The organism is Martelella sp. HB161492, assembly GCF_013184775.1.
GTDB lineage: Bacteria > Pseudomonadota > Alphaproteobacteria > Rhizobiales > Rhizobiaceae > Martelella.
This window is the reverse complement of the sequence record NZ_JAATVV010000003.1, coordinates 171518-283991: the sequence shown is the minus strand read 5'-3', so window position 1 is coordinate 283991 and position 112474 is coordinate 171518. Positions and strand designations below refer to the sequence as shown.

Annotated in this window: 111 protein-coding genes, 1 tRNA gene, 1 pseudogene and 1 riboswitch (2 of these 114 cut by a window edge); of the genes and pseudogenes, 48 read left to right on the top strand and 65 right to left on the bottom strand. The window is 60.4% G+C overall.

Annotation, left to right across the window (positions count from 1 at the left end; all coding sequences use genetic code 11):
* The 4 genes from HCK86_RS07060 to HCK86_RS07045 all read right to left on the bottom strand — a co-directional run.
* Positions 1 to 505, bottom strand: the beginning of a protein-coding gene (locus HCK86_RS07060) for an amidase (RefSeq protein WP_176083748.1). It extends 656 nt beyond the left edge of the window; 505 of the gene's 1161 nt are visible here — the first part of the coding sequence; the start codon lies at positions 503 to 505; its stop codon lies beyond the left edge, outside the window.
* 285 nt (positions 506 to 790) lie between these two features.
* Positions 791 to 1201: an oxalurate catabolism protein HpxZ gene (hpxZ, locus tag HCK86_RS07055; protein ID WP_176083747.1), complete on the bottom strand. Its 411-nt coding sequence runs from the start codon at positions 1199 to 1201 to the stop codon at positions 791 to 793.
* Between the two features lie 15 nt (positions 1202 to 1216).
* Positions 1217 to 1990, bottom strand: coding sequence for a cysteine hydrolase family protein (locus tag HCK86_RS07050; protein ID WP_176083746.1), 774 nt, complete (start codon positions 1988 to 1990; stop codon positions 1217 to 1219).
* Positions 1990 to 2418: a cupin domain-containing protein gene (locus HCK86_RS07045; protein ID WP_176083745.1), complete on the bottom strand. Its 429-nt coding sequence runs from the start codon at positions 2416 to 2418 to the stop codon at positions 1990 to 1992. Before HCK86_RS07045 ends, HCK86_RS07050 begins: the two co-directional genes overlap by 1 nt.
* Before the next feature lie 287 nt (positions 2419 to 2705).
* Between HCK86_RS07045 and HCK86_RS07040 the strand changes: the two genes are divergently transcribed.
* The 4 genes from HCK86_RS07040 (at position 2706) to HCK86_RS07025 (ending at position 6296) form a co-directional block, all read left to right on the top strand.
* The gene (locus HCK86_RS07040) at positions 2706 to 3602 is read left to right on the top strand and encodes a LysR family transcriptional regulator (RefSeq protein WP_176083744.1); all 897 of its coding nucleotides are present in this window, start codon (positions 2706 to 2708) and stop codon (positions 3600 to 3602) included.
* Positions 3603 to 3718: 116 nt separating this feature from the next.
* Entirely contained in the window at positions 3719 to 4732 is a 1014-nt protein-coding gene (locus HCK86_RS07035) for a Rieske 2Fe-2S domain-containing protein (RefSeq protein ID WP_176083743.1), read from the top strand.
* 166 nt (positions 4733 to 4898) lie between these two features.
* On the top strand, positions 4899 to 5120 hold the full coding sequence (locus HCK86_RS07030) for a hypothetical protein (RefSeq protein WP_176083742.1): 222 nt from the start codon (positions 4899 to 4901) through the stop codon (positions 5118 to 5120).
* 264 nt (positions 5121 to 5384) lie between these two features.
* Positions 5385 to 6296 (top strand): LysR family transcriptional regulator, encoded by a 912-nt coding sequence (locus HCK86_RS07025; protein ID WP_176083741.1) that lies wholly within the window; start codon positions 5385 to 5387, stop codon positions 6294 to 6296.
* 2 nt (positions 6297 to 6298) lie between these two features.
* Here HCK86_RS07025 and HCK86_RS07020 read toward each other — a convergent pair whose 3' ends face one another.
* Positions 6299 to 6934: a riboflavin synthase subunit alpha gene (locus HCK86_RS07020; protein ID WP_176083740.1), complete on the bottom strand. Its 636-nt coding sequence runs from the start codon at positions 6932 to 6934 to the stop codon at positions 6299 to 6301.
* Positions 6935 to 7024: 90 nt separating this feature from the next.
* Positions 7025 to 7194, bottom strand: a riboswitch (FMN riboswitch).
* Positions 7195 to 7394: 200 nt separating this feature from the next.
* Here HCK86_RS07020 and HCK86_RS07015 point away from each other — a divergent pair.
* Entirely contained in the window at positions 7395 to 8255 is an 861-nt protein-coding gene (locus HCK86_RS07015) for a TauD/TfdA family dioxygenase (RefSeq protein WP_176083739.1), read from the top strand.
* Positions 8256 to 8398: 143 nt separating this feature from the next.
* Here HCK86_RS07015 and HCK86_RS07010 read toward each other — a convergent pair whose 3' ends face one another.
* The gene (locus HCK86_RS07010) at positions 8399 to 8743 is read right to left on the bottom strand and encodes a TfoX/Sxy family protein (protein WP_176083738.1); all 345 of its coding nucleotides are present in this window, start codon (positions 8741 to 8743) and stop codon (positions 8399 to 8401) included.
* Positions 8744 to 9018: 275 nt separating this feature from the next.
* On the opposite strand from HCK86_RS07010, the gene HCK86_RS07005 reads away from it, so the two are divergent.
* Positions 9019 to 9162 carry a DUF1127 domain-containing protein gene (locus HCK86_RS07005; protein ID WP_141149944.1) on the top strand — a complete coding sequence of 48 codons (144 nt, stop codon included), beginning with the start codon at positions 9019 to 9021 and terminating at the stop codon, positions 9160 to 9162.
* 77 nt (positions 9163 to 9239) lie between these two features.
* On the opposite strand, the gene HCK86_RS07000 is transcribed toward HCK86_RS07005, so the two are convergent.
* From HCK86_RS07000 to HCK86_RS06965, 8 genes are all read right to left on the bottom strand, one after another.
* Complete coding sequence (locus HCK86_RS07000) at positions 9240 to 10166, bottom strand: sensor domain-containing diguanylate cyclase (RefSeq protein WP_176083737.1); 927 nt, start codon at positions 10164 to 10166, stop codon at positions 9240 to 9242.
* Between the two features lie 190 nt (positions 10167 to 10356).
* Positions 10357 to 12207 carry an SUMF1/EgtB/PvdO family nonheme iron enzyme gene (locus tag HCK86_RS06995; protein WP_176083736.1) on the bottom strand — a complete coding sequence of 617 codons (1851 nt, stop codon included), beginning with the start codon at positions 12205 to 12207 and terminating at the stop codon, positions 10357 to 10359.
* A complete protein-coding gene (locus HCK86_RS06990) occupies positions 12204 to 12599 on the bottom strand; it encodes a VOC family protein (RefSeq protein WP_176083735.1) in 396 nt (131 codons plus the stop codon). The genes HCK86_RS06995 and HCK86_RS06990 overlap by 4 nt, the downstream gene beginning before the upstream one ends.
* Positions 12600 to 12617: 18 nt before the next feature.
* On the bottom strand, positions 12618 to 13979 hold the full coding sequence (locus HCK86_RS06985; RefSeq protein WP_176083734.1) for an ABC transporter substrate-binding protein: 1362 nt from the start codon (positions 13977 to 13979) through the stop codon (positions 12618 to 12620).
* Entirely contained in the window at positions 13976 to 14809 is an 834-nt protein-coding gene (locus tag HCK86_RS06980) for an ABC transporter permease (RefSeq protein WP_141149949.1), read from the bottom strand. The genes HCK86_RS06985 and HCK86_RS06980 overlap by 4 nt, the downstream gene beginning before the upstream one ends.
* 10 nt (positions 14810 to 14819) lie before the next feature.
* Positions 14820 to 15830: an ABC transporter permease gene (locus HCK86_RS06975; protein ID WP_176083733.1), complete on the bottom strand. Its 1011-nt coding sequence runs from the start codon at positions 15828 to 15830 to the stop codon at positions 14820 to 14822.
* Positions 15831 to 16013: 183 nt separating this feature from the next.
* Positions 16014 to 17615 carry an ABC transporter substrate-binding protein gene (locus HCK86_RS06970; protein WP_246739489.1) on the bottom strand — a complete coding sequence of 534 codons (1602 nt, stop codon included), beginning with the start codon at positions 17613 to 17615 and terminating at the stop codon, positions 16014 to 16016.
* A gap of 185 nt (positions 17616 to 17800) precedes the next feature.
* On the bottom strand, positions 17801 to 18664 hold the full coding sequence (locus tag HCK86_RS06965; protein WP_210259838.1) for a rhodanese-like domain-containing protein: 864 nt from the start codon (positions 18662 to 18664) through the stop codon (positions 17801 to 17803).
* Between the two features lie 131 nt (positions 18665 to 18795).
* Between HCK86_RS06965 and HCK86_RS06960 the strand changes: the two genes are divergently transcribed.
* The 7 genes from HCK86_RS06960 to HCK86_RS06930 are packed head-to-tail and all read left to right on the top strand — an operon-like array spanning position 18796 to position 26249.
* A complete protein-coding gene (locus HCK86_RS06960) occupies positions 18796 to 20589 on the top strand; it encodes an ABC transporter ATP-binding protein (RefSeq protein WP_176083732.1) in 1794 nt (597 codons plus the stop codon).
* Positions 20590 to 20617: 28 nt separating this feature from the next.
* On the top strand, positions 20618 to 21283 hold the full coding sequence (locus tag HCK86_RS06955) for an aspartate/glutamate racemase family protein (RefSeq protein WP_176083731.1): 666 nt from the start codon (positions 20618 to 20620) through the stop codon (positions 21281 to 21283).
* Positions 21284 to 21288: 5 nt separating this feature from the next.
* Positions 21289 to 22656, top strand: coding sequence for an amidohydrolase family protein (locus HCK86_RS06950; RefSeq protein WP_176083730.1), 1368 nt, complete (start codon positions 21289 to 21291; stop codon positions 22654 to 22656).
* Between the two features lie 10 nt (positions 22657 to 22666).
* Complete coding sequence (locus tag HCK86_RS06945) at positions 22667 to 23593, top strand: dihydrodipicolinate synthase family protein (RefSeq protein WP_176083729.1); 927 nt, start codon at positions 22667 to 22669, stop codon at positions 23591 to 23593.
* Entirely contained in the window at positions 23593 to 24363 is a 771-nt protein-coding gene (locus HCK86_RS06940; RefSeq protein WP_176083728.1) for an SDR family oxidoreductase, read from the top strand. The genes HCK86_RS06945 and HCK86_RS06940 overlap by 1 nt, the downstream gene beginning before the upstream one ends.
* Positions 24363 to 25514 (top strand): PatB family C-S lyase, encoded by a 1152-nt coding sequence (locus HCK86_RS06935; protein WP_176083727.1) that lies wholly within the window; start codon positions 24363 to 24365, stop codon positions 25512 to 25514. Before HCK86_RS06940 ends, HCK86_RS06935 begins: the two co-directional genes overlap by 1 nt.
* A gap of 12 nt (positions 25515 to 25526) precedes the next feature.
* The gene (locus HCK86_RS06930; RefSeq protein ID WP_176083726.1) at positions 25527 to 26249 is read left to right on the top strand and encodes a GntR family transcriptional regulator; all 723 of its coding nucleotides are present in this window, start codon (positions 25527 to 25529) and stop codon (positions 26247 to 26249) included.
* A gap of 37 nt (positions 26250 to 26286) precedes the next feature.
* Here the strand turns inward: HCK86_RS06930 and ugpC (HCK86_RS06925) are convergent, their stop codons facing one another.
* From ugpC (HCK86_RS06925) to HCK86_RS06905, 5 genes are all read right to left on the bottom strand, one after another.
* Complete coding sequence (gene ugpC / locus HCK86_RS06925) at positions 26287 to 27390, bottom strand: sn-glycerol-3-phosphate ABC transporter ATP-binding protein UgpC (protein ID WP_176083725.1); 1104 nt, start codon at positions 27388 to 27390, stop codon at positions 26287 to 26289.
* Positions 27391 to 27399: 9 nt separating this feature from the next.
* Entirely contained in the window at positions 27400 to 29343 is a 1944-nt protein-coding gene (locus HCK86_RS06920) for a beta-L-arabinofuranosidase domain-containing protein (RefSeq protein WP_176083724.1), read from the bottom strand.
* Between the two features lie 23 nt (positions 29344 to 29366).
* The gene (locus HCK86_RS06915; RefSeq protein WP_348641046.1) at positions 29367 to 30179 is read right to left on the bottom strand and encodes a carbohydrate ABC transporter permease; all 813 of its coding nucleotides are present in this window, start codon (positions 30177 to 30179) and stop codon (positions 29367 to 29369) included.
* Positions 30180 to 30235: 56 nt separating this feature from the next.
* Positions 30236 to 31159, bottom strand: coding sequence for a sugar ABC transporter permease (locus HCK86_RS06910; protein WP_176083869.1), 924 nt, complete (start codon positions 31157 to 31159; stop codon positions 30236 to 30238).
* A 120-nt stretch (positions 31160 to 31279) separates the two neighbouring features.
* Entirely contained in the window at positions 31280 to 32524 is a 1245-nt protein-coding gene (locus HCK86_RS06905; RefSeq protein WP_176083722.1) for a sugar ABC transporter substrate-binding protein, read from the bottom strand.
* Positions 32525 to 32686: 162 nt separating this feature from the next.
* On the opposite strand from HCK86_RS06905, the gene HCK86_RS06900 reads away from it, so the two are divergent.
* A complete protein-coding gene (locus HCK86_RS06900) occupies positions 32687 to 33694 on the top strand; it encodes a LacI family DNA-binding transcriptional regulator (protein WP_176083721.1) in 1008 nt (335 codons plus the stop codon).
* 25 nt (positions 33695 to 33719) lie between these two features.
* On the opposite strand, the gene HCK86_RS06895 is transcribed toward HCK86_RS06900, so the two are convergent.
* Positions 33720 to 34184: a hypothetical protein gene (locus HCK86_RS06895; RefSeq protein WP_176083720.1), complete on the bottom strand. Its 465-nt coding sequence runs from the start codon at positions 34182 to 34184 to the stop codon at positions 33720 to 33722.
* Between the two features lie 241 nt (positions 34185 to 34425).
* Here HCK86_RS06895 and HCK86_RS06890 point away from each other — a divergent pair, with 241 nt between their 5' ends.
* Complete coding sequence (locus HCK86_RS06890) at positions 34426 to 34581, top strand: hypothetical protein (RefSeq protein WP_176083719.1); 156 nt, start codon at positions 34426 to 34428, stop codon at positions 34579 to 34581.
* 472 nt (positions 34582 to 35053) lie between these two features.
* Entirely contained in the window at positions 35054 to 35620 is a 567-nt protein-coding gene (locus tag HCK86_RS06885) for a GNAT family N-acetyltransferase (RefSeq protein ID WP_176083718.1), read from the top strand.
* Positions 35621 to 35623: 3 nt separating this feature from the next.
* On the opposite strand, the gene HCK86_RS06880 is transcribed toward HCK86_RS06885, so the two are convergent.
* From HCK86_RS06880 to HCK86_RS06870, 3 genes are all read right to left on the bottom strand, one after another.
* Entirely contained in the window at positions 35624 to 36118 is a 495-nt protein-coding gene (locus HCK86_RS06880) for a hypothetical protein (RefSeq protein ID WP_176083717.1), read from the bottom strand.
* 86 nt (positions 36119 to 36204) lie between these two features.
* Complete coding sequence (hisS, locus tag HCK86_RS06875) at positions 36205 to 37725, bottom strand: histidine--tRNA ligase (RefSeq protein ID WP_176083716.1); 1521 nt, start codon at positions 37723 to 37725, stop codon at positions 36205 to 36207.
* Positions 37726 to 37778: 53 nt separating this feature from the next.
* A complete protein-coding gene (locus HCK86_RS06870; protein ID WP_176083868.1) occupies positions 37779 to 38702 on the bottom strand; it encodes a LysR family transcriptional regulator in 924 nt (307 codons plus the stop codon).
* A 183-nt stretch (positions 38703 to 38885) separates the two neighbouring features.
* On the opposite strand from HCK86_RS06870, the gene HCK86_RS06865 reads away from it, so the two are divergent.
* On the top strand, positions 38886 to 39938 hold the full coding sequence (locus HCK86_RS06865; protein ID WP_176083715.1) for a putative sulfate exporter family transporter: 1053 nt from the start codon (positions 38886 to 38888) through the stop codon (positions 39936 to 39938).
* A 19-nt stretch (positions 39939 to 39957) separates the two neighbouring features.
* Here the strand turns inward: HCK86_RS06865 and HCK86_RS06860 are convergent, their stop codons facing one another.
* From HCK86_RS06860 to HCK86_RS06840, 5 genes are all read right to left on the bottom strand, one after another.
* On the bottom strand, positions 39958 to 40593 hold the full coding sequence (locus tag HCK86_RS06860; protein ID WP_176083714.1) for a DNA-3-methyladenine glycosylase I: 636 nt from the start codon (positions 40591 to 40593) through the stop codon (positions 39958 to 39960).
* Positions 40594 to 40631: 38 nt separating this feature from the next.
* Positions 40632 to 41930, bottom strand: a complete 1299-nt coding sequence (gene glcF / locus HCK86_RS06855) for a glycolate oxidase subunit GlcF (RefSeq protein ID WP_176083713.1) — start codon at positions 41928 to 41930, stop codon at positions 40632 to 40634.
* A gap of 109 nt (positions 41931 to 42039) precedes the next feature.
* Entirely contained in the window at positions 42040 to 42420 is a 381-nt protein-coding gene (locus tag HCK86_RS06850) for a hypothetical protein (RefSeq protein ID WP_176083712.1), read from the bottom strand.
* A complete protein-coding gene (gene glcE, locus HCK86_RS06845; RefSeq protein ID WP_176083711.1) occupies positions 42417 to 43640 on the bottom strand; it encodes a glycolate oxidase subunit GlcE in 1224 nt (407 codons plus the stop codon). Before glcE ends, HCK86_RS06850 begins: the two co-directional genes overlap by 4 nt.
* The gene (locus tag HCK86_RS06840; protein ID WP_176083710.1) at positions 43633 to 45075 is read right to left on the bottom strand and encodes an FAD-linked oxidase C-terminal domain-containing protein; all 1443 of its coding nucleotides are present in this window, start codon (positions 45073 to 45075) and stop codon (positions 43633 to 43635) included. The genes glcE and HCK86_RS06840 overlap by 8 nt, the downstream gene beginning before the upstream one ends.
* Positions 45076 to 45207: 132 nt before the next feature.
* Here HCK86_RS06840 and HCK86_RS06835 point away from each other — a divergent pair, with 132 nt between their 5' ends.
* Positions 45208 to 46143 carry a LysR family transcriptional regulator gene (locus HCK86_RS06835; protein ID WP_176083709.1) on the top strand — a complete coding sequence of 312 codons (936 nt, stop codon included), beginning with the start codon at positions 45208 to 45210 and terminating at the stop codon, positions 46141 to 46143.
* A gap of 18 nt (positions 46144 to 46161) precedes the next feature.
* On the opposite strand, the gene HCK86_RS06830 is transcribed toward HCK86_RS06835, so the two are convergent.
* Positions 46162 to 46326 carry a DUF1328 domain-containing protein gene (locus HCK86_RS06830; RefSeq protein WP_176083708.1) on the bottom strand — a complete coding sequence of 55 codons (165 nt, stop codon included), beginning with the start codon at positions 46324 to 46326 and terminating at the stop codon, positions 46162 to 46164.
* A gap of 243 nt (positions 46327 to 46569) precedes the next feature.
* On the opposite strand from HCK86_RS06830, the gene HCK86_RS06825 reads away from it, so the two are divergent.
* The 3 genes from HCK86_RS06825 (at position 46570) to HCK86_RS06815 (ending at position 49409) form a co-directional block, all read left to right on the top strand.
* The gene (locus HCK86_RS06825; protein WP_176083707.1) at positions 46570 to 47040 is read left to right on the top strand and encodes an NUDIX hydrolase; all 471 of its coding nucleotides are present in this window, start codon (positions 46570 to 46572) and stop codon (positions 47038 to 47040) included.
* Between the two features lie 86 nt (positions 47041 to 47126).
* Positions 47127 to 47864, top strand: coding sequence for a 16S rRNA (uracil(1498)-N(3))-methyltransferase (locus HCK86_RS06820; protein WP_176083706.1), 738 nt, complete (start codon positions 47127 to 47129; stop codon positions 47862 to 47864).
* Positions 47865 to 48035: 171 nt separating this feature from the next.
* Positions 48036 to 49409, top strand: a complete 1374-nt coding sequence (locus tag HCK86_RS06815) for a glutamate--cysteine ligase (protein WP_176083705.1) — start codon at positions 48036 to 48038, stop codon at positions 49407 to 49409.
* 281 nt (positions 49410 to 49690) lie between these two features.
* Here the strand turns inward: HCK86_RS06815 and HCK86_RS06810 are convergent, their stop codons facing one another.
* On the bottom strand, positions 49691 to 49966 hold the full coding sequence (locus HCK86_RS06810) for a DUF1127 domain-containing protein (RefSeq protein WP_176083704.1): 276 nt from the start codon (positions 49964 to 49966) through the stop codon (positions 49691 to 49693).
* A gap of 335 nt (positions 49967 to 50301) precedes the next feature.
* On the opposite strand from HCK86_RS06810, the gene HCK86_RS06805 reads away from it, so the two are divergent.
* Positions 50302 to 51258, top strand: coding sequence for a LysR substrate-binding domain-containing protein (locus HCK86_RS06805; RefSeq protein ID WP_176083703.1), 957 nt, complete (start codon positions 50302 to 50304; stop codon positions 51256 to 51258).
* 64 nt (positions 51259 to 51322) lie between these two features.
* Here HCK86_RS06805 and HCK86_RS06800 read toward each other — a convergent pair whose 3' ends face one another.
* Entirely contained in the window at positions 51323 to 52099 is a 777-nt protein-coding gene (locus HCK86_RS06800; protein ID WP_176083702.1) for an SDR family oxidoreductase, read from the bottom strand.
* Between the two features lie 156 nt (positions 52100 to 52255).
* On the opposite strand from HCK86_RS06800, the gene HCK86_RS06795 reads away from it, so the two are divergent.
* The 3 genes from HCK86_RS06795 to HCK86_RS06785 all read left to right on the top strand — a co-directional run bounded on the left by HCK86_RS06795 (position 52256) and on the right by HCK86_RS06785 (position 55697).
* Positions 52256 to 53227, top strand: a complete 972-nt coding sequence (locus HCK86_RS06795; protein ID WP_246739488.1) for an AraC family transcriptional regulator — start codon at positions 52256 to 52258, stop codon at positions 53225 to 53227.
* A 94-nt stretch (positions 53228 to 53321) separates the two neighbouring features.
* On the top strand, positions 53322 to 54218 hold the full coding sequence (locus HCK86_RS06790) for a LysR substrate-binding domain-containing protein (RefSeq protein WP_176083701.1): 897 nt from the start codon (positions 53322 to 53324) through the stop codon (positions 54216 to 54218).
* Between the two features lie 165 nt (positions 54219 to 54383).
* Positions 54384 to 55697, top strand: a complete 1314-nt coding sequence (locus tag HCK86_RS06785) for a polymer-forming cytoskeletal protein (RefSeq protein ID WP_176083700.1) — start codon at positions 54384 to 54386, stop codon at positions 55695 to 55697.
* Between the two features lie 52 nt (positions 55698 to 55749).
* Here the strand turns inward: HCK86_RS06785 and HCK86_RS06780 are convergent, their stop codons facing one another.
* The 7 genes from HCK86_RS06780 to paaN form a co-directional block, all read right to left on the bottom strand.
* A complete protein-coding gene (locus tag HCK86_RS06780; RefSeq protein WP_176083699.1) occupies positions 55750 to 57693 on the bottom strand; it encodes a 3-hydroxyacyl-CoA dehydrogenase NAD-binding domain-containing protein in 1944 nt (647 codons plus the stop codon).
* Position 57694: 1 nt separating this feature from the next.
* Positions 57695 to 58396 (bottom strand): ABC transporter ATP-binding protein, encoded by a 702-nt coding sequence (locus HCK86_RS06775; protein WP_176083698.1) that lies wholly within the window; start codon positions 58394 to 58396, stop codon positions 57695 to 57697.
* Entirely contained in the window at positions 58383 to 59171 is a 789-nt protein-coding gene (locus HCK86_RS06770; RefSeq protein WP_176083697.1) for an ABC transporter ATP-binding protein, read from the bottom strand. Before HCK86_RS06770 ends, HCK86_RS06775 begins: the two co-directional genes overlap by 14 nt.
* A complete protein-coding gene (locus HCK86_RS06765) occupies positions 59168 to 60124 on the bottom strand; it encodes a branched-chain amino acid ABC transporter permease (protein WP_176083696.1) in 957 nt (318 codons plus the stop codon). The genes HCK86_RS06770 and HCK86_RS06765 overlap by 4 nt, the downstream gene beginning before the upstream one ends.
* Positions 60125 to 60128: 4 nt before the next feature.
* Positions 60129 to 61001 (bottom strand): branched-chain amino acid ABC transporter permease, encoded by an 873-nt coding sequence (locus HCK86_RS06760; protein WP_176083695.1) that lies wholly within the window; start codon positions 60999 to 61001, stop codon positions 60129 to 60131.
* 99 nt (positions 61002 to 61100) lie between these two features.
* Positions 61101 to 62243 carry an ABC transporter substrate-binding protein gene (locus HCK86_RS06755; RefSeq protein ID WP_176083694.1) on the bottom strand — a complete coding sequence of 381 codons (1143 nt, stop codon included), beginning with the start codon at positions 62241 to 62243 and terminating at the stop codon, positions 61101 to 61103.
* A 47-nt stretch (positions 62244 to 62290) separates the two neighbouring features.
* Complete coding sequence (gene paaN, locus HCK86_RS06750; protein WP_176083693.1) at positions 62291 to 63943, bottom strand: phenylacetic acid degradation protein PaaN; 1653 nt, start codon at positions 63941 to 63943, stop codon at positions 62291 to 62293.
* Positions 63944 to 64145: 202 nt separating this feature from the next.
* Here paaN and paaG point away from each other — a divergent pair, with 202 nt between their 5' ends.
* The 4 genes from paaG (at position 64146) to HCK86_RS06730 (ending at position 67425) form a co-directional block, all read left to right on the top strand.
* Positions 64146 to 64940, top strand: coding sequence for a 2-(1,2-epoxy-1,2-dihydrophenyl)acetyl-CoA isomerase PaaG (gene paaG, locus HCK86_RS06745; protein WP_176083692.1), 795 nt, complete (start codon positions 64146 to 64148; stop codon positions 64938 to 64940).
* Between the two features lies 1 nt (position 64941).
* Positions 64942 to 65394 carry a hydroxyphenylacetyl-CoA thioesterase PaaI gene (gene paaI, locus HCK86_RS06740; RefSeq protein WP_210259836.1) on the top strand — a complete coding sequence of 151 codons (453 nt, stop codon included), beginning with the start codon at positions 64942 to 64944 and terminating at the stop codon, positions 65392 to 65394.
* A 36-nt stretch (positions 65395 to 65430) separates the two neighbouring features.
* Positions 65431 to 66738, top strand: a complete 1308-nt coding sequence (gene paaK, locus HCK86_RS06735; protein WP_176083865.1) for a phenylacetate--CoA ligase PaaK — start codon at positions 65431 to 65433, stop codon at positions 66736 to 66738.
* A gap of 87 nt (positions 66739 to 66825) precedes the next feature.
* Positions 66826 to 67425 (top strand): TetR/AcrR family transcriptional regulator, encoded by a 600-nt coding sequence (locus HCK86_RS06730; RefSeq protein ID WP_176083691.1) that lies wholly within the window; start codon positions 66826 to 66828, stop codon positions 67423 to 67425.
* A gap of 107 nt (positions 67426 to 67532) precedes the next feature.
* Here HCK86_RS06730 and paaZ read toward each other — a convergent pair whose 3' ends face one another.
* From paaZ to HCK86_RS06690, 8 genes are all read right to left on the bottom strand, one after another.
* Positions 67533 to 69599, bottom strand: coding sequence for a phenylacetic acid degradation bifunctional protein PaaZ (gene paaZ / locus HCK86_RS06725; RefSeq protein ID WP_176083690.1), 2067 nt, complete (start codon positions 69597 to 69599; stop codon positions 67533 to 67535).
* 38 nt (positions 69600 to 69637) lie between these two features.
* Positions 69638 to 70714 carry a 1,2-phenylacetyl-CoA epoxidase subunit PaaE gene (gene paaE, locus HCK86_RS06720; RefSeq protein ID WP_176083689.1) on the bottom strand — a complete coding sequence of 359 codons (1077 nt, stop codon included), beginning with the start codon at positions 70712 to 70714 and terminating at the stop codon, positions 69638 to 69640.
* 15 nt (positions 70715 to 70729) lie between these two features.
* Positions 70730 to 71263, bottom strand: a complete 534-nt coding sequence (gene paaD, locus HCK86_RS06715; RefSeq protein ID WP_176083688.1) for a 1,2-phenylacetyl-CoA epoxidase subunit PaaD — start codon at positions 71261 to 71263, stop codon at positions 70730 to 70732.
* Positions 71257 to 72054: a 1,2-phenylacetyl-CoA epoxidase subunit PaaC gene (paaC, locus tag HCK86_RS06710; RefSeq protein ID WP_176083864.1), complete on the bottom strand. Its 798-nt coding sequence runs from the start codon at positions 72052 to 72054 to the stop codon at positions 71257 to 71259. Before paaC ends, paaD begins: the two co-directional genes overlap by 7 nt.
* 44 nt (positions 72055 to 72098) lie before the next feature.
* Entirely contained in the window at positions 72099 to 72383 is a 285-nt protein-coding gene (gene paaB / locus HCK86_RS06705; protein WP_176083687.1) for a 1,2-phenylacetyl-CoA epoxidase subunit PaaB, read from the bottom strand.
* 25 nt (positions 72384 to 72408) lie between these two features.
* A complete protein-coding gene (paaA, locus tag HCK86_RS06700) occupies positions 72409 to 73401 on the bottom strand; it encodes a 1,2-phenylacetyl-CoA epoxidase subunit PaaA (protein ID WP_176083686.1) in 993 nt (330 codons plus the stop codon).
* 16 nt (positions 73402 to 73417) lie between these two features.
* Positions 73418 to 74623: a 3-oxoadipyl-CoA thiolase gene (gene pcaF / locus HCK86_RS06695; RefSeq protein WP_176083685.1), complete on the bottom strand. Its 1206-nt coding sequence runs from the start codon at positions 74621 to 74623 to the stop codon at positions 73418 to 73420.
* A gap of 211 nt (positions 74624 to 74834) precedes the next feature.
* Positions 74835 to 75713, bottom strand: a complete 879-nt coding sequence (locus tag HCK86_RS06690) for a PaaX family transcriptional regulator C-terminal domain-containing protein (protein ID WP_210259835.1) — start codon at positions 75711 to 75713, stop codon at positions 74835 to 74837.
* A 204-nt stretch (positions 75714 to 75917) separates the two neighbouring features.
* On the opposite strand from HCK86_RS06690, the gene HCK86_RS06685 reads away from it, so the two are divergent.
* The 6 genes from HCK86_RS06685 to ugpC (HCK86_RS06660) all read left to right on the top strand — a co-directional run bounded on the left by HCK86_RS06685 (position 75918) and on the right by ugpC (HCK86_RS06660) (position 83560).
* Positions 75918 to 76997: a LacI family DNA-binding transcriptional regulator gene (locus tag HCK86_RS06685; protein WP_176083684.1), complete on the top strand. Its 1080-nt coding sequence runs from the start codon at positions 75918 to 75920 to the stop codon at positions 76995 to 76997.
* A 108-nt stretch (positions 76998 to 77105) separates the two neighbouring features.
* Positions 77106 to 78377 (top strand): extracellular solute-binding protein, encoded by a 1272-nt coding sequence (locus HCK86_RS06680; RefSeq protein ID WP_176083683.1) that lies wholly within the window; start codon positions 77106 to 77108, stop codon positions 78375 to 78377.
* 99 nt (positions 78378 to 78476) lie between these two features.
* A complete protein-coding gene (locus tag HCK86_RS06675) occupies positions 78477 to 79373 on the top strand; it encodes a sugar ABC transporter permease (RefSeq protein WP_176083682.1) in 897 nt (298 codons plus the stop codon).
* The gene (locus tag HCK86_RS06670) at positions 79373 to 80194 is read left to right on the top strand and encodes a carbohydrate ABC transporter permease (protein ID WP_176083862.1); all 822 of its coding nucleotides are present in this window, start codon (positions 79373 to 79375) and stop codon (positions 80192 to 80194) included. The genes HCK86_RS06675 and HCK86_RS06670 overlap by 1 nt, the downstream gene beginning before the upstream one ends.
* Before the next feature lie 10 nt (positions 80195 to 80204).
* The gene (locus HCK86_RS06665; protein WP_176083681.1) at positions 80205 to 82448 is read left to right on the top strand and encodes a glycoside hydrolase family 2 protein; all 2244 of its coding nucleotides are present in this window, start codon (positions 80205 to 80207) and stop codon (positions 82446 to 82448) included.
* An 11-nt stretch (positions 82449 to 82459) separates the two neighbouring features.
* Positions 82460 to 83560 (top strand): sn-glycerol-3-phosphate ABC transporter ATP-binding protein UgpC, encoded by a 1101-nt coding sequence (gene ugpC / locus HCK86_RS06660; RefSeq protein WP_176083680.1) that lies wholly within the window; start codon positions 82460 to 82462, stop codon positions 83558 to 83560.
* 9 nt (positions 83561 to 83569) lie between these two features.
* Here ugpC (HCK86_RS06660) and HCK86_RS06655 read toward each other — a convergent pair whose 3' ends face one another.
* From HCK86_RS06655 to HCK86_RS06615, 9 genes are all read right to left on the bottom strand, one after another.
* The gene (locus tag HCK86_RS06655) at positions 83570 to 84403 is read right to left on the bottom strand and encodes a hypothetical protein (protein WP_176083679.1); all 834 of its coding nucleotides are present in this window, start codon (positions 84401 to 84403) and stop codon (positions 83570 to 83572) included.
* Between the two features lie 214 nt (positions 84404 to 84617).
* Positions 84618 to 85367 (bottom strand): aspartate/glutamate racemase family protein, encoded by a 750-nt coding sequence (locus tag HCK86_RS06650; protein ID WP_246739487.1) that lies wholly within the window; start codon positions 85365 to 85367, stop codon positions 84618 to 84620.
* Entirely contained in the window at positions 85360 to 86802 is a 1443-nt protein-coding gene (locus tag HCK86_RS06645) for an amidase (protein WP_176083678.1), read from the bottom strand. Before HCK86_RS06645 ends, HCK86_RS06650 begins: the two co-directional genes overlap by 8 nt.
* An 11-nt stretch (positions 86803 to 86813) precedes the next feature.
* The gene (locus HCK86_RS06640) at positions 86814 to 87587 is read right to left on the bottom strand and encodes an aspartate/glutamate racemase family protein (RefSeq protein WP_176083677.1); all 774 of its coding nucleotides are present in this window, start codon (positions 87585 to 87587) and stop codon (positions 86814 to 86816) included.
* Positions 87584 to 88561 (bottom strand): ABC transporter ATP-binding protein, encoded by a 978-nt coding sequence (locus HCK86_RS06635; RefSeq protein ID WP_176083676.1) that lies wholly within the window; start codon positions 88559 to 88561, stop codon positions 87584 to 87586. Before HCK86_RS06635 ends, HCK86_RS06640 begins: the two co-directional genes overlap by 4 nt.
* Positions 88551 to 89522 carry an ABC transporter ATP-binding protein gene (locus HCK86_RS06630; RefSeq protein ID WP_176083675.1) on the bottom strand — a complete coding sequence of 324 codons (972 nt, stop codon included), beginning with the start codon at positions 89520 to 89522 and terminating at the stop codon, positions 88551 to 88553. The genes HCK86_RS06635 and HCK86_RS06630 overlap by 11 nt, the downstream gene beginning before the upstream one ends.
* A complete protein-coding gene (locus HCK86_RS06625; RefSeq protein ID WP_176083674.1) occupies positions 89519 to 90385 on the bottom strand; it encodes an ABC transporter permease in 867 nt (288 codons plus the stop codon). Before HCK86_RS06625 ends, HCK86_RS06630 begins: the two co-directional genes overlap by 4 nt.
* Positions 90378 to 91400, bottom strand: a complete 1023-nt coding sequence (locus HCK86_RS06620; protein WP_176083673.1) for an ABC transporter permease — start codon at positions 91398 to 91400, stop codon at positions 90378 to 90380. Before HCK86_RS06620 ends, HCK86_RS06625 begins: the two co-directional genes overlap by 8 nt.
* A gap of 82 nt (positions 91401 to 91482) precedes the next feature.
* On the bottom strand, positions 91483 to 93117 hold the full coding sequence (locus tag HCK86_RS06615; RefSeq protein WP_246739486.1) for an ABC transporter substrate-binding protein: 1635 nt from the start codon (positions 93115 to 93117) through the stop codon (positions 91483 to 91485).
* Between the two features lie 260 nt (positions 93118 to 93377).
* Between HCK86_RS06615 and HCK86_RS06610 the strand changes: the two genes are divergently transcribed.
* Positions 93378 to 94121, top strand: a complete 744-nt coding sequence (locus HCK86_RS06610) for a GntR family transcriptional regulator (RefSeq protein WP_176083671.1) — start codon at positions 93378 to 93380, stop codon at positions 94119 to 94121.
* Positions 94118 to 94795 (top strand): GntR family transcriptional regulator, encoded by a 678-nt coding sequence (locus HCK86_RS06605; RefSeq protein WP_176083670.1) that lies wholly within the window; start codon positions 94118 to 94120, stop codon positions 94793 to 94795. Before HCK86_RS06610 ends, HCK86_RS06605 begins: the two co-directional genes overlap by 4 nt.
* A gap of 3 nt (positions 94796 to 94798) precedes the next feature.
* Here HCK86_RS06605 and HCK86_RS06600 read toward each other — a convergent pair whose 3' ends face one another.
* From HCK86_RS06600 to HCK86_RS06575, 6 genes are all read right to left on the bottom strand, one after another.
* Positions 94799 to 95428, bottom strand: coding sequence for a phosphoribosyltransferase family protein (locus HCK86_RS06600; RefSeq protein ID WP_176083669.1), 630 nt, complete (start codon positions 95426 to 95428; stop codon positions 94799 to 94801).
* The gene (locus HCK86_RS06595; protein WP_176083668.1) at positions 95425 to 96099 is read right to left on the bottom strand and encodes an energy-coupling factor transporter transmembrane component T; all 675 of its coding nucleotides are present in this window, start codon (positions 96097 to 96099) and stop codon (positions 95425 to 95427) included. The genes HCK86_RS06600 and HCK86_RS06595 overlap by 4 nt, the downstream gene beginning before the upstream one ends.
* A complete protein-coding gene (locus tag HCK86_RS06590) occupies positions 96086 to 97597 on the bottom strand; it encodes an ABC transporter ATP-binding protein (RefSeq protein ID WP_176083667.1) in 1512 nt (503 codons plus the stop codon). The genes HCK86_RS06595 and HCK86_RS06590 overlap by 14 nt, the downstream gene beginning before the upstream one ends.
* A 13-nt stretch (positions 97598 to 97610) precedes the next feature.
* Positions 97611 to 98177: an aminotriazole resistance protein gene (locus tag HCK86_RS06585; protein ID WP_176083666.1), complete on the bottom strand. Its 567-nt coding sequence runs from the start codon at positions 98175 to 98177 to the stop codon at positions 97611 to 97613.
* 147 nt (positions 98178 to 98324) lie between these two features.
* The gene (locus HCK86_RS06580; RefSeq protein WP_176083665.1) at positions 98325 to 98993 is read right to left on the bottom strand and encodes a GntR family transcriptional regulator; all 669 of its coding nucleotides are present in this window, start codon (positions 98991 to 98993) and stop codon (positions 98325 to 98327) included.
* A 197-nt stretch (positions 98994 to 99190) separates the two neighbouring features.
* Positions 99191 to 99865 carry a GntR family transcriptional regulator gene (locus HCK86_RS06575; RefSeq protein ID WP_176083664.1) on the bottom strand — a complete coding sequence of 225 codons (675 nt, stop codon included), beginning with the start codon at positions 99863 to 99865 and terminating at the stop codon, positions 99191 to 99193.
* Positions 99866 to 100611: 746 nt separating this feature from the next.
* Between HCK86_RS06575 and ampH the strand changes: the two genes are divergently transcribed.
* Both ampH and HCK86_RS06565 read left to right on the top strand, forming a co-directional pair.
* Positions 100612 to 101712 (top strand): D-alanyl-D-alanine-carboxypeptidase/endopeptidase AmpH, encoded by a 1101-nt coding sequence (gene ampH, locus HCK86_RS06570; RefSeq protein ID WP_176083663.1) that lies wholly within the window; start codon positions 100612 to 100614, stop codon positions 101710 to 101712.
* 171 nt (positions 101713 to 101883) lie between these two features.
* On the top strand, positions 101884 to 102912 hold the full coding sequence (locus HCK86_RS06565; RefSeq protein ID WP_176083662.1) for a PDZ domain-containing protein: 1029 nt from the start codon (positions 101884 to 101886) through the stop codon (positions 102910 to 102912).
* A 192-nt stretch (positions 102913 to 103104) separates the two neighbouring features.
* Here HCK86_RS06565 and HCK86_RS06560 read toward each other — a convergent pair whose 3' ends face one another.
* Positions 103105 to 103677, bottom strand: a complete 573-nt coding sequence (locus tag HCK86_RS06560; RefSeq protein WP_176083661.1) for a hypothetical protein — start codon at positions 103675 to 103677, stop codon at positions 103105 to 103107.
* A 352-nt stretch (positions 103678 to 104029) separates the two neighbouring features.
* Positions 104030 to 104119 (bottom strand) — tRNA-Ser (locus HCK86_RS06555).
* A 305-nt stretch (positions 104120 to 104424) separates the two neighbouring features.
* Between HCK86_RS06555 and rplU the strand changes: the two genes are divergently transcribed.
* The 7 genes from rplU (at position 104425) to HCK86_RS06520 (ending at position 109387) form a co-directional block, all read left to right on the top strand.
* Entirely contained in the window at positions 104425 to 104739 is a 315-nt protein-coding gene (rplU, locus tag HCK86_RS06550) for a 50S ribosomal protein L21 (protein ID WP_176083660.1), read from the top strand.
* A 43-nt stretch (positions 104740 to 104782) separates the two neighbouring features.
* Positions 104783 to 105055 (top strand): 50S ribosomal protein L27, encoded by a 273-nt coding sequence (gene rpmA, locus HCK86_RS06545; protein WP_176083659.1) that lies wholly within the window; start codon positions 104783 to 104785, stop codon positions 105053 to 105055.
* Positions 105056 to 105188: 133 nt separating this feature from the next.
* A complete protein-coding gene (locus HCK86_RS06540) occupies positions 105189 to 105827 on the top strand; it encodes a GNAT family protein (protein WP_176083658.1) in 639 nt (212 codons plus the stop codon).
* Positions 105824 to 106384 (top strand): GNAT family N-acetyltransferase, encoded by a 561-nt coding sequence (locus tag HCK86_RS06535; protein ID WP_246739485.1) that lies wholly within the window; start codon positions 105824 to 105826, stop codon positions 106382 to 106384. Before HCK86_RS06540 ends, HCK86_RS06535 begins: the two co-directional genes overlap by 4 nt.
* Positions 106385 to 106622: 238 nt before the next feature.
* Entirely contained in the window at positions 106623 to 107477 is an 855-nt protein-coding gene (locus tag HCK86_RS06530; protein ID WP_176083656.1) for a phage minor head protein, read from the top strand.
* Positions 107478 to 107686: 209 nt separating this feature from the next.
* Positions 107687 to 108151: a hypothetical protein gene (locus HCK86_RS06525; protein ID WP_176083655.1), complete on the top strand. Its 465-nt coding sequence runs from the start codon at positions 107687 to 107689 to the stop codon at positions 108149 to 108151.
* 747 nt (positions 108152 to 108898) lie between these two features.
* Complete coding sequence (locus tag HCK86_RS06520; protein WP_176083654.1) at positions 108899 to 109387, top strand: hypothetical protein; 489 nt, start codon at positions 108899 to 108901, stop codon at positions 109385 to 109387.
* Between the two features lie 259 nt (positions 109388 to 109646).
* On the opposite strand, the pseudogene HCK86_RS06515 reads toward HCK86_RS06520, so the two are convergent.
* Positions 109647 to 109763, bottom strand: a pseudogene (locus HCK86_RS06515) (IS5/IS1182 family transposase); the annotation flags it as partial.
* Between the two features lie 289 nt (positions 109764 to 110052).
* Between HCK86_RS06515 and HCK86_RS06510 the strand changes: the two are divergent.
* A complete protein-coding gene (locus HCK86_RS06510; protein ID WP_176083653.1) occupies positions 110053 to 110898 on the top strand; it encodes a hypothetical protein in 846 nt (281 codons plus the stop codon).
* A gap of 71 nt (positions 110899 to 110969) precedes the next feature.
* On the opposite strand, the gene HCK86_RS06505 is transcribed toward HCK86_RS06510, so the two are convergent.
* Positions 110970 to 111857 carry an endonuclease/exonuclease/phosphatase family protein gene (locus HCK86_RS06505; protein WP_176083652.1) on the bottom strand — a complete coding sequence of 296 codons (888 nt, stop codon included), beginning with the start codon at positions 111855 to 111857 and terminating at the stop codon, positions 110970 to 110972.
* An 85-nt stretch (positions 111858 to 111942) separates the two neighbouring features.
* On the opposite strand from HCK86_RS06505, the gene obgE reads away from it, so the two are divergent.
* Positions 111943 to 112474: the 5' portion of a GTPase ObgE gene (gene obgE, locus HCK86_RS06500; RefSeq protein WP_176083651.1), read on the top strand. The gene runs 527 nt beyond the window's last position; only the first 532 of its 1059 coding nucleotides appear in the window; the start codon lies at positions 111943 to 111945; its stop codon lies off the right edge, out of view.

Below are 112474 nucleotides of genomic sequence, written 5' to 3'. Positions count from 1 at the left end.
CATCATAGCTTGGCGCCAGCGCCAGAAGCCCTTCCGGCGGGACCAGCCCATGGCTCGGACGCCAGCCGAACAGGCCGCAGAAGGACGACGGCAGCCGCACCGATCCGCCGGTATCCGACCCGAGCCCGATATCGGCAAGCTTGCCAGCGACCGCTGAAGCCGAACCGGACGACGAACCGCCGGGAACACGCTCAGGTGCTGCCGGATTGACCGGCGTGCCATAGCGCGCATTCACGCCCATGAGACTATAGGCAAGCTCGTCCATCTGGGCTTTGCCGATCAGCGTTGCGCCTGCATCAACAAGCATGGAGACGACGGCTGCATGGCCTGTCGCCGGTAACTGATCTTCCGCCCATTCCGGATTGCCGCCGCCGGTCACGGTACCGGCCACGTCAAAATTGTCCTTCACCGCAACCGTCATGCCGGCAAGCAGATCCGATGACGGCTCAGGTGCTGATAGAGCGGGATCGAAATGGGAGATGAAGGCATCGGCAGGTTTGGTCATCGACAAAGCTCACTTGCAGAAAATCGAAAAGGGTGCGTCCCGGCTGAGCGGGTCGCACCGATGAAGAAGATGATGACGGCAAGCATGGCAAAAGGGCAAGCACTGCTTTGGCATTTCTGCACTAGCGCATCGATTTTCGAAAAGATCGATGCGTAGATTCAATAAGATAGAGCGGCCTGGTACCTCCAAAAGGACGCACGTCGCTCTAATCCGGTTGTGAGAAAGCCATCTGCAGATCGCGCCGCCCCCTGCCTGTTACAGGCATCGGGCAGACCGTCTGATCTGTCAGTGCGAGGTGCCCATCAGCGAGACATGGGCCGCGGCAATCTTCCAGCCTGCGGCCGTGCGGATCCAGGTCTGGCTCTGCCGTCCCTTCACCGCTGCGCCGGGACGCTGAAATTCAAGATCGCAGACGGCACAATCGGCGCCGAAGGTGGTGATCTGGCGGCGCAGCACATCGCGTTTCGGCGAGCCGCCCGTACGGCCCTTGCGGAAATCACGGATTTCGGCAATGCCGTAGAGGTTCTCGCCGACGCCGTAGCGCAGGGTCAGCGCGCTGTCCCAGAACAACGCATCCAGCGTATCCAGATCATTGTCCATCAGTGCCTTTTCGTAAAGATCGCAGAGCGCCGTCACCTCTTCAAGCACGGCGGCTTCATTGACGGGCTGGACGGCAGCATGTTTGTCTTCAGTCATGGGAATACCGGTTTTTCAGGAAAGCCCGGCGACGATCTCGTCCGACGAGCAGACGAAGCCGAAACACTGGCGTGTATTGTAAAGCGTCGCCTCCATGCAGAAGGCGGGCGAGGTGGTGGCCGAGCAGTCCTCAACCATCAGACAGTCATAGCCGAGGAAATTCGCGTCCTGCAGGGTGCAAAGCACGCATTGGTCAGCATTGACACCGGCAAACAGCAGCGTCGTCAGACCGAGATTGCGCAGGATACTGTCAAGCGCGGTATCCTGAAACCCGGACATGCGATATTTGTCGACGCAGATATCACTGGCTTCGATCACGAGCTCATCCACCACGGCGGCGGCCCAGCTGTCTTTTTCCAGCACGTTGGCGCCGTTTTTCAACGGATCGCCAATGCCGGTCTCGCGGCCCGTGGGCTTATAGACATGCAATGTCGACGGCGGCAGATTGGCGCGGTCGGGGCGGTTGCCCCAGTTGAGCCAGATGACCGGGACCGCAGCCTGTCGCAGCAATGGCAGCAGGCGGATGAGCGGCTCGATCGGCTGGCGTGCCGGCGCAACATCGACGCCGATCGAGGCCAGCCAGCCATCGGGATGGCAGAAATCATTCTGCATATCGACAACGATCATGCCGGTGCGGTTGAGATCAAGCGTGATCTTGCGGCCCTTGTCGGTGACGCTCAGCAGCCGGGGGGCCGGCTGCTGGCGCGACAGGATGACCTCTTCGGCAGAGACATCCCAGGCAGTCTGCGGGAAGGTGCCAAGCGGCAGGCGCTGATCAGCCGCCGTCATCAGGCCGCCTTTCCGGTCAGGACCCGCAGATCTTCTGCATCAAGCGTCACAGGCTCGCCACTGCGGATCAGCTCGGCGAAATCCTGATTCGGCGTCATCACCGTCAGCGTGTAAAGCTTGGAGGAACCGGTATTCTTGACGATATGCTCGGATCCCGGACGCAGCATCAGCGCGTCGCCCTTCTTGATCGGCATTTCTTCGCCATCGCTGGCGGCAATGCCCTCGCCTTCCAGCACATAGAAGAATTCATGCGCATGGCTATGCTCGTTCGGCGGCGTCGCACCGCCGACGGTGAAGATCTCGATCACCAGAATATGCTCGATGCCATCCTTTTTCGGGTCAAAGAGGATCGCGAAATAGTTGGTATCTTTGGGTGAAATCCGAAAGGCCTGTGCCTTTTCAACCTGTTCGAAGGAATAGCTAAGCATGGATAATCCTGGGTCCCTGAAGCAATCAAAATGAGAAGGGGCATGGACGGAGCGGATTAAGTCAAGGTGGTGGGAGACCTTTCACAAGGTCCGTCCATGCCGGGCACAGAAACGCGGAAACCTGCCGCAAGCGGAGGGGGAATTAGAGCCATTTGGCAGGTCGCAAGGTGGAAACGTATTTCTGTACCAACTTCAGAATGCCAGAAAAACAGCGCTTTAAAAGCATTTATTTTTGCATATTATGTTGCCTAAAAGGCAACAAACAGACAATCCTAGAATGGCCCGTCATGCTGCATGGACGTTTGCTCAACTATCTCGACGAAGTCGCCCGCACCGGTTCGGTTCGCCGCACTGCGGAGCGCCTCAACGTCTCGGCTTCGGCGATTTCGCGCCAGATTGCCAGTCTCGAGGAGGAACTCGACACCCAGATTTTCACCCGCACCAAGCGCCGGCTGACGCTGACAGCGGCGGGCGAAATCCTGATCGGCCATGTGCGCGACACACTGAAGGGCATGAACCGCGCCGAGGCCATGATCGAGGACCTGAAGGGGTTACGCCGCGGCGAGGTGACGATTGCGCTGATGAGCGGGCTTGCCGCCAATCTGGTGCCGCGCGCCATCGGCCTGTTCCAGCGGGCAATGCCGGGCGTGCGCGTATCACTGAAGCTGATGACCACCGGCGATGATATCCGCGAAGCGGTCACCAGCGGCGCTGCCGATCTCGGTCTCGGCTTCGATTTTCCGGCCGATATCGAAATCGCTGTCCATGAAATCGCCATTGGCAGGCTTGGCGTCGCCGTCGCGCCCGATCATCCGCTGGCGCGCTCGACCAGCATCCGGCTTTCCGAATGCGTCGGCTATCCGATGGTGGTCGCCGACCCGACAACGGCGATCCGCCCGCATATCGATCAGGTCTTCGCCCGCGCCAATCTCCAGCTTCATTTCGCCATTGAGGCCAATTCCATTGAAATGATGCGCCACCTCGCCATGAGCGAGGGCTATGTGACCTTCCTGACCCCCTTTGACATTGCCTTTGAAAGCCGGATGGGGCGTCTCACCTATGTGCCGGTGCGCGAGTTCCAGTCCGACACACAGCAATTGATGCTGATCGGCGGACGCCGTAACCTTTCCGCGCTGGCCAGCGTCTTTGCCGAACATATGCGCGGCGTGATGCGTGCCGACTGAGACAGGTGTCCCACTTGAGGCATCGGGGTGCGCTGAATTTGATGCTTTTCACGCAGCGCCGCGTTTTTCTTAAATAGCATCCAGACCCGAATGCGTGAAATCAGCGAGGATCATTCATGCTCAACACCAAACAGCCGCTGCTGCGCCGTTTCTGGTACGCCACCGTGCCGGTTTCGGCCCTGAAGGACGGCCCGAAACCGTTCACGCTGCTCGGCGAAAATATCGTGCTCTTCCTCGATGCAAACGGCGAGCCCGCGGCGCTGGAAGACCGCTGCTGTCACCGCACCGCCAAGCTTTCCAAGGGCTGGTGCCGCAATGGCAATGTCGTCTGCGGCTATCATGGCTGGGAATATGACCGCTCCGGCAAGCTGGTGATGGTGCCGCAGTTTCCCTTTGAGCAGCCAATCCCCAATGCCCATGCCAAGGCCTTTTTCTGTCGCGAGCGCTATGGCTATGCCTGGGTGGCACTCGACGAGCCGATTGGCGACATTCCTCCCGTGCCGGAAGAGGACATGGATGGCTATCGCCGCATCCACCAGTTCTATGACCGCTGGGAAACCTCGGCGCTGCGACTGATGGAGAATTCCTTCGACAATGCCCATTTCTCCTTCGTCCACCGCGACAGTTTCGGCCAGATCGACCAGCCGCGGCCGGAAAAATACGAGATCACCGAAACCGATTACGGCTTCGAGGCGGAAACCATTGTCGAGGTCAACAATCCCGAATATGGCCGCAAGATCACCGGCGACCCGAACCCGACCACCAAGCGGCACATGCGCAACAAGTGGTTCATGCCCTTCTGTCGCCGGCTCGACATCGAGTATCCTTCAGGCATCCGCCACATCATCTTCAACTGCGCGACGCCGATCGATGATGCTGCGATCCAGGTCGTTCAGCTGCTCTACCGCAACGACACCGAGGCGGATGTCTCCACCGAGGCGCTGATCGCCTGGGATGAGAAGATCGTCATGGAAGACAAGGACGTGCTGGAGTCGACCAATCCCGACGCCATCATCGACATGTCGCGCAAAATCGAGATGCACATGCCCTCGGACCGTCCCGGCATGATCATGCGTAAGCGCCTTCTGGCGCTGCTGCGCGAACATGGTGAGGAAGAAGTGCCGGCGTGATCAACAACCGTGCCCGCCGCAATGGCGGGCACGGCAGGCCGGGTGGCGACGCCAGCGAAACCAACGACGCAATTGCAGTATGAACTTGTATAGATATTGCTATTAGCAATTTCTTCTAAATATTAAAAATCGTTAAATCATGCATCATCGACAATAATGCAAGGTCATGAACATGATAAACGCCGACAGTACAAACAAACCCCAAATCCCGACAATCACCATTACGCCGCCATCGGAAAATCCGAAATCGCTGGAGAAGATTGCGACCGAGGCTGTCGCCAAGCATTCGAAAGGCCATCAGGAATATCTGGAGCCGCTGACCAAGGTGATGAAGGATGCCGTCGAGAATACGTGGACATTCCAGAGCTACGGGCCATCGAAACGCTGACGCGGCCTGCCAGGAGGACTGATTTTGCGAAGCGCATCGTCTGACCGGAATGGAATGCGGCACAAAGAGACGATGCCGCCGCAACAATGTGCTGGAACAGAACCAAAGGTCCTGCCGCTTTTGGGGGCGGCGCTTTGGTTCTGGCCAGGGCGTAGCGCAGCGCCAAAGCCGCGATCTGGCAACCAAGCCTTGAAGGGGGCGTTTCCCTTGACGCAGTCCTGCTCTATGTTCGGAACCGACATCAATCACCGGGCATAATGTTCCATGCTGCATTCCCGCATGCTGCGCTATCTCGACGAAGTCGTGCGCGCAGGCTCCATCCGCCGCGCGGCCGAGCGGCTCAACGTCTCCTCCTCCTCGATCAACCGCCAGATCCTGGCGCTGGAGGAAGAGCTGGGTGTGCCGATTTTCCACCGGCTGCCCAATGGGATGCGGCTGACCCAGACCGGCGAATTGCTGATCGCCCATGTGCGCGCCACCCTGCGCGAGCACGAAAAACTGCAGACGCAGATTGATCAGATCCGCGGCATTTCCGGCGGCGAAGTGCGGCTTGCATCCATGGGCGGGCTGATGGGCGGCGTCCTGCCCGATGTGATCCGCGCCTTTAACCGCTCTCATCCGCGCGTCACCGTGACGGTCAGGGCAATGCTTGCCGCTGAAATCGCCGCGGCACTGACGGCCGGTGAAGCGGATCTCGGCCTTGGCTATAATCTTCCCGATGCGCCGGGCGTGAAGGTAACCGGCCGCTTCGCCACGCGGCTCGGCACTGTTGTTGCCCGCAGCCATCCCCTGGCGGCAAAGGGCACGGTCTGGCTTGAGGATCTGATGGCCTATCCGGCCGTTCTCGGCGATCCGTCGATGACGATCTATCAGCTGATGGTCGACGCCTTTCGCGGTGCAGGCCTTGAATTCCGCCCCGCTTTTCTCGCCAATTCCAATGATTTCATGCGGGAAATGGTGCTGGATGGCGAAACGATAACCTTCCTGTCACGCATTGATGTGCCGGAAACGGATCAGCCCAGCCCGCTCACCTATCTGCCGATCCGGGACAAGACGCTCAAATCCCAGACGCTGATCCTCGCCCGGCGCGAAAAGGGACCGGTTGACGCCGCCGTCTCCGTCCTCGAAGGCGAGATCGGGGCGAGCCTGGACCGGCTCAGCCCCGCAAGGCAATAGTTTCAGGCAGCCTTTGCACCGGTGGCAGGCACGGCAAAGCGGCCCATGGTGCGCTCGATGACATCGACCAGAACCATGGTCTGGTGATCAACCTCGATATTGAGAAGATCGCCTGGCCTGTAGTTCGCGAAGGTGGTCTGACGCAGCGTTTCAGGGATCAGGTTGATGGTGAAGAGATTGCCATCGGCCTCCGCCACTGTCAGCGAGCAGCCGTTGACGGCAAGAAAACCGCGCGGAAAAATGTATTTCGCCCAGTCTTCCGGCACGCGGAAACGGATATAGGCGCCCTCATCGGTGATGGAGATTTCCTCGACGGCAGCCGTGGTTGCCACATGACCGGCCATGACATGGCCACCGATCTCGTCGGTCAGCTTGGCAGACCGCTCGACATTGACCCGGTCACCGCTTTTCAGCTTTCCAAGATTGGTCCGCTCCAGCGTCGCGGCCATGGCATCGAAGGTCACGCGATGACCATTGATGCTGGTCACACTCATGCAGGTGCCCTCGATATTGACCGAGGCACCGATCTTCAGTTCGCTGAGAAGGTCATCGGTGAAGGTAACGGCGAATTCGGTATAGCCCGTATTCTTGGTGACGGCCTCGAGCGGGCGAACGGCCTGAACAATTCCTGTATACATGAACGCATCCTTTGTGGTTCCAAAAAGAGCGTCCCAGGGCATAAAGCATAGGCTGCGCGGCGCTCCGGACACCGGACCGCCACCCATCTGCTTCGTCTTCTTCCATCCGGACTTTAACCGTCGGTTCTGGATTTTGACCAGATCTGCTGACCCTGACATCGCACGACATCAGGCGCTCGCGGACTTGGCCGTCGCCCCTCGGAGAGATCACGAACAGCCCTACCGCCGGTGGGGAGTTTCACCCCGCCCCGAAGACAGGCTCAAGATAAGGGCTTGCGGCAAAAAGGCAAGCGCCGATCACAGGGCCGGCGTCCACTAAATGGCAACTGATCGTTCACTGGTGCTGCGATTGAGGCATCACCCCTGACTGAATTTGGTGCTGGCAGGCATCACTCGCCTTCCCCTAGTGTGGATCGGGCAAGGTTGACGATGATCAACTCCCGATAAGAAAGGAACAGCTATGGCCGCTCAGGATCTGGCCGAAATTTCAGGCGAAGAACTCATTCCGGGCTTCGGCCTCGAAGTCATCGATTTCGATATCAACACGGCAAGCCCGGCCGAGGTTGCCGCCATCAGCGATGCATTCCAGAAAAAGGGTGCGCTGGTTCTGCGCAACCAGACCCTCGACGCCGATACGCTCTCGGCTTTCGCTGCCAAATTCGGCACGCTCGAAGGCAACAAGATCCAGGATTTCACCCTGCCTGGCCATCCGGAGACCTATGTTCTCTCCAACAAGATCGTTGACGGCAAGCCGATCGGAGCACATCTCGACGGCATTACCTGGCATACGGACGGCACCTATCTCGAATTTCCGCCGATGCTGACCCTGCTTTACTGTCTCGAGACACCGCCGGAAGGCGGCGAGACCCTCGTCGCCGATGCTTCCGCCGCCTTCTACGCCCTGCCGAAGGACGAGCAGGACAGGCTCGACCAGATGGATGTGCTTCATTCCTACAACTGGTTCATGGAGACCCGCGCCATCAACGGCAAGCAGCTGAGCGATGAGGAAAAACGCGAGAATCCGGACGTCATCCATCCTTTCGTGCGTACCCATCCGGTCGACGGACGCAAGGCGTTCTTCATCTCCACCGGTGCGGCGAAGGAAATCATCGGTCTGCCGGAAGAGGAAGGCCGCGCTCTGGTGAAGGCCATGGCCGAACATGTGACGAAACCGGAATTCGTCTATAGCCATAAATGGCGGAAGGGCGATCTTCTGATGTGGGACGACCGCATCACGCTGCACCGCGCCAGCATGTATGACGACAAGAAATACGAGCGGCATATGTGGCGCATCTGGGTGCGCGGCGAGCGCCCTGTCTGACCGGACGCCTTCAGGCTCCATGGACCGCCAGCCGCTGACCCGCGGCGGCGGTCACAGATGCGACGGGCCCATCCTGCCAACCGACGCAGACTGGCAGAGAAGCATTCTGCGGTGAAACCGGCAGGACGCCCCCGGTCGCCGGATCAGTCCTTCGGCGGCAGCGAATAGGCGTTTTCGATGGCAATCGAAAGCCATTCGTCGAAAGCCCCGTCCGACAAGGTCTCGGCATCGACAAAATAGAAACCACGCATCTTCCGGCCGCCCTGGGTCATCGGCTCCGCGGCTCCCAGCCGCTCTGCAGCAGCATCATTCTCCTTGCCTATGCGGAACAGAAACCGCCGGCCGCCCTCTCTCCGGCCGCTTGCTGCCCCGACCATATGACCGTTCAGCATGAAGCAGACGCCGCCGAACATCTTCTTCTCGCTGAAGCCCTGCAACGGCTCCAGCCGTTCTCGCAGCTTCATCGCCAATTCCTCGTCAACCGCCATTGTCTTCTCCTGACATCTGTCCGGTTGATGAGATGACCAAACGCCCGGAGGATGCAAGCCTTTCCCGCGAAGGGCCAGAATCTGCACAGAAATGCACCATAGATTCCCGTCAAACCGGCTGTTTTCGCGAAGACTTGCATCAGACGCATAGCCGCTTTGAGGCAAACCACCTGCCTGAGTTGTGCGCAAGCGCCTATATCTGGGTCAACAGCAAGCGATGAGCGCCACACAAGAGTTGAGCGACACGCTGAGCCCATTCACGAGGAGATAGACAGATGAGCATGGCACGTTCTTTCAATAACTGGATGAAGTATCGTCAGACCGTCAGCGAACTGAACCGCATGTCGGGACGCGAACTGGCCGATCTCGGCGTCAACCGCGAAGACATTCGCCGCGTTGCCCGCAAGGCCTCCTTCTAAGACTTCCAAAAGGCTGACGATCCCTCCTCCCGATTGTCGCCCCATGAAACGCCCGCCGGATCCTCCCCCGGCGGGCGTTATTCGTTTGGGGGTCCGGGCGTGAGCTCAATGGCAAGCTGATCGCGGCCAGAGTGCTTGGCATGATAGAGCGCCGCATCGGCGCGGCCGTAAATTCCGCTTGGCGTATCGGCCGGGCTGACCGCTGCAAGGCCGGCGGAAAAGCTGAAGGAGAAGTCGGGCAGATCAGGCATTGGCCGCAGGGACCGGATCTGATTGATCATACGGTCGATCAGACTTGCGGCCTCGTTGAGACTGGTTGATGGCAGGACGAGCCCGAATTCCTCGCCGCCCAGGCGGCCGAAGCAGTCCGTACGGCGCACCAGCAGGGAAATACTGCGCGCAAATTCGATCAGCAATCTGTCGCCGGTCGCATGACCGAAGCGATCATTGATCTGCTTGAAATTGTCGACATCGAAAATCGCAAAACATCCCTGCGCGCTCCGCGCCGGCGGCCGCCGCGCCAGCATGTTCGCGAGGCGGTCCATGATGAAGCGATGATTGGCAATGCCCGTCAGATCATCCGTCAGTGACGCCTGCAACGCCACATCGCGCTCGCGGCGCAGACTGCGCTCCTGCGTCCTGAGATTGGTGATGTCGCTGGCGATGCAGAGCATCCAGCCATCGTCATCCACCGTTTCGGTCATCCATAGCCAGGTCCCGTCATGAACATCCGTCTCAAAGGCACGAAAAGGAACCTTCCCGCGCCGTGAAAGCGTGCTCTTGATCCAGAGATCGAAATCAGGATTGGTGATGACCGTGCCGCGCTTTGCATCGAAATTCCGCCGCATCATGTCCGGCCATAGCGGCAATTCTGTCTCACTGAGAAAGAAGGCGGTTCGGTATTTCCGGTTGGCGAAGACCAGCCGGTCGTCTTCATCGAACACGGCGATGATGACATCAGTCTCCCCGAGCAGGCGCAGGACTTTTCTCAGCTTTTCATCCATGCCTGCGCAATTCGCAATCTCTCTCTAGATACCATCCTCGGCCGGCATCCCGGCCTCCCGTGTTATCTTTCAAATATGAGCAATGGTCAATATAATCGCCTCTACCTATAGAGACCTGCCGGAAAACCAGACAATAATGGCGCGAATACCCCCGCATCCGCGCCATTCATCTGATTTGCATGCATCAGCGTCACCCTTTGGCGACAACCACGCGAAAGCCGTTTCCACGCCAGAAGCCGGACGGCTCCAGCGATCCGCGATAGATGCCATTGGCCTTCCAGTCAGGACTGGAGAAGCAGCCGCCTCGCAGAACACGGCGAATATTGCCAGGCGCATCAAGTGCCTCACGCCCGTCTTCGACCCAGGGGAATGCAAAATCCGGGCGCGACATATCAGGGCCCCACAATGTGGTGCACCATTCCCAGGCCTGCCCCGCCATATCGAGACAGCCGAAAGGCGAGCGGCCTTCCGGAAACAGGCCAACCGTCGAGATATCGTTGAAGCCGGTCTCCTCGCCATTGCCGTGTTCCGGCGCCCAGACATTGCCCCATGGCCAGGCAAGACCATCCGCACCGCGCGCTGCCGCTTCCCACTCCCGCTCGACCGGAAGACGGACAGTCTCATCGCCGGCAATCCGCCCTTCCGCCCGCCATTTATCCGTAAGCCAGGCGCAATAGGCACGGGCGTCGTGCCAGGTCAGGTCCGTTGCCGGATGGGATGCCCGATCGGCGAGCCGCCCATTGGCACTGACCCAAGACCGACCCGTTTCCTCGACAAAGGCAAGATAGGCGGAATTCACGACCGGATAGATCCCGATGCGAAATGCACCGACCGGGGCGTGATGCGCCGGAGCAGAATTGGCATGGATGTCGCCGCCCATCGGATAGGTCCCGGCCGGCACGCTGGCGAGAACCTCGAGATCGCGCGGATCCCCGAGCCGTGCCAGCATGGCACCGGCACGGCGACGCAGGCCGGCCGCAGCGCCGCCAGCTTCGATCGCATGAACCAGCGCTGCCGTGACAAGACGTGCTGCGTCACTCCCCGGAAAGGCGAGCTTCGCCGCAGCCAGAAGAACCGGCAGGCCGCCATCGATCATCGCCAGCCCCCGAACAAGCGCCTCGGCACGCTCTTCGCCCGGCACCAGCCAGTCACAATAGAGCCCGAGCGGCGCGGCAAGCCGCGCAGGCGCAGCCGCCACGGCCTCGACCAGCCGGTCGACGGGCATACGCTCAAGCTCAGCCGCCTTGCGATAGGCGGACGCCCACCCGGCAGACACCGGAGCAAGAACGGCAACTTCACGCGGCGCCAGCACCCGGCCGGTCTCGACGGCGAGAAACCAGAGCCCCGGCAGCACATAGTCGCGGTCGGGATAGGGGTCGGTAAAATCATGCGCCGCGGCAAACGCTGCCCGCTCGGGCCGGGCAAGCCCGAGCAGCCGATGTTCCGGCAGGCTCGCCGGGCGACGGATCGCCTCCAGCGCTCGGCTTTCGCAGAGGACCAGAAGTCTGAGGCGCTCCTGGGTCGCGGCCATCAGCCGCGTCAGCAGGGCTTCAGGATCAGGCCGCATTTCCAGCGCGTCGACGATCAGGAGCACCGGCCCGGACGTCATTGCCAGCGCATCGGCAAGAGCGGCATCCGCATCCTCGCCGTCGGCGCAGTAAAAGGCCTGCGGCAGATCCTGCGGCAGAACCTGTTCAAGACAATCGCCCGCTTCATTTCGAAAAGCGGAACGGGTCAGGCGCGCACGGTTGAACAGCGCGTCGCCATCATGGCTCCCCTTGATGCAGGCAGAAAGCTCGCGGGCAAAGGCGGTCTTGCCGCCGCCATGCGGTGCGTGCAAGAGCAGGGCCGGAAACATGAAAACCATTTCGGCCGCCGTATAATGCACCGGACGGCGCGGCCCGGCATCGTCCTCACGGAACGCGCGCAGCCCCTTGGCTTCCTTGTCCTCATGGGTGAAGCCGGCAAGAAGCGGCAGCATTGCCTCGCGACCACCGCCGGTATAGCCCCCTGTCAGGATTGGTTCTGCCTCGATCATCATTTGAAAAGCTTCGCAACCTCGGGATTATGAAAACGCTGGATCTCGATCGCATAGCCCGCCGGATCCTCGAAGAAGAAATGCTCGCAATAGGTCCCGCGCAGCATATCCGACTGGCCGGTGACCCCGAGCGCCTTCAGCTTCGCATGCCAGGCGGCAACATCTTCTGAGACGATTGTCAGCAGGGCGGCACTTTTCGGCTGATGCTTCAGATGGCCCTTATTGCCGTCGACAATGCCGAAATAGGCATTGCCGGCAATGCGATAGATCCGCGCCAGCCCCTGATCAAGCACCAGTTCGAAGCCGAGAACATCCTCGTAGAAAGGAGCAACGGCGTGAATGTCCTCGTAATAATAGAAGGTGATCGCGCATTCTTTGGGCAGTTCGGTCGTCATGTCAGTCCTCTTTGATGGTCAGGCAATGCGCAGAATGCCCTTGGGATCGAGGCTGAAGCCTTCGAGCTCCCGGGCATGCGCCATGCAGTCGATGGGGTGAAACAGATAAAGCCAGTGCGGATTATGCTGCAGATGGCAGAGAACGCGGCCATAGGCACTGCTGCGTGCCTTCGCATCGACGACCCGCCGCGCCGTCTCGAACAGATCGTCAGCAGCGGGATCTTCGACGCCCTGCCACCAGACGGCACGCGACCGGCTGGAAATCTTGTCATCGAGCACCCGGAATGTGCTGTGCGGCGAGCTGTCGAAGATCGCCAGATCACCGGTTTTCTTCTCGCCAAGCTCGCGGGCATAGCCGGGCCGGTCGGTCGCGGTGTCGATGGTGACGGCAAACCCGACCGCTTCGAGGTCCCGCTTGATAAAGGCAGCAATCTCGGGCGCACGCTCCGGCATATAGAGCGGGGTGCGCAGCCTGATCTCGCGTGGCGCAGGCGATGCCTCAACGAGGAGGGCCGCCTCGGACGGATCGAAGGGGATCGCCGTCATGCCACCCGACATGCCGTTATGGAACGGACTGACGATGGTCTTCGCGGGCATGCCAAGCCCGCCCATGACGTCATTGACGAGCCTGTTGCGGTCAATTGCCAGATTGGCCGCAAGCCGCATCTGCGGATCGGCAAACGCCCCTTCCCGGCCGTTCATATAGGCAATCACCGACATTGTGGTCGCCTGTTCATGGCAGACATAGCCATCCAGCGCCCGCATGGGCGTCTCCAGACGGTCAAGATGGGTGGCGAGCTGAACAGTGCCCGCACGCAGGGCCTCAAGCCGCTCTTCCGCCTTTGCAATCGCGACCAGCCTCAGCCGGCGGCCATCATGATGTTGCAGTGTGACGGATCGGCCCTTGTCGAACGTCACCACCTGCCATGGCCCGGTTCCAAGCGTCGGCGTGCCATCGGGTGCCATTTTCGGCAGGTAGAACTCGGAGAGAATATCCGGCAGATCAGGAAAGGGCTTTGGCGTCGAAATTCTGAGCACGGGTCCTTCCGCCGTGATCACCGCCCCCGCAAGATAGCGGGCATAGGACCAGGGCATGCCGAACATGTCACGCGCATCGCAGATCGCGTTGATAAAGTGCTTCGCATCCTCTGCCTGAACCGGCGTGCCATCGTGATAGCAGGCTGAATCGCGCAAGCGCAGCATCCAGTGGCAGCCGTCATCGGAAAGTGTCCAGCGGTCAAACAGGCCGGGACGGGGCGCGCCCTTATCCCAGCGCAGCATCGGCTCGAGCACAAGGTTCTTCAGCGTCAGCACACTCGCATCATCCGTCACCCGGTCGGGCGGCAGGAAGTCAATCTTTTCAAGCGCGATCGTGATCATGCGGCACTCCTGCGGCGCGGGTTGAACCAGTCTGCGAGCGAATCCCCGATCAGATTGAAGGAGAGGACCGTGATCAGAATGGCAAAGCCGGGCCCGAGCGCCGTCCACGGACTGGAACGGACAAAGGTGAGATTGGCCGAAACATCAGCCCCCCATTCCGGCATGGGCGGCTGAGCGCCCAGACCAAGGAAGCCAAGAGCCGAGGTCTGCAGGATGGCGCTGCCGAAGGCGAGCGAGGCCTGAACCAGAAGCGGACCGATCGAATTGACGAAGATATAGCGGTTGAGGATGCGCATGCGCGGCAGGCCAAGCGAATTGGCCGCCTCGACATAAAGCCTTGAGGAAACGCCGAGCGCCTGCGAACGGGCAACGCGGGCAAATTGCGGCGCAAGCGTGATGGCGACGGCCAGCATTGCATTTTCAAGGCTTGGCCCGAAGGCTGCCGCCAGCGCAATCGCCAGAACCAGTGCGGGAAAGGACAGAATGGCATCGACGATGCGCATGATGATCGTGTCGACATAGCCGCCGGCAAAACCGGCAACAAGCCCGAAAAATACGCCGACGGCAAAGGCAATCGCCACAACGAAAACACCGATTGCCAGCGTGTAGCGGCCGCCGGTCAGCACGCGGGAGAGCATGTCTCGGCCGAAATTGTCCGTGCCGAGCCAGTGCGACCAGGACGGGGGCTGAAGCTTGGCCGCCATGTCGATGGCAAGCGGCGACGGCAGGAAGAAGGGACCGATCAGCACGGCAAGAAGCATGACGGCCAGAACAAAAGTGCCAGCCATGGCGAGCGTGTTGCTTTTCAGGAAGGTGATGAGTTCGCGCATCTTATCGTCCTCAGTTCATCTTGCGCCGGACGCGCGGGTCGAGAACGGCATAGAGAATATCGACCAGCAGCGACGTCAGCATGAACATCAGCGCAAAGACCAGCGTTGCGCCCTGGATGACCGGATAGTCGCGATTGCGGATCGCTTCATACATGTAGCGACCAATGCCCGGCCAGGAAAAGATCGTTTCCGTCAGGATCGCGCCGCCGAGCATTTCGGCGAATTTCAGGCCGACCACGGTGATGGCGGGCAGCAGCGAATTGCGCAATGCATGGGTATAGACAACATCATGCTGGCTCAGCCCCTTTGCCCGCGCGGTGCGGACGAAATCCTCATCCATCACCTCCAGCATGGTGGAGCGCACGAAACGGCCAAGCGTTGCCGCCAGAAACACCGCCAGCACAGTGGTCGGCAGGATCATATGGGCAATCGCGCTGCCAACGGCGCCGGGTTCACCGGAAAGCCAGGCATCGATGATGGAAAAGCCGGTGACCCGATCGACAAAAAGATAGGAGGACATGCGACCTGAGACCGGCAGCCAGCCGAGCCAGGTGGCAAAAATCAACTGCAGCAGCAGCGCCAGCAGAAAGGCCGGCATGGATACGCCGGTAAGAGAGATGACCCGCACGGTGTGATCAAAGCCGGAATTGGCCCGTGTGGCCGACAGAACACCGAGCGGAATGCCGATGATGACGGCGATCAGCACAGCGGCAATGGAGATTTCCAGCGTGGCGGGGAGACGGATCAGGATCTCGTCAAGAACCGGCTTTCCGGATTTCAGCGAGGTGCCCATGTCGCCATGCAGCAGGCCGGTGAAATAGTTCCAGAACTGCAGCAGCGCCGGCTGATCAAGGTCAAGCTGCGCTCTCAGTGCCGCGATCTGCGTGTCGGTGGCACCGGGTCCAAGCAGCGTCACTGCCGGATCGCCGGGAATAAGCCGGACCAGAGAAAAGACGATCACCAGGACCAGAAGCAGGACCGGGATCAGTGACAGCAATCGTCGCACGAGGAAGGCAAACATCAAACCACCTTGTTGGCATGGCCGGCCCGGCGGGGGCGCCGGACCGGCAGAAGCATTCATTCCTTTGGGGGGCTCGAATGAATGCTCCATTCCGACTTAAATTACTTCCGCATCGCCGGCTGGCCGGTTGGATGGCCTGCCGAACGATGCGAAAGCGGGGCTAGGTCCAGAGGGGAGACAGACCTATTCTTTCGAAACGCCCCAATATTCGTTGAGCGGCGGTGCCGAATTGATCACCAGGCCGTCGACATTCGAACGCGCGAAGATGATCAGCTTCGGCGAGAAAAGGTAGGCGGCGGGCACATCGGCAACCAGCTTTTCCTGGATCTCGCCATAGAGTGCCTTGCGGGCATCCATGTCGGGTTCCTGCTGTGCCTTCAGGATCAGCGCATCAAGCTCGGCATTTTCCGGCATGCGGAAGGTCATTGCCGAGTTCTTCAGGCTCGACAGATATCCGATCGTGATATGGGCATCGGGGTCATTATACCAGGGCTGGCGGCCGTCCAGCGCGATATCCCAGTCACCGGCGACATGCAGCGCGCGATAGGACGGGAACTCGGTCTGGGCGATCTCGGTCTCGATGCCAACAGCAGCGAGATTGGCCTGAACGAAGGTCGCAACATCTCCCCAGAGCGAACCCTGGAACGAATAGAGCTTCAGCTTCAGCGGCTTGTCGGGACCGTAACCGGCTTCGGCAAGAAGTGCCTTGGCTGCATCCGGATCATATTTCGGCGCCAGATCCTTGACCTTCGGATCGAAGGCCCAGCTGTTGCTGGTCAGCGGACCATAGACGCGGTCAGCCGTTCCATCAAACACGCCGGAGAGCAGGCCGTCATAATCAATCGCATGGGCGATGGCTTCGCGAACCTTGATATCGGCAACCGGCGAATCCGTCTTGGAATTGTTGAATTCGAGCTGACGGATGATCTGCGAGGGCTTCTCGATGATCTTGATGTCGGCATTGTCAGCAAAGGCCTTCATTTCCTCGGACGGAACGGCCGAGAGCTGGCTCTGCTGCTGGATGATGTCGACACCGCCGTTTTCAAGCTCGAGACGACGGGTCGAGGCCTCGGGAATGATGCGGTAGATGATGCGTTTCAGCTTGGGCGCACCGCGGAAATAATCCGGATTGGCGTCCAGCACGATGCGGGTATCCGGCTCATAGGCACGGAAGGCGAAGGGACCGGTGCCAACCGGATGATTGGCGAAATCATCGCCATATTTCTCAACAGCCGTCGGCGAGACAATGGCCGACTGGGGCTGCGCCAGGATCGACATGAAGGCCGGGTAAGGCGCATTCAGATGAATGACAACCTCGTCATCCTTGGGCGTATCAATGCTGTCGATCATGCCGAGCGTGGCTGCGACATAGGGGTTCAGTTCCTTGGTCCGCTCCAGCGAGAACTTCACGGCCTCAGCGTTGAACGGCGTGCCGTCCTGGAACGTGACTCCATCGCGCAGATCGAAGGTGAAGGTCTTGCCGTCATCGGAAATCGACCAGTCTTCGGCAAGGCGACCTTCAAGCTCGGAAAAATCCGGAGCCTTCCAGGCAACCAGCGTGTCGAACACGTTGAGGATGACTTCACTGCCGACAGGCTCGGCCTTGTTGGCGCCGGGTTCAAGACCGGCAGGATCGGAAGGAACAGCGACGACCAGCGTTTCGCTTTCCTGGGCGGTTGCAGTGGTTGCAAAGGTGGCGACAACACCGGCCGGCGCGAGCGTGGCAAAGCCCATGGCCAATGCAGCACCTGACATCGCTCCGAACATCTTGCGGGTCAGGTTCATTCTGAACTCCTCTGTTTGTTATGACGGTCCGGTTCTCCGAACCTGGCTTATTTGAATACTGGTGATATATCTTTTGCAATATCTATTTTCGATTTTTTGTTGCTCTCATATTTTTATTCGAGCCGATTTTTAAAAATCGAATGATATTTGTGCATCTGCACATCACCCTGCACAGAATCCATGCATCAAGGATGCGGCCCACGCCTCACCGGCCGGTTCGGGTCACCAATCCACTGCGACCAGGAGCCGGGATACATCGCCGCCTCAATCCCCACCGCCGCCAGGGCCAGCACCTCATGCGCTGCAGACATGCCCGCACCGCAATAGACACCAACCGGCTTTTCACCATCTACACCCAACCCCGAGAACAGCTCCCGCAGCGTCACACTATCGGTGAACGGGCCCGGATCCGTGAGCGTATCCAGCGTTGGTGCGCTGATTGCACCGGGAATATGCCCACGCTTCGGATCACCGCCCTCGACGGCACCACCTATATAATTAGGGCGGATTCGCGCATCGAGTAGGACCCCGCTCTGCGCCAGCGCCAAAGCCTCATCAGCCGAGAACGTCCGCATCTGCCCGGCCGTCAGGACGACATCCGTCTCCACCTTTGCTTCCGGGGCATTCACCACCGCAAGACCGGCGGCAAGCCAGGCCGGCAGACCACCATCAAGCACGCGGACATCCTTGAAGCCCGCCCATTTCAGCACCCACCAGGCGCGCGCCGCCGTCATGGCACGATCCGCATCATAAACGACGATGCAGCGATCCTGCGTCAGCCCCCAACGCCGTGCTGCGGCCTGGAGACTGGCGATGGAAGGCAGCGGACGGTTACCCTTCTCCTCGCTTCCCGGCGCCTGAAAATCCGTATAGGCCTCGGCCTCGACGGCACCAGGAATATAAGTGCCATTGCGCGAATCGACCCCGGTATAAGGATTGACCGACTGGACAGCGATGATGTGCGGCGGAACATCACCACGGATCATCGCATCGAGCTCCTGCGCAGTCAGCAAAGCCTTCCGCCGGGTTTCCATATCAGTTTTGAACATCGCAGCGCTCCTATTTCGTATCCCAGATATATCACGAGAAACTTTATGTTTGACAGATTGAATGCAATACGGTGTAAATTGAGGCAAGGAAAAACGATCTTCCGGTCCCCTCTTTCGTGGAAATTGCTTTCATGTCCGTTCTCTCGATCAACAATCTGACCACCGCCTTTGCCACAACTCAAGGCTGGCGCAGCGTCGTCGACGGCATCAGCTTCGATGTCGATGCAGGCGAGACGGTGGCGGTGGTGGGCGAATCGGGTTCCGGCAAGAGTGTCACCGCTTTGTCGGTGATGGGGCTTCTGCCCAGGGCGAAATCGCGCGTCACCGGCGAAATCAATTTTCGCGGCCGCAACCTCGTCTCGCTTTCAGAAGAAGAGATGCAGGAAGTGCGCGGCAATGAGATCGCGATGATCTTCCAGGAGCCGATGACGTCGCTGAACCCGGTGATGACGGTTGGCCGTCAGATCGCCGAGCCGCTGATGCGTCATCGCGGCCTGCCGCAGCGTCAGGCGATGAAGGAAGCGATTCGGCTGATGGACCGGGTGCGCATTCCTGCAGCGGCAAAGCGGGCCTATGAGTATCCGCATGAAATGTCGGGCGGCATGCTGCAGCGTGTGATGATCGCCACCGCGCTTGCCTGCGCGCCGAAACTTCTGATCGCCGATGAGCCGACCACGGCACTCGACGTCACCATCCAGGCGCAGATCCTTGAGCTGATCAAGGAATTGCAGTCGGAAGACCACATGGCGGTGATGTTCATCACCCATGACATGGGCGTCGTCGCCGAAATCGCCGACCGGACCGTGGTGATGTTCCGCTCGAAGATGATGGAAGCCGGCGCTACCGAAGATGTCTTTGCCAAGCCCGAGACCGATTACACCCGCGAACTTCTGGCCGCAGCACCAAGACTCGGCGATCTGGGCGACAGCCCCCTGCCCCGCCCCTATCCCGGACGCGACGGTGTTCTGGCCGCAGCCGTCGACACGGTTGATCATGATGCTGGCCCGCTGCTGGAGGTGAACAACCTTTCGACCCGGTTTGACATCAAGAAGGGTGTTCTCGGCCGGGTTCATGCGCGTGTCCATGCGGTGGAAAACGTCTCATTCTCGGTTCAGAAGGGCGAAACGCTGGCGGTTGTCGGCGAATCCGGCTGTGGCAAATCAACCACCGGCCGCTCGATCCTGCAACTGGTCAAACCCGTCGCCGGGACGGTGATGCTGGACGGCCATGATGTCGGCAAGATGAAACGGCGCGAACTTCTGCGGCTGCGCCAGTCGATGCAGATGATCTTTCAGGATCCCTTCTCCAGCCTCAATCCCCGCATGCGCATCGGCGAGGCGATCGCCGAGCCGATGCTTGCCCATGGCATTGCGACACCGGCCGAAGCGCGCGACAGGGTTGCCACGCTTCTCGAACAGGTCGGCCTTGCTGCGGACATGGCCAGCCGCTGGCCCCATGAATTCTCCGGCGGCCAGCGCCAGCGCATCGCCATCGCCCGTGCGCTTGGCCTCAATCCCAAGCTGATCGTCGCCGATGAAAGCGTGTCCGCTCTCGATGTGACCATCAAGGCGCAGGTCATCAACCTGATGATGAAACTGCAGCAGGACCTCGGGCTTGCCTATGTCTTCATCAGCCATGACATGGCCGTGGTCGAGCGCATCAGTCACCGGGTTGCCGTCATGCTGCTGGGCGAGATCGTCGAAATCGGTCCACGCGCCGAAATTTTCGCCAATCCCAGCCATCCCTATACCAAACGGCTGCTTTCAGCCGTGCCGGAACCCGACCCTGCCCGCCGGCTCATGCGTCGCCACGTGCCGCTGCAGGAGCTGAAAAGTCCGATCTTCCCTGCAAGCTATGCCCCGCCGCAGCGTGTTTACGATGCCGTTGGGCCCGATCATTTCGTCATGCGCGAGGCTGAGGCTTGAAGCCGCCCGCGAAGAGCAAAGACAGACCATGGCCCGTATCCTCGTTTTGAACCCCAACAGTTCCCGCAAGGTCACTGCATCGATTGCGCTCTGCCTGCGTGACCTTGCCGCGACCACGCATCACCGTATCGATTGCGACCAGTTGCCGGAGGCGCCGCTCGGCATTGAAAGCGATACCGATGTTGAGACTGTCGCTCCGATGGTGATGGAGCGCGCAAAGGCAACGGACGCCGATGCACTGGTGATCTCCTGCTTTTCCGACCCGGGCGTCGAGGCCGTGCGCAAGGCCGTCACCCATATTCCGGTGATCGGCATTGCCGAGGCCGGCTATTATGCAGCGCTGCAGCTCGGCCGTCGCTTCGGCGTCGTCTCGCTTGGCCCGGCATCGATTGCCCGCCATGCGCGCCGCATTGACGAGCTTGGTATCACGCCGCGTCTTGCCGGAGACCGTTCGGCCTCGCTGACGGTGGAAGAATCCGGCGATGACGGGCTCGCGCGCGACAAGGTCATTCAGACCGGCAGGCTTCTGGCGCAGGAAGACAGCGCCGATGTCATCATTCTCGGCTGCGCCGGCATGGGCATGCAGCGTCCCTTCCTTCAGGCCGCGATCGGCCTACCGGTGGTTGATCCCGTTCAGGCCGGCGTCGCCGCCGCCATCTCCGCATTGAATCTCGAATATATCGTAAAGGCATAAAAGCAATGGATCTCTTACTGCGCGGAACCATCATCACCCCGCTCGCCGCGCTTACCGGCGGCTGGGTTGCCGTCAAGGACGGCAAGATTGCCGCCATCGGAGACGCGAGCGAAACGCCGCCGTCGGCAACCAGAACCGTTGATTACGGCGACAAGCTGATCCTGCCCGGCGTGATTGACGGACAGACCCACGCCACCAGCGCCAAGGGGCTCGAAGGCATTGCCGACACCACCCGCTCGGCCGTCGCCGGTGGCATCACCACGCTGGTCGACATGCCCTTTGACAGCCCGGAGCCGCTGGACCGCCCGGAACGCCTGACGGCCAAGGTTGAGGCCATTTCCGCGCATTCCTATGCCGATATGGCCCTTTATGCGACCGTCACCAAACATACCGGCGTCGCTCATATCGATGCGCTGATCGAAGGCGGCGTTGCCGCGTTCAAGATTTCCTCCTTTGAAAGCTCGCCGACCCGTTTCCCGCGCATTGGCGCCGATCTGATGCTCGACATCATGGAGAAGCTTTCCGACACCAACATTCCGCTCGGACTTCACAATGAAGACCAGGAGATCGTTCTGGAGCGCATCGCCCGCGCCCGCGCTGCCGGCGAAAACGGCATCAATGCCCATTCCACCGCGCGCCCCCCGGCTGCAGAGCTTGCGGCAACGGCACAGTTTCTGGCCCTTGCCCAGGCGACCGGCGCCCATGCCCATCCGGTTCATCTGACCAGCGGTTCCGGCTTTGATATGGTCGAAGCCTTTGCCGAAATGGGCGTGCGCGCCACCGGCGAGACCTGCGTTCACTATCTCTGGTTCGATGCCGGTCGTGACGGCCTGCGCCTTGGCCCCCGCATGAAGGTCAATCCGCCGATCCGCCCCGGCGAGGTCGATAATCTCTGGGATGCCATTGTTGACGGCAAGGTCGCCTTCACCTCTTCGGATCATTCCAGCTGGCCAATTGATGGCAAGCTGACAGAATCGATTTTCGATGCCGGCGCCGGTGTTCCGGGTCTCGAGACGCTGCTGCCGGCCTTTTTCACGGCAGCCGAAGCGCGCGGCCTCGATGCAGCGATGCTGGCCGCCGATCAGCTGTCAGAGCGCCCGGCCGTCTTCTTCGGCCTGTCGGATCGCAAGGGTGCGATCCGCGTCGGCATGGATGCCGATTTTGCGGTACTGGAAGAAGGTGCCTTCACCTGGAATGAAGCGAAAGCCCATGACGGACTGACCTGGTCGCCCTTCCACGGCGAGGTGTTCACCGTGCGTGTTGCCGCCACCTATCTGCGTGGCGATCTCGCATTCGACGGCAACGACATCACCGGCAAGGCTGGCTCGGGGCGCTATGTCGCCCGTGGCGCCGATTGCTGGTTCGGCAATTGAGGAGAGCAAAATGAGCCTTCTGACTTCTGACGCAAAGGGCGTCTTCGTCATCTCGGTCACGCCGTTTCATGAGGATGGCCGGATCGATTTCGACAGTCTCGATCGCGTCACCGATTTCTATCTGGAAAAGGGCGCGACCGGCATCACCGTGCTCGGCATGATGGGTGAAGCGCCGAAGCTGACCCAGGCCGAAGCAAAAGAGGTTGTGGCCCGCGTGATCAAGCGCGCCGGCAAAACCCCGATTGTCGCCGGCGTTTCCGCCCCCGGCCTTGCCGCCATTTCCGAGCTTTCCAAGGCGGCGATGGATATGGGTGCGGCCGGCGTGATGATCGCACCGCCCGGCCGGCTGAAAACCGATGGCCAGATTGCCGGCTATTACCGGGAAGCCTGCGAAGCCGCAGGTGACGGTGTTCCGGTCGTGCTGCAGGATTTTCCGCTGTCGACCGGCGTTCAAATTGCGCCGACCGTGCTTGGTCAGATCATCGAGGAAAACAGTCAGGTCGTCATGCTCAAGCATGAGGACTGGCCGGGCCTGGCGAAGATTACCGCCCTGCGCAAGGCGGAGAGCGAGGGCCGTCGCCGGATCTCGATCCTCTGCGGCAATGGCGCGCTGTTTCTGCCGGAAGAGATGGGCCGCGGCGCCGATGGTGCCATGACCGGTTTCGGCTATCCGGAAATGATGGCCGAGGTGGTCGCTCTGACGGGCAATGGAGATATGGATCGGGCGCAGGACATCTTCGATGCCTATCTGCCGCTGGTGCGCTACGAGCAGCAGCCGGGCCTTGGTCTTGCCGTGCGCAAATATGTGCTCGCAAGACGCGGCGCGATTGCCTCAGCAGCGCTGCGCAAACCCGGTGCCGGACTTGCGCCTGCCGCCATTGCCGAGGTCGAGCGCCTGATCGAACGCCAGACAAAAAGACTGAAGGAACTTGCCTGATGGATTTCAAGCTCAACACAAAACGTGCTCTCGTTCTGGGCGCGAGCCGTGGCCTTGGTGCCGCATCGGCCATTCTCCTGGCTGAAGAGGGCGCGACGGTGATTGCCGCCTCGCGCTCCGGCGCGCTGCCGCAAGGCCTCCCGGACGCCCTCAGGTCAAAGGTCACGGCCGTCACGCTCGATCTCGCCGACCCGGCTTCTGTTGCTGCCATGAAGGAAGAGCTGGCGAAGAACCCGGTTGATATTCTCGTCAACAATTGCGGCGGCCCGAAAGCAGGCCCGGCGCGCGGTCAGTCCGTGGCCGCATGGCAGGCCGCCTTCGCCGCCATGGCAACGCCGGTTTTCGACCTGACCGATGCCGCCCTTGCGGCCATGACCGAAAAGGGCTGGGGCCGCGTCATCACCATCGGCTCGTCGGGCATTGAAGTGCCGATCCCGGGCCTTGCCCTTTCCAATGGCGTGCGCGGTGCGATGGCTGGCTGGTCGAAGACACTTGCGGCAGAAGTTGCCGACAAGGGTGTCACCGTCAACATGGTTCTGCCGGGCCGGATCGCCACTGACCGTGTCGCCGAGCTTGATGCCGGCAAGGCGGAAAAGACCGGCAATTCGGTTGATGCCGTGCGTGCGGCATCGCGCGCCACCATTCCCGCTGCCCGCTATGGCCGCCCGGAAGAATTCGCCGCCGTCGTCACCTTCCTCGCCTCCGAACAGGCCAGCTTCGTCACCGGCTCGATGATCCGCGTCGACGGCGGCATGATCCGGAGCATCTGATGACCGACATCATCGCAATCGACCGGCGCGGCAGCGACAGCAACAAGTGGCGGGCATTCCCGCAAGACGTCATTCCGCTGCCCGTTGCCGATATGGATTATGCCGCTGATCCGGCCATTATCGCGGCCATCGAAAAGCGGCTGGCGCACGGCGTACTCGGCTATGGTTCTGCGACCGACAGCTTAAGGGCCGTGCTGGTCGATGCGATGATGCACGACTATGGCTGGAAGATCGAACCGGACTGGCTCGTTTTCTTGCCCGGCGTCGAACCCGGCTTCAACATGGCGCTCAACGCCTTCACCCGGCCGGGCGACACCGTGATGCAGGAATTTCCGGTCTATAAGCCTCTGCGTACCGCACCGGCCACCTGGGGTCTCAAGACTGCGGCCATCTGGCAGACGCATAGCGAAACCGGCCGCTGGGAAAGCGACCGCGAGGCCCTGGAAAAGGCCGCGTCGCACGCTTCGCTGATGCTGCTCTGCAATCCGCAAAACCCGACCGGCCGCGTCTACAGCCACGAGGAGCTCACCTTCAGGGCTTCGCTGTGTCTGAAGCATGATCTGCTTCTGGTCTCCGACGAGATCCATTGCGGCCTGACGCTCGATGGGCGCAAGCATATTCCGGTCGCCTCGCTTTCGAAGGATATCGAAAACCGGTCGATCACCCTGATGGCCGCCAGCAAGACCTGGAACATTGCCGGACTGAAGGCAGCCTTTGCGATCGTGCCGAATGCGGCAATCCGGTCCCGCTTCATGGATGCCAAGAAAGGCCTCGTCGACAGCGTCAACGTACTGGGACTTGCCGCCATGGAAGCAGCCTATCGCGACGGCGGCGCATGGCGCGCAGCGGTGCGCACCAAAATCACCGAGAACCGCGATATGCTGCATCGCGCACTTGATGAAACCATGCCGAAAGCCAAGGCCCTCCGCGCCGATGCCAGCTTCCTTGCCTGGATCGACCTTTCTGCCTACAACCTTGACGCGCCGGCAGCATCCTGGCTTCTGCAGCATGCGCGGATCGGTGTCAGCGACGGTCGCGATTTCGGCGACGGTCTCGAGCAGTTTGTCCGACTTAATTTCGCATCTGCGGCAGAAACCCTTGCCGAAGCGCTTCGGCGTATGGCAAAGGCACTGGAAAACAAAGAACGATAAAGAGGGAATGTCATGCCGCGTGGCAAGAGCGACAGCAAGACGACAGCGCGCAGGAATGGCGCCCAGACCGACAAGGCAAAGTCGCTGACGGACCAGGCCTATGACCGCCTGCGTCACGAGATCATCACCTGCAAGCTGCAACCGGGAACGGATCTTGGCGAACAGGAACTGGCCGAAAAGCTTGCCATGAGCAAAACCCCGGTGCGCGAAGCGCTGGCGCGACTGACGCTTGAAGGCCTTGTCGAGGCCTTTCCCCGGCGCGGCTACCGGATCACCCCGGTGACGGTCAAAAGCGTCAATGATGTTTTCACCGTGCGCAAGGCGCTGGAAGGGGTTGCCTGCGAGCTCGCCGCAGACCGGCTGACCGATGCGGAGATCGACCGGATCGAAGCCCTGTCCAACGCCACCTATGTGCCGGGCGAGGAGCCGACGATCGAGGCCTTTATCAAGACCAACAATGATTTCCATGCGGCCATTGCCGAGGGTGCGCGCGTGCCCCGCCTCGTCACGCTGATTTCCTCCTATCTGGAAGAGTCGACCCGGCTTTTCTACATGGGCGCCGCCATGCGCGACGTGAATCCGGAGACCTCGACTGACCACGCCCTCATCGTCGCGGCCCTGCGCCGGCATGACAGTGACGCCGCCCGCGAGGCCATCATTCAGCACACGGAGAACACCCGTCGCGGCCTGCTGACCGCGCTGATTTCCGACAGCGAGTCACTGCTGGTGCTGTGAGGCGGAAGGGCCTGAGCGGCCTTTACCGTCTTTGCCCTCACCCACCCAGAGCCAGGGACCGCTCGGTCTCGACATCGAACAGATGCATCTGGTTCATGTTGACCGAAAGCGGCACGGTGGTACCCGCCCTGAGGCTTCCTTCCGGCTCAATGCTGGCACAGACGCCTTCGTTTCCGACATTGAAATAGATCATCGTCGTCGCCCCGAGCGGCTCCACCAGATCGACAGCCGCCTCGAAGGGCTCAAAACCCGGACGGTCCTGGCGTATGGCGATGTTTTCCGGGCGGATACCGAAGGTGACCGCCCGTCCGGCATCCGGCCGGAAACGGGCAGCCTTCTCGTCAGGCACGCTGAGCCGCGTTCCGTCATCCAGCACGATGAAGAGAGTGTCGCCGGACGCTTCCAGCCGGGCGGGCAGGAAGTTCATCGACGGGGAGCCGATGAAGCCGGCCACGAAACGGGAAACAGGGTTCAGATAGAGATCCTGCGGCTCGCCGACCTGCTCAACCAGACCGCCATTCATCACCACCACACGATCGGCCATTGTCATGGCCTCAACCTGATCATGGGTGACATAGACCGTGGTGGTCGGCAGGATCTGGTGCAGGCGCTTGATTTCCGTGCGCATGGTGACCCTGAGCTTGGCATCAAGGTTCGACAGCGGCTCATCGAACAGGAACACTTTCGGATCACGCACGATCGCACGGCCCATGGCCACACGCTGCCGCTGGCCGCCGGACAGGGCGCCCGGCCTGCGATCGAGAAGTTCGCTGATGTGGAGCGTTCTCGCCGCCTCATCGATGCGCTTTGCGATCTCGGCTTTGGGCATGCGCTGCTGCTCCAGGCAGAAGGCGATATTCTCGCGCACGCTCATATGCGGATAGAGCGCATAATTCTGGAAGACCATGGCAATGTCGCGCTTGCCCGGCGCCAGCCGGTTGACGACATCATCGCCAATCAGGATTTCACCGCCGGAAATATGTTCAAGGCCTGCAATCATGCGCAAAGTGGTCGACTTGCCGCAGCCCGACGGGCCGACGAAAACGACGAATTCCTTGTCGGCAATTTCCAGATCGATACCGCGTACCGCCTCGTAGATGCCATAGGACTTGACCACATTCTTCAGTGTCAGTCGTGCCATGTTCCGCTCCTATTCTTCCCCGAGCCAGACCTGCATGGCACCCGCCTCGCGATTGGCCCAGAGGTGATACGGGATTGCCCTGAAGGGCCTTTTCTTCAGCACCGGCGGCGCGGTGGCATAAAGCGCGCCTGCCCAGCCATCGGTCGAAGCCTCGAGCCCCTCGCCTTCCAGAACGACGGCTCCGCCCAGAAGCGTCGCCTCGAATCGTGGCGTGAGTTCTGCGCTCGACGCGACCCGGAGCCGCTGCGGCTCGATGCCGAGATCGGTTTCCTCGACGCAATAGACCACCGGCCCGCGCCGGAAGGACACCCGATGGGCATCCTCACTGACTGCCGGGTGGGCGTAAAGCCGCTCGACAGGCATGTCGAAGGAAAGGCGGATCTCATCGCCATCGGCAAAGGTCCTGGCAATCGTCGCATAGCCTTTCTCGGCTTCGAGCGTGATCGCCTCGCCATTCAGCATGGCCGTCGCCTTGCGGCACCAGCCGGGAATTCTGAGCTTCAGCACCAGTTCAACCGGCCCGGAAAGCCCCAGCGACAGGCGGATATCACCATCCCAGGGATAGGCCGTATCCTGTTTCAGGCGCACGAAGGTTTCGCCAATGACGAATTCGGCACTGTTGGCACCATAAAGATGAACGGCAATCGCATTGCCCCTGGTCGAATAGTAATACTGGCCGAGCGAGGTGATGAAGCGGGCGATATTGGTCGGGCAACAGGGGCAGTAATGCCATTTCCAGCGCTGGTTCTGACCATGGCTTTCAAGCACATTCTCATAGAAATAATGCTCGCCATCGCGTGAGATGCCGGATAGCGCGCCGTTATAGAGCACGGTCTCCAGTCTGTCGGTGAATTTGCCATCTAGATCGATCTGCGCCATGCGGTGGGTCCAGAAGCCCAGTGCGACGGCTGCGCAGGTCTCCGCATAGGCCGTATCGTTCGGCAGGTCATATTCGCGGGTGAAGCCTTCATTGGCCGCCGACGGACCAAGCCCGCCGGTCACATAGAGCTGGCGGCTGGTCAGATTGTCGAACAGCCGGTCGCAGGCCGCCTTCAGCGTCGCATCATCATTCTCATAGGCGAGATCCGTCATCGCCGAGAACAGATACATCGCCCTCACGGCATGGCCTTCGACCCTGGTCTGCTCACGGACCGGCTTGTGGGCCTGGCTATAGGCATAGGTCTGGAACACGTAATCATCGGGATTCTCGCCGCGCCGGCGCGCCTCCCCATCATAATAGGAGGGCATCTGGCCGCGCTCGTCGATGAAATAGGTGGCAAGCTTCAGGTGGCGCGGATCACCGGTAACCCGATAGAGCTTGACCAGCGCCAGTTCGATTTCCTCATGCGCGTCATAGCCGCGCAGTTTGCCGGGTTCGGCACCGAATGTATCGATGATATGGTCGACGGCGCGGATCATCACATCGAGAAAACGGCGTTTGCCGGTTGCCTCAAAATAGGCGACGGCCCCTTCCAGTAGATGGCCCATCGAATACATCTCGTGCAGATCGCGCAGATTGGTCCAGCGCTTCTCCGGCTCGCGGCGGATGAACCAGGAATTGAGATAGCCATCGGCCATCTGGCCCCGTTCAAGCTTTTCGACAATCGCATCGATCTTGGCTTCGACATCCGGATTGGGATTGTTCTTCAGCGTGTAACTCGCCGCTTCAATCCACTTGCCGAAATCGGAATCGAAGAAATGCTGCATTGACAGGCCCGAGGGTTGGATCGGCCGCGCCAGCGGTCCGGCCGGCTTGTCGAAATCGAGCACTTCGAGAAAGCCCTCCTCTTCCAGCCGCATATGCTGCGTGGGGATGGTGACATCACGGATTGTCTTCTGCCAGCTTTCCCAGAAACCGCCGTCAAAGGCGACTTTGGTGTGATCAACGGGCTCGAAGCGCTGAAAAAGGTGATCGGTCACGCCGGTAGCCTTCGTCTTGAGGGTCGAGGACATGAAAACTCCTATGCGATAAGGGCTTACTTGACGGCGCCGGCGGTGAGGCCGCGCACGTAGTAACGTTGCAATGCGAGGAAAAGCAGGATGCACGGCACCATGGTGACGGTGATACCGGCCTGAAGCGCGCCCCAGTCGATGATGCCGTAAATGCCGGAGGAAACGTTCACCAGCATGATCGGCAGGGTGAACTTGTTCTGATCCGACAGGAAAATCAGCGCCGCCAGAAACTCATTCCACGAATTGAGGAAGGCGAACATGGCCACCGTTGCCACGCCCGGCAGCGCCAGCGGCAGCAGGATCCGCCGGACAAGTGTGAACTGCGAGGCACCATCAATCCGCCCGGCCTCGATCAGCGCCAGCGGGATCGCGTCAAAGGCGTTGCGCATCATGAAGATCGAGAAGGGCAGCTGAAACGTCGTGTAGATCAGCACCAGCCCGAACAGCGAATTCTGCAGATGCAGGAATTTCAGGATCAGGAACAGCGGTGTCAGGATCGACTGAAACGGGATCATCATGGTCGCCATGATGATGACGAAGATCAGCGACTGACCGGGAAAACGGAACTTGGAAAAGCCGTAACCGGCCGGCACGGACACCGCTACGGTGAAGAGGATTGTCCCCAGCGCGATGAACACGGAATTGCCGGCATAGACATACCAGCCCGCGCCCACATCCTCGAGGCGGCGGTAGTTTTCCAAAGAAAAGGCCCTGGAAAACAGCGCGACCGGATGGGCCAGCGCATCGGCCGCTGGCTTGAACGAGTTGGCGAAGGACCAGATCACCGGCATCAGGAAGAAGGCGGCAAGCACCACCATCACGGCAAACAGGATCATACGGCCCGCAAGCGCGCGGTAGCCATCTTCAGGCGCGACAAAGATCGGTTGCTTTCTCATCGTCCCCCCTCCGGGCGCTGGCGCATGAAGGACAGCTGGATCGAACTCAGCGCCACCAGCACGACCAGCAGCGCGAAGGACAGCGCCGAACCGTAACCGAGGCGATAGGAGGAAAAGGACGCCAGATAGATGGTGAACACCGCTGAAATGGTCGAATTGTTCGGCCCGCCCTGGGTGATGATGAAGAACTGGTCGAAAGCGAGCATGGACGAGGTGATGTTGAGGATCAGTGCCAGCAGCACGGAATTGCGCATCAGAGGCAGAGTGATCCGGCGGAAGCGGGAAAAGGGACTGGCACCATCGATGCGCGCAGCTTCGACAATCTCGTTCGGAATGCTCTGAAGCCCGGTGAGCAGAATGACCATGGTGAAACCGGCGGTCTTCCACACCACCATCAGGATGATGACACCCAGCGCCGGCCAGAAGCTTTCCAGCGGTCGCGGCGCATGCGAGACGATACCTAGCCCGGTCAGAAGATGGGCGAAAACGCCGTTATCAGGGTTGAGCAGCCACATCCACAGCGTCGAGGCGGCCGAAAAGCCGATCACCACCGGCATGAAGAAAATGGTGCGGAAGAAGCCTACGGAGCGCAATGGCCGGTCAACCAGAAGCGCCAGTGGAAAGGCAACCGCCATGATCGCCGCAGTGACAAGGACGGTATAAAGCAGGGTGAAACCCAGCGAATGCCACAGCTGCTGATCGCCGATCAGTTCGGCATAATTGTCCATGCCGATGAACTTGCGGCGGCCGAGCAATGGCCAGCGGAAAAAGCTCATCCAGATCGTCATCACCAGCGGAATGACGAACAGACCGATGATGAACACCATGCTTGGCGCGATATAGGCAAGGCCAAGCCAGCCATGCGGCTCCTGATCGCCGTCAGGAGCCCTATTTGCTCTCAAGCGCTTGAACGGCAAGATTTCACATCCTTCTCATCGAAGATTTCGGCTTTGGGGCAGCCAAGGCACATCGCTTCCACGCAGCGGGCTGAAACCGAGGCGGATGGCAGGTATCGGCACCTGCCATCCGGCGCGTTTGCATTACGGATTGGTGCGATCGAGGATCTTGGTGAACGCATCCTGAGCCGTGGAAATGGCGCCATCGACATTGTCGTCGAAAATGCCGGTCTGGATCAGGTTGATGAAGGGGCCGGTTCGCGACACGAAAAGCTCATCGGAGGCGTATGTGTAGGGCGTGCGGGCCTTCGACAGGATGTCATAGGCAACGAGGTTGCGCTTGTCGAACTGGGCATAGGCCTCATCCGCCAGATCGGTACGCGACGGCATGCCGGATTCCTGGGTAATGAAGACCTGCTGTTCCGGCTCCATGTAGAACTTGACGAAATCTTCAAGGACCGCCTTCTTCTCCGGGCTGATGCCCTTGATCATCGCCAGCGTATCGCCGCCGGCAAAGCTGGAGGCGCCGCCTTCGGGACCCGGAATCGGAGCGACTGCGAAATTGACGTCCGGATATTTGCTGGTCAGCAGATTGACGATGTAGGAGCCGGTCATCAGGATGCCGACCTTGCCGGATGCGAAGGCTTCAACGGCGTTGTTGCCATTGCCGGAACGCGACGTCGGGTGAATGGCGCCAGCCTTCCACATATCGGAATAGTCTGCGAGCGTCGCGCGCATCGCCGGCGTGTCGACGGTGGCTTCACGGCCGTCTTCCGACAGAATGTCATCACCGGCCGCCCAGATATGCGGCAGGAAGTCATAGATCAGCCAGGAACCGGAATTGGCAACGAAATAGAAGCCGTAAGTGTCATCGCCAAGTGCGCTGATCTTCTTGGCATCAGCCGCGATTTCATCCAGCGAGGCCGGCGCCTTGGTCGGATCAAGACCGGCTTTTTCAAACAGGTCGGTATTATAGGCGATGATCGAGGCATCGGGCAGCGCCGGCACGCCATAGATCTTGCCGTCATAGGTGGCAAGGCGGATATGCGACGGGCTGAGCGCATCGGCGTAAGGCAGGCCATCGACAAAGCCGGTAATGTCTTCCAGCGTGTCATTGGCGGCAAAGGTCGGAAGATAGATCAGGTCGAGCACGGCACCATCCGGCGGCGTACCGGCGGCAATCGAGGCACCGAGTTTCGGTACCATCTGTTCGGCAATCACCTGCGTGACATTGACCTTGTCGTCATGGCTGGCATTGTACTTGTCGGCAAGTGCCTGCAGCACCGGCCCCGACGACGTGCGCACCCACAGCGTCACATCTTCGGCGCTGGCGGCGGAGGTCATGACAGCCAATGTTGCTGCAGCGAGCATCAATTTGCGTTTCAGCATCTGCTTCCCCTTTTTGGTGGTTCGTCGTTACTTATCTTCGACGTGAATTCACGGTAGGTGAGATTAATTTTGTTGTCGACACGTTGCGTGCAAAATTGTGCAAAAACCTTTTTGCAGCTTTGAAATCATTTGCTAAAAGGTTTTATCAACCGAGGGATACTGATGACGATCAAACCCATCCAGCACCGCAGACGGACACTGCGCGACGTCGCCAAAGCGGCAGGCGTCAGCCTCTCGACCGCCTCGAACGCACTCAACGGGGTCGGTCGGGTCAATGCGGAAACGCGTGACCGCGTGGCGCAGATCGCCCAGGAAATCGGCTTCCGCCCCAATGCGCTGGCGCGGTCGCTTCTCTCCCATCGCAGCCTCACCATCGGCATCATCACCGATGACACCTATGGCCGCCTGACACTGCCGATCAGCTCCGGTGTTTCCGAAGTGCTGGTCGACCACGGCGTTTCCGCTTTCCTGTGCGCCACAAGCGGCGACAAGCGGCTGGCGGAACTGCACCTCCAGGCGCTGCTCGACAAACAGGTCGACGGCATCATCTTCACCGCCATCCGGCTGGACAGCGAACCGCCGATTGATCTTCATTCCCTGACCATTCCGGTGGTCTATGCCTTCGCCATAGGGCCGAAACATTCCACCAGCTTCGTTCCGGATGATGCCCATGGCGCCCGCCTGGCAATCAGCCATCTTGAGGCGGCAGGCTGTCGCGACATCCTGCATATCACCGGCCCGGACACCTGGCTTGCCGCGCGCATTCGCGCCGAGGCCTATCAGCAAAGCTGTCCGAGCCCACGCAAAGTCATGTTTGGCGGCTGGTCGGAAGAATGGGGCCATGAGGCCATCGATCAGCTGGTCTCAAGCGGAGCCAGCCTGCCTGACGGCATCTTTTGCGGCAGTGATGAGATCGCCCGTGGCGTACTCGATGCGCTTCGGGACCGCGCCATTCTGGTCCCTGATGATATCCGTGTGATCGGTTTCGACAACTGGGAGGTCGTGTCGCGCCAGACCCGCCCGCCGCTGACGACAATCGACATGGAACTGAAGGAGATCGGCCATCGCTCGGCACTCGCCATGCTCGAACTGACCCGTGGCGAACCGGTGGCGACCGGCATTGTCCGCCTGCCCTGCTCCCTGATCAGCCGTAAAAGCGTCGGGGCCTGAGGCCCCGAACCGCACACGAAACGGATCAGAGCTTGAAGAGCAGTTGCGCCCGCATCGGCTCAGACTGCTGTTCGCCGTCAGCCGCCCTGTCACTGAGATGATCCCAGAACGCCTGAAACTGCGCCGCCGGATAGATCGCCCCCGCGAACGGATCGACGACCACGGCATCGGGGCTCCACCCCTCGTCCGGGCGGCCGATATCGAGCCCGTCATGGGCCAGTGGACCGACCCCCTGCGCATGGGCGCCGGACGTAAGGCGTGAATAGCGCTCCCGATCAATCACGACGAACTGATGATCCGGCCGCTGGCCGGTGACATCGGCATTTTCCAGTTTCACCGGAATGCTGACAATCTCGATGCTGCGTCCGTAGCCGCATTTCTTGAGTTCCCGCGCAGTCATCTGCGCCAGTTCCGAACTGCCGCCGATCTTTTCCTTCGCGCTCAGCTTGCTGCTGAGCTTCAGACAGGACTTCCAGGCATTCTTGTGCATCCGGGTCTGCACGTATGAAGGTCCTCTAAACTCCTGAGCATCCTGATGAACCTTGCTGAGGACCGGCAAACGGACGTTGACCATAAAGCGAACAGGATCACCCTCCCGCACAGGACGCCCGTTTGACGCCGAGGTCAGGCCGCTGTGGTCTGCTTCATGCCGTGACGGAACTTTCTCCTGAACACGCTGCACAACCGTTCGCGCGATTTTCATATTATTGTCGAGCCGCAAGAGCGAACCAGTGCTCATATTGGAAAACCCGCTGGTCGGTGAAGACCGGCTTATTGCTGGCGAAGACCCGCTTGTTGCGGGCGAGGACCTGCCTGTTGCTGGCGAGAACCCACTTGTCGCTGGCGAAGACCGGCCTGTTGCGGGCGAAGACGATGCAGAGCTATAGACGCTGGAAATACCCGGCGATTGACTGTCTCTCAGCACTCTACGGGGTGCGCCGATCTCGAATTCCTGGGGCCGGGCTTGTCTCTGCGCGATTTCTGCGCAGGCCTTGGCGATATTTTGGCGAGTTGGAATAACCCTGAACTTATCCATAGTTCGGTTCCTTTTTGTTTTTTCTTGTTCATGTGACCGAGCCGTAACGGCGCCGACCGGAAGCGATCACGCACAGCCTGACAATTTTGAGGGGACACACTACACCTGACAGGCGAACCGTTGCGGTTCGACATGTAATATCCAGCTGACATCGAACATATAAAATTCGATTTTTGGAATATTTTGAAATTTTACAAATATAACTTAATCAAAAATCATTATAAAATATTGAAATATAATATTTCCGATTCTTGCCACATATTTAGAGCAAGATATTAACCAAAAGTTTCGTCTTTCTTCAACACAAAGAGGATTTTCTTTAAATGCAGCTTGAAAAGCACAGCAGCCCGATCAGCAAAGAACTGCTTGAAGAGGTCCGGCCGTTCATGGCGACCTGTTGGCAGGACACCTATAGTGACTCCCTCGGTCATGAGGTTGTTGCAAATCTGGTGGACAACCTCGGGGATGGTACCCTTGGGGGCGGGCTTCCCGGTATCGGAGAGACCCTCCTGCTCGTCAGGGACGGCGACACTATCGTCGCCACCTGCACCTACGCCTATGGCGATGAGTGCGGCGCGGTTTGGGGGCTCTATATCACTCGCCCCTATCAGCGCAAGGGGATTGGCAGCCAGCTTCTGCGCGTTGCCGCGGAGGCCGGAAAGCCTGACGACACGATTCAGCTCTTCGTCATGCAAGACGCCACAGATGCGATCAATTTCTATCTGCGCAACCAGTTCGTCATTGCGAACCAGATCAGAGGGGAAATCCTGCCGGGGGTCGCCACGTCATGCCTGCTCCTTTCGGCATCCGTCGCAGCGCTTCTTGCCACGATACCGTGCGACACGGCACTTCACCCGGTGGCATCCGCAGGGCCCTGCTCCGTCCTGTGAACCTCAGTCGGAGCCGCCCCCGGCCAGAAGACCAAGCTGTTCCCGCGTCGAGAGAGTTTGCCCGTCGGGACTGACGGCAATGATGTCGTCAATTCTCACCTGCCCGCCTTCATCAACCAGAATGAACCGGGCCTCGGAAAACGCCTGATATTCTGCTTGCGAGCCAAAGCAGCTCATGAAGCGGAAACGCGCGACTTCAACGGTTTTTCCGTCCTGCACAAGCGGCGGGGCGATCGCAAGATCCTCAAGCGGGCAGCCATCCTGAGCGTTGACGACAACGTCGTAATCGAAGGGGCTGCCATCATTTCCAATGCCCGAAACGGCCATCGCCTTTTCAAACTGCGCCTGAAAACCGGCGCTGAAAAGGCGTTTCAGGCGATCTGACGCAAACAGATCCTCCTGCACCGATGCATCGGGCGACCAGTTGTTGACGGTGACCGCCATCACCTCGGCAACCGGGTCAGCGGCCGTGCCGGCATGGGCGGCAGCTGAAGACATCAAGCCAAGAAGCGCCGCAGCCAGAAGGGCTCCCGGCCGATTGCATCTTGGCTGCAGCCTTTCGCGGTTCGTCATCTGCGCTTGCCTCACGGCTGGGCGCGCCGGCGATCCTCGGCCTGTGCTGCGAGGATTTCGCCAACCTTGGCAACAAGCTCCGCCTCCGGCACCGTCTCCTGGGCCACGCGCGCCTCGCGCCAGCTGGCATTGTCCTCGATCTCACCGGAAAGCCGCTTGCCCTCGATCAGGTCCTTGATCTGCACCACGCCCTCGGCGCGCTCATCACCGCCCTGGATGATGGCAATAGGGCAGCCGCGACGGTCGGCATATTTCAGCTGATTGCCGAATTTCTTCCAGTTGCCCTGATACATTTCAGCGCGAATTCCGGCAGCCCTGAGGGCCTGGGTGAAGCGCTGATAGCGCCCCATCGCATCACCATCGCCATCCATGACGGTGACCAGAACCGGTTCGATCACCGGGGCCTCGCCGAGCTTGCCGAGATTTTTCAAGGCTGTCATCAGCCGCGAGACACCGATGGAAAAGCCGGTCGCCGGAACCGGCTGGCCCATGAAGCGCGACACCAGGCCGTCATAACGTCCACCGCCACCAACGGATCCGAAGACAACCTTCTCGCCCTTTTCATTGGTGACATCGAAGGTCAGCTCCGCCTCATAGACCGGGCCGGTGTAATATTCGAGACCGCGGACAACGGAGGGGTCGATCTTGACCCGGTCAGAACCGTAGCCGGCGCTCGTCACCATGTCCCCGATCAGGGAAAGCTCGGCAACGCCTTCGCTGCCGCGCACCGACCCCGCGACCAGCGCAGCAAGGGTTTCGGCCTCGGCGGCATAATCCTTGATCGAGACAAAGACGATCAGCTTTTCGATCTGCTGCGCATCAAGCCCCGCGCCCTTGGTGAAGTCGCCGCTCTCGTCCTTGCGGCCTTCGCCGAGCAGAAGCTTCACACCCTCGACGCCGAACTTGTCGAGCTTGTCGATGGCGCGCAGCACCGTCAGGCGCTGAACGGCCTTGTCGTCGCCGCCAAGACCGATCGCCTCCAGCACGCCATCCAGAACCTTGCGGTTGTTGACGCGGATGACATAGTCGCCGCGCGGAATCCCGAGTGCTTCCATCGTGTCGGCCATCATCATGCACATTTCGGCATCCGTCTGGACGCCGGGCGCGCCGACGACATCGGCATCGAACTGCATGAACTGGCGGAAACGGCCCGGACCGGGCTTCTCATTGCGGAAGACGTAACCGGCACGATAGCTGCGGAAAGGCAGCTGGATCTCGTTGAAATTCTCCGCCACGTGACGGGCGAGCGGCGCAGTCAGATCATAACGCAGGCTCATCCACTGCTCGTCATCGTCCTGCAGCGAGAACACGCCTTCATTGGGCCGGTCCTGATCAGGCAGGAACTTGCCAAGCGCATCGGTATATTCGAACAGCGGCGTTTCCACCGGATCGAAGCCATAAAGCTCATAAACGGCCTTGATCTTGCCGACCATTTCCTCTGTCGCCCGGATATCGCCGGCCTGACGGTCAACGAAGCCGCGCGGCAGGCGGGCTTTGAGTTTCTGCGGCTTCTTGTTCTTCTTCTCGCTCATGATGCGGACCGTTTCATAGATGATGCTTTGAAATTGCCGCTTGTCTTAGAAGATCAGGCGTCCTGCGGCAAGTCTTGCACACCCGCCGATTGCCCCTCGGCGACCGCAAGGGCGACCATTTCGGCTGCCGCCTTGCTCAAATGCCGCTCACGATGGGACAGAAGGTGAAATGCACGCGAGGGCAGGCAGATGTTGACCTCGGCCAGCTTGCCCGCCGCAAGCCAGGGCGCTGCAACCGATCCGGAGATCGCCGTCGCCGCCCGCCCTGCCCTGACCGCCGTCAGCACGGCTTCGTTTGAGGGCAGAACCATCGCGATGTTCAGCCCGCTGGCAGCAATCCCGAAACCTTCCATCGCATGCTCAAATTCAGAACGTGTGCCGGAGCCGACCTCGCGCAGGACGAAGCTTGTCTGCCGCGCCAGTTCACCCGGCGTCACCGGACGGCCATCCGCCAGCGGGTGGGACGGCGCGACCACGACCAGCAGCGCATCATCGGCCAGATGGCGCTTGCGCACCAGATCATGCTCGAAAGCGCCCTCGATGAAGCCGAGTTCGGCAGCACCGTCGGCAACCGCAGCACCGACAATCGCCGTATTGCCGATGGTCACCGCCAGTTCAATGCCGGGATAGCGCGCATGAAAGCGCATCAGCACGCGGGGCAGCCAGTAGCTGGCAATGGTCTGGCTGGCATAAATCGACAACGCACCACGCTCCAGCCCGCCAAGCTCGGCCAGAACCTGCTCGGCCGAACGGATCCGTTTCAATGTCGCCCGCGCCTCTTCCAGAAACACCCTGCCTTCCGCTGTCAGCACAATGCCGCGTCCGACCCGGTCGAACAATTTGACCGCGTAAAACTCCTCGAGTTTGCGCACTGCACTGGAGACTGCCGACGGGGTCAGATGAAGCGCCTCTGCCGCACGCGTCAGATGCTCGCGCTCAGCTACTTCTACGAAAATTACAAGCTGTTCGAAGGTCATCATGGGGAAATTATTCGCGCTGATCGAATGGAACGTAAATTATTATTCGATGGAAGTCCACAAAACCAGATGAGAGATTGGCCCCATCCCAAGACTTTGCAGCGCACGCTTCGCGACTGCACAACCGAATATCCCAAAAGCTGACGCCGTCCCTGAGCGCCTGCTCCGAAAAGAGTTAGAAGAATGCAGATCGCCATCGATCAAGACGCCGACCGCAATCGGCTCAATCAGATAGGCAGGCTCATGCCCGGCCTCGGACTCGCCATCCTCGTCTCGATTGTCGCCTTCGCCGCCGAAGCGGTTGAGATAAACCTGACCGGACACAAATTCATCGAGAACCTCGTTCTCGCCATCCTCATCGGCACGGCGATCCGCTCGACGGTGCCGCTGGCGGACATCTTTCATGCCGGCATCCGTTTCTCCGAGAAATTCGTGCTGGAAGTGGCAATCGTCCTGCTTGGCGCCTCGATCAGCGTCCAGGCATTGAAGGCTGCGGGCCCGGCACTCGTCATTGGCATTGTCGGCACGGTGGCCATCGCCATCAGCGTCAGCTACATGATCGGGCGCGGCCTCGGCCTGCATCACAAGCTGGCAACGCTGGTTGCCTGCGGCAATTCGATCTGCGGCAATTCAGCCATTGCCGCCGCAGCCCCGGTGATTGATGCCGAAGCCGAAGATATCGCCGCAGCCATCGCCTTCACCGCCGTGCTCGGCGTGATCATGGTGCTGGCCCTGCCGCTGGCGCTGGCAACGCTTGGCCTGTCGCCATCGCAATATGGCGTTCTGTCAGGACTGACGGTCTATGCCGTACCGCAGGTTCTTGCAGCGGCCCAGCCCGGCGGCATTGTCGCCGTCCAGACCGGTACGCTGGTCAAGCTCATCCGCGTCATGATGCTCGGGCCGGTCCTGTTCACGCTCGGCATGGCCAGCCGCGCGGCGGCCAGCTCAACCGGCGGCGCCAAGGTCAGATTGAAGCATATCGCCCCCTGGTTCATCATCGGCTTTGCCATCATGATGGCATTGCGTTCGACCAATGTCATTCCGCCGGCCATGGTCGCACCGCTGGCCACGACCTCAAACATGCTGACCGTCATCGCCATGGCAGCACTCGGTCTCTCGGTCGATATCCGCTCGCTCGCCCATGCCGGTGGCCGGGTGATCCTGACCGCCATCCTGTCGATCGGCGTGCTGACGGCGATCGCGCTCAGCCTGATCTTCCTCCTGAACGTCGGCTAAACCCCGTCATCCTTCAATCTCACTCCGGACGGATAAACGCCGCCCGGAGCCTTTCCGTTTTCTCCCGGCAGGCACAGCCTTGCAGATGATCGTTGACGAGCCCCATCGCCTGCATGAAGGCGTAGACCGTGGTCGGTCCGACAAATTTCCAACCGCGTTTCTTCAGCGCCTTTGACAGGCGAATCGAGGCTGGCGTCGTCGGATTGGCCCTGAGCGCCGCCAGATCCACCACGGCCGGCCGCTCTTCGGCGCCCGGTTCGAACGACCAGAAAAAGGCGGCGAGCGAACCGAATTCTTCCTTCAGCGCAATCGCGCGCCCCGCATTGTTGATCGTCGCTTCGATCTTGCCGCGATGGCGGATGATGCCCGCATCGCCGAGCAGGCGGTCCACATCGCCCTCATCGAAACGCGCCACGGCATTGAAATCGAAACCGGCAAAGGCGGAGCGGAAATTCTCGCGCTTGCGCAGGATCGTCAGCCAGGACAGGCCTGACTGGAAGCCTTCAAGGCAGATCTTTTCGAACAGGCGGAAATCATCGGACACCGGCCTGCCCCACTCCTCGTCATGGTAGCGGCGATAATCCTCCAGCCCGCCATGCCAGAAGCAGGAAAGCGTGCCATCGTCATCGGCCAGGAGCCCGTCTTGTACTGCCATATAGAGTATCCACTTCCCGCTTGATCAGCCACAGCCTGTTAGTGCAGCGCCGCCGGTTTGTCACCGCCATAGGCCCAGTCAAGCAGCTCTGCGGTGTGCAGGATCGGGATATCGGTGCCTGTTCCAATCTGGGTGATGCAGCCGATATTGCCGGTCGCGATCACATCAGCCTTGGTCGCCTCGATATTCTTCACCTTCCGCGCCTTCAGCTTCGCCGAAATGTCCGGCTGCATGATGTTATAGGTCCCGGCCGAGCCGCAGCAAAGGTGCCCCTCGGAAGGTTCCCGCACAGCAAATCCGGCGCGCTTCAGCAAGGCCTTGGGCTGGACGGTGAGTTTCTGACCATGCTGCATCGAACAGGCCGAATGATAGGCGACCGTGATCGCACGCGCCGGCAGTTCTGGCAGATCCATGGTCACAAGAAATTCCGTCACATCCTTTGCAAGCGCCGAAACCCGCGCCGCCTTCCCGGCATAGGCGGGATCATGGGCAAGCATATGCCCGTAATCCTTGATCGTCGTGCCGCATCCCGATGCCGTGATGATGATGGCATCGAGGCCGCCCTGATCGGCCTCCCGGCACCAGACATCGACATTGCGCCGCGCCTCGTCCAGTGCCTGTTCCTCACGCCCCATATGGTGGACCAGAGAGCCGCAGCACCCCTCGCCGTGTGGCACGACCACGCTAATCCCGAAACGGTTCAGAAGCCTGATCGTCGCCGCATTGATCGCCGGATCCAGCACCGACTGGGCACAGCCGGTCAGGATCGCCACCCGGCCGCTTGTCGGCGCCGTGGCATGATGTTCCCCGGGATCGCCAAAGGCTCCGCGCGCGGGAAGCTTCGCCGGCGCCAGCCGCAGCATCGCTGCAAAGGGCTTCAGCGCCTCAACCCGCGCAAGCAGCGCCGCAAAGGGGCGGCCGAGCCGGGCGAGACCAAGCGCAAGGCGGAAGCGGCCGGGATAGGGCAGCACCATGGCGAGTGCCTGACGGGTCAGCCGGTTCATCAGCGGGCGCTGGTAGGTCTTTTCAATATGGGCGCGGGCATGATCAACCAGATGCATATAGTCCACGCCCGACGGACAGGTGGTTGTGCAGGACAGACAGGACAGACAGCGATCGATATGGGTGACGACCTCGCGGTCGGCCGGGCGGTCGTTTTCCAGCATGTCCTTGATCAGATAGATCCGCCCGCGCGGGCTGTCGAGCTCATTGCCCAGCGTCACATAGGTTGGACAGGTTGCCGTGCAGAAACCGCAATGCACGCATTTGCGCAGGATCGATTCGGCCTCTGCGACCTTCGGATCTTCAAGCTGGGCGGGTGAGAAATTGGTCTGCATCTTATCGTTCCCGAAGTGCACATGTCACTTTTGAGGAGGGAAAAACGCTCCGGCGCGGCCTCCTCTCCGCTCCGGATGCCCCTTTGCAGGGCAGACAGGCCTTGCCCGGTCAGATCAGCCAGCTCGTCGGTTTGGCAATCGGCTCGCTGGCGCTCGCCTTCTGCAGGCCGATGATGACCCGGGCAATCAGCCAGATGGCAGTGGCGATAAATCCGAACACGCCAATCACCACAAATGTCAGCAGCAGCGAGACAAAACTGTAAAGCAGGCAGATCCAGAACGTGCGGATTGCCCAGACATAGTGGCTTTCGACCCAGCCGCGCGCATTGGGCCGGTTGATATAGGCAAAGACAACGCCGATCAGAAAGGTGATACCAAGCGCGAAACTCACCAGATAAAGAATATAGACCAGAAGCACATTATTGCGCCCCGGCTCGAACCATCCGTTCGTCGAGGGCTTTTCCGGTTGCTGAATTTCAGGTTCGCTCATGCTGCAATCTCCTGTCGTTCCATTTTGCCGGGATTGAAGATCCCACGTGGATCGAAGGTCTTCCGGATCCGCGCAGTAAGGGCGGCGACCGCCGCCGGTGCCGGCTCGAAGGCCGGCACGATCTGGCGCTCGCCCTCACCGGCGCGCAGAAGTGTCGCATGGCCGCCGCCATGATGCGCGATCAGCCGGCGCAGGATACGCGCCTCTGCACCGCCATCCATCCGCATCCAGACGAGACCACCCTGCCAGTCATACCAGGCATCCACCGCCGCTTCCTGACGCAGGGCCGCAACCAGCATCGCCCCCTTTGAGGGTGCGACAGAGACGCGCCAGAGCGGTTTTTCACTACCGTCGCAATAGGGCCTGACGTCTGCAATTTCGCGCCACAGCCTCGCGCTTTGCGCCGCATCGAGATGCTGAACCGGGCCACGGGCGGCGAGGTAACCCTCAAGCTTTTCCCGGCGGATGGCGACAGATCCTTCCACCCCCTCAAGTCTGAGGCAGGTGACACTGTCGCCGGCAAGCTGCCCGTCAAGAAGACTTTTCCTGACCGTGAAGGGCAGATGCGCAGCGCCGGAAACCTCAACCGACAGCCCCATGACCGACGCCATCAGCCGAATGGCCGCTTCATCATCAAGTGCGGAGATACAAAGCGTCGCGACCTGTTTGGGCCGGGGCAGCACCTTGAAGGTCAGTTCCGTCAGAAAACCGAGCGTACCGTGCGAGCCGGCCATCAGCTTGACCAGATCAAGCCCGGTGACATTCTTCATCACCCGTCCGCCAGCGCGGATGATCTCGCCGCGGCCATTGACGAAGCGGATGCCAAGCAGGCTGTCACGCGCAGCACCGGCAAGGGCAAAGCGGCGCGGGCCGGAGACATTGGCGGCGAAGACCCCGCCGATTGTCGGCGTGCCGCTGGTTGCCATGATGCCGCGATGATCCATCGGCTCAAAGGCAAGATATTGCCCTTCGGCCGCAAGCGCCGCCTCGATTTCGGCAACCGGCGTGCCGGCGAGCGCCGTCATCACCATTTCGGAAGGATTATAGGCGACAATACCGGAGAGACGCGATGCGGAAAGGCCGGCCGAAGCCGTCACCGGATTGCCGAAGCCCGAACGGGTTCTGCCACCGAAGATTTCAAGGCTTTCATGCCGGTCATAACAGCCGGTGATGATGCCGGCCGCGTCTTCCTCGGTTTCGGGGCGATAGATCTCAGCCATCGGCTTTTCTCCCGTCGAGCGGAAAGACCTTGGAAGGATTGAGCAGCCAGTCTGCATCGAAAGCTTCGCGCACGGCCATCTGCTGGTCGAGATCGGCTTTTGAATATTGATGCCGCATCAGATCCCGTTTCTCGATGCCGACACCGTGCTCCCCGGTCAGGCAGCCGCCCTGATCGACACAGAGTTTGAGGATATCGTTACCGGCAGCCTCCGCGCGGGCGGCATCTTCCGGGTCATTGATATTGTAAAGGATCAACGGATGCATATTGCCATCGCCCGCATGAAAGACATTGGCGACGCGCAGCCCATAGCGCTCGGTAATCTCGGTTGTCTTGCTGAGCACGGTCGAAAGCCGGCTGAGCGGCACCGTGCCATCCATGCAGATATAGTCGGCGATGCGACCGGTGGCCCCGAAGGCGGATTTGCGGCCTTTCCAGATCAGCGCCGCCTCGGTTGCCGACTGGCACTCCTTGACCGTCATGACCGCATGCTGACGGGCAATCGCGACGATTTCCGCCAGCATCGCATCCATTTCGGCCTCGGAGCCTTCAACCTCGACAATCAGCAGCGCTCCGGCATCAAGCGGATAGCCGGCATGGGCGAATGCCTCGCAGATCTCGATCGCCGGCTTGTCCATGAATTCGATGGCCACGGGGATAATTCCGGCGCCAATGATATCGGTGACGCATTGTCCGGCCTGTTCAGAGGTCGGGAAGCCGAACAGCACCGGCCGCGCGCCTTCCGGCATGGCAAGCAGCCGCACCGTCGCCTCGGTGACAATGCCGAGCTGGCCTTCAGAGCCGCAGACAAGGCCAACCAGATCCAGCCCGGGCGCATCCAGCGCCTTGCCGCCCAGTTCCAGCACCGTGCCATCCACCATAACGAGCTTGACGCCAAGCAGATTATTGGTGGTCACACCATATTTCAGGCAATGCGCGCCGCCCGAATTCATACCGATATTGCCACCGATCGTGCAGGCGAGCTGCGAGCTCGGATCTGGCGCGTAGAAGAAACCTTCCGGATTGGCAGCCTGCGAAATGGCGATATTGGTGACGCCGGCCTGCACCACGGCGACCCGGTCATCAAAATCGAGATCAAGGATCGCGCTCATCCGCGACAGGCCGATAATAACCGCATCTTCCTGGGCAATCGCTCCGCCCGAAAGCGAGGTCCCGGCGCCGCGCGGGACAACCGGGATGCCATGCTCATGGCAATAGCGCAGGACGGCAGAAACCTCCTCGGTCGTCGACGGCAGACAGACGGCCAGCGGCACGCGGCGATAGGCAACAAAGCCATCCGTCTCGAACGGCACCAGCTCCCGCTGTTCATGGATAAGGGCATCTGCGGACAAAAATGCCGCGAGATCCGCGATGATCTGGGCACGGCGGGCCAGAATCTCCGCTTTTGGTTCCAGAAATGCAATCGTACCGGACAAGATCGCCTCCTCCGCCGTTCGATCAATCATGCCTTACGAAAGGCCGCCCCTCTTAGGGAGGCGTTCTAACACTGGCGCGGAACCATGACAAATGATAAGACTTTTTCCATAATGGAATAAATCGGGGCGATTATGAAAAACCTGCAGGACCTCGCCGTATTTGCCCGTGTCGCGGCGCTTGGCAGCATGACCGCCGCTGCCGAAGAGCTGGGCCTGTCGCCGGCCGTCGTTTCCAAAAGCATCAAGCGGCTTGAGGATCATCTGGCCGCACGGCTGTTTCAGCGCACCACCCGGCAGATTGCCCTGACAGAGACGGGGCGCGGCTATTACGAGCGCCTGACACCGCTGCTGGAGGGGCTGGAAGAGGCCGAGCGTTTCATCGAGGGACAGACCCGCCACGTTCAGGGGCGGTTGAAGGTTTCCGCCCCCACCTCCTTTGGCAGGCTGCATATCGCCCCCCATCTCGGCGGCTTTCTCAATCGCCATCCCGAACTGATTCTGGAGCTGGTATTGTCGGATGAATTCGTCGATGTGGTCGGCGGCGGCTTCGATCTTGCGATCCGCATCGGCGAGCTGACGGATTCCTCGCTCGTCGCCCGCAAGCTGGCACCGGTCAGACGCATCCTCTGCGCCACGCCCGGCTATGTCGAACGCATGGGCGCACCGCAAACACTGGCCGAACTTGACCGCCACACCTGCCTTCCCGCCCATAATGGCGATTTCTGGCGCCTCGAAGGGCCGGAAGGCCCGGTGACGCTCAGGCCGGAAGGCCGGCTGATCACCAATTCCAGCGAGGTGATCCGCGAGGCGGTGCTGGCCGGAAATGGCATCGCGCTGCGATCGACCTGGGATATCGGACCGGAACTTGCCAGCGGCGAACTGATCCAGATCCTGCCGGCCTACGAAACGGGCAACAAGGTCTCGCTGTCCGCCGTCTATCCCAGCCGAAGCTTCCTGCCCGCCAAAGTCCGGCTGTTCATCGATGACCTCGCCCGGCTTTACGGCCCCGTTCCCTACTGGGACCGGGGACAGAAAAGCGCCGTGCACGGGCAAATGCACGGCGCGTGAAGGTGTCTCCACCCCAGATCAGGCGATAATCAGAAGTCCTGACAAAAGTGAAATCAGCAGTACCACCAGAACGATGAAGATCAGGATACGCGCAATGCCAGCCGAAAGTCCGGCCACACCGCGAAATCCGAGAAGACTTGCAACGGCGGCGACAATCAGCAGAACCAAAATCCAGTATAACATCCGTTTTCCCTTCTTATTATATTGAACTTGGTCAAATAACGGTTCATCTAGAGGAATGTTCCTTGATACCTCGCTGCTCCGTCTGTCCGAAGCCGGCAATCGCGGCTTCAGCCCCCTGGGCATCGACGCGTGTCACAGAAAATTCATCGAGATGACGCCTCCAGCCCTGCACATCCGTGCTAGCTTCGGGCCCCTCCCTCAGAGACAAGCGCCAAGCACAGACGGAAAAGGAGTTCGGCACAAATGCCATCCACGGCTGAAACACTTCATGTCGCCAACCTGGAAGCACGTCAGCAATATGGCGCCCTTTGTTATCGCCGCACCGGCAAGAAAAAGCAGGATTGTGAAATATTGCTGATCACCAGCCGCGATACGGGACGCTGGGTAACGCCGAAGGGCTGGCCGATGGCCAACAAGGCGCCGCATGAGGTTGCCGAACGTGAAGCCTATGAGGAAGCCGGCATCAAGGGCACGGTTTCCGACACGCCGCTTGGCTCGTTTTCCTATCTGAAGCGCCTGAGTGATGGCAGCGAAGTGCCCTGCGTCGTCGATGTCTATCCGCTGCTGGTGAGAAAGGCCAAGGCGAAGTTTCCGGAAGTCGAGGAGCGCACCCGTCGCTGGACGTCGGCTGAAGAGGCCGCCGAACTGGTTGACGAAACCGGTCTGAAAGCCTTGCTGATCGGCTTTGCCGGCGCTATGACCGCCCGGTCCTGAAAACCGGCCGCGCTGCGCTTGCAGCGCCGGATTGCCCGGATCTCTATCGGACGCCAAATCGATCCGCCGACCGGGAGAGTGAAACCATGCGCGCCAATTATCGCCTTCAGCGCCTTTTCGTGACCGATCCGCTTGACGCCGGTGTCGCGATCGAGGCGACTTCCGATCAGTTTCACTACCTCGCCCATGTGATGCGCGCGGAGGAAGGCACGGAGATCCTGCTGTTCAATGGCCGCGATGGCGAATGGCTGGCAAAGCTTTGCTATCCGAGCCGCAAGAAGATCGCCTTCCGGCCGGTTGAACAGACCCGTCCGCAGCCGGCTCCCGCGACGCTGCACTATCTCTTCGCGCCGCTGAAGGTCGGCCGCATGGACTATATGATCCAGAAATCCGTCGAAATGGGTGCCGGCCTTATTCGGCCCGTCATGACCCAGCATGTCCAGGGCCGGATCAACAATATGGACCGGCTTGCCGCCAATATCACCGAAGCCGCCGAACAATGCGGCGTGCTGGCAATACCCGAGCTTCTGGAACCGATCCGGCTTTATGACCTGATCGACCAGTGGGCGCCGGATCGCCGCCTGATCTTCTGCGATGAGGGCGAGGAAAGCCAGAACCCCGTTGCCGCCCTTCAAGGCCTTTCCGGCGAGAAACTGGCACTTCTGGTGGGGCCGGAAGGCGGTTTCTCGGCTGAAGAGCGCGATATGCTGCGGGCAAAACCCTTTGTCACCGCCATTCCGCTTGGGCCGCGCATCCTGCGCGCCGACACCGCCGCCGTTGCCGCCATGGCCGTCATTCAGGCGACGATCGGCGACTGGCACTGACCACAGGAATTTTGTCGTGCCGGACCTTGCCCATGATGGTTTGGACCTCCACATGACAGCCAGTCTGAACGACTGTTCAAACAAATTGACTTGATCCCCTGTTCCTTTGGCGCGATGAGCGCTAAAGCCCTATTCCATCCTGAACAGGCCTCATCACCCAAGGGAAGCTTCATGGCACGCGACACGACCGACGAAACACCGATTACTTCCGTCAGCGCGCTTTCCGACTATCTTGCGGCAGGCTCGAAACCGGAAAGCGAATTTTCGATCGGCACCGAGCATGAGAAATTTCCCTTTTTCAGGCAGGACAACAGCCCGGTCCCCTATTTCGGCGATCATTCGATCCGCGCCCTTCTGCTTGGCATGCAGGAGAAACTCGGCTGGGAGCCGATCATGGACGGTGACAACATCATCGGCCTTGCCGAGCCCACCGGCATGGGGGCGATCTCGCTTGAGCCCGGCGGGCAGTTTGAACTGTCCGGCGCGCCGCTGAAGACGCTGCACGAGACCTGCCGCGAATCAAACCGGCATCTGGCGGTGCTGCGCAGCATTGCCGAACCGATGGGCATCGGCTTTCTCGGCATCGGCGGCAGCCCGAAATGGACGCTCGCCGAAACGCCGCGCATGCCGAAATCACGCTACGACATCATGACCCGCTACATGCCGAAGGTCGGCACGCAGGGCCTCGACATGATGTATCGCACCTCAACTATCCAGGTGAACCTCGACTTTTCCTCGGAACAGGACATGCGCCGCAAAATGGCGCTGTCAATGAAGCTGCAGCCGCTGGCAACCGCACTGTTCGCCTCTTCGCCCTTTACCGAGGGCAAGCCGAACGGGCTGCTTTCCTGGCGCGGCGACATCTGGCGTGACACCGACAACCAGCGCGCCGGCTTTCTGGATTTCGTGCTGGAACCCGATTTCGGCTTTGAACGCTATGTTGAGTGGGCCCTCGACGTGCCGATGTATTTCGTCGTGCGCGACGGCAAATATCATGATTGCACCCACGTCACCTTCCGCCAGTTCATGGCGGGTGCACTGAAGGGTGAGATCGCCGATTATGAGCCGACCATGGGCGACTGGACCAACCATCTTTCCACCCTGTTCCCCGATGTGCGGCTGAAGCGCTTTCTCGAAATGCGCGGCGCCGATGGCGGCACCTGGCGGCGCATCTGCGCGCTGCCCTCCTTCTGGGTCGGCCTGCTTTACGACGAGACCGCCCTTGCCGCCGCAGAAGATCTGACCAGGAACTGGAAGCCCGCCGACATGCACAGGCTGCGCGACGATGTTCCGCGTCTGGCGCTCAGTGCCGACATGGCCGGCACACGTCTCTATGACATTGCCCGCGAGGTCATTGAGATCTCGCGTGCAGGGCTCAAGTCACGCAACAATCGCAACAGCGATGGCACGGATGAAAGCGTGTTCCTGACGCCGCTTGACGAGATCATCGCCAAGAAGACCACCTTTGCCGAGGACCTGCTTTCCCTTTACAACGGGCGCTGGAACCAGTCCGTCGAACCCTTGTTCGCCGAATTCCAGTATTGAACGGCCAAAAGCGGCGCTGGCTCATAAAGTGCCGCTTTCACCAATGCCAGGCCCTGAAACAGCAACAAAAATGCCCGGAAACGGGCTGACGTTTCCGGGCAAAAAAGCAGGGCAAGGCTGTTACCCTGCGGGGAAAATGACGCTTCAAAGCCGTCACGGGCAAGGTTTTCGCGATCGAACCCGCGATGACCTTCAAAGTTCGTCAAATCTCAAAAACGCGCTCAACGAGGCCATTTCATGGCCCTGAGCAGGCGCCGCTTTGTGCGGCGCCGGATCCGTGTTCACAGATGCAGTTCGCCAATGCGCTTGTGGGCAGCGCGTTTCAGGTCGAGCATCGGATCTGCCATGACCGGAGCGAGATAGGCGCGCTCCACATCGGCGCGTGTCAGGCCGATATCGTTCAGCAGGGCATCATCCATGTCGACCATGCGCTTCACGGCGAAACGGTTGCGGAAAAACCGTACCGTGGTTGCGAAGGCCGAACGTGCGGCGTCAAAGATCGTGTAGGGTCTCTGGGCGATCGCCTTTGTGCCAACCGCCCGATCGATCATGCTCATTGTCGTTTCCTTTCATCGTCAGGCATGCTGCCGGCTCGCGGCCGGTCCACGTATCGTCTTTCAGGAATTGCGCAGGCGATACGCGATTTCTCAGGTCTCAGAGCGACAGCGGACATCAGCTTTGATGCCTCGCGCTCCGGGGATGGGTGCGTCGTGATGCCAGAACCTGGCTGCCGCTCGCGATGAATTGTGCCACCCCTTCAGGCCGTTCCGTTCGCTCCGCTTTTCACGGGTCGCGTCTGGTTCGGCGTTGGTTGCACTTTCTCAATTTCTTATTGATCAGTCCAACGAATGTTTTTAATATCAAACATCAACAACGCTTATGGGAGCCTGAGATGCCTGCCCCGCTCGATATCGATCAGTTGCAGACCTTCGTCGCCATTGTCGACAATGGCTCCTTCACGCGTGCCGCCGAACAGGTCTTCAAAACCCAGTCGGCCGTTTCCATGCAGATGCGCCGCCTTGAAGAACGCGTTGGAAAACAGCTCTTTACCAAGGATGGCCGCGGTGTGCGGCTGACGGAGGAAGGCGAGAAGCTCCTGAACTTCGCCCGCCGGATCATCCGGCTGAACAATGAGGCGATGTCAGCTTTCGATGATAACCGGCTGGAAGGTTCGCTGCGGATCGGCACGCCGGATGATTATGCCGATCGCTATATGCCGGACATTATCAGCCGCTTTGCCAAGACTCATCCCAATGTCGAACTCTATATTGTCTGCGAAGATTCGAACGATCTCGCCGAGCGGCTGAAGCGTGGCGAGCTGGATATGGCGCTCGTGACCCATAATCCGCGCACCCGGGATTCGGAAGTTGTGCGCACCGAGCCCTTGTGCTGGGTTGCCTCAGCCAACCACGCCCTGCCGGGTGACCGGCCGGTCCCGCTGGCGGTTGGCCGCCATGATTGCCGTTGGCGCCAGCTCGCCGTCGGAGCCCTGCAGGGCGTCGGGCGCGATTACCGCATCCTGTTCACCAGCTGGTCGGCAACCGTGGTTGCCTCGGCGGTGCTCGCCGGCATGGCAATCTCCATCCTGCCGGAATCAGCCTTGCGCACCGGCATGCGGGTGCTGACCCAGGCGGACGGCTTTCCGCCGCTGCCGCCGGTCCAGATCGGCCTGATGCGCCGCCCGGGCGCACCGGCTTCACTGACGACGGCACTTTCGAACCACATCATCGCCTCGCTCGACAATATCAGCCCGGTCGAGCTGGAAGAGAAATATGAGAACGGCACCGCCATCCAGCAGTCGCCGCGTCAGCCACGGCTGCGTCCCGGTCATATTCTCGCCAGCTGGTAAGCGTTGAATTCAGCCCTCGGCCGCCGCACAACGTCAAGCGATGCGCGGCGGCTTTTTGGCGGGATCAGGCCAGCGGCGCTCTGCCTGCCAGTTCGGCGAAACCCTCCGCGGCATCAGCACCGGCGGGAATGCGCATCGGTACTTGAGGATCGGTCGCCGCCAGAAACACCTTAGCCGCCACATCCTCGGGCCGGGTGATCATGTCGGCTGGTGCCGTCGCCCATTGACGGAACACATCCTCGGCAATCTTCGCATAGGCGTCATGTATGACCATGCCCTTCTCGTCGAGCGCGGCTGCATTCTTGCCGAAGCTGGTCGACGGCGCACGTCCCGGCAGGACGAGACGAACGCCGATGCCGAAGGGTTCCAGTTCCAGCGCCAGGCATTCGGAAAAGGCATTCACCGCCGCCTTGCTGGCGGTATAGACCGAAAGCAGATGCAGCGGCGCCAGGGTGACTGTCGAGGTGACATTGACGATCATGCCAGCACCTCTTGCACGAAACATCGGCAGGAAGGCCCGTGTCAGCGCCATGGTGCCAAACGTATTGGTTTCAAAGACGGTCCGGATGGTTTCAACCGCAGTCCCTTCAAGCGCGTTTAGCCAGCCGACACCCGCATTGTTGACCAGAACATCAATATCACCGGCTGCAGCAACGGCCGATGCAATGCTTGCCGGGTCGGTCACATCGAGCGGCAGAATTTGCAGATTGTCGGAGACTGGCAGCAGATCGGTATCCGGCCTGCGCATCGTGGCGAGGACCTTCCAGCCCCGCTCCAGGAAGAACCGTGCAATCTCAAGGCCAAAGCCCGACGAACAACCGGTAACGAGAACAGTTTTCATGAAGAACTCCATAGCCGGCCGCGGGCGGCAGGCCACAGCCCGCCACCGGATGAAAACCGGCATATACGAAATGGATGACAGGCCAGTCCGCCGGCGATAACCGCGACGACCGACTGACCAGACCAAATATAGACGCCGGGTACTGGATTTCATATAATGCGACGTCGCAGTTTCATTATCGAGCGTCCAGAATTGACCGATCCGCTGGCCGAAATCGTCACCTTTCTCAAACCACGGGCGCCCTATTCGAAATGGGTGACCGCTGCTGGTGCCTGGCGTGTTCGCCGTGAGGAGATTGGACATGTCTTCTATTGCATGATGCTGGACGGGCGGATCAGCCTGACCGTCGACGGCGAGCCCCCCCTGCTGCTGGAGGCCGGAGACTTCGTCCTCGTTCCGTCCTCATTCGGCTTCACCACGCAGAGCGTGGACGAGACAGCGGATGACGATGCCAGCAGCAAGCCGGTCTTTCTCGACAACGGCGCGTTGCGGCTCGGCCGCATCGATGGGCCGCCCGACAGCCAGTATCTCGTCGGTCACTGCGTCTTCGGCTCCCCCGATGCCGATCTGCTCGTCGCGCTGCTACCCAAGGTCGTGGTGGTCAGGCGGGATGGGCGGCTGGAAGCACTTGCACGGCTGCTCAGGGACGAAACACTGGCCCGGCGACCGGCGCGCGATATCGTGCTCGAGCGGCTGCTGGAAGTGCTTTTCATCGAAGCCCTGCGGTCGACAGCAGCCTCCGATGCCGCCCCGTGCCTGCTGCGGGGCCTTGGCGATCCGCGCCTTGCCCAGGCTTTGCGCGCGCTGCATCAGGCGCCCGAGCGCAATTGGAGCGTCGAAGCGCTGGCACAGATTGCGGCGCTGTCCCGATCGACATTCTTCTCCCGTTTTCACAATACGATCGGCACGCCCCCCATGGAATATCTCTATCGCTGGCGGATGATTCTGGCCAAAAACATGCTGCAGCAGGGGACGCTTTCCGTAGCAGCGATCGCCGAACGGGTTGGCTATGGTTCATCAAGCGCCTTCAGCCTGGCCTTTTCGCGCTATAGTGGCCAGGCACCAGCTCATTTCGCCCGCGCCACAGCAAAGGGTAACGATCCGGCGGGAGCGGAACAGCCCCTGTGACCGCGATCTTTGCGAAGCTGGACGATCGCACCGGCACGACAAGGCCATAATTTTTCCTTGTCTGGCTTCCGTTTTCCGATAAGATTGCCCTATCATGGTAACGATCCGCCAACTCCGCTATTTCGAGGCACTGGCCCGCGAACGCCATTTCGGCCGGGCGGCCGAGGCCGTGCATGTCAGCCAGCCAGCCCTGTCCGCCCAGATCATGGAAATGGAGGCGGAGCTTGGCATTCGTGTTGTCGAACGCAGCCGCCGGACCGTCTTGCTGACGGCCGCCGGCGAGCGGGTTCTCGATCATGCCGGCAAGGTGCTGCGCGCCATGGAGGCGCTGGAACAGGCAGCCCGGCCTGAAAAAGGGCCGCTTTCCGGTCCGTTTCGTATCGGCCTCATTCCCACCATTGCCCCCTATCTGATCCCTGCCCTGGTACCGGCGCTGAAAGAAAGCTATCCCGATGCGGAAATCGCGCTGAAAGAGGCGGTCACGGACCGCCTGCTCGATGAACTGGAAAACGGTGCACTGGATGCGGTGATTGCCGCCTCTCCCGTCACCCGTGAGACGATCCGCTCGCGCCTGCTTTTCACCGATCCCTTCCATCTGGCCGTCGCACGCGACAACCACACATTGCTGAGATCACCGCTGAGCGAAGCCCATGTCGACACCGAGCGATTGCTGCTGCTTGAGGAAGGCCACTGCCTGCGCGATCAGGCGCTGGCCGTCTGCCGGTTTGCACCGCAACGCAACAGTGTCAATGTCGGCGCCACCTCGCTGACGACACTGCTGCAGATGGTTGCCAATGACATGGGCATGACCCTCATTCCCGCGCTGGCGATCGCAACCGAGACGGCCCGCATGCCGCTTACCATTCTGTCCTTTGCCGATCCGGCTCCGGCGCGCGAGATCGGGCTTTTCTGGCGGGCAAGCGACCGCCGGGAACACGATATGCGCGCACTCGCCGACGTCGTGATGACTTGTCGCAAGGCTGACGCGTGAAGCGACTATTATCGCACAAGATCGGTGGAAGCGCAGCTGTCTGGCCGATTCGTGCTTGACGGCACGCCGGGTTTCAGCCGAAATGGTCGCGTTATAATTGTATTTCCGTACGGACAAGGGAGGTCCGCCCTACAGGCGGGTGCCGGCTCTTCAGGAGACTATTTTATGAGATCATTTCTCAATGGCCTGATGCTGATTGGGTTGCTTGTGGTCAGCCCGGGCTTGGCATCCGCAACGGAGCCTCTGGTATTCGGCGGCGATACCTATGACAGCGGCCAGACGCCAACATTGAGCGAGGCGAGCCCGCGCAGTGCCTTTGTTGCCGGCGCAACAGCGACGATCACCGCACCGGTCGCCCGTGATGCGCATCTGGCAGCCGGCCAGGTCAGCATCGACGCCCCCATTGGCGGCGATGTCTATACCGCCGGCTTCTGGGTCCGCATTGACGACAGCGTCGGCGGCGATGTCACGGCAAGCGCCTATTCAGTCACGCTCGGCAGTCAGGCCTCGACCGGTGGCAATGTCCGCATCGCCGCCCGCGAGGTGACGATTGACGGACCTGTGCATGGCAGCCTGTTTCTCACCTCACAATATGCCACCATCAATGCTGAAGTGACCGGCGATGTGATGATCCTCGCCGAGGACATCCATTTCGGGCCGAATGCCAAGATCGATGGTTCGCTGATTTATGTCTCGCCCAAGGATGTTGACATTCCCGCAAGCGTGATCTCACCAGATCGTGTCGTCCACAAGCAGGTTCTGGCCTCTGCTCTCGGCGCATTGTCGCGCCTGAAGATCGGCGAGAAGGCGATCGGCATCGAAAGCGGCGTCACCGTCACCAAGGAAGTCGCAACCCATGTCAAATGGCTGCGCTGGTTCGACTGGTCGGACACTGGCGATTATCTCTTCTGGCTTGTCGTCAAGCTGGCCGTACTGGCCGCCATTCTCTACCGCCTGCCGAAGCGGGCTGACGCCATTCGTGAACGGCTGATCGCCCGCCCCTTGGCCTCCTTTGGCCTTGGCTATCTCGGTGCCGCCACGCTGATCGGCACCATCCCGCTGGCCGCCATGACGCTGATCGGCATCCCGCTCATCCCGATCTTTGCTCTGATCCTGATCGTCGGCTGGAACCTTGCCGTCATCATGGCTGTCTATGCGCTGTCCTGGTCGCTTGCCCGTGCCATCAGGCCGTTTGAGCCGACACTGTTCGCCAAGCTCATCGCCTCGGCGATCGGCTTCGTCGTGCTGTCGCTCACCGGCCTGTTCTGGATCGTCGGCTGGCTGATCTATCTGGTCGTCGTCCTGCTTGGCATGGGGGCGATGATGGTGATCTGCGGCCAGGGTTTGAAAGAACAGCGCGCGCGCCGCAACCAACCGGCTCCGCCCTCCCCCAACGCGCATCTGCCGCCGGCGACGACAGCCGCGGAAGCCCGCTATGTCGAAGAACAGCTGCGCCGCCGCGATGAGGGCGACGACTGAGCCTCAAGAGAGCGGCGCCGATTGCAGGGGCCGCTCTCACCGTTTCGGCCAATTAACGGCCTGGATCAGCGCTTTTCCCGGCGATGAACATCGGGCCGCCCTTGTGGCGCGGAAAGCCATAGCCATGAATTTCCACCAGATCGATATCCTCGGGTCCGGCGGCAATGCCTTCTTTCAGGATGGCCTGCCCTTCAGCGGCCATGGCTGACACCAGCCGGGCCGCAATCGCATCCGGTGTCATGACTGTCGCCGTCGCGATACGCCCGGCCAGCAGGCTTGCCGTTGCGTCGGACCGGACCGGCCGGCGCCCGTCATAGTCATACCAGCCACCACCGGTCTTCTGCCCCTTGCGGCCTGCGCGCACGAGAATATCGCCGAGCGTCTCGGCGACCGCCTGCCCTGTCTTGCGCGCGCCCTCGCGCTGCAGAAAGGCAATGTCGAGCCCGCCCATATCCTGCGCCTCGAACGGGCCCATCCTGAAGCCGAAACCACGCATCGCCGCGTCGATATCAGCAATGGCAACCCCGTCCTCCACAAGTCTCTCAGCCTCGGCACGATAGCGTTTCAGGATGCGATTGCCGATGAACCCTTCGCAGATACCCGCCTGCACCGGCACTTTTCCGAGCTTTTTGCCGAGCGCAAAGGCAGTTGCCAGTACATCCGCCGCCGTTTCCGGCACCGGCACGATTTCCAGCAGCTTCATCACATGGGCCGGAGAGAAGAAATGCAGGCCGATGAAGCGTTCCGGATTTGAAAGACCTTCAGCAATCAGACGCGGATCGAGATAGGACGTATTGGTTGCAAGGATCGCATCGGCGCGGCAAACCCGGTCCAGTTCGGCAAAGACGGCGCGCTTGACGGAAATTTCCTCGAACACCGCCTCAATCACCAGGTCGCAGCCGGACAGCGCAGCATAGTCATGGGCGCCGGTGACCCGTTGCATGCGCGCCATACGATCCGCCTCAGCAAGCCTGCCGCTTTTGACGGAGGCTTTGAAAATACCATCAAGATTGGCCATGCCGCGGTCGAGCGCTTCGGCATCGCGTTCAATCAGCGTCACCGTCAGCCCGGCATTGAGCACCGCTGCGGCAATGCCCGCACCCATCGTGCCGCCGCCGACCACACCGACATGCTGAAAGGCGCGCGGCGCGATACCGGCAAGCGCATCCGGCCGGGCCGCCGTCCGCTCGGCAAAGAAGACGTAGCGCAGTGCCGCAGCTTCATCAGAGCCGCGCAGCGCAAGAAACAGGTCGCGCTCGCGCTTCATCGCCACATCGAACGGCGCGGAACAGGCAAAACGGATCGACTCAAGCGCTGAAAGCGGCGCACGGTGTCCAGCTTTTGCCGCCTCTCTTTCCGCCGCCTGCCAGAAATCGTCCGGCATGTCAGCCACAGGGCGTTCGCTGACCCTTGGCGGAAACGGTTTTTCGAGTGCAGCAAGCGCGAAGGCAACGGCATCCCGGACCAGATCGCCTTCGGCAACCGCATCCAGCAAGCCCGCCTCCAGGGCGGCAGGTGCCTTCATCGGTTTACCCGTAGTCGCAAGCTTCACCGCCACGTCAGCGCCGGCAAGACGGGGGGTTCTAACCGTGCCGGAAGCGCCGGGCATGACGCCGAGCGTCACCTCCGGAAGCCCGACCGAGGCGGCAGACGCCGCGATGCGGAACCGGCAGCCAAGCGCAATTTCAAACCCGCCGCCGAGTGCTGCGCCATGAATGGCAGCAATCCACGGCTTTTCCGCCGCCTCGATGGCGGCAACCACATCCGGCAGCTGCGGCTCTTGCGGCGGCTGGCCGAATTCGCGCACATCAGCGCCGGCGATGAAGGTCCGCCCGGCGCAGGTCAGGACGACAGCGCGGACGAAAACATCGGCGTCGAGCGCGGCAACAGTATCGACGAGCGCCTGTCTCAGCGCCGTCGAAAGCGCATTGACCGGTGGATTGTCGATGGTGACGACAGCGATATCGCCGTCATGGCGGATCGAAACAAGGCTCATATCAGATTCCAAGATAGGCTTCACGGACCTGCGGGTCGGCAATCAATGCTGCCGCCGGTCCTTCCATGGTGATGCGGCCTGTTTCCATCACATAGCCGCGATCGGCGATCTTCAGCGCGCCGAAGGCATTCTGCTCGACCAGAAGCACGGTGACGTCGCGGGATTTCAGCGCCTTGACGACATCGAAAATCTGCGCCACCAGCAGCGGCGCCAGCCCCATTGACGGTTCATCGAGCAGCAGGCAGGCCGGCCGGCCCATCAGCGCGCGGGCAATTGCCAGCATTTGCTGCTGCCCGCCGGAAAGCCCGCCGGCAGCCAGATTGCGTTTCTGGCGCAGCACCGGGAACATCTCGAAGGCATCCTCCATGTCCCGGTCGACGCGCTCATCCGTGAACAGGAAGGCGCCAAGCCGCAGGTTTTCCTCCACAGAGAGGTTGGTGAAGATCTGGCGGCCTTCCGGCGACTGGGCAATGCCGCGCGCAAGCCGCTTGTAGCCCGGCACATCCGTGATGATCTCGCCGCGAAAGATCACCTCGCCATCCAGGACCTTCTGCAAGCCCGAAAGGCACTTCAGCAGCGTCGTCTTGCCCGCGCCGTTTGCCCCGACGACGGTAACGATTTCACCGGATTTCACCTCGATATCGATGCCATGCAGCACCTCGATGCGCCCATAGGCCGAGCGCAGCCCCTTAACCGTCAGCATCGGCAGGTTCCTCCTCGTCGGCCGTTCCGAGATAGGCAGCAATCACCGCCTTGTTGCGGGCAACCGCCTCCGGTTCGCCCTCGGCAATCTTCTCGCCATGATCGAGAACGACGATATGGTTGGAAATGCGCATCACCATCTTCATGTCATGCTCGACCAGAAGAATGGCGATGCCGGAGGCCGCCAGTTCGGCAATCAGCCGGTCGATCTCTTCCGTCTCAACCGCATTGCAGCCGGCCGCCGGCTCATCGAGCAGCAGAACGCGGGGGGCAACGGCCAGCGCCCGGGCAATCTCCAGCCGTTTCAGCGCGCCATAGGAAAGATTGCCTGCCTGCCGCTCGGCCGCCTTCTCAAGCCCGACCTTGCGCAGCAGGACCATGGCCGCATCCCGAGCCTTTGCGGCGCGGCGGCGCGACCCGGGCAGCGACAGAAGATCGGCCACCAATGCGCCGCGTTCCTGAAGGTGAAAGCCGGCGATGACATTTTCCAGAACGCTCATCTCCTGAAAGATCTGCAGGTTCTGGAAGGTCCGCGTTAGCCCCATGGCGGCGAGCCTGTCCGGGGCAAAGCCCGTCACCGCCCTGCCATCCAGCAGCACGCGGCCCTCGCCCGGCTGGTAAACGCCGGAAATCATGTTGAAGAGCGTGGTCTTTCCCGCACCGTTCGGGCCGATGACGGAGACGATTTCGCCCGGATTGGCAGCAAAGCCGACATTGTTGACGGCACGGATGCCGCCAAAGGAAATGCCAAGGCCGCTCACCTCGAGAAGGCTCATTCTCCCCTCCCTTTCAGACGCCGCGCAAGCGAGGGCAAGAGCCCCTGCGGCATGAAGATCATCACCGTGATCATGATCGCGCCGAGAACCAGCTGCTCATATTCGGCAAACACCGTCAGCACCTGCGGCAGAAGCGTGAGGATCACCGCGCCGAGGGTGGCGCCCAGCACCGAACCGACGCCACCGAGGACCGCCATCGACACCATCTCGATCGAATGCATGAAGCCCGCGACATCCGGTGTGATGAACTGGTTCTGCAGCGCCAGCAGCGAACCGGCAATCGAGGCATAGACAGCCGAAATGACAAAGGCCTGCAGCTTGACGCGGGCGACATTGATGCCGACCGTGCGGGCAGCAACCTCGGAACCATGCAGCGCCCGCATGGCCCGCCCCGTCGGGCTTTGCGCCAGATTGAGCGCGATCCAGACACCGATCACCAGCACGATGCCGCAGAAGAAATACCAGAACTCGCCGCCGGAAAGTTTGAGCCCCATGTCCTTCAAGAGGCCACGCAGACCGAGATCCGGCACCGCCATGCCATCCGGGCCGCCGGTGATCTCGCGTTCATTGGTGAGAAACAGCGTCATCAATATGCCAAAGCCAAGCGTGGCAACAGCAAGGTAATAGCCTTTCAGCTTCAGGATCGGCCGGCCGATGATCGCGGCAATCACGCCGGAAAGAATAGCCCCACCAATGGCGGCAAGGCCGGGGTGAATACCCAACAGCTCCGGCGCCAGCGCACAGGAATAGGCACCGATCCCGGCAAAGCCGGCGGCGCCCAGCGAGATCTGCCCGGCATAGCCGATCAGCACGACAAGGCCGACGGCGGCGAGCGCATTGACGAAGATCAGCGCACCGACGCGATAATAATAGCCGGACGGGAAGAACAGCGGCAAAAGCGCGATCAATGCCGCAACAATGGCGATCTGGACCCATTTTGAATTCAAGCGCATGCCATCACACCCTTTCGGTCGACTTGTGGCCGAACAGGCCCTGCGGCATGACAAACAGCACCGCGAGGATGACGATAAAGGCGACAGCTTCCTTGTATTGCGACGAGATATAGCCCGCCGTCAGGGCTTCAAGCAGGCCGAGCGCGATACCTCCGACCAGCGCGCCCTTGGGATTGCCCATGCCGCCGAGCATGGCAGCGGCAAACCCCTTGAGCGCCAGCGCCACGCCAACGTCGTATCCCACAAGCGTGATCGGCGTGATCAGCACGCCGCCGAGAGCCGCGATACCGGCCGACAGCGAGAAGGAAAGCGTCATCACCCAATTGATGTTGATGCCGACGAGCTGGGCCGCCTGGCGGTTATTGGCCGCTGCCAGCACTGCCTTGCCGGTCAGCGTCTTGGTGAAGAAGGCCCAGAGCCCGATAAAGACGAACAGCGCGCCGCCGATCACCCACAGGCTCTGCGGCAATAGGGTTGCGCCGAGAATGCGGATCGGATCATCACCGGAAAAGGCGGGAAAGCGATGCAGCTGCTTGTCGAAGATCAGCTGGGCCGCACCGCGAATGAAGATCGACGCGCCGATGGTGATGATGACAAGCGACACCACGGGTGCGCCGCGCGCAGGCTCGATGGCGAGCTTGTTCAGCGCCACGCCTGCAGCAGCCGTGATCAGGATCGCGATCACCGCTGCAAGCGGCAATGGCAGACCGGCTGCATAGGTGAAAGCGGTGATCATGCCGCCCATCATGACGAATTCCCCTTGCGCGAAATTCACCACATCGGAGGCGTTGTAGATGATCGTGAAGCCGAGTGCGACCAGCGCATAAACCGCGCCAACCGTGATCCCGGAGAGCAGAAACTGCATCAATGCGTCCATGGAGAATGGTTCCCGAACGAAAGACGAAACAAGTGGAACGGCATGCCGTTCCGCGAAGGCCGGGCCTTTCTGAAGGCCCGGCGGTCAGGCGGCGCAGCCTCAGTCGATCGAGGTCCAGCCACCATTCTGGATGGCAAGCATGCGGAAGGCGGAGAGATCGAGACCGAGGTGATTGTCCGGACCCATCGTGTAGATGCCGGTCGTGCCGACCAGACCATTGGTCGCTTCCAGTGCATCGCGGATCGCCTGCGGATCCTCGCTGCCGGCATTTTCCATGGCATTGGTCATCAAAAGGAAGGCATCATTGGCGTAGCCGCCGAAGGTGGAAACCTTCTCGTTGTACTTGCCCTCATAGGCCGTCTTGTAGGCCATGACGACATCCTTCTGCGGATCGTCGGCCGGCAGGATATCGGCGATCAGAAGCGCTGTTCCCGGCAGGCGTACGCCTTCTGCGGCATCATTGCCGACGAGTTCGATAAAGCCGTCGGAGGCAACGCCATGGCTCTGATAGAACGGCACATCAATACCGAGCTGATGGGCATTGCGGGTGACGATCGCCGGGCCCTGGCCGAAACCGGGATTGAGGATCGCCTGAACGCCTTCGGTATTCTTGATCTTGGTGAGCTGCGGCGTCATGTCGGCATCGCTCGGCCCGTAAATCTCGTCCGCCAGGATCTCGACGCCGTAATTGCCCGCCACGTCCTTGCACTGGGCCTGCATCGAAGCACCGAAACCATCGGTTCCCGAGATCATGCCAATCTTGGTGATGCCGTTCTTTTGCATGTTCTCGAAGATCTTTTCGCAGGCCATGCGGTCGGTATGCGGGGTCTTGAAGACGTAAGGCTTGACCGGATCGATGATCTGGATCGCACCGGCAAGCGAAATGAACGGGATTTCTGCATCTTCGGCGACCGCAAGGATCGACATGGATGTGCCGGTGGTGGTGCCGCCGATGATGGCCGCCACCTCGTCATCCTCGATCAGGCGTGTGGCAAAGGTGCGCGCCTTGTTCGGATCACCGCCGTCATCATAGAGCACGAGAGCGATCTTCTCGCCATTGATGCCGCCCTTGGCATTGAGATCGTCGACCAGCATTTCGATGGTCTTCTTTTCCGGATCGCCGAGAAAGGCAGCCGGGCCGGTAGCCGAAACGCTGGCGCCGAGCTTGAATTCTGCATTGGCAGCACCGGCGACGGTGACAAGCGCGAGCGTTGCAAGCGCCGTGGTTGCAAGATACTTCATTGGATATCCTCCCTTGTTATCCAGACTGAAACTGGCCCCGCCCCTCCTCAGGCGGCTTTGGGCCAGCGGATCATGACGCGCCGGAAACGCGGCGCGACGAATGCTGTGTCGGTCAGGCTGGCATTGCCCGATGGGTTGGCTCCCGTGACATGAAAGTCCGAAAACGCCGCCGACTGATTGACGTAGATATTGCCGGTGAGATTGACCGAGAGATTGACGCCGGCTTCGGCAAAGGCCGATGCCGCCCGCTCGATCAGCGCGCCATCCGTGGCATAAAGTGCCGCTGTGATTGCGCCCTTGCACCGGGCGACGGCGGCAGCGCGGTCGATGGCGGCGTTTTCATCCTCCACCGGAATGACAAAGGAAACCGGACCGAAACATTCTTCGTTCTGAGGACCGTCCTCCCGCCCGTCGACAATGACGATCATCGGTGTGGCGCTTTCACCAAGCCCCGTCTCGCCGCTTGAACGCACCACGCGCCCGGCCTGCCGGGCCATGGCAACGCGTGACTTGGTGGCGGGATTGGCAATGGTGCCGCAGATGGCGGAAGCCTGCTTGGCATCGGCCAGAAGCGTGTCGATGGCGTCCGAAATGCCGGCGGCGACATCCTCGAAGCTCTTGTGTCCCTCATTGCTGTCGATCCCGCCCCGCGGCACATAGAGGTTCTGCGGCGAGGTGCACATCTGCCCGGAATAGAGCGACAGCGAGAAGGCGATATTGGCGCACATGCCGGCAAAGTCATCCGCGCCGGTGATGGCAATGGAATTGACCCCCGTCTCCTCGGTAAAGACCAGCGCATCGCCCGCATTGCCGCGGAGCCATGCGGCGAATGTGGACGATCCGGTATAGTCGATGATCGCGAAGGCACCGGAAGCAACAAGCTGCTTGGTGATTTCGCGGCCGGGCTCATCCGCCGCCAGAAGCACGACATCCGGCGAAAAGCCTTCCTCCGCCAGCACGGCACGCAGAACCTTGACCGTGAGGGCTAGCGGCAGGATGGCACCCGGATGCGGCTTGACGATCACCGGATTGCCGGTGGCAAGGCTGGCAAACAGTCCCGGATAGCCGTTCCAGTTCGGAAAGGTCTGGCAACCGATCATCAGCGCCAGACCGCGCGGCACCAGCCGCCAGCGCTTTTCCATGATGATCGGGGCGGCCTTGCCCTGTGGCTTTTCCCAGGTCGCGGCAAAGGCCGAGCGGGTCATTTCCGCATGAGCCGCCGCGACCGCTTCAAGGCCGCGATCCTGCGCATGCGGGCCGCCGGCCTGAAAAGCCATCGGAAAAGCCTGACCGGTGGTGTGCATGGTGGCATGGCCGATGAGGAAACTCATGGCATTGAGGCGGGTCAGCGCTTCGAGAAGAATGCCGGTGCGGGTTTCAGGATCGGCCGCCGCCCATTGCGGCAGAGCCTGGCGCGCAGCACCCAGCAATGATGCAACGGATGCTTTGGGATAGGTGATGCCAAGGCTCTGCCCCCAGGGCGAACTTTCCCGGCCAATGCGGCCTTCTTCCGGATGACCGGGCAGCGCGAAGCCCGCGCCGCTAAGGGCGGCAAAGGCTGCTTCACCATCGGCGCGCGCCGTCTCGCCATAGAATTTGCCAGATGGCACTTCGGCAAACGGTGTCCAGAATTCGCGCGTCATCAGGGCCTGCCCCGCGCGCTCCAGAAGCGCACGATGGCGGTCAAACAGATTTGTCATGTCTCCTCCCAAATTCTGAAAGCTATTATTGACCGACCGGACGGTTTATGCAACAACAATTATCGACAAAGCGCTGAGGAGAGCGCTTCAGGCACCGCAACGGCCGGTTTTGAAGGACCTGTGGCCAGGCAGTGCCGATATGAATTGAGAGTGGATGCCCGAAGACCGCAAGCGTGCGCTTCAGGCATTCCAGGGAGGAGACATGACTGCTAGCGAAAGCGTCGCCGTTGCGCGCGCCGGTGCGGTTCTGCGAGTGACGCTGAACCGGCCGGAAAAGCTGAATTCCCTTAATCCGGAGATGCATCTGGCCCTGCGCGCCGCCTTTGAGCTTGCGCATGAGGACGGGACAATCCGCGCCGTTTTGCTGACGGGTGCCGGTCGCGGGTTCTGCGCCGGTCAGGATCTCGGTGACCGCGACCCGCGCAAGGGCGGACCGAAGCCCGATCTCGGCGAGACAATCGACACCTATTACAATCCGAACCTGCGGCTGATCCGCACACTGGAAAAGCCGGTCATCTGTGCCGTCAACGGCGTTGCGGCGGGAGCGGGAGCCAATATCGCCTTCGCCTGCGATATCGTTCTGGCTGCAAAATCGGCAAAATTCATCCAGGCCTTCTCCAGAATCGGCCTCATTCCCGATGCCGGCGGCAGCTGGTCGCTCACCCATATTCTGGGTGAGCCGCGCGCCAAGGCGCTCGCCATGACCGGTGAACCGCTTTCAGCCGAAAAAGCCGCCGACTGGGGCCTGATCTGGAAGGCTGTCGATGATGACAGCCTGATGGAGGAGGCAAGCGCCCTTGCCGAAAAGCTGGCAGCTGGCCCGACGAAAGGTCTCGGCCTGACCAAACGGCTGATCCAGGCCGCCTCCACCCATGACCTTTCCACCCATCTCGACATGGAACGTGACTGCCAGCGCGAAGCTGGCTTTTCCGATGACTATGCCGAGGGCGTGACCGCCTTTCTGGAAAAGCGCGCACCAAGCTTCAAGGGGCACTGAGATGAGTGACGTGATGGAGACGATGACCCCGCAGCAACTGGCCGAAGCCTGCGCAAAGGCCATGTGGAATGACGACAATGCCACACAGAAGCTTGGCATGCGGCTCGAGCGCATTGCCCCCGGCGAGGCAGTGCTGTCGATGACCGTGTCGGAAGCCATGACCAACGGCCACGGCAATGCCCATGGCGGCTATATTTTCACGCTGGCCGACAGCGCCTTTGCCTTTGCCTGCAACACCTACAACCAGGTGACGGTCGCTCAGCACTGCTCGATCAACTACATCGCGCCCGGCGCGCTTGGTGACCGGCTGACGGCAACCGCCCGCGAGGTTTCGCGCCGCGGCCGCTCGGGCATCTACGATATTTGCATAACCCGGCAGGACGGAACGGTGATTGCCGAATTCCGCGGACTGTCGCGTACCATTAACGGCACGTTGCTGCCGACGGCCGGTTGAGGAGCCGGAGCATTGAAGGAGGAAACCATGAACGCAATGCATAACCTGACCCCGGCCCGGGAGATCCTCGATCCGATCGAGATTGCCAGCCGTGACGAGATTTCCGCGCTCCAGCAGAAGCGCATGACCTGGTCCCTGAACCACGCCTATGAAAACTCGCCCTTCTACCGCAAACGCTTCGATGACAATGGCGTCCATCCGAGTGATTTCAAGACGCTGTCCGATCTCGCCAAATTCCCCTTCACGGTGAAGACGGATCTGCGCGACTGCTATCCCTTCGGCATGTTTGCCGTGCCGCGCGAGAAGCTGGTGCGTATCCACGCCTCCTCCGGCACCACCGGCCGGCCAACCGTTGTCGGCTATACGCGCAAGGATATCGACACCTGGGCCGACTGCGTTGCCCGCTCGATCCGCGCATCCGGCGGCAGGCCGGGCGATATCTGTCACGTTGCCTATGGTTATGGCCTGTTCACCGGCGGCCTCGGCGCCCATTATGGCGCAGAGCGTCTCGGCTGCACCGTGGTGCCGATTTCCGGCGGCATGACCGAGCGTCAGGTGACCCTGATGAGCGATTTCAAGCCGGATATCATCATGGTGACACCGTCCTACATGCTGTCTATCCTCGATGAATTCCGCCGCCAGGGCATTGATCCGCGCGAAAGCTCGCTGAAGGTCGGCATTTTCGGCGCCGAACCCTGGACCAATGCGATGCGAAGCGAGATCGAAGAGGCCTTCAACATGCATGCCGTCGATATCTATGGCCTGTCGGAAATCATGGGACCGGGCGTCGCCAATGAATGCGTGGAAACCAAGGACGGCCTGCATGTCTGGGAAGATCACTTCTACCCGGAAATCATCGATCCCGTGACGGGCGACGTGCTGCCCGATGGCGAAATGGGCGAACTGGTCTTCACCACGCTGACCAAGGAAGGTCTGCCGATGGTGCGCTACCGCACGCGCGACCTGACCCGCATCCTGCCCGGCACCGCGCGCTCCATGCGTCGGATCGAGAAAATCACCGGCCGTTCCGACGACATGATCATTCTGCGCGGCGTCAATGTCTTCCCGACGCAGATCGAGGAGATGATCCTGAAATGCGACGGGCTGGCCCCGCATTTCCAGATCGAGCTGACCCGCAAGGATCGCATGGATGTGATGACGGTGCATGTGGAATGCACGCCCGATCGTGCGACAAGCGAAGCCCGCGATACCTCGGCTCGCGAGCTCGCCCACCACATCAAATCCGTGATCGGTGTGTCGACGAAGATCAGGATCTGCGACCCGGAAAGCGTCGCCCGCTCCGAGGGCAAGGCCAAGCGGGTTGTCGACAACCGGCCCAAATGATCGCCTGACCGATTGGTCAATGATAAAACCAATGATAGAAGGGGCGAAACCGCCCCTTTTGCCTGTCACAACAGGAGACTGCCGTTCATGTCGAGAACCCGCGCCAATGATTTCGAGGAAAAGCGCCATAATCTGCTGCTGACGGCCGCCCATGTCTTTGCGGTGCAGGGCATGGAAAAGGCGTCGATGTCGCAGATCGCGCGCGAGGCCGGCGTGTCGAAATCGCTGCTCTACCATTATTATCCGTCCAAGGAAGAGCTGATCTTCGCGATCATTCATACCCATCTTGAAGCGCTCGATCGCGCGCTGGCCGTCGCCGATGATGAAGGCCTTGAACACAAGGCGCGGCTGCAGAAACTGGTCGCCACCGTGCTCAACGAATATCGCGGCGCCGATGACCAGCACAAGGTGCAGCTGAATGCCGTGGCGGCCCTGTCAGACGAGCAGCGCGCCGCCATCCGCGCCCTGGAGCGCAGCATTGTCGGGCGCTTTTCCGCCGTGATCCGCGAGATTCATCCCGATCTCGACAAGCCCGACCGCCCGTTGCTGATGCCTGTCACCATGTCGCTCTTCGGCATGATGAACTGGGTCTATATGTGGTTCCGCGAAGGCGGCGCCGTCACCCGCGACGATTATGCCGCAATGGCGACAACGCTGATCCTGGAGGGCGTCAAGGCCGTACGCTAAAGCGCGGCGACGTCTTGAGCAATCCGGCCCGATTGACCCGCATCGCCATCGGCAATGCGGGTCTTTTCGTGGTGGCTTGTTTGTCTGGCTTGTTTGCCGGGCCAGGCTCACGCCGCCTCAGGCGGCCAGGTCTTGGCGACCATGGTCAGCACATCATATTGGGCGACGATTTCTTCCCTCTGATTGGTGACGCGGCAATCCCAGCGCACCTCGCCGTGACCGGCATTTTCGCGCGGATTGATCGCCTTGCATGTGAGCCGGACCTTCAGTGCATCACCGAAATAGACTGGCGTCAGGAAGCGCAGATTGTCGACGCCGTAATTGGCCAGCACCGGGCCCGGATCGGGATCGACGAACAGCCCTGCGGCAAAGGAAGCAATCAGATAGCCATGGGCAACACGGTCCTCGAAGAAGGGATTGGCCCTGGCCGCATCACTGTCCATATGGGCATAGAAGGTGTCGCCGGTAAATTCGGCAAAATGCTCGACATCCTCCTTGGTGACCTGACGCGTTGGCGTGACGATCTGGTCGCCGATCTTCAGCTCTGCCAGCGACTTGCGGAAGGGATGTATATCGCTGCGGCTTGTCGCCCCTTCGACCCATTCGCCGGTAATGGCGGCAAGCATGTCCGGCGTGCCCTGCACGGCGGTGCGCTGCATGAAATGCTTGACCCCGCGCATGCCACCCATTTCCTCACCGCCGCCAGCCCGCCCCGGGCCGCCATGGATCAGCGGGGCAAGCGGCGAGCCATGCCCGGTGGAGGTTTTCGCCGAGAGGCGGTTGCCAACCAGCACGCGGCCATGATGGGAGGCAAGCCCCGTGACGGCTTCAGCGGCAACCGCAGGATCGTTGGTGAAAAGTGAGGAAACCAGCGATCCCTTGCCTTTCTCGGCAAGCGCTACGGCCTCGGCGAGATCGCCATAGGCCATAATCGTGGCGACCGGCCCGAAGGCCTCGATCGCATGAATGTTCTCAGCCTCTGCAGGATTTCCGGCCCGCAGCAGAACCGGCCCCATAAAGGCGCCTTTCGCCGCGTCACCGGCAATCAGCTCGACATGATCAGGATCGCCAAAGACGATCTCGGCATCTTCCCGCAGCATTGTCAGCTTCTCGCGCACGCCGTCACGGTCGGAGAGCGACGCCAGCGCGCCGACGCGCACGCGCTCATCATCGGGAAGGCCGACAGGTGCTGCCTGAAGCCGCTTCGCCAGCGCTTCGATGACGGCATTTTCAAAGGCCTCGGGCACGAAGATCCGGCGGATGGCAGTACATTTCTGCCCGGCCTTGACCGTCATCTCATTGGCAGCCTCGCGGATGAAGAGATCAAATTCCGGCGTCCCCGGTCCGGCATCCGGCCCGAGGATGGCGGCGTTGAGACTGTCAGCCTCCATGTTGAAGCGCACGGCATTTTCGACGATGGCGCGGCCGGTCTTAAGCTTGCGGCCCGTCTCGGCCGAACCGGTGAAGGTCACGACATCCTGCCCGGTCACGTGATCCAGCAGATCGCCTGCGCTGCCGCAGACAAGCTGCAGCGCACCGTCCGGCAGAAGGCCGGTTTCGATGATGCGGCGGGTGACGAGCTCGGTCAGATAGGCGGTCTGCGAGGCGGGTTTCACCAGACATGGCATGCCGGCAATCAGCGCAGGCGCGATCTTTTCCAGCATGCCCCAGACCGGGAAGTTGAAGGCATTGATGTGAATGGCGACACCATTGAGCGGCGTCAGGATATGGCGGGCGACAAAGCTGCCATCCTTCGACAAGGTCTCGACATCGCCCTCGGGCAGGACACGGGTATTGGGCAGTTCCCGCCGCGCCCGCGAGGCATAGGTCAAAAGCGTGCCGATGCCGCCTTCAATATCGACCCAGCCGTCACGCCGCGTCGCGCCGGTGGCGAAATTCTCGGCGTAGAATTCTTCCCTTTGCGCCATCAGCTCCATGCCGACGGCCTTCAGCATCAACGCCCGTTCATGGATCGTCAGCCCGCGCAGCGCCTTGCCGCCCTTCTCGCGTCCAAACGCCAGCGCTTCGGCAAAATCAAGCCCGTCGGCGCCGATCAGCGCCACTGTCTCACCGGTCGCGGCATTGGCAAGCGGCCTGCCCTCACCTGTTCCCGATTGCCAGGCGCCAGCCAAAAAGCTTTGCAGACGGCGCGGCTTTAAAACCGTGTCGGTCATCAAGATCCCTTTCTGAATTCGCTGCGTTGTGCGGCGACCTATTCGTCGTAGCTCAGCACAACCTTGTCGGTGAGCGGCAGGCACTGGCAGGAGAGCACGTAACCGGCCTCGACTTCGTAATCTTCCAGCGCGTGATTGGTTTCCATTTCCACCTCACCCTCGATCACTTTCGCCCGGCAGGTGGAGCAGATCCCGCCCTTGCAGGAATAGGGCGCGTCGATGTGATTGGCGATGGCCGCATCCAGAATGGCGGTTCCATCTCGATGCATCTCGAAGGAACGCGTCGCGCCATCCAGCGTGACGGAAACGGAAACCGTGCCGGTGGCCGCGGCCGCCTCGGCGGAGAGTTCCGTCTTCTTCGCCCGCCCCGGCTGCGAGGACAGGAACAGCTCGAACTTGATCTGCTCATCCTTCAGCCCGTGCTTCTTCAGCGTATCGGCGATGGTCAGCATCATCGGTTCCGGCCCGCAGATGAAGGCGGTATCGACGGCATCGATATCGATCCAGAGCCGGAAGAAGGCCTCCAGCTTTTCCGCATCGATGCGACCGGTGAAGAGGTCGATATCCTGACTGTCGGATTCCAGCACATGAATGACCGAAAGGCGGCCGAGATAGATGTTCTTCAGATCCTCCAGCTCCTCGCGGAACATGATCGAGGAGATGTGGCGGTTGGCATAGACCAGGGTGAAACGCGATTTCGGCTCGCGGGCCAGAACCGTCTTGATGATGGACAATAGCGGCGTGATGCCGGAGCCGCCGGCAAAGCCGAGATAGTCCTTCTCCGCGGCCTGATCGATCGGTGTGAAGAAGCGCCCCATCGGCGGCATGGCTTCGATCACGTCGCCGGCCTTCAGTTCCGCATTGGCAAAGGAGGAGAAGGCACCGCCAGCGACACGCTTGATGCCGACTTTCAGGCACCCCTCGTCGAGACCGGCGCAGATGGAATAGGAGCGGCGCAGTTCCTCGCCGTCAAAATCGCGGCGGAAGGTGAGATACTGCCCCTGGGTGAAGCCGAACAATTCGGCATCCTCGGGCCTTGGCCGCAATGTGACCACGACCGCGTCGCGCGTGTCATGGCGGATATCAGTCACTTCCAGCGGGTGAAACCGTGCCATCTGATGTCTCCTCCCTCAGATACACTTGAAATAGTCGAAAGGCTCCAGACAGTCCGCGCAGCGATAGGATGCCTTGCAGGGGGTCGAGCCGAATTGCGAAACTTTTTCCGTATTGCCCGAGCCGCAGCGCGGGCAGGCGACACGGAAATTCGAGCCGGCAGCCAGCCGGGACGCCCTGGCGGCAAGCCGCCCATCCGCTGCGGTCCCGTCCATCGGCGGGGCAATGCCAAAGGCTTTCAGCTTCGCGCGCGCCGCCTCGGACAAGAGGTCGGTGGACCAGGGTGGCGAGAGCTGCTGCTCGATCCTGAGCCTTTCGACGCCCTTTTCGCGCAGCAGGACCTCGATCTCAAGATTGATCAGCGACACTGCGGGACAGCCCGAATAGGTCGGCGTGACGACCACAACCAGCACCGCGCCGTCGTGGCGCACGGCCCGCACGATGCCAAGCTCGGTCACCGAGATCACCGGAATTTCGGGATCCGGCAATTCACCGAGCCAGTCCATCACCGTTTCCGGTGACGGCAGGGCGAGCGTGTCGGCGCTCACCATTCCGCTCCCGGATAGGCGCGCTGGAGAAACTGCAGCTCGGCCAGCAGAAAGCCCAGATGTTCGGTATGCCGGCCGGTCTTGCCGCCCTTATGGGCATAGCCGTCTTCCGGGATCGAAAGCGTCGCTTCCGCCAGAACAGCCTTCACCGTCTCCAGCCATTCAGCCTTCAGGCTTTCCGGCAAGGGCGCGATCCCGGCATCCGCGATGATCTGATCGACGGCATCGCCGATGAACATCTCACCGGTATAGGACCAGAGATCGTCGAGCGCCCTTTGCATGCGGGCGTGGCTTTCCGCCGTGCCATCGCCAAGGCCAATCACCAGATCGGCGGAGCGTTCCAGATGATAGGAAACCTCTTTCAGCGCCTTGACCGCGATCTCGGCCACGCGGGGGCTCCTGGAGGCAACAAGCGCTGACAGCAGGCCATAATGCCAGGCATCAACCAGAAACTGACGCATCACGGTCTGGGCCATATCGCCCTTGGGCAATTCGGCAATCAGCAGATTGCGGAACTGGGCGGCATCGCGAAGATAGGCAAGATTATCGGCTGACCGGCCCTTGCCCTCCACCTCACCGGCAAGGCCAAGCCACATCTGGGTATGGCCGATCAGATCCAGGGCGCCATTGGCGAAGGCGATATCTTCCTCCAGCACCGGCGCATGGCCACACCATTCCGACACACGATGGCCAAGCACCAGCGTGGTATCGCCAAGGCGACAGAGCCACGCGAACAGGGCCGGCGCAATCTCAGCATCGACGACAAAGGGATCCGGCGTGGTGGAGACCGGCATGGGACGGATATTGCCCGTATGCAGGGCTTCGCGCGCACGATCCATCACATATGCCCCACTTCATCGGGAATATCGAAGAAGGTCGGATGACGATAGACCTTGCTTTCCGCCGGATCGAACAGCGGCCCCTTCTCGGAGGGGGCAGAAGCGGTGATGTCGTTTGATTTCACCACCCAGATCGATACGCCTTCCTTGCGGCGGGTATAGACATCACGGGCGTGGCGGATCGCCATTTCCGCATCCGGCGCGTGCAGGCTGCCGACATGACGGTGGTTCAGCCCGTGCTGCCCCCGGATGAAGACTTCATAAAGCGGCCATTCCTTGGACATGTTGAAACTCCTCCCAGTCTCGCAATTATTCGGCGGCAACAGCGCTTGCCCGCGCTGCACATTTATCAGCATGGGCCGCAAGCCCGTCGCGGAACCACTGGCCATCTTCCCAGGCCTTGACCCGGGCAGCGAGCCGTTCGCGGTTGCAGGGACCATTGCCCTTGATCACCGCGAAGAACTCCGACCAGTCCGGCTCGGAAAATTCGTAGCCGCCCTTCTCCTCGTTCCATCTGAGATTGTCGTCAGGCACGGTGAGGCCGAGATATTTCGCCTGCGGCACAGTCTGATCGACGAATTTCTGCCTGAGCTCATCATTGGTATTGATCTTGATCTTCCAGGCCATGGATTGGGCCGAGTGGACACTGTCCTTGTCAGACGGACCGAACATCATCAGCGACGGATACCAGAAGCGGTTCAGCGCATCCTGCGCCATCTCCTTCTGCTCCGGCGTGCCAAAGGCCATTTTCATCATGATCGAATAGCCCTGGCGCTGATGGAAGCTTTCTTCCTTGCAGATCCGGATCATCGCCCGCGAATAGGGGCCATAGCTGGTGCGCTGCAGCGGCACCTGATTCATGATCGCCGCCCCGTCGACCAGCCAGCCGACCGCCCCCATATCCGCCCAGTTCAGCGTCGGGTAATTGAAGATCGAGGAATATTTCATCCGCCCGTCATGGAGCTTCTCGATCAGCTCGTCGCGCGAAACGCCAAGCGTCTCGGCGGCCGAATAGAGGTAGAGACCGTGACCTGCCTCATCCTGAACCTTGGCCAGCAGGATGGCCTTGCGCTCCAGCGACGGGGCGCGGGTGATCCAGTTGCCCTCCGGCAATTGGCCGACAACCTCGGAATGGGCATGCTGGCCGATCTGACGGATCAGCGTCTTGCGATAGCCCTCCGGCATCCATTCCTTCGGCTCGATCTTCTCGCCATTGTCGATCCGCGCCTGAAAGGACAGCTCCTCCGGCGACATGTCTTCGCGGGCTTTCATGCCTTCCGATTTCACCATCTGTGCATACATGGTTAGGCCCTTTCCTTCAGATCCGTTCCAAAATCATGGCGATGCCCTGCCCGACGCCGATGCACATGGTGCAAAGCGCATAGCGGCCACCGCTGCGGTGCAGTTGATTGACGGCCGTGAGCACCAGCCGCGCGCCCGACATGCCAAGCGGATGGCCGATGGCGATCGCCCCGCCATTGGCGTTGACATGTGGTGCATCATCTTCAAGACCCAGCTCGCGCAGCACGGCCAGCGACTGGGCGGCGAAGGCCTCATTCAGCTCGATCACATCCATATCGGCAAGACGCAGTCCCGCAAGCGACAGGACCTTGCGGGTCGCCGGTACCGGCCCAACGCCCATGATACGCGGCGGCACACCGGCAGCCGCCATGGCGACAATGCGGGCGCGCGGTGACAGATCATTGGCGCCGGCCGCCTCTTCCGACGCGATCAGCAGACCCGCCGCACCGTCATTGACACCGGAGGCATTGCCCGCGGTCACCGTCAGCTCCGGGCCGTTGACGCCCTTCAGCCGGGCGAGCGCGGCCATATCCGTTCCCGGGCGCGGATGCTCGTCAGTATCAACGACAACCGGCGCACCCTTCTTCTGCGGAATGGAGACCGGCACGATTTCTTCAGCAAAGACGCCAGCCGCATGGGCGGCCTGCCAGCGAGCCTGGCTCATCGCAGCGAAGCGATCCTGATCCTCACGCGAAATGCCGTAATCGGCGGCGACATTATCGGCGGTCTCCGGCATGGAATGGGTTCCGAAGGCTTCATGAAGCTTGCGGTTCTTGAAGCGCCAGCCGATCGTCGTGTCGTAAATCTCTGCCTTGCGGGAAAAGGCGGTCTCCGCCTTGCCCATCACGAAGGGCGCGCGGCTCATGCTTTCCACGCCGCCGGCAATCATCAATGCTGCATCACCGGCGCGGATCGAGCGGGCGGCAAGGCCGATCGCATCCATGCCCGAACCGCACAGCCGATTGACCGTTGTGCCCGGCACAGTGACCGGCAGGCCGGAAAGAAGCACCGCCATGCGCGCCACATTGCGGTTGTCCTCGCCAGCCTGATTGGCACAGCCAAGGATCACATCGTCAACACTTTCCCAGTCGACCGACGCGTTGCGGGCCTGAAGGGCTGCCAGCGGAAGTGCTGCAAGATCGTCCGCGCGCACGCCCGAAAGCGCGCCGCCATAGCGGCCGACAGGGGTGCGAACAGCATCGCAGACGAATGCGTGCGTCATGACTTTCTCCTCCGCTGCAGCCGGTTTCTCGCGTCCAGCCGCCTTCAACCTCTGAATTCCGGCCCGGAATCGTCAGATTGACCGGGCAGTACCGGTCGGGAATCTCCTCATTCACCGACCGGTCGGTCACTTATATAAAACAAAAAGCATCACACCGAAAGAGATAAAATTGATTTTTGCGTGATATTTAATGGAAACGCAGTTTCCGCGCTCAGCGCAGGCTCTCGCGTTTCAGCAGTGAAAGCCGTCTGAGTGTGGCTGCAGTTTCTGCCGGCACGGCACCGGCATCATCCATGAAATGCGCGCCAACATGGCCATCGGCGGCTGGCGACAATGCGAGATAGAGCCGGACAAACAGCCGGCGCGCCGCGCCGCCGCAAAAATCGGGCGGCACCGCATTGGCCGGAAGACGCGGGTCGAGCAGCGCGGCAAAACGATAGAGATGAACGAGCCGCAGCCTGAGCGCCAGCGCCACCGGTCCTGCCGGACGAAAGCCATCCGCCAGCGCTGCGGCGACGGGCGCAAAGCGATCAACGAAAATCGTGTAACGCTCGCTCACCTCGTCCAGCGGCCAGTATCGTCGGGCGGCGGCAACCAGCGCCTCACCGCCGGCAAGCGCTTCGGCCGCCAGAATTGCCCCGTGCGGGCGCTGAATATCCGAGCGGTTCGGTGCCAGCGCCACATCAGCACCAATCCCCACCCAGCCATCCGGAAGGGGCGCGTCGCCAAAGCCGAGCACCACCAGAAAACCATCCGGCGCAGGTGCCGGATCGTAAAGAATGGCAGCGGCATGCAAGAATTCCTGCTGCGCCGCAGCCGCAAGCCGGTAATAGCTTTTACGCCCCTGGCGCTCCCCTTCCAGCCGGCCGCTTTCAACAAGCCGCGATACGGCGGTGCGTACCAGGCTTTCGGAAATGCCATGATCAGCGCAGGTCTCAATCAATGTGCCCATCCACAGACGCCCGCCGCGCGGAACTGCAACATCGCCGTAAAGCGTGACGATGAAGGCCGTCGCGCGCGGAATTGCCATATCGAGGCAGGCCGTGACCGCATCCGGCAGATCAGATTGACGCTCGAAAGCAAAAGGCATGAACCATCCTTGATAGCATCACAGATATTCGCGACATTATTTCGAAATGTGACATTTCAGACAAGCTGGAAATGCAGCGGCACGGCCATGCCAGCGCAGGACACCGGATACAGATAGGCCTTTAGACTAGTAAACATAGAAAAATTTTACTTAACGTTTCCGATCTTCTATAGAGAGAGAAAACAGTCGTCGGGGGACGCAGGGATGGTCACAATCAGGGAAATCGCCAAGGCGGTCGGCGTTTCAGCCGGAACCGTTTCGCGGGTTCTGAACTATGATGCCACGCTTTCGATCTCCGAGCCGAAGCGCAAGGCGATTATCGAGACGGCCGAGGCGCTGAACTACGCCACGCCGCGCAATCGCAACCGGCCGAAATCGGGCCCGCTGCAGCTGCGCGATCGCCAGCAGCCGGTCGCCCGGCTGGCGACGGTGCATTTTCTCGAAGCCGATGAAGAACTGATTGACCCCTATTATATCGGCGTGCGGCTGGGTATCGAACGCCGCTGCCGGGCCTATGCCACCGACATCGTCAAAATCTTTCATTCCGAACTTCGCAGCGAAGCCGCACAATTGCAAAACGCTTCCGGCGTGATCGCGATTGGCAAGCACAGGCCGGAGGAGATTGCCTTCCTGGCCGCGCATGCCGACCATCTCGTCTTTGCCGACTTTGATCCGAAATCGCAGGATTTCGACTGTGTCTACAGTGATCTTGCGGTTGCAACCCGCACCATGCTGAATGGTCTGCGCGATGCCGGATACCACCGCATCGCCTTTATCGGCGCCCATGACCGCATCAATGGCCCGACCGACCCCTATAGCGAAGCCCGCTGTCGCGCCTATGTCGACTGGCAGCGCGAAAACGGCACATTCGACCCGTCCCTCATCGCCCTCAACGATGATTGCAACAACGGCCAGAATCTACGGCTCGAGGTCGGCTACGAGCAGGCGCGCGCCCTCCTGACTGCAGCGGCCCGGCCGGATGTCATCGTCACGGCCAACGACAATATCGCCATTGGCACCTGCCGGGCGATCATGGAAGCAGGCCTTTCCATTCCCCGCGATATCGCTGTTGCCTCCTTCAACGACATTCCCGTCGCGCAATTCATCAATCCGTCCCTGACGACGATGAAGATTTTCGGCGAGGCAATCGGCGAGACGGCCGTCGACCTCCTGGCCGAACGGATCAATGGCCGCCACTATGTGAAGCGGGTGACGATCCCGACCGAAATGATCTGGCGGCAGAGCAGCCTTCATCCACAGCCAGCACGTAAAAACGCTGTTTGAAAAAATTTTACTAAAGTTTTCCTTGCGAACAACAAGAAACTAGATTTAGTTTGACCTGCGGCAGGGAGAGAGCCGCGCTTGACCGACTGTTCTATTGGGAGGAATTCAATGGACACGCATTCCGTGCTGAAGCATGTCTCAGCCGTCGCCCTTGCCGGCGCCTGCACCCTTGGTGCAACCGCAGCCTTTGCCGGTGAAATCACCGTCTGGTGCTGGGACCCGAATTTCAACGTCGCGATCATGAAGGAAGCTGGCGCGCTCTACACCGCCAAGCACCCGGACACGACGTTCAACGTTGTCGACTTTGCCAAGGCTGATGTCGAACAGAAGCTGCAGACCGCCCTCGCCTCCGGCACCACCCAGGCACTGCCCGATATCGTGCTGATCGAGGATTACGGCGCTCAGAAATATCTCCAGTCCTTCCCCGGCGCCTTCGCGCCGATGAATGATGTCGTCGATTACAGCGGCTTCGCTCCCTACAAGGTTGAGCTGATGACGCTGGACGACAAGGTCTACGGCATGCCGTTCGATTCGGGCGTGACGGGCATGTATTATCGCAGCGACTATCTGGCTGAAGCCGGTTTCAAGCCGGAAGACATGCAGAACATCACCTGGGACCGCTTCATCGAGATCGGCAAGGAAGTCGAGGCCAAGACCGGCCACAAGATGACCTCGATCGACCTCAATGATGGCGGCATGACCCGCATCATGATGCAGTCCGCCGGCCAGTGGTATTTCGACGACAATGGCGACCTGAACATCAAGGACAACGCCGCGCTGAAGGCAGCCCTTGAGACCCAGGCCAAGATGGCCAATGCCGGGATCCTCTATCCGGCCACAGGCTGGTCCAATTATGTGAACGCCTTCACCTCCGGCAATACCGCATCGGTGATCACCGGTGTCTGGATCACCGGAACGATCAAGGCGCAGACGGATCAGGCCGACAAATGGCGCGTCGCCCCCATTCCCTCGCTCGCCGGTGTCGATGGCGCCACCCACGCCTCCAATCTCGGCGGCTCCAGCTGGTATGTGCTGTCCTCCTCCAAGGAAAAGGACGAGGCGATCAATTTCCTCAACGAGATCTACGGCAAGGATGTCGATTTCTACCAGAAGATCCTGACCGAGCGCGGCGCTGTCGGATCATTGCTCGCCGCCCGTGACGGCGAGGCTTACAAGGCCTCCGACCCCTTCTTCGGCGGGGAGGATGTCTGGCAGATGTTCTCGCAGTGGCTGAACGACATCCCGCCGGTCAATTACGGCATCTTCACCAACGAACTCGATACGGCGGTCACAGCCAACCTGCAGTCGCTGGTGGACGGCAAGCCGATCGATGATGTACTGGGCGCCATCCAGCAGCAGGCTCAATACCAGATCCAGTAAGGTTTCCCGACAGGGGGGCGGGCTCGACCGCCCGCTCCCGATCTGCACTTTAATGACCGCATGCGGCGCAGAAGCGCCCCATGGCGGCGGGATTCGACCATGGCTAATGCAAGACCCGGTAATCTGAAACGGTTTTACAACGTCAACGGCTGGCTGTTCGTTGCGCCGTCGCTGCTGCTGATCGGCACCTTCATGATCTACCCGATCCTGAGGTCGCTGGTGCTGTCGTTCTATTCGGGCCGCGGCATGATGATGAAATTCGTCGGCATCGGCAATATCCAGCGTCTCGTCAACGATCCGGTCTTTCTTCAGGCGCTGACCAATACGCTGACATTCCTGATCATTCAGGTGCCGATCATGATCATGCTGGCGCTGATCCTTGCGAATGCGCTGAACAGCCCTAACCTCAAATTTCGCGGCCTGTTCCGCACGGCGATCTTCCTGCCCTGCGTTTCCTCGCTGGTGGCCTATTCGATCCTGTTCAAGAGCATGTTTGCTCTGGATGGCATCATCAACAGCACGCTGGCCACGCTCGGAATCATCGATACACCGATCTCATGGTTCACCGATCCGTTCTGGGCGAAAACGCTGATTATTCTCGCCATCACCTGGCGCTGGACCGGCTATAACATGATCTTCTATCTCGCAGCGCTGCAGAATATCGACAAGTCGATCTATGAAGCCGCGCGGATTGATGGCGTGCCGGCCTGGCGGCGCTTCCTGCATCTGACAATCCCGATGCTGAAACCGGTGATCCTGTTTACCACGATCACATCCACCATTGGCACGCTGCAGCTGTTCGACGAAGTCTATAACCTGACCGGAGGCACCGGCGGACCGGCCAATGCGACGCTGACGCTGTCGCTCTATATCTACAATCTGACCTTCCGTTTCATGCCGAATTTCGGCTATGCCGCGACCGTCTCCTACGTCATCGTGGTGATTGTCGCCCTCCTCTCCTTCCTGCAATTCTATGCCGCGAGGGAACGCAAATGATGCCGCGACACGCTTCCCGTTCAGCCGCCAGCTTTCTCAAATATGCCCTTCTGGCGCTGGCCGCTTTCATTTCCGTCTTCCCCTTCCTGTGGATGGTGATTTCGGCGACCAACACGACCGCCGACATCGTCACCGGCAAGGCAACAGTGGGGACGGCGCTATTCTCCAATATCGCCACCTTCTTCACCCAGGTCGATGTGCCGCTGGTGATGTGGAACTCGGTCAAGATCGCCATAGCCGGCACATTTCTGACCCTGCTGATTTCGTCACTGGCCGGCTATGGCTTCGAAATCTTCAAGTCAAAGCTCAGAGACCGGATCTACACGATCGTGCTTTTGACCCTGATGGTGCCCTTTGCTGCGATCATGATTCCGCTGTTCATGCTGATGGCCAAGGTTCATCTGATCGACACCCATATCGCCATCATCCTGCCGACAATCGCCTGGGCCTTCGTCATCTTCTATTTCCGGCAGGCGACCAAGGCCTTTCCGAGTGAGCTGCGCGACGCCGCCAAGGTCGACGGGCTGAAGGAATGGCAGATCTTCCTCTACATCTATTTCCCGGTGATGCGATCCACCTATGCCGCGGCCTTCGTCATCGTCTTCATGCTCAACTGGAACAATTACCTCTGGCCGCTGATCATCCTGCAGTCGAACGAGACCAAGACGATCACCCTCGTCGTTTCATCGCTCGCCTCCGCCTATTACCCGGATTTCGGCACGGTGATGATCGGCACGATCCTCGCAACACTGCCCACCCTCATCATCTTCTTCGTCATGCAGCGACAGTTCGTCCAGGGCATGCTCGGCTCGGTGAAATAGGAACAACACCATGCGTCACATCACCCAATTCAATGACGGCTGGGTTTTCACGGAAGGCTTCGACAGCACATGGCCCGACGCGCTGCAGCCAGGTCTGGCGGTCAGGCTGCCGCATACGGCCGTGGAACTGCCGTTCAACTATTTCGACGAGACCTGCTATCAGCGCGCCTTCACCTATCAGAAGGTCATCCCGTTTGATCCAGCCTTTGCAGGCCGGATCGTCTCGCTTGTCTTCGATGCGGCCATGGCCGACAGCGTGGTCTATCTCAACGGCGTGCCGATCGCCGCGCACCGCGATGGCTACACGCCTTTCGAGGTGGACCTGACACCGCATCTCAAAGCCGGTGACAACCTGCTGACGGTGAAAATCGATGGTTCGGAAAACCCGGAAATCCCGCCCTTTGGCGATATGATCGACTATCTGACCTATGCCGGCATCTATCGTGATGTCTGGCTGAAGGTGACGGGCAAAGCCGTCATCCGCAACATCAAGATCGAAACGCCCGATGTGCTCGCCGCGCACAAGAGCCTCACTGCTGTAGCCTTCCTCGACGGCATTGCCGGCTGTGCCAATGCCAGGCTGCGCGCCTGCCTGTGCGATGCCGCTGGCACACGCATCGCAATCACCAATCTGTCCGTGACGGGCGACCGTGCGCTGATCGAGATGACGGATCTCGACGATATCCGCCTCTGGGACATCGATGATCCGGCCCTTTACAGCCTCACGGTCACGCTTGATGCCGATGGCGAGACGGACGAGATCAGCCAGCGCTTCGGTTTCCGCAGCGTGGCGCTGACGACAGATGGCTTCAGCCTCAATGGCCGCATCATCAAGCTGCGCGGCCTCAACCGGCATCAGTGCTGGCCGCATCTCGGCTATGCCATGGGCCGGCGCGGGCAGGAAAAGGATGCCGAGATCCTGAAATATGAGCTTGCCTGCAATGTGGTGCGCACCTCGCATTATCCGCAGTCGCGCTATTTTCTCGATCGCTGCGACGAGATCGGCCTGCTGGTGTTTGAGGAAATACCCGGCTGGCAGCATATCGGCGGCGAAGGCTGGAAGCAGGAATCCATTGCCAATGTGCGCCGCATGATCGAGCGCGACTGGAACCATCCCGCAATTTTCATCTGGGGGGTGAGGATCAATGAATCCGGCGATGACCACGGCTTCTATAGCGAAACCAACCGGCTGGCGCATGCACTGGACAGTACCCGGCCAACCGGCGGCGTGCGCTGCATCGAAAACAGCGAGATGCTTGAAGACGTCTATACGATGAATGACTTCATCCTCGGAGACGAGGAGTTGCCGGGGCGCAATCAGGGTCGCGTCTTCACCCGCGACCAGCAACAGGTGACCGGCCTGCGCCAGCAGGTGCCCTATATGATCACCGAATATTGTGGCCATATGTATCCCACCAAGCGCTTCGACCAGGAACAGCGCCAGGCCGAACATGTGACCCGGCACCTGCAAATGCTGAATGCGGTGGCAGGCGATGCAAAGATCGCCGGTTCGACCGGCTGGTGCATGTTCGACTACAACACCCATATGGATTTCGGCTCCGGCGACCGGATCTGCTATCACGGTGTTCTGGACATGTATCGCGAGCCGAAATTTGCCGCCTTCGCCTATGCCTCTCAGGGCCGGCCTGAGGACGCGGTGGTGCTGAAGCCGGTGACCTTCTGGGCTCGCGGCGAACGCAATATCGGCGGCATCCTGCCGCTGATCATTCTCACCAATTGCGATTATGTCGAACTGGCCTTCGGCGACGGCGCGCCGAAGCGGATTGAACCCGACCGGACCACCTATCCGCATCTGCCGCATCCACCCGTCGTCGTTGACCTTCGCTCGGTCACGCCAGCGGAATTCGGTGAATGGGGCCGGGTCTGGCGGGACGGCACGATCACCGGCTTTGTCGACGGCAAGGCAGCCAAGACCATGCATATGGCGGCAGATCCCCTCCCCACCCGGCTGGAAATTGCCGCCGATGCAACAGCGCTCAAGGCTGGCGAGAAAGATTGTGTCCGGGTGATCCTGCGCGCCCTTGACCAGTGCGGCAATATCCTCCCCTTTTTCGACGACCCGGCCGCTGTCAGTCTCGAAGGACCGGGACGGATCGTCGGCCCCGATCTCATCGCCTTCAAGGGCGGTACAGCCGGGCTTTATGTTGAGGCTGGCGACGAAGCTGGCACGCTCACACTTTCTGTCCGCTGCCGTCTCTTCGACGACCAGACCGTCACTTTCACTTTGAACTGAGGCAGAGTTTCATGGCTGATGTTTCGCTGAACGCAATCTACAAGAAATTCGGAAATCTCGAGGTCATCAAGGGCGTTGATCTTAATGTCCGCTCCGGCGAGTTCGTCGTCTTCGTCGGACCATCCGGCTGCGGAAAATCGACATTGCTGCGGATGATTGCTGGCCTTGAGGATATTACCGCCGGCAAGCTTTCGATTGGCGGCCAGGACATGACCGATGAAGATCCGGCCAAGCGCGGGATTGCCATGGTGTTCCAGACCTATGCGCTCTACCCGCATATGAGCGTGCGGGAAAACATGGGATTCGCACTGCGCTTTGCCGGCATGGGCAAGCAGGAGATCGAGGCTCGCGTTGCCGAGGCGGCGCGCATGCTGGAACTCGATGCCCTGCTGGAACGCAAGCCGAAAGCACTGTCCGGTGGCCAGCGACAGCGCGTCGCCATCGGCCGCGCCATTGTGCGCCACCCGGATGTCTTCCTGTTCGATGAACCGCTCTCCAATCTCGATGCAGAACTGCGCGTCCACATGCGTGCCGAGCTTTCAGCACTGCACGACCGGTTGAAGACAACGATGATCTATGTGACCCATGATCAGGTCGAGGCCATGACGCTAGCCGACCGGATCGTCGTCCTGCGTCAGGGCAAGGTCGAACAGATCGGCACACCGCTGGATCTCTACAACACTCCGGCCAATCTTTTCGTCGCCGGTTTCATCGGGTCGCCAGCAATGAATTTCCTGCCGGCGACACTCGGCCCGGTGCAGGACGGCCGCGCAAGCATCAATCTTCTGGGTGCCGAAGACCGCGAGATCAGCACCGATAGTCTTGCCGTCAGCAGCGGCGACAAGCTGACCGTCGGCGTTCGCCCGCAGCAGATCCGGATCGCCGCCGATAACGAAACAGGAATCGAGGTCTCGATCACCCTGGTCGAAGCGCTGGGCGCAGAAACGGTCATCTATGCGACGACGAAAGGCGGTGAACAGCTGCTCGCCGTTCTTTCCGGCCAGCATCCGCTGAAATCCGGCGGGTCGATCCGGCTGACCTTCGATACCGCCGATATTCATCTCTTCGGCGCGAACGGTCTTAGGCTTTCGGCCGCTCAGGCGGTCGCCTGAGGTCAGGTTTCAGCTGGCGATCTCCAGTGTGACGGCGCCAAGGGTCGCGGCTTCCTCCGAAAAGGAGCTGCCTGCACTGCCGAGAATGGCAGCCGTTCGCGACAGACAGATGAAATCGACAAGGGCATCTTCGATGGCCGCCGGATCGTTCCGGTCACGCGATCTTTTGCGGTAGATCACCGCGGCCGGATAACGCCCAAGGATCGCCTGCTCCGCGGCGTCATCATCGGTCGCCAGGAACAGGCCGGTAAAGCCTTCCTTGGCAATCTTGCGGTCGACTTCGGCGATGAAAGCCTCCAGCGGACTGTGCCGGATGGCATGGACATGATCGGTCCGGCGCACGTGAACGCCCAGCATTTTCGCCGAATAGCCCGCGGTCATGGTCGCCACACGATCGAGGACCTTTGCCGTAGGGCTGAACCAGGCATAGGGTTTTTCTGGCAGATAGCTACGCATTCCACTGCGGAAAATCAGCGCATCAGAAGCCGGTAGGTGCTTCGCCACCGTGGCATGGTCGAAGGCTAGCACCCTTTTGCCCACCTGCAGCTCACCGAACTGCGCCGACGTCAGATAATGACGGCCGGGGAAACCGATCCTGCGCAATATCTTGTCATGGAAAGGATAGTTGCCATGCGACTGTTCGACAATGCGCACCACAGTATCCGGCACGCAGAACAGTCTGTCGAAAGGACAGTTCAGATCGCGATCGATCGGCCAGATCAGCTCAACCGGGCGTTCAAGCTTTGCCGCCAGATCGATGGCGCAATCGAGATGGCGCAGACGATTGGCCAGTCCTGCCAGAGTGATGGCCTTCACAGGACGGGCGGAATGATGGGCGCTCAACAAACGTCCTCCAACGGCGGCGGCCGGGCCGCTCTGACAAAACCAGCAGTTCGTTACGGCATCATATCCGTCTGCCTTTTCTGTGGCCATCCCTGTCGCAGTGCGTTCCAAGGCAAATTGCCGAAGCGCCGCAGGCCCAATAGCCATGCGGCGCTGCAATCCTGTTCTGAAAATTCTGGATGCCAGACCGCAGAAATGCCGGTCACTGCCGCGCTCAGGCGGCGCCCTCGGCAAACAGCGCCCCATAGCCCGCCACCCGCGATGGCGGCTGCCCCGCCGCCACAAGCGCGCCCCAGACCGTGGTGGCGATACTGTCATGGATGGGAATGGAGAAACGCTTTTCCAGCCCGTCGACAAGCGGAGCGCCGGCCAGATTGGTGCAGAGAATGCTGATGGCCTGCGGCGCGGATTGCCCCACCGCCTCCACCGCCGCCGCAAGCTGCTCCCGCGAAACCGTGGCAAAGCTGAAATTGTCACGCAGGCCGAAATGAGCCTCGGCGGCCACGTCCACGCCCTCGTCGGCGAAACGGGCAATGATCTTTTCCTGCACATCGGCCGTATAGGGGGTAACAAGACCGATCCGGCTCTCGCCGCGCGCGCGCATGATATCAAACAGCGACAGCACCGAAGTGCTGGCGGCAATGCCGGTCTCCGCCGTGATTTTCTCGCAGAGCCGTCTGTCCTTGTCGAGCCCGAGCCAACCGGCGCTGGTGCCGTTCCAGGCAATCACATCAACCTTGGCGTCGGCCAGCAACCCGGCCGCTTCCAGCATCGCCCGGTCATCGAACTGGGCAAGGGCTGCATCATCGAGCCCGATCGCGGTAACGCGGAAACGGGAAAAATGAACACTGACGTCATCGAGACCCGACAGCATTGCTGTCGTCACCGGCTCCAGCACCGTGTTGGAAGACGGGGTCAGCATGCCGATGCGGATCATCCGCTTGTTCGCCGTTGCATCAGACATGAACCGGTGCCTCCCTGATCTCGCCTTCAAACAGCCGGGCGAACGCCGCCGCCGCCGTCAGCACCAGCCCGTCCCCCAGATGCGGGCCGACAATCTGCAGGCCGACCGGATAGCGCCCGTCGACATAGCCGCATGGCACGCTTGCCGCCGGCTGACCGGTCAGGTTGAAGGGTGAAGTATAGGGGCTCCAGCCATCCGGCCCGACAGCGATGCGGTTGATCGTCTCTGGCCCCGTCGCCTCTGCGGCAAAGGGGGTGATCGGTACGGTTGGCGTGATGATCAGATCAAAATCAGCCATCACCCTTGCGACAGCATTGGAAAACGCCTTGCGGGTGGTGATTGCGTCCGTGGCCGCTTCCAGCGGCAGCTGCGTATCAAGGAAGGACCGGACCGGTCCGGTCAGCGCATCTTCCCGGTCTTTGGCGATCCGCCTGAGACCGGTAAGATCCGTCTCAAGCGCGATGATCGCCTGGAAAGCCGTATCAAGGTCAATCGCCGGCGGCGCGCCAAAGCTGACAGTCGCGCCTGTGTCTTCGGCAAAGCGGGCAATCGCCGCCGCGCAGATCGCCTCCACGCCCGGCTCGACCGGGCAATCGCCCCATTGCGGCCAGTAGGCGACCCGCAGGCCCTGCGGCAGCGGCGCGCGGATCGCAGCCAGATAATCAACATCGCCTTCAGGCAGCGACCAGCGATCGCGCGGATCAGGACCTGCCAGCACCGAGAGCATCAGCACCATGTCATCGACATTGCGGGCCATGGGACCGATATGTTCGATCGATTCCCAGCCAGATGCACCGGGCAGGGTCTCGTCGCGGCAGCCCGGCCAGACCGGCACCCGGCCCATCGAGGCCTTGATGCCGTAAAGGCCGCAAAAGGCGGACGGAATGCGGATCGATCCGCCACCATCACTGCCAATGGCAATCGGCACAACGCCGGCAGCAAGGGCGGCGGCAGAACCGGCGCTCGAGCCACCCGGCGTGCGGGAAAGATCCCACGGATTGCGTGTCACCGGAAAAAGCCGGTTGCAGCCATGCGCACCGAACCCGAATTCAGAAGCATTCGACTTGCCGATAACAAGCGCACCGGCAGCACGCAGCCGCTCGACGACGATATCGTCATCCTCCGGCACGAAATCGGCATAGAGAGCCGAACCGAATGTGGTTTTCAGCCCCTTCGTCATCACCAGGTCCTTGATCGCCACCGGCACGCCGGCCAGCGGACCGGGGTCTTTTCCGGCTGCGATCTGCGCATCCACCACGTCGGCTGCAGCCAGCATGCCACGGGCATCCAGCGTGGCAAAGGCGTGGATTTCGGGTTCCATCTTCTCGGCGGCGGCAAGGGCAGCTCTGGCGATTTCGACAGCGCTTAAGCCGCCGGAACGCACTTTCTCGGCGATCTCGCCGGCTGTCATCGCGCTATAGGTCTCAATATTCATGGCAATTCCGTTCAGTTCGAGACTGTGCTCATATCGTCGCCTGCCGTTGCCAGCAGCCGGGCGAGCGGCGGCGGCAGGCCGATCGAGGTTTTCGGCTCGGGCCGGGCAAAGGAGCCCGCCCGGGCCTTGGCCGGATCGAGCCCGACCAGCAGTTCCGCCTGACGGACCGCCGCCGCCGTGCATTCGATCACCGGCACCGGCACCAGATGTTTGACCGCGCCGGCAAGACCTGCCAGTGGCGCGCCGGCCAGCACGATGACATCGGCTCCATCTTCTTCAACCGCCTTTTGCGCGAGGCGCACCAGAAGATCGGCCTTTTCCTCCGGCACTTCGGCAATCGAGCGGAAGGGACCATCGAGAAGCCGGATGCTGGCGAGCCGCGAGGCAAGCCCGTGCGCGGTGACGCATTCGCGGTACCAGGGGCCGAGCGCCGTTGAAAAAGAGACAACCGAAAAACGGTGGCCCAACATGCAGGCTGTCAGCAGCCCCGCCTCCGCCAGGCCGATAACCGGCACGTCAAGCAGTTCACGCGCGCCGGACAGGCCGGGATCGCCGAATGCGGCTATGATCGCGGCATCGAATTCACCGGCCCGCTCGGCCAGTGCCTCAAGCGCCACGGCACCGCCGATCACGGCTTCCGCCCGGGTGGCGATATAGGGAACGCCACGGGTCACCGTATGGCCGATCACCTCGGTTCCGGGCGTGGCGGATTTTCGCGCCACCACCATCATGCGCTCGGTCACGCTTGCCGAAGTGTTGGGGTTCAAGAGCAATATGCGGGTCATGAGGCGGTATCCGGTTGGTCAAGAAGGTGGCAGGCAGCAAAATGGCGCGAGCCGGTTTCGGCAAGCGAAGGCATTTCACGGCTGCAACGGGGAATTTCATGGGGGCAGCGACCGGCAAAGCGGCAGCGGTTCGGGTCGGGATCGATCGGGCTGGAGGCCGGTTTTTCGAGCCGCGCCACCGTGGTGCCACGCCGCGCCGGATCGGGAATCGCGCCGATCAGCGCCTGGGTATAGGGGTGACGCGGATGCGAAAAAACCGCCTCCGCCGGCCCCTCTTCCACGACCTTGCCAAGATACATGACGACGATGCGGTCGCAGATCAGCCGCACGACGTTGAGATCGTGCGAGACAAAAAGATAGCTCATGCCGCGCTCGGCCTTGAGCCTGGCCAGAAGCTTGAGGATCACCGCCTGCACCGAGACATCCAGTGCCGAGGTCGGTTCATCGAGGATCAGCAATTTCGGTTTGACCGCAATGGCGCGGGCAATGCCGACGCGGGCCTTCTGCCCGCCGGAAAGCTGATGTGGGAAACGTCCGGCCAGTTCACGCGGCAGGCCGACAGCGTGAAGCGCTTCAAGCGCAAGCTGTGTCGCCTGGCTGCGGCTTGTCCCCGGCATGAGCCGGCGGATCGGATCGGCCACGGCCCGCAATACCGTGAAGGAAGGATTGAGGCTTTCATTCGGGTCCTGAAACACGATCTGAATTTCGGCCCGCTCCGGCGTGGTGGCAAAGCTGCGGCCGGAAAGCGCCGCCAGATCATGGCCGGAGAAATCGAGACGGCCGCCATCGGCGTCAATCAGCCGGGCAATCAGCCGCGCAAGGGTTGACTTGCCGCATCCGCTTTCACCGACAAGGCCGACGCTTTCGCCGTTATCGATGGCGAGATCGATGCCATCGACGGCGTGAAGTCTACTCTTGCGCCCGGCATTGCGAACGGGAAAGAATTTGGCAATGGATCGTGCATCAAGCAGCATGAGCGTTCTCCGGGTGGTGACAGCGCACACCATGCGGCGCGGCTGGATCCAGCGGCGGCAATGGCAAGGCATCGCAATCGCCCTGATGATGGGGACAGCGCCCGGCAAAACGGCAGGGCAGAAGCGGCCCCGACAGATCCGGCAGATTGCCGGGAATGGCGGCCAGATCGTCCAGAGTGGCCGCACTCTGGGGGGTCGCGGAAAAGAGCCGGCGCGTATAGGGATGGCGGGCGCTGGAAAAGAGCTCCGCCGTTGGCGCAACCTCGACCAGATGACCGGCATGCATGACGAGGATGCGGTCGCAATATTCCCCGGCAAGCGCCAGATCATGGGTGATCAGGATTGCCCCCATGCGCGTTTCATCGACGAGCGCGCGGATGAGGTCGACGACAATCGCCTGGGTCGTCACATCAAGGCCGGTGGTCGGCTCATCGGCAATCAGAAGCCCCGGTGACGAGGCCAGCGCCATGGCAATCATCACCCGCTGGCACATGCCGCCCGACAGCTCAAACGGATAGGCATGATAGCGCCGTTCGGGATCAGGAATGCGCACCCGCGCTAAGGCCTCGATCGCCCTTTTCTTCAATTGGCCGCGCGGCACCGGTCCGTGACGGGCGAGAACGTCGCCGATCTGGTGACCGATCTTGCGGATCGGGTTCAGCGCGGTTCGCGGGCTCTGAAAGATCATCGACAATTCGCGACCGCGCAGGGCCTTCGCCCCTGATCCGGTGAGATCCACCCCGGCATATTCCATGCGGTGCGTACGGATATCGGCGGCATCACCGAGAAGCCCCATCATCGCATAGGACAGGACCGATTTGCCGGAGCCGCTTTCGCCGACAATGCCGACCATCTCGCCCTTTTCAACGGCGAAGCTGATATCTTCCAGCACCTTCACCAGTCCGTGGCGGGTCTTGAAATCGAGGCTCAGTCCCTCGACGGTCAGAAGAGCGTTTTTCATGCGTGCCCCTTCGGATCGATGATGTCGCGCAATCCGTCGCCGACAAGGTTGAAACAGAAGACGGCAAGCACGAGGGCCGCGCCCGGAAACGCGAAGGTCCACCACTCGCCGGAGAAGATGTAGGCCGCGCCCTCGGAAACCATGATGCCCCATTCCGGCGTTGGCGGCCGGACGCCAAGACCGATGAAGGAAAGCCCGGCGGCATTGAGGATCGCCCAGCCGAGATTGAGCGAGGCCTGCACCACCATGGTCGGCAAGATATTCGGCACGATGTGAACGAAGAGCGTGCGCCAGCGGCCATTGCCGCCGGCCGTGGCGGCTTCGACAAAGGAAAGCTCGCGCCGGACATTGACCTCCGCGCGGGCAAAGCGGGCATAGAAGGGCAGATTGATGATCGCCGTGGCGATGACGATATTGGTGACGTTGTTGCCGAGCGCTGCGACAATGCCCATGGCAAGCACGAACAGGGGAAAGGCCATGATCGTATCCATCAGCCGCTCGATGATGAGATCGACAATCCCGCCCAGCATGCCGGCAATGGCGCCGAGCGCCGTACCGATGACGAAGGACGCGAGAACCGCGCCAGCCGCCATGCCGAGATCAAGCCGTGTTGCCACCAGCACCCGGCTGAAAATGTCGCGGCCGAGCGCATCGGTGCCAAAGAGGTGGGACAGTGAAGGCGGCTGAAGGCTCGCCGTTGCATCGCTCATCAGCGGATCATAGGGGGCGACCAAGGGACCGATCATCGCAACGACAACCAGAAAGACCAGCAGCAGCCCGGCCATGAAGGTGACCTTGTTGGCGGTCAGGGCGTGGATGATATCGTCGCGTCTGCGGGCGGCGGAGAAAGTCGTATCAGCCATCGTAACGCACCCTCGGATCGATGACCGTCGAGATGATGTCGACGGAGAGGTTGAGAAGGACATAGAGGATCGCCATCATCAGCACGAAGCCCTGAACGGCGGCATAATCGGAAGCGATGACGGCATTGACGGCATAGGCGCCGATACCGGGCCAGGCGAAGACCTGTTCGACCAGAACATTGGCGCCAAGCAGGAAGGAAAACACCATGCCGAGCACGTTGACGATCGAAAGCATCGCGTTGCGCAGCGCATAGGTGATCAGCACCTTGCCCGATGAAAGCCCCATGGCCCGCGCTGTGCGGCAATAGTCGCTGGAAAGGGCGGCCAGCATGGAGGCGCGGGTGATCCGGGCAATCGGCGCCAGCGCAAAGAGACCCAGCGAGATCGCCGGCAGCAGGATCTGCCGGAAAGCGCCGATAAAGGCATCCGTGTCACCGGCCAGAAGCGTGTCGATCAGCAGGAAACCGGTCACGGTCGGCGGCGTCGAAAAATAGATCTCATCCAGCCGCCCGAGCGGCTGCGGCACGATATCGAGCCGGTAGTAAAAGATATAGACCAGCACCAGCGCGACGAAGAAGGTCGGGAAGGCAGCGCCGACCGTCACCAGAATGCGGCAGGCATGGTCAAAGATCGAACCCTGGCGCACGGCGGCCAGCAGCCCGAGCGGCAGACCGATGAGAAGTGCAAAGATGAGCGCGGCGAAGGTCAGTTCCAGCGAGGCAGGAAGACGGCTCGCAAGATCCGCCAGAACCGGCTGACCGCTCGAAAGCGACAGGCCAAGATTACCGCTGGCGATGTCACGGACATAATCGCCGAACTGAAGGATCAGCGGCTGATCAAGACCGAGCCTTGCGCGGATATCGGCAACAGTCTCGGCGGTCGCCGAGCTGCCGGCATAATAGGCGGCCGGATCGCCAGGAAGCGCCCGGGCCAGCAGGAAGGTGACGATCACCACGCCGACAATGCTCGGCAGGGCGGAGACCACACGTTTCCCGATGATCGTGAAGGTTTTCATCGCTTGGTTTCCCATCGATTGCCGCATGAAAGCAACGGTGAGGCCGGCCTTCACGCTGGAAGGCCGGCCGTCGGTTCAAAGATCAATCCTTGGTGATGGCACGATAATCGACATGGGTGTCGAACCAGTAGACATAGCCCTTCACATTCTTCTGCATGGCAATGTCAGAATAGAGATGGGCGACCGGCGCGCGCGGCACATCGGTCATGACCGTGCCGATCATCTTGGAGATCAGTGCGTCATAGTCAGCACCCGGCTCCATCTGCGTGGCTTCGGTGATCTCCTTGTCCAGCTCGGGATTGTTGTAGCCGGAGGTGTTGAACACCGTGTTGTTCTCGCCATCAAATGTCCAGAAGAAGAAATATTCCGGGTAATCGAGCCAGCCGTAGAAATAGTTGATATCCATCGGCATGGAGCGTGAGCCCATCTTGGTGAACCAGTCGGAGCCCGGCACCTTTTCCAGCGTCACATTGATATCGAGCTTCTTCAGCTGTTCCTGGATCAGCAGCGCCATCGGCTCCTGAATGGTTGCCTGGCTCATGTCGTAATAGAGCTCAGTGGAAAAACCATTCTCGTAACCGGCTTCCTTCAGCAGCTCCTTCGCCTTGTCGAGATCCGTATCATAGGGCGAGGCAACCGGCCATTTCGGCGGATAGGGCTTGGACGGATCAGCGCCGTAGAGCGGCTCGGCACGGTGATAGAGTGCCTGGCTCATGATCGCGTCATAAGGCAGGGCATAGGCAATCGCCTGGCGGACGCGCACATCGTCGAAGGGCTTCATGTTGACATTCATGTCGACATGGAAGGTCTCGTTCTGGATCAGCGTACCGACGACGTTGACATCACCGGCTTCGGCAAGCTCGGCATAATCCTTCGGCGGCAGGCCGATGGAGATATCGACATCACCCTTTTCCAGAAGCGCACGGCGCGTGCCGGCCGAGGCAACCTGGCGATAGACAACCTTCTTCATTGCCGGCAGCGGGCCGGACTTCCAGTCATCGAACCGGTCGAAAACGATCTGATCGCCGGACTTCCAGCTGCCGACCTTGAACGGGCCACCACCGGCATCATTGTTGCGGGTCCATTCCAGCGCCCAGGGATCATCCGCCGTGGCATGCTTCAGCGCCAGCGTCTTGTTGACGATGTTGGGAACCGGCACGACGAGATCAGGCAGCGACATCTTGTTGGGCGCGGGAAGCGTGATCTTGAAGGTGTATTTGTCAACGACGGAGAACTGGTTCGGATCGGTAAAGGAACCGGCCGCCATCTGGGTCGCCGGGAAGCCGCCGGCGGCAATCGCACGGTCGAAGGACCATTTCACATCGTCGGCCGTGACCGGCGTGCCGTCATGGAAGGTCGCATCTTCGCGCAGATGGAAAATCAGCGTTTTCTTGTCGTCGGAAATTTCCCAGCTGGTCGCCAGTTCCGGCTCGATCTTGGTGGCATCGTAGACCACCTTGCCATCGGGCAAGGTCTTGGTGCCGTGGGTGACGAGACGGTCATAAATCTGCCAGGCAACCATCTGGCTGTATTCGTTGGCGGCAGGCGCCATCGGATCAAGCGCGTTCGGTCCCTGCTCGCCCACCTCGACCAGAACATCCTTTGGCGTGGCAGCAAGCGCGCTCGACGCCATCAGCGGCATCAGCGACAGGGCAAGGGCCGCCGCCACTGGCAGGCTTCGCTTACGGGCAGCACACATTTCAGCATAAAATGTCATTCTTCTCTCCATCTGAACATTTTGCAGGCCTTCTTTGGGCTAGCAAATTCAAAGCAACAAGCATGCCAGTTTTACAATGCATTGTTTTTATTATTTTTTTGTATAAACTGAATTATATATCAAAAATTGATGATGCTTAATTTTTCATCGTATGATGTCGCAACAGGCAGTAAAATGGCTATATTACATTCAGACAAAGACGATTCGGCAGGCTTCAGCCAATATGGTGATGACCCGCTATTCGATCTGGAAAGCTGCAAATGACTGAAGACGACGCCGACATCCGGGAACAAAGCCCACCTGCCCGCCGCCTGGTCAAGCGCGCCGGCCTGCATGAACAGGTCGCCGAGCGGCTGCGGCGTATGGTGCTCTCCGGTGATGTTGATGCGCAGGAGCGGCTGAACGAGGTTGCGCTTTCCGAGGCCCTGAATGTTTCGCGCACCCCCCTGCGCGAGGCCATCAAGCTTCTGGCCTCGGAAGGTCTGCTGGAATTGCTGCCCGGCCGCGGCGCCCGCGTGCGCCACTACAGCGCCGCTGAGATTTTCGACATGTTTGAAGTCATCGCCGCACTTGAGCGCCACGCCACCGAACGGGCCGTCGAAACCATGAACGCCGCGACCGCCAATGCGCTGGAAGCGACGCATGAAGCAATGCACAGGGCCTTTCAGAAAGGTGACAGCCGCGGCTATTTCCGCGCCAACCAGAAAGTCCACAGCCTGATTGTCGGGGCTGGCGCCTCGGCGGAGCTTATGGCCATGCATGCCGCCATCACCCAGAAAGCGCGCTATGGGCGCAGCAGCACACTGACATCGGAGGGACGCTGGCAGGCTTCCCTTGATGAACATGATGCGCTGATGCTGGCCATCAGGAACCGCAATGCAGAGGCTGCCGGCCGCGCCATGCTGGCCCATATCCGCAATACGGCAAAAGCCGTGGCGGCGGCCGAGACCAGAACAGAGACCGGCAAGGCCGCATCGCGCGGGCGCAAGGGAAGCACCTCATGACCAGTGAAAAGCCGCTGTCGCCGCTCGCCATCAATCGTCGTTCGCTCTATGACACGGTCGCCGAACATCTACGGAACATGATCATCAAGGGCGACCTCGCCCCCAATGCCCGCATTCCCGTCAATGAGCTCGCCGCCGAGTTCGGCGTGTCGCAGACACCGATGCGCGAAGCGCTGAAGGTGCTGGCCGAGGAACACCTGATCGAACTTCTGCCCAATCGCGGTGCCCGGGTTCTACCCTATACGCAGCGCGAGGCGACGGAACTGTTTCAGGTGATAGCAAGCCTTGAGGCACTGGCCGCCGAGATCACCGCCGCCCGGATCAGCGACCGGGAGATGGATGGCCTGCAGGCCATGCATGATCGGATGTGCAGCTATTTTCGCGCCGGCGACAAGGAACCCTATTTCGACATCAACAGCCGCATTCACGACCGGGTGATGACGCTTTCAGCCAATGAGGCGCTGATAGCCACCCATGCGAAGCTTCTGGTGCGTGCGGCGCGCGGGCGCTATATGGCGATTCTCAATGCGGATCGCTGGCATGAGGCCGTCGACGAGCATGAACAGCTGATGTCAGCGCTGCGGGCGCGGGACGCCGCGCGCGCAGCAGCGATCTGGCGCGTCCACCTGCTCCACACCGGTCAGTCGGTTTCCACCATGCTGGAACCGAAATAGGTCTCAGAGATAGGTGTCGGCGATCGGTTCGAACGGCCCGCCATTGCTGGTAAATTGCGGAATATGGGCAAGACCTGCGACGAGTTTTGCATCCTCGCCCAGCGTTTCAAGCCAGTCACGGGCCTCCGTCAGGATCACACCGATGCCGACAACCTCGCCACCGGCCTTGCGCACCAGATCAACCGATCCCTTGATGGACGAACCGGACGCAACCACATCATCAACCACAACGACGCGCTTGCCCTTCAGAAGCGGCAGCGAACGGCGATCGAGCATCAGGCGCTGCTCACCCTTGGAGGTGATGGAGGAGATCGTCTGGACCAGCGCATCACCGAGATGGATCTTGGGCGACTTCTGCAAAATGACATAGTCGTCAAGGCCGAGTGCGCGTGTAACTTCTATCGCCACGGGAATGCCGAGCGTCGCCGCACCGACGACGATATCGGGTTTCATCGGCGCCAGCTTCTCCGCCAGCTTGCGGCCGGCATGTTCGCCGAACTTCACCCCGAGATCGATCACCATCATCAGCGAGATCGCAAAATCCGGCTTGATTGCAACGATCGGCAGCTCCACCGCCATTCCCGCGACATCCACCGTGAAAGTCTGGTCGGTAACGTGGGGCATCTCGGTCATGATCTGTTTCCTTTCTCGGATTTGAGCTGGTTCTCGACATAAAAGCCGACCTCACGCCAGGTCGTGCGCTTGTGACTGGTCGAGAAACCGTAAATGGCGAGCGACAGCGAAATCGAATGGGCCATGCGCACCGCCTGTACCAGAAGCGGAACGCCACGCGCCAGCGCAAACCTGAGCCGCGTGAAAAAGCCGACATCATCGATTTCCATGCCGCGCGCACGCTGGGCATCGGCAATCCGCTCGAAATCGTCACGCAGCATCGGGATGATGCCGAAGGTGAGCGAGAGCACCAGCGTTGCCAGCGGCGGCAACCGGGCCGCACTGGCGGCGGCCAGAATGGAGCCCGGCGAACTCGTCTCCATGACGAAGAAGAAGGCCGCCGTCGTCGTCAGCAGCCGCGCCGCCATGCCCGTGGCAATGGCGAGCGATTGCAGCGGCGTGTGCCCCTGCACAAGCAGGTTCAGGATCCAGCTCGCTTCAACCAGAAGCACCAGCAGAACCGCCCCCTTGAGATAGGATCTCAAGCCCGGTACGCGCACGAGCCGCAGAACAACAAGTGTGGCAAACGCCAGCGGAACGCCGTAGCGCCAGTCCGTTGCAAACCATGCGGCAACCGACAGCAACAGAGCCGCCAGAAGCTTGACGAAGAAATTGACATCATGAATGCGCATCGGCGACCTCCGCATCAACGCTACCACGCGGCCCCGGCCAGCCGAGCGCGGCAAAGGCATCATCCGTCCATATCGCCGCAGTCGGGCGATCACAGGCAATGACGCCATCACTGAGAACAAGCACCCGCGATGTCACATCGTCGACCAGTTCAAGATCGTGCGAGATCAGAAGGATCGCCCGTCCCGATGCCAGCATCGTCTCGATAAACCGGTCCAGCATCGCGCGGCCGGCGATATCGCGGGCCAGCAGCGGCTCGTCAAGAATGGCAATCCGGGCACCCGAGGCATCGGCACAGGCAAGCCCCAGAAGGGCCTGCTGGCGCGACGACAGCGCGAAGGGATTGGCCTCGGCATGACCGGAAAGGCCGTATTTCTCAAGCGCCGCGCGGGCCTTCTCCTCAGCGTCTCCATTGCGTTTGCCGCCGCCGGTCACCGCAAAGAGAACCTCTTCCAGAACGCTCATATTGAACAGGACGCGCCGCATGTTCTGCGGCAGATAGGCAACGGAGCGGGCACGCCGGGCAACCGTCCAGCGGCCGGCATCCTCGCCGGCAATGGCGATCGACCCGGCCTTGACGGCAGCAAGACCGAGAATCGACTGGAACAGCGTCGTCTTGCCGGCACCGTTCTTGCCGATCAGCCCGACCACTTCGCCTTCGGCCAGTGCAAAACTGACATTCTCCAGGACCGGTGTGCCATTGCTGCGCGAAAGCGCGGTTTCAAGCCCGTTCACGGCCAGCACTGTTTCGCCTGCCTCAATGCTGCGCGGCAGAGACGGCTTGCGCTGCGGCGGCAGAATGCCCGCATCGATCCACAGCCGGTCCTCGGCAAAAACCGCCGCAAGCGGCATGGCCGGCGAGAGCGCGCCCGAAGACAAAAGGCTCACCGTTTCGACAAGACCGGCAACCGCTGCCGGATCCTGCTCGACGACGACAAGCGTCTCGTCGCGCCGTCGCGCCAGCATTTCGACAAGCCTGATGCGCGCGGCCGGATCAAGGCCGGTGGTCGGCTCGTCCAGCACCAGGAATTCAGGTCCGCCGGCAAGGGCCGCGGCAATCGCCACCATGCGCCGTTCGCCGCCCGAAAGGCTGAGAACACGCCGTCCCTTCAGGGCTTCAAGCCCGAATTCCCTGATCAGATCTGCGACCCTTGCACGGATGTCAGGTCTTGGCAGGCCTCGGTTTTCAAGGGGAAAGGCAATGAGATCCTCGACACTCAGGTCCCAGAGCTGGTCCTCGACATTCTGGATCACGACGCCGATCGCCCTGAAGGGATCCTCCCCTTCCGCCGCACCGGAAAAGATCACCTCGCCGCTGAAGCCGGACGGCGTGATCAGTTTCGGAATCATGCCGGCCAGTGTCTGGGCAAGTGTCGACTTGCCGCTGCCCGCTGCGCCGCAGACGAGATGGCGTGCGCCCTCACCCAGTCGAAGTGAAACATCGGCGAGTGCCGGGCTGGCACCGCCGAAGTCCACTGTCACATTTTTCAGTTCAATCACTGGAAACGGACCCTCAGAAGCGCTTGAAGCCCGAAGGATGGGCGCTCTTGAGAATACGGATCGCCGGAATGATCAGGAGCGGCGTACCGATCAGCATCGGGACGATATCGGAAAGGCCGAGATAGAAAATCGCCCACCAGAAGGGGAAAATGCCGAGATAGGCAAGACTTGCCGAAACGGCGAAGACCATGACCACGCCAACAATGAGGCAGGTTGCCGCAATTTTGACCAGCGCCTGGCGATCCATGGTCATCTTGGCCGGATTGAAAATCAGACCCGGAACAAGCCCCGTCAGACCGACCATGACGCCATCGACCAGAAGACTATGGGCCGGAATGAAGGCACCGGCCAGAAGCGACCAGATGATGGTCCCGAGATAGCCGCAGATAAAGCCGCTGCGCCAGCCCAGAAGAATGCCGACCAGCGGCGGCAGAAAGGCAAAAATGCGCCACTGGATAACACCCGGCACAAGCTGGATCGGGTTGGCATAGGCCCACAGCACACCGGTTGCAGCAGCAGCAACAATCGATAGAACAAGCGGGAAAAGCGTATTGCCGTCAGACGTCGACGTATCAGACATTGTCATCTCCAATTGGTCCCCCGCCCGCCACAAACGCAAGAACCATGCCGGACATGTAAATCATCGCCCGACGAGATGCCCTGCCGGCTACAGCAGGGTTTGATGGCTGGCAGCGCACCGGCCTTTCGACGATTTGCTGACGCCGGATCAGACAAGCGCGTGGGCGGCGTCCCCGGTCCCGCGGGCCTCATCAAGATCAAGATTTGCGGCAATATGATCGAAATGCAGCGCCATCAGCGCTGAAGCAGCGTCAGCATCTTTGCGCTCAATGCAATCGATGATCCCGGCAAACTCCCGAGACGGGCAGAGGACGGCGGAAGCCTTTTGATAGACGGACTGCACCAGCACACAGCGGCGGATCAGCTGCGCCACCATCATTTCCAGCGATTCGTTGCCGCAAATGCGGACAAGGGCCAGATGGAAATTCACCGCCAATCGGCCTGTTTCGGTTTCGCTGGCAGACAAGCTTGCCAATGCCTGCGGCAAAGCTTTGCGCAGAATGACAATATCTGCGGGCCTTGCCCGTTCGCAGGCCAGCCGCACGGCGAGATCCTCCAAAGACCGGCGGATCTCAAAAATATCATGCGCATCCTGAACGGTGGGCCGGCAGACAAAGGCGCCGCGATTGAGTTCAAATACAACCATGTCCTCGTCGCGCAGGCGCTCGAGCACCCGCCGCACGCGTGATCGTGGGACATTATGGCGTTCAGCAAGCCTGACCTCGTTGAGATGCTGGCCAGGACACATCTGCTCGTCGATGATCGCGTCCACCAGGCGATCATAGAGCAGATCTTCGACCGGATGCTTCCCGCGCACTCTTTCGGCTGCCGCCTCGCCTTGCTTCCCGATTCCGAAATCCAGCCGAGCAACAAAATCAAATTTCGGCAGATACTCGCTCACAACCCTACTCCAAACTTATCGCCTGCCCTATCGGGCCCGCCCCATATCCATATGACGCCGTCCCCGCAGCAACCACAGCGAGCTACAAGAACGTTACAAATGCGGCTTTTCTATCACCGCCGTGAGAGATGCACGAAAGCGGTTGCAAGGGAGCGGGTTTTGGATCCGTCATCGCCCAGGTCAAGACTGTCCATCACGTCCTGCAGATGGTGGCGCATGGCCTGCGCCGCAGCGTCCTCGTCACCTGCGGCAATCTTGTCGATCAGCCCCAGATGCCCATCCAGCGAACAGCCGGAATGGGCCGGACGCCGGTAAAGCGCCACAACCAGACTGTCACGTGACACAAGCTCACGGACGAGATCGACCACCACCTCATTGCCCGTCATCCGTGCCAGCGCGCAATGAAAGGCCCCGGTCAGGCGATGCGCCCTGGCGTCGTCGCCGTTCGCCCTGGCCCGTTTCTCATCGACCACGATATCACGCAGCGTCTTCAACTGCTTGGGCTGCGCCAGACGGGTGACGGCACGAATAACCCCCTCTTCCACAATCTGGCGGGCGGCATTGACGGCGCGCGCTTCAGCGATCGACGGACGCGCAACAAAAGCCCCGCGCATCGGCGCGATCGTGACCATTTTCTGATCGGCGAGGCGGTAGAGAATCGGCCGGATGCGGGTCTTGCTGACACCGAAAATCTTGCCTAGATCGTCCTGCCCGAGCTTGGCACCAGGAGCAAGACGCCCCTCGATGATGGCATCGAAAATCTCGCTATAGATCTCGTCATCTGTCATGGGTCCGCTCTCTGACACCATCTTCGCTTTCGTACACGATCCTGTCGTGATGCCTCATGCGCCCTTCCTTGCAAAGCGTCAAGTCAGGTCGACGAAGTTGCAAATCTCAACCGAACCGTGGCGAAATTTTGCCGAAACGACGCGCCTAAATTCGAATTTTCAAAATTATCGTATACTTTTTTTGACAGCGCTGCCAAATCAACTGCTTATTTTCCGCACCGCAGAACCGCCTGAAAAGCAGATATTGCGATCAAAAATCGCCAGGAATCGAACTTGATCCAGGAAATATTCATCTCGCTGAACAGATCAACACGCAGATCAGATAACAGGCCTCACCGCCACCTGGCATAAGCCAAACTCAGAAACATCTCTATTCGTATACGATTTTCAAGAGGTTCTTCATTCTCAATTCCGAAAGCCGCAGCAGATCTCTGCAAAGGCCGATCTATCTTCCTTAAAATTACTGCATTTACAGTCACTTACAGAACTATCGGCAATACTGACATTCAGATTACAGCCGCGAGCGGCGAAGCGGCCACCACAAAACAGAATGTAAACAGGAAATAACACCAGACAAAAATCGTATACGATTCCGGTTGTGATGAAGGCGGTTTTGTGCAGTATACCCATTGGGAGACGGCCCGCATGCATGGAGGAGACCAGCGCGACCGGCCGGCTAGCCGCCGTTGCAGACAGGCCAAGCAGCACGAAAATGCGACTATCCAGGACGAAGGATTGGAAGCCACATGAAACATGCCCTTGCAGCCATCGCCATTCTGGCGGCAACACCTGCCGCCGCCGACCCCCTGCTCAACGACACCGTTGAATTTACCGGACAGATCTTCCAGCTCGATACCGCTGTGCCGGGTCTGGTGATTGCTGCGGTTCGCGGTGACGCAAGTGCCATATTCGGCTTTGGCGAAGTCGCCAAGGACAGCGGGATTGCGCCGGACGGCGATACGGTCATCGGCGTCGGATCGGTGACCAAGACCTTCACCGGACTGACTCTGGCTTCGCTGGCCGCCGACGGAACGGTTTCATTGACAGATCCCGTCGGCGCCCATGCCGGGGTTGTCGACGCCCTGCCGCAAATGGCGGGCCGGGAAATTCGGCTGATTGATCTTGCCACGCAGTCGAGTGGCCTTCCGCGCGAGCTGGAGCCGGTTGACGGCGCCGAGAAATATAGCGACGCCTCCTTCAAAGCCAATCTCACCGACCAGCCGCTCCTCTTTGCCCCGGGTACCGGCATGCTCTATTCCAATGTCGGCTTTGACGTGCTGGCTATGGCGCTTTCGGGCGTGACCGGCGAAGCCTATCCGGAACTGCTCAAATCCAGGGTCATCGACGAAATCGGCCTGACGTCGACCAGCTATGACAGGCCATCCGGCGAAAATGCCATGACGGGCTATGACTGGAACGGCAACCCGATGGATCCCGGCAACCCGATCGCCAATCGCGGCGGCGCCTCAGGCCTCTACACCACGGCCAATGACATGGTGCGCTACCTGAAATGGAATCTGGATCGCCTTGGCAAGAAGGATGCCGATATGCGCGCGATCAGCCACGCCGCCTGGCTGATGCGTGACGGCCTTTCGCCGGTTTACGGCCTGGATGAATCCGGTCACATGGACGCCATGGGGCTCGGCTGGGTCATCATGATGCCGGAGGGCGACCATCCGCTGATCATCCAGAAGGCAGGCGGAACCAATGGCGTGTTCAGCTATCTCGCTTTTGCTCCGACCCGCGGCGTCGGTGTCTTCATCGCCATCAACCAGTTCAATTTCTCCGCCGGCATGGAGATGGCCCATGTGGTCAACGATCTGATCGCCACGCTGGCGCCGCGCTGAGCCGCGCCATGCCCTGGCCGGCAATAAGGCCCGGCCCGCCACAGGGTCGGGCCTTCGTCGAACGATAGATATCGTGGCTGACGCTGCATGAATGCACTTGTGCTCAGTCCGGCCATCGCGGCACATAATGGCATTCACCGTGGTTGATATTTTCCAGAGACCCGCAAACGCATGAAGCCGCACCCTTCGATACGCAAATTCCGCCGCAGCATCGCCGCCTTCCTGCTGATTTCAGGACTGGGCCCCGCATTGGCCAGTGCTGGCGAAGTGCCTCTCACTGTCCTCAATGGCGTTCATCCGATCGTGCAGGTCTCGATCAACGGCGCCGCTCCGATCGCTATGCTGGTCGATACGGGTGCGGCGACCAACATGGTCGCCCCTGCCTTTTTCCAGGCGGGCCAGGCTGAATTATGCTTTGAGGACGGGACCTGCGTGTCCGACAGCATGAAAGCCGCCGAAAGTCCGTACAGCCTGTCACGACCGGGCTACATCAATGGACTGCTCGGTTACAGCACGCTTTCCAGGCTGAAGGTGACGCTGGATTATCGCAAGGCCAGAATGATCATCGGCGCCCTCCCGACGGAGCGCGATGCAACGCACCTTTCCTATGTCATCGACAAGACCCGCCGTCCGCATATGCCCATGACCGTCGGCGACGCCACCTTTCAGACCATACTGCTCGACACCGGCTCATCCTATACCCGCGTCAAGGGTGCGGTCGGCAACGCCTTCCACAATGATGCAACTGAATATTCCATCCAGATGACGCGGCAGGAGAAGACGACACTTTCAGCGCCAATGCATGTCTGCGCCCGACAGGTCTGCCTGGATGATGTGATCGTGCAGAAAGCCAAATGGGCGGCCATCGGCGGCAGCTTTCTCAACCGCTTCCGCGTCGGCATCGATGGGCCGGGCAGGCAGCTGGTGCTGGCGCGCCAGCCGGGGCCGCCACTGGAAGCCGCAGCCCCCCTGCGTCGTTATGGCCTGCAGATCAACACCGCTGATGCTGGCCGGATTGTCTATGTCCGGCGCGGCTCAGCCGCAGCCAAAGCCGGGCTCGACACCCGGGACCGCATCGTCGCCATCAACAACAAGCCAATCGAAGCGCTTGGCTATATTGGTGCGATTACCGAGATGGAACAGGCAGCGCACATCGAGCTGACGCTCGGAAGCGGAGACAGAATTGCACTTGAGGAATGAGCCGGGCCATCGCCAATGGCCTAAACTGCCAGACGGAGCTCCTGCGAGATCCACGCGACAGTTTAGGCCGTGACATGGCGATATTGTGCATCAACCGAGCGGAGCCCGTTGCCAGCCGGCCAGCCGCTCATGTCCGCTGCGTCAGCAGGGCAAATTCAGGCAGTGAGCGAGCCCGCCCGCCTGAAGATGTTCTCAGGAAGGCGAGGCCGGCTGCACATCGCCCGAGCCTCCCCCGGAGTCAGCTTCGCTGACGCTCCCACCGATGCTTGATTTCTCTTCGGCGGAAAGCGTTGTATCGGCATTGACCGCATTCGTGACGGAATTGGCGACCGCGTTGCGCGCCGCGCCCGCAGGCGTGGCGGTAACAACGGCGCTTGCCACCGCGGCTTTGCCTCCGGCCGGCATCGCATTAACCGCCGCAACGGCAACCTGAGCACGCTGCTGGGCTGGCACCGCCTGAACGAAAGCAGCGGCGATCGATCCCGACAGGCCGGGGGTTACGGCGGCAGAGGAAACCAGCGACGCCGCAAGGGTCGCCACCGGAATATTCGGATTCGCCTGAATGAAGGCACGAATCGCAGCAACCTTTTGCGTGCTGCTCATCGACGCCATGCTCTGGGCCAGCGCCGCAATGCTTTGCGCGGCAATCGCTGGCCCGGGTGCCTGCGCGAAGCCAGGCTGTGATACCAGCGGGAACATCAAGATTGAAAAAGATGCGAAAATTTTAATTTTTCTTTGAATGCTTGCCATTATGGACTGTTTCATGGTCGAAACTCCGTTGCACCCAACCATGACATGTAATATTTTTGCTAAGTTTTAATCAATATTAAATTATTTAATTAAATTTTTATATTTAATAAAGATTAAATCGTCGTTTTTTACATTTTTACACAAAAATGTAAAAACATACAACAATATACAAGATGACGAAACCGCAACCGAATTTGGCGGGCACCCCGGCACAGATCGCGCTTGTTCAGCGGCCGAGGCAACCGGCGCGCCATGGTCATGGCCCGCCCATGAGAACGCGGCCATTGGCATAAAAATTCGGCATCACAATAGCGCCGCCAAAACATCGGCGACCATCTGTCAATGATTTGATCTCAGAGGAAGAATATGGCGGAGAGGGAGGGATTCGAACCCTCGATACGGTCACCCGTATGCCGCATTTCGAGTGCGGTGCATTCGACCACTCTGCCACCTCTCCAGGATCCATGTGGTCAGCGCTTGTGAGCGCGGGGTGTCTCTTAGCGGGCAAAGGGCTGTGACGCAAGGGCTAAATGACGTCTTTTTTTGCCTTTCAGCTTGACTTGCCGATGCCAATTCCATATCGAAGCTTTCGGACGCGTGTGTCCGCTTGATATACGCGAAAGGTTCGGCTTTGCCGGACGATCACCGGCAGACCGGTTCTCAAAGTTTTACGCTGAGAGCCCTGCTCAAACAAGACTGACAAAAAGACGGCCGCCTTCGGTTGCGAAGGCATGAGCCGGACCGAACATGAAAGGATAAAAAATGTTCGCAGTCATCAAGACCGGCGGTAAGCAGTACCGCGTCATGGCCGAGGACACGCTTTCCATCGAGAAGCTCGATGCTGAAGCCGGTGCCACGGTTGAATTCGATTCCGTTCTCATGGTCGGAGAAGGTGCCGATGCCAAGATCGGCGCGCCCTTTGTTGCAGGCGCAGTGGTCAAGGCGGAAGTTGTCGAACAGACCCGCGGCAAGAAGGTCATCGCCTTCAAGAAGCGTCGTCGCCAGAACTCGAAGCGCTCGCGCGGTCACCGCCAACACTTCACGGTCGTCAAGATCACCGACATCATTGCCGGCTGATCGGTTAAGAGCAGTTCTCGAAGAGATTTAAAGGAGCACTCCAATGGCACATAAGAAAGCTGGCGGTTCCTCGCGCAACGGTCGCGATTCTGAATCCAAGCGCCTTGGCGTAAAGAAGTTCGGTGGCGAAGCTGTCATTCCGGGCAACATTATCATTCGTCAGCGTGGCACGCAGTGGCATCCCGGCACCAATGTCGGCATGGGCAAGGATCACACCATCTTTGCAACCACAGAAGGCAATGTCACGTTCCGTACGCGCGCCAATGGCCGAGTCTACGTATCCGTGACGGCCAAACAGGCAGAAGCAGCGGAATAAGCCGGACCGCTATAAACAGCCGGCGTCACATCGACCCGGCTGAGCATTCTGGTTCAGACCTGAGAAATCAGAAGGGGAGATGGGACGCCACCATCTCCCCTTTTTGATTTCAAACCCAGGAAAGGACCTGACAATGCAAGAAGATCTACAAAGGGAGAGCCAATCGCGGCTATCCCGCGAGCGGCTAAGGCCGGATCGGTCAAGACGGGATTGCCCCGTCCTTCTTTCGGAACGGCTCGTTTTGCGCGCGCCCCACGAAGATGACATCGACGCCATTGCCCATCTCGCCAATAACAACAAAATCGCCACCATGGTGTCGCGCATGCCGCACCCGTACACGATCGATGACGCGGCGAATTTTGTTCGACGCGGCCAAGAGGGCGTGATCGGCAATTGCGTCTATGCCATCACAAAAGCCGATAACGGTGCCTTTCTCGGCTGCTGCGCGGTTGAAACCATTCCCGATGACGAAAGTGTCGTCGAGATCGGCTATTGGCTGGGCGAACCCTATTGGGGCAAGGGCTACACCACCGAAGCCGCCCAGATCATGATCGACATGGTGTTCCGCACCCGCGAGGAGGTCGAGACCATCGATGCCCGTTGCCGGGTGGTCAACGCCGCCTCGCGCCGGGTTCTGCAGAAGTGCGGCTTCCAGTATCAGGGCGCCGGCATGGCCCAGTCCCTTGCCGTCGGCGGCAGTGTACCGGTCGAATGGTACCGGCTCGACCGGCGGACCTGGATGTCGCTGAAGAGCTGGGGGGCACCCCGATGAACATTCACATCAACGCGCCCCTGCCGCCCTTCATCGAAACGAAGCGTTTAAGACTTCGGCCGCACCGCCTCAGCGATTGCGGCCCGATATCCGAGACGCTTTCGGACTTCAGGGTCACGCGCATGCTCGCACGCGTACCCTACCCTTACGGCGAGGATGACGCCCGCGACTGGCTGAACCTGATATTGGCACCGGATGACGACTGGCATTTTGCCATCACCCAGCCGGCAGACGACGTTCATATCGGCACGATCTCGATCGAGCGCCGGCAACAGGCCTGGCATCTTGGCTACTACCTCAATCGCTATTACTGGAGACGCGGTTTCATGAGCGAAGCGGCCTCCGGGCTGATCGAACGCTTCTTCAGCAGGCACGGCGCCGTGATCCTCCATTCCGGCGCCTATGCGGAAAATCGCGCGTCACAACGGGTACAGGAAAAGCTCGGCTTCCGCGTCACCGGACTGCGCGATCTCTATTCCGTGTCCACCAGCCAGATGATGCCAGAGGTCACAACCGAACTGAAAGCGAGCGAATTTCAGCCTTTCGAATTCGCCTGAACTGAGACGGCCGGGCCATGCCGCCCGGCCGTCCGATCACAGCGTTTCGCCACGTCCACACCAGCCTCATTCACGATCGGCTGCTGAACAGCGGAAATACCCGACCCCGCGAGTTGCGCTTCACCCACCGGGCTGAAACGCCCCTCATATCCGGCCTTTTTCATCCCCCTTTATCCCCGCCCTCAGCGTGAGGCTTATCCTTGTTGCCAGTGACAACACGGGCAGGGAGCCAGAGCGATTGTGTGAATTTTGCAGCCAGAAAGCGCAACCGAACCGGGGCTCAAGCGCCTACAGGCAGGCCTTTGAGGCCTATCTGCGCTACGGCACGCCGATCCCGCCTGAGACCAAAGAGGCCCCGAGCCGCACCTCTCATTATATCTGGCGCACCATGCGCGACGATCGCGTTCGTGCCTCCCATGCGGCCAATGACGGCAATATCTACGCCTTCGACAACCCGCCTGTGACCGGCAATCCCGGCGAGGCCTATGGCTGCCGCTGCATTGCCGAACCCTATGATGCCTCGACGGGGGAATATTTCGATATTCGCCTGTCCGGTGTGTCAGATGCAACCGAACAATGGCCCTGGTGGAGGTTCGCCGGTCATTATTTCACCGGCCACGGAAAGCCGGTGACGGTGCGCGAAACAGGTTATCTGTCCGAGGTCGTTCTCAAGTTCCAGCAAGAGGCGATCGACAATCCTTTGCGACTGCCGGGGCAGATCGCGGACAGGGCGCGCACCACAGGAGAAGGCGATTTCGTTTACGGTTTCGAGGGCAATTATGAAATGCAGCAGATCGTTTTCAGCATCGGCACGACGACGATCAGCGGCACGGCGTCTGGAAGCTGCCGCAGGAACGCCGGCATGCTCGAACTTGATGGCGACATCACCTTCGAACTGACCGACATGTTTCGCGATCCCTATGACGCGGAAAGCTATTATAAGTGGCTACATGAAGCTGCGGGGCGTGTTGTCGATGCAATTGCATCCGGACTGGACAGCGCAACCGAGATTGCCGGTCGCGTTTCGCTCAACTCGGCAATGGCGACAGGACACTTTTTACGCTGGTGCTCGAAATGGCGGAACGCGCCCTAGAGGACAGTCATCACTTTTACCGCGATTTTCTCGATCTCATGCCCAGGGAGGTACTTTTCGCCACACCTTATGATATTGTTGACACTTGGGACGGCAGCTTCTCCGGGAAAATCTCGTTTGATCGTAAAAAGAGCCTCTATTTTTACCAATCCCGATGAGGTGCTTTCTTGCGCGGCCGTATTGCCATGATATCCCCGGGACGGCAGGTCTTGCTGGCTGTTTCCGTCATCATCGGCTTTGCTTTGCTGCTAACGGCCTTTGGCCGCTCCTCATGCGTCGTGCTGCCCGACGGAACCATGATCGGCTACAACGCCATTTTTCCGCTCTACCAGAGCACGCTCATCGACAGTAGAATCTGGAGCGCGGACGGGAAGACCAGCGTCAGGACCAACTTTGATGTCCTGCTATCGAGACATGAAAGTGATCCCGATCTTGTCATCATGGAGAGCCCGCTTGGAATACTGACCATGGACGGCCGCGAAATGATACCGCTTATTCATGACTATCCGTCAAAAGACCCCATGCCTGGCCGGGAAAGCTGGCGCGATATTCCTCTGGGTGAACCCATCCTCGGGACCAACCTTTCCCTCATCCAGAACGCCCTCACCTACGATCCCCATTTTCGAAACCGGTTCTGCCGGACACCGCTCTTTGCATTGCACCCGCCGGAATGAGACGACAGGAAGCGGGTTCTACTTCCCGAACCATCTCGCAACAGTCTTCCACCACCAAGACGAAGCGAGACCGGTCTTTTCCTCTCCCCACCGGTCCCCGCAACAGCCAGCGCCCTTATCCTTTGCGGGTCACAACGGAAAAAGGGGCGAGAGTCATGTGCGGGTTCGGCGGAAAAACCACCGACCGGTCGACAACAGCTTATCGCAGGGCCTTCGAGGCCTATCTGCGCTATGGCACGCCGATCAGGCTTGAAACCAAGGACGGGCCAAGCCCGGCGTCTCACATTGTCTTCTTAAGCGTTTCCGGACGGAAAACCGGCGGCCACTTTTCCTGGAAACGCTTGGCATCTGGCGCACCCGCCACGATGCGAAGGTCCGTGCCTCCCACGCCGCCAATGACGGCAACATCTACGCCTTCAACAATCGAATTTTGACCTACGACAATATGATTGGCGACCGTATCGTAAAATTGATCGCCAGCGGCCTGGAAGACGCATCAGAAATCGCAGCTGACATTTCGCAGACATTAGGCAATCCCGGTCCGTCTCTCTTCAATTATGTATTCGCGATGGCCGTAAGCGCTTTGAACGACAGCCGGAACAGGTCTCGGGCACTGCTCTCGCATATACCGATCGAGGTTCCCTTCAGCTCACCCTATGGTATAACTGGAGCATGGGAAGCAGCCTTCTCAGCACGTATATTGGCCGACGCGAGCAGGAGCCGTTATGCTGAAGCCAAGGACCGGCAATGAAACCCACTGCGATTGCGATTTTCAAGGTTTCAGCACCAATCGTCGTTTTTGCCACCGCCTTTCTCGCACTCGGAACCTATCTGACGCGGGAAACCTGCATTATTCTGCCTGACGGCAGCATGATTGGCTACAGAGCCATCCTTCTCACTCAGCGCGATGATGGGTTGAATATTGTCCTGAAGCGCCCTGACGGTACGGTGGTTCTGACGCATGATTCCGACGTCCGCATATCCAGGCACCCGACCGACCCAGACAAAATCACCATCCATTATCCGGGCGGAAGGCTGAACATCGACGGACGGGAGATCATGCCCATCATTGCAAGTGACATGTTCTCCGACGGCTGGAACAGTCCGAGTCATCCATTGGGGGAAAGCCTGTTCATGACTAATCTCTATGGCATCTATTATTGGCTTCAGGAGGGCCACTGGGGGGAAACCCGGTATTGCGGCACAAAATTCCTTGCCTTCCACAAGCCGGATTGAACGCCGCCAGATCCGGCCTTTTTCATCCCCCTTTATCCCCGTCCTCAGCGTGAGGCTTATCCTTGATGCCAGTGACAACACGGACAGGGAGCCGGTGCGATTACGCGAATTTTGCATTCAGAAAGCGCAACCGAACCAGCCCTCAAGCGCCGACAGGCAGGCCTTTGAAACCCTGTACGATGGCGGGCGCGGCGCTCAACCACCAAATTTGCAGCACCATCCAGATCGGGAAGCGACCGGAGCCTTTGGCGGCGAGATCGACATGCGAGGGCGGCGGGACATCCGGCTCAAGAACCGCCCATTCTGCCTCCGTCAAATCGCTTGGCAAGGCCAGGTCTTCACGGGCATATTGCGCCCGGTTGGTATCAGTCCACATCGTTGCGCTCCGGAATCTGTTGCCCCCTTGATCAACGATTGCGCTTGTCGCCAAGGATACTCCACAGAAAACACTCAGCTTAATTGCGGATCAGGCTCTGACTGATAGCCAATTCCTGGGTAATCGTCGCGCAAGATATTGGCTCTGCCTACTATACTGTCATCTATATTGACTTGAATGACCGCCAGCTTTATAGGCGAAAATTGAGCTGACCGAAATCGCGTCGGGAAACCGGGCGTTTGTTGTCGGAGCGGCCCTTCTATATCTATGTGAAGCTGGAGAAATGTCCTTGGCCCTGATCACGTCTTTCTTCCGCCGCGCGAAGCGCCCCGCAGCACCAGAACCAGCCGTACCCGCGACGGCGAATGAGCCCGCACCGGCCGCCGCTTCGAAACGAAAGCAGATCTACATTCACTCCCATCACAAATGCGCGTCGCGCTGGGCGATCTCCTATTTCGAGGAAGTTGCCCGGCGCAATGGCTTGTCTTTCCACCATTCCGATTACACCAGTGACGTCGCGCCGGTTGATGCGGATATCGTATTTTTCGGCAACTCATCCTATGAACGGGCCGCAGGCGGTCAGCTTGCGGGGCTGCATTTTGTCCGCAACCCGCTGAATATCCTTGTTTCAGCCTATTTTTCGCATCTCAAGACGCATCCGGATGCTGGCTGGTCCAACCTGACAATGCAGCGGGCGCTGCTGAAGGCCGTCAGCCAGAATGATGGCCTGCACCTGACCAATCTCTTTCTTGATCGCAGCGACATCAATGATGGTGCCATCGGCCCCCTTTATGCGCTGCGCAAATGGGATTTTGACGACGCGCTCTTCGAGACGATCCGTGTCGAGGACATGGTTCGCGCACCTTCGGAGACCATTTCCAGCATTCCGGCCTTTGCCGCTCTCGATCTGCCTGACAGCCAAGATTTCAGCTTCGAGAAGGCGTCCGGCGGCCGTACGCCCGGTCAGGTGGACGAAAACTCGCATTATCGCAGCGGCGATCCCGACGAATGGAAACGCTACGTCCCGGATGCACTTATTCTCTATGCGCAATCCGCCTTTGCCTCGCTCCTCAGCCATCACTACCCGGAACTGGCGGCTGCGGACGTCATGGAGCAAATCGCAGCGCAGAAATAGCAACTGGCCCGTCGCAGCCCCGCGCTTTTCATGCCGCTGACCGGTCTGTCTCCAAGCCGGAAAGTGGGTCGCTATTCTGAAGGAGATGCCGCGCCGCCCGCAAGCTCCACCCATAAGGGAAAGTGATCGGAGCCCCGCGCGGCAAGATCGACATGGCCTGACTTCAAAAGCGGCACGAGGCCGGGATGGGCAAAGGCGTAATCGAGATACATGCCCTCCCCCTCCGGCAGGCTTGGATGCGTCCAGGTGATGCAACCGGGGCCGCGCGTCTTCAGCCGGTCGAGCAGATCAACGGCAACGCCCTCACGCAAGGTGCGCCAGCCGCCAGTATCCTTTTCGCCAGCCATTTCCAGATATTCCGGCGTTTCCGGTTCCATGTTGAAATCGCCCATGAGCAGGAAATGTTCCGGCATGGGCGGATCGGCGAGGCCGAACTCGACCGAGCCCGTCACCGCACCGCCCTCGCGCGCAAAGCCGAACAGCCTGTCTTTCAGGAAACGCAGCTGATCAATGCGCTCGCGCGGCGAGACATGATCGAGATGGACGGAATAAAAGCGCAGTGGCCCCACCGGCGTCTCAATGACGGCTTCCAGCGCCGAGCGCTGATAGTTGATCCGCTCATAGGTGCGGCTGCGCGGCAAAAGCAGATGGCGGGTTGAAAGCAGCGGAAAGCGTGACAGGATCATATTGCCGAACTGCAGACGGCGTTCGACAATGCGGCCGTCTTGACGGGAATGGTCGAGATGGACATCGCAGCCAGGCCCATAGGCCAGGAAAAAATCCGGGAAAAGGGCCGCGATTTCCGCAACCATGTCGCGTTCGCCATTCTTGGGAAAACCGCGCGTCACCTCCTGCAGCGCGATCAGATCCGCACCTTGAAGGCTTGCGGCAATGCGTGCGAGATCATATTTGAGGTCCAAACCGGTCCCAAACTGGATATTATAACTCGCGATACGCATGATACCCTTTGACCTCCGCCCGACTGAACGATAACGATGCGGCTGGTTTTGCAACCGCCGGCTAACGAACACAAGTGAAAGAAACATGAAATTTCTCGATGAGGCAAAAGTCTATATCCGCTCAGGCGACGGCGGCGCCGGCAGCGTGTCGTTCCGACGCGAGAAATATATCGAGTTCGGCGGCCCGGACGGCGGTGACGGCGGACGCGGCGGCGATGTCTGGGTTGAGGCCGTCAACGGCCTCAACACGCTGATCGATTTCCGTTTCCAGCAGCATTTCAAGGCTTCAACCGGCATTCACGGCATGGGCCGCAACCGCAACGGTGCCAATGGTGCCGATGTGACGCTGAAAGTGCCGGTGGGAACCCAGGTCTTCGAGGAAGACAATGAAACGCTGATCTGCGACATCACCGAGGAAGGCCAGCGCTTCCGTCTTGCCGCCGGCGGCAATGGCGGCTTTGGCAATGCCCATTTCAAGACTTCGACCAATCAGGCGCCGCACTGGGCCAATCCCGGCCTTGAGGGCGAAGAGAAAACGGTCTGGCTCAGGCTGAAACTGATCGCCGATGCAGGGCTGGTGGGGCTTCCCAATGCGGGCAAGTCGACCTTCCTGTCGG

Excerpts from the sequence above, each read along its gene's own strand:
- hpxZ (WP_176083747.1), bottom strand. The coding sequence starts at position 1,201 with ATGACTGAAGACAAACATGCTGCCGTCCAGCCCGTCAATGAAGCCGCC.
- HCK86_RS07050 (WP_176083746.1), bottom strand. The coding sequence starts at position 1,990 with ATGACGGCGGCTGATCAGCGCCTGCCGCTTGGCACCTTCCCGCAGACT.
- HCK86_RS07045 (WP_176083745.1), bottom strand. The coding sequence starts at position 2,418 with ATGCTTAGCTATTCCTTCGAACAGGTTGAAAAGGCACAGGCCTTTCGG.
- HCK86_RS07040 (WP_176083744.1), top strand. The coding sequence starts at position 2,706 with ATGCTGCATGGACGTTTGCTCAACTATCTCGACGAAGTCGCCCGCACC.
- HCK86_RS07035 (WP_176083743.1), top strand. The coding sequence starts at position 3,719 with ATGCTCAACACCAAACAGCCGCTGCTGCGCCGTTTCTGGTACGCCACC.
- HCK86_RS07030 (WP_176083742.1), top strand. The coding sequence starts at position 4,899 with ATGAACATGATAAACGCCGACAGTACAAACAAACCCCAAATCCCGACA.
- HCK86_RS07025 (WP_176083741.1), top strand. The coding sequence starts at position 5,385 with ATGCTGCATTCCCGCATGCTGCGCTATCTCGACGAAGTCGTGCGCGCA.
- HCK86_RS07020 (WP_176083740.1), bottom strand. The coding sequence starts at position 6,934 with ATGTATACAGGAATTGTTCAGGCCGTTCGCCCGCTCGAGGCCGTCACC.
- HCK86_RS07015 (WP_176083739.1), top strand. The coding sequence starts at position 7,395 with ATGGCCGCTCAGGATCTGGCCGAAATTTCAGGCGAAGAACTCATTCCG.
- HCK86_RS07010 (WP_176083738.1), bottom strand. The coding sequence starts at position 8,743 with ATGGCGGTTGACGAGGAATTGGCGATGAAGCTGCGAGAACGGCTGGAG.
- HCK86_RS07005 (WP_141149944.1), top strand. The coding sequence starts at position 9,019 with ATGAGCATGGCACGTTCTTTCAATAACTGGATGAAGTATCGTCAGACC.
- HCK86_RS07000 (WP_176083737.1), bottom strand. The coding sequence starts at position 10,166 with ATGGATGAAAAGCTGAGAAAAGTCCTGCGCCTGCTCGGGGAGACTGAT.
- HCK86_RS06995 (WP_176083736.1), bottom strand. The coding sequence starts at position 12,207 with ATGATGATCGAGGCAGAACCAATCCTGACAGGGGGCTATACCGGCGGT.
- HCK86_RS06990 (WP_176083735.1), bottom strand. The coding sequence starts at position 12,599 with ATGACGACCGAACTGCCCAAAGAATGCGCGATCACCTTCTATTATTAC.
- HCK86_RS06985 (WP_176083734.1), bottom strand. The coding sequence starts at position 13,979 with ATGATCACGATCGCGCTTGAAAAGATTGACTTCCTGCCGCCCGACCGG.
- HCK86_RS06980 (WP_141149949.1), bottom strand. The coding sequence starts at position 14,809 with ATGCGCGAACTCATCACCTTCCTGAAAAGCAACACGCTCGCCATGGCT.
- HCK86_RS06975 (WP_176083733.1), bottom strand. The coding sequence starts at position 15,830 with ATGTTTGCCTTCCTCGTGCGACGATTGCTGTCACTGATCCCGGTCCTG.
- HCK86_RS06970 (WP_246739489.1), bottom strand. The coding sequence starts at position 17,615 with ATGAACCTGACCCGCAAGATGTTCGGAGCGATGTCAGGTGCTGCATTG.
- HCK86_RS06965 (WP_210259838.1), bottom strand. The coding sequence starts at position 18,664 with ATGTTCAAAACTGATATGGAAACCCGGCGGAAGGCTTTGCTGACTGCG.
- HCK86_RS06960 (WP_176083732.1), top strand. The coding sequence starts at position 18,796 with ATGTCCGTTCTCTCGATCAACAATCTGACCACCGCCTTTGCCACAACT.
- HCK86_RS06955 (WP_176083731.1), top strand. The coding sequence starts at position 20,618 with ATGGCCCGTATCCTCGTTTTGAACCCCAACAGTTCCCGCAAGGTCACT.
- HCK86_RS06950 (WP_176083730.1), top strand. The coding sequence starts at position 21,289 with ATGGATCTCTTACTGCGCGGAACCATCATCACCCCGCTCGCCGCGCTT.
- HCK86_RS06945 (WP_176083729.1), top strand. The coding sequence starts at position 22,667 with ATGAGCCTTCTGACTTCTGACGCAAAGGGCGTCTTCGTCATCTCGGTC.
- HCK86_RS06940 (WP_176083728.1), top strand. The coding sequence starts at position 23,593 with ATGGATTTCAAGCTCAACACAAAACGTGCTCTCGTTCTGGGCGCGAGC.
- HCK86_RS06935 (WP_176083727.1), top strand. The coding sequence starts at position 24,363 with ATGACCGACATCATCGCAATCGACCGGCGCGGCAGCGACAGCAACAAG.
- HCK86_RS06930 (WP_176083726.1), top strand. The coding sequence starts at position 25,527 with ATGCCGCGTGGCAAGAGCGACAGCAAGACGACAGCGCGCAGGAATGGC.
- ugpC (WP_176083725.1), bottom strand. The coding sequence starts at position 27,390 with ATGGCACGACTGACACTGAAGAATGTGGTCAAGTCCTATGGCATCTAC.
- HCK86_RS06920 (WP_176083724.1), bottom strand. The coding sequence starts at position 29,343 with ATGTCCTCGACCCTCAAGACGAAGGCTACCGGCGTGACCGATCACCTT.
- HCK86_RS06915 (WP_348641046.1), bottom strand. The coding sequence starts at position 30,179 with ATGATCCTGTTTGCCGTGATGGTGGTGCTTGCCGCCTTCTTCCTGATG.
- HCK86_RS06905 (WP_176083722.1), bottom strand. The coding sequence starts at position 32,524 with ATGCTGAAACGCAAATTGATGCTCGCTGCAGCAACATTGGCTGTCATG.
- HCK86_RS06900 (WP_176083721.1), top strand. The coding sequence starts at position 32,687 with ATGACGATCAAACCCATCCAGCACCGCAGACGGACACTGCGCGACGTC.
- HCK86_RS06895 (WP_176083720.1), bottom strand. The coding sequence starts at position 34,184 with ATGCACAAGAATGCCTGGAAGTCCTGTCTGAAGCTCAGCAGCAAGCTG.
- HCK86_RS06885 (WP_176083718.1), top strand. The coding sequence starts at position 35,054 with ATGCAGCTTGAAAAGCACAGCAGCCCGATCAGCAAAGAACTGCTTGAA.
- HCK86_RS06880 (WP_176083717.1), bottom strand. The coding sequence starts at position 36,118 with ATGTCTTCAGCTGCCGCCCATGCCGGCACGGCCGCTGACCCGGTTGCC.
- hisS (WP_176083716.1), bottom strand. The coding sequence starts at position 37,725 with ATGAGCGAGAAGAAGAACAAGAAGCCGCAGAAACTCAAAGCCCGCCTG.
- HCK86_RS06870 (WP_176083868.1), bottom strand. The coding sequence starts at position 38,702 with ATGACCTTCGAACAGCTTGTAATTTTCGTAGAAGTAGCTGAGCGCGAG.
- HCK86_RS06865 (WP_176083715.1), top strand. The coding sequence starts at position 38,886 with ATGCAGATCGCCATCGATCAAGACGCCGACCGCAATCGGCTCAATCAG.
- HCK86_RS06860 (WP_176083714.1), bottom strand. The coding sequence starts at position 40,593 with ATGGCAGTACAAGACGGGCTCCTGGCCGATGACGATGGCACGCTTTCC.
- glcF (WP_176083713.1), bottom strand. The coding sequence starts at position 41,930 with ATGCAGACCAATTTCTCACCCGCCCAGCTTGAAGATCCGAAGGTCGCA.
- HCK86_RS06850 (WP_176083712.1), bottom strand. The coding sequence starts at position 42,420 with ATGAGCGAACCTGAAATTCAGCAACCGGAAAAGCCCTCGACGAACGGA.
- glcE (WP_176083711.1), bottom strand. The coding sequence starts at position 43,640 with ATGGCTGAGATCTATCGCCCCGAAACCGAGGAAGACGCGGCCGGCATC.
- HCK86_RS06835 (WP_176083709.1), top strand. The coding sequence starts at position 45,208 with ATGAAAAACCTGCAGGACCTCGCCGTATTTGCCCGTGTCGCGGCGCTT.
- HCK86_RS06830 (WP_176083708.1), bottom strand. The coding sequence starts at position 46,326 with ATGTTATACTGGATTTTGGTTCTGCTGATTGTCGCCGCCGTTGCAAGT.
- HCK86_RS06825 (WP_176083707.1), top strand. The coding sequence starts at position 46,570 with ATGCCATCCACGGCTGAAACACTTCATGTCGCCAACCTGGAAGCACGT.
- HCK86_RS06820 (WP_176083706.1), top strand. The coding sequence starts at position 47,127 with ATGCGCGCCAATTATCGCCTTCAGCGCCTTTTCGTGACCGATCCGCTT.
- HCK86_RS06815 (WP_176083705.1), top strand. The coding sequence starts at position 48,036 with ATGGCACGCGACACGACCGACGAAACACCGATTACTTCCGTCAGCGCG.
- HCK86_RS06810 (WP_176083704.1), bottom strand. The coding sequence starts at position 49,966 with ATGAGCATGATCGATCGGGCGGTTGGCACAAAGGCGATCGCCCAGAGA.
- HCK86_RS06805 (WP_176083703.1), top strand. The coding sequence starts at position 50,302 with ATGCCTGCCCCGCTCGATATCGATCAGTTGCAGACCTTCGTCGCCATT.
- HCK86_RS06800 (WP_176083702.1), bottom strand. The coding sequence starts at position 52,099 with ATGAAAACTGTTCTCGTTACCGGTTGTTCGTCGGGCTTTGGCCTTGAG.
- HCK86_RS06795 (WP_246739488.1), top strand. The coding sequence starts at position 52,256 with ATGCGACGTCGCAGTTTCATTATCGAGCGTCCAGAATTGACCGATCCG.
- HCK86_RS06790 (WP_176083701.1), top strand. The coding sequence starts at position 53,322 with ATGGTAACGATCCGCCAACTCCGCTATTTCGAGGCACTGGCCCGCGAA.
- HCK86_RS06785 (WP_176083700.1), top strand. The coding sequence starts at position 54,384 with ATGAGATCATTTCTCAATGGCCTGATGCTGATTGGGTTGCTTGTGGTC.
- HCK86_RS06780 (WP_176083699.1), bottom strand. The coding sequence starts at position 57,693 with ATGAGCCTTGTTTCGATCCGCCATGACGGCGATATCGCTGTCGTCACC.
- HCK86_RS06775 (WP_176083698.1), bottom strand. The coding sequence starts at position 58,396 with ATGCTGACGGTTAAGGGGCTGCGCTCGGCCTATGGGCGCATCGAGGTG.
- HCK86_RS06770 (WP_176083697.1), bottom strand. The coding sequence starts at position 59,171 with ATGAGCCTTCTCGAGGTGAGCGGCCTTGGCATTTCCTTTGGCGGCATC.
- HCK86_RS06765 (WP_176083696.1), bottom strand. The coding sequence starts at position 60,124 with ATGCGCTTGAATTCAAAATGGGTCCAGATCGCCATTGTTGCGGCATTG.
- HCK86_RS06760 (WP_176083695.1), bottom strand. The coding sequence starts at position 61,001 with ATGGACGCATTGATGCAGTTTCTGCTCTCCGGGATCACGGTTGGCGCG.
- HCK86_RS06755 (WP_176083694.1), bottom strand. The coding sequence starts at position 62,243 with ATGAAGTATCTTGCAACCACGGCGCTTGCAACGCTCGCGCTTGTCACC.
- paaN (WP_176083693.1), bottom strand. The coding sequence starts at position 63,943 with ATGACAAATCTGTTTGACCGCCATCGTGCGCTTCTGGAGCGCGCGGGG.
- paaG (WP_176083692.1), top strand. The coding sequence starts at position 64,146 with ATGACTGCTAGCGAAAGCGTCGCCGTTGCGCGCGCCGGTGCGGTTCTG.
- paaI (WP_210259836.1), top strand. The coding sequence starts at position 64,942 with ATGAGTGACGTGATGGAGACGATGACCCCGCAGCAACTGGCCGAAGCC.
- paaK (WP_176083865.1), top strand. The coding sequence starts at position 65,431 with ATGCATAACCTGACCCCGGCCCGGGAGATCCTCGATCCGATCGAGATT.
- HCK86_RS06730 (WP_176083691.1), top strand. The coding sequence starts at position 66,826 with ATGTCGAGAACCCGCGCCAATGATTTCGAGGAAAAGCGCCATAATCTG.
- paaZ (WP_176083690.1), bottom strand. The coding sequence starts at position 69,599 with ATGACCGACACGGTTTTAAAGCCGCGCCGTCTGCAAAGCTTTTTGGCT.
- paaE (WP_176083689.1), bottom strand. The coding sequence starts at position 70,714 with ATGGCACGGTTTCACCCGCTGGAAGTGACTGATATCCGCCATGACACG.
- paaD (WP_176083688.1), bottom strand. The coding sequence starts at position 71,263 with ATGGTGAGCGCCGACACGCTCGCCCTGCCGTCACCGGAAACGGTGATG.
- paaC (WP_176083864.1), bottom strand. The coding sequence starts at position 72,054 with ATGCCGGTCTCCACCACGCCGGATCCCTTTGTCGTCGATGCTGAGATT.
- paaB (WP_176083687.1), bottom strand. The coding sequence starts at position 72,383 with ATGTCCAAGGAATGGCCGCTTTATGAAGTCTTCATCCGGGGGCAGCAC.
- paaA (WP_176083686.1), bottom strand. The coding sequence starts at position 73,401 with ATGTATGCACAGATGGTGAAATCGGAAGGCATGAAAGCCCGCGAAGAC.
- pcaF (WP_176083685.1), bottom strand. The coding sequence starts at position 74,623 with ATGACGCACGCATTCGTCTGCGATGCTGTTCGCACCCCTGTCGGCCGC.
- HCK86_RS06690 (WP_210259835.1), bottom strand. The coding sequence starts at position 75,713 with ATGCCTTTTGCTTTCGAGCGTCAATCTGATCTGCCGGATGCGGTCACG.
- HCK86_RS06685 (WP_176083684.1), top strand. The coding sequence starts at position 75,918 with ATGGTCACAATCAGGGAAATCGCCAAGGCGGTCGGCGTTTCAGCCGGA.
- HCK86_RS06680 (WP_176083683.1), top strand. The coding sequence starts at position 77,106 with ATGGACACGCATTCCGTGCTGAAGCATGTCTCAGCCGTCGCCCTTGCC.
- HCK86_RS06675 (WP_176083682.1), top strand. The coding sequence starts at position 78,477 with ATGGCTAATGCAAGACCCGGTAATCTGAAACGGTTTTACAACGTCAAC.
- HCK86_RS06670 (WP_176083862.1), top strand. The coding sequence starts at position 79,373 with ATGCCGCGACACGCTTCCCGTTCAGCCGCCAGCTTTCTCAAATATGCC.
- HCK86_RS06665 (WP_176083681.1), top strand. The coding sequence starts at position 80,205 with ATGCGTCACATCACCCAATTCAATGACGGCTGGGTTTTCACGGAAGGC.
- ugpC (WP_176083680.1), top strand. The coding sequence starts at position 82,460 with ATGGCTGATGTTTCGCTGAACGCAATCTACAAGAAATTCGGAAATCTC.
- HCK86_RS06650 (WP_246739487.1), bottom strand. The coding sequence starts at position 85,367 with ATGTCTGATGCAACGGCGAACAAGCGGATGATCCGCATCGGCATGCTG.
- HCK86_RS06645 (WP_176083678.1), bottom strand. The coding sequence starts at position 86,802 with ATGAATATTGAGACCTATAGCGCGATGACAGCCGGCGAGATCGCCGAG.
- HCK86_RS06640 (WP_176083677.1), bottom strand. The coding sequence starts at position 87,587 with ATGACCCGCATATTGCTCTTGAACCCCAACACTTCGGCAAGCGTGACC.
- HCK86_RS06635 (WP_176083676.1), bottom strand. The coding sequence starts at position 88,561 with ATGCTGCTTGATGCACGATCCATTGCCAAATTCTTTCCCGTTCGCAAT.
- HCK86_RS06630 (WP_176083675.1), bottom strand. The coding sequence starts at position 89,522 with ATGAAAAACGCTCTTCTGACCGTCGAGGGACTGAGCCTCGATTTCAAG.
- HCK86_RS06625 (WP_176083674.1), bottom strand. The coding sequence starts at position 90,385 with ATGGCTGATACGACTTTCTCCGCCGCCCGCAGACGCGACGATATCATC.
- HCK86_RS06620 (WP_176083673.1), bottom strand. The coding sequence starts at position 91,400 with ATGAAAACCTTCACGATCATCGGGAAACGTGTGGTCTCCGCCCTGCCG.
- HCK86_RS06615 (WP_246739486.1), bottom strand. The coding sequence starts at position 93,117 with ATGACATTTTATGCTGAAATGTGTGCTGCCCGTAAGCGAAGCCTGCCA.
- HCK86_RS06610 (WP_176083671.1), top strand. The coding sequence starts at position 93,378 with ATGACTGAAGACGACGCCGACATCCGGGAACAAAGCCCACCTGCCCGC.
- HCK86_RS06605 (WP_176083670.1), top strand. The coding sequence starts at position 94,118 with ATGACCAGTGAAAAGCCGCTGTCGCCGCTCGCCATCAATCGTCGTTCG.
- HCK86_RS06600 (WP_176083669.1), bottom strand. The coding sequence starts at position 95,428 with ATGACCGAGATGCCCCACGTTACCGACCAGACTTTCACGGTGGATGTC.
- HCK86_RS06595 (WP_176083668.1), bottom strand. The coding sequence starts at position 96,099 with ATGCGCATTCATGATGTCAATTTCTTCGTCAAGCTTCTGGCGGCTCTG.
- HCK86_RS06585 (WP_176083666.1), bottom strand. The coding sequence starts at position 98,177 with ATGTCTGATACGTCGACGTCTGACGGCAATACGCTTTTCCCGCTTGTT.
- HCK86_RS06575 (WP_176083664.1), bottom strand. The coding sequence starts at position 99,865 with ATGACAGATGACGAGATCTATAGCGAGATTTTCGATGCCATCATCGAG.
- ampH (WP_176083663.1), top strand. The coding sequence starts at position 100,612 with ATGAAACATGCCCTTGCAGCCATCGCCATTCTGGCGGCAACACCTGCC.
- HCK86_RS06565 (WP_176083662.1), top strand. The coding sequence starts at position 101,884 with ATGAAGCCGCACCCTTCGATACGCAAATTCCGCCGCAGCATCGCCGCC.
- HCK86_RS06560 (WP_176083661.1), bottom strand. The coding sequence starts at position 103,677 with ATGAAACAGTCCATAATGGCAAGCATTCAAAGAAAAATTAAAATTTTC.
- rplU (WP_176083660.1), top strand. The coding sequence starts at position 104,425 with ATGTTCGCAGTCATCAAGACCGGCGGTAAGCAGTACCGCGTCATGGCC.
- rpmA (WP_176083659.1), top strand. The coding sequence starts at position 104,783 with ATGGCACATAAGAAAGCTGGCGGTTCCTCGCGCAACGGTCGCGATTCT.
- HCK86_RS06540 (WP_176083658.1), top strand. The coding sequence starts at position 105,189 with ATGCAAGAAGATCTACAAAGGGAGAGCCAATCGCGGCTATCCCGCGAG.
- HCK86_RS06535 (WP_246739485.1), top strand. The coding sequence starts at position 105,824 with ATGAACATTCACATCAACGCGCCCCTGCCGCCCTTCATCGAAACGAAG.
- HCK86_RS06520 (WP_176083654.1), top strand. The coding sequence starts at position 108,899 with ATGAAACCCACTGCGATTGCGATTTTCAAGGTTTCAGCACCAATCGTC.
- HCK86_RS06505 (WP_176083652.1), bottom strand. The coding sequence starts at position 111,857 with ATGCGTATCGCGAGTTATAATATCCAGTTTGGGACCGGTTTGGACCTC.